Source organism: Bradyrhizobium sp. 18BD (assembly GCF_054185225.1).
Genome location: NZ_JAVAYL010000017.1, coordinates 110,602 through 199,638, shown reverse-complemented (window position 1 = coordinate 199,638; position 89,037 = coordinate 110,602). Strand labels below are relative to the sequence as shown.

General features: G+C 64.5%; 86 protein-coding genes and 1 tRNA gene (1 of these 87 only partly in view). 31 read left to right on the top strand and 56 right to left on the bottom strand.

The annotated features are described in order from the left end of the window. The 5 genes from RAD16_RS28435 to RAD16_RS28415 all read right to left on the bottom strand — a co-directional run. Window positions 1-2,202, bottom strand: a 2,202-nt coding sequence (locus RAD16_RS28435; protein WP_458161132.1) for a caspase family protein, incomplete at its 3' end; no start/stop codon positions are given. 231 nt (window positions 2,203-2,433) lie between these two features. Then, window positions 2,434-3,174, bottom strand: coding sequence for a carbonic anhydrase (locus RAD16_RS28430; RefSeq protein WP_458161131.1), 741 nt, complete (start codon window positions 3,172-3,174; stop codon window positions 2,434-2,436). An 89-nt stretch (window positions 3,175-3,263) separates the two neighbouring features. After that, on the bottom strand, window positions 3,264-3,788 hold the full coding sequence (locus RAD16_RS28425) for a hypothetical protein (protein WP_458161130.1): 525 nt from the start codon (window positions 3,786-3,788) through the stop codon (window positions 3,264-3,266). 105 nt (window positions 3,789-3,893) lie between these two features. Then, on the bottom strand, window positions 3,894-7,397 hold the full coding sequence (gene dnaE / locus RAD16_RS28420) for a DNA polymerase III subunit alpha (protein WP_458161129.1): 3,504 nt from the start codon (window positions 7,395-7,397) through the stop codon (window positions 3,894-3,896). A gap of 488 nt (window positions 7,398-7,885) precedes the next feature. Beyond that, window positions 7,886-8,605: an outer membrane protein gene (locus RAD16_RS28415; RefSeq protein ID WP_458161128.1), complete on the bottom strand. Its 720-nt coding sequence runs from the start codon at window positions 8,603-8,605 to the stop codon at window positions 7,886-7,888. A gap of 254 nt (window positions 8,606-8,859) precedes the next feature. Here RAD16_RS28415 and RAD16_RS28410 point away from each other — a divergent pair, with 254 nt between their 5' ends. The 3 genes from RAD16_RS28410 (at window position 8,860) to RAD16_RS28400 (ending at window position 10,886) form a co-directional block, all read left to right on the top strand. Next, on the top strand, window positions 8,860-9,171 hold the full coding sequence (locus RAD16_RS28410; RefSeq protein ID WP_458161127.1) for a DUF3551 domain-containing protein: 312 nt from the start codon (window positions 8,860-8,862) through the stop codon (window positions 9,169-9,171). Between the two features lies 1 nt (window position 9,172). Beyond that, window positions 9,173-9,415 carry a DUF3551 domain-containing protein gene (locus RAD16_RS28405; protein ID WP_458161126.1) on the top strand — a complete coding sequence of 81 codons (243 nt, stop codon included), beginning with the start codon at window positions 9,173-9,175 and terminating at the stop codon, window positions 9,413-9,415. Between the two features lie 160 nt (window positions 9,416-9,575). Then, window positions 9,576-10,886 (top strand): MFS transporter, encoded by a 1,311-nt coding sequence (locus RAD16_RS28400; protein WP_458161125.1) that lies wholly within the window; start codon window positions 9,576-9,578, stop codon window positions 10,884-10,886. A 13-nt stretch (window positions 10,887-10,899) separates the two neighbouring features. Here the strand turns inward: RAD16_RS28400 and RAD16_RS28395 are convergent, their stop codons facing one another. Together RAD16_RS28395 and RAD16_RS28390 are read right to left on the bottom strand one after the other, a co-directional pair. Beyond that, window positions 10,900-11,538, bottom strand: a complete 639-nt coding sequence (locus tag RAD16_RS28395; RefSeq protein ID WP_458161124.1) for an HD domain-containing protein — start codon at window positions 11,536-11,538, stop codon at window positions 10,900-10,902. Between the two features lie 50 nt (window positions 11,539-11,588). After that, window positions 11,589-12,050: a carboxymuconolactone decarboxylase family protein gene (locus RAD16_RS28390; RefSeq protein WP_458161123.1), complete on the bottom strand. Its 462-nt coding sequence runs from the start codon at window positions 12,048-12,050 to the stop codon at window positions 11,589-11,591. A gap of 112 nt (window positions 12,051-12,162) precedes the next feature. On the opposite strand from RAD16_RS28390, the gene pdxR reads away from it, so the two are divergent. Further along, the gene (pdxR, locus tag RAD16_RS28385; RefSeq protein WP_458161137.1) at window positions 12,163-13,563 is read left to right on the top strand and encodes a MocR-like pyridoxine biosynthesis transcription factor PdxR; all 1,401 of its coding nucleotides are present in this window, start codon (window positions 12,163-12,165) and stop codon (window positions 13,561-13,563) included. Here the strand turns inward: pdxR and map are convergent. After that, complete coding sequence (gene map, locus RAD16_RS28380) at window positions 13,560-14,309, bottom strand: type I methionyl aminopeptidase (protein ID WP_458161122.1); 750 nt, start codon at window positions 14,307-14,309, stop codon at window positions 13,560-13,562. The two genes, pdxR and map, sit on opposite strands and share 4 nt — an antisense overlap. A 93-nt stretch (window positions 14,310-14,402) precedes the next feature. After that, complete coding sequence (locus RAD16_RS28375) at window positions 14,403-15,179, bottom strand: transglutaminase domain-containing protein (RefSeq protein WP_458161121.1); 777 nt, start codon at window positions 15,177-15,179, stop codon at window positions 14,403-14,405. Window positions 15,180-15,412: 233 nt separating this feature from the next. Here RAD16_RS28375 and RAD16_RS28370 point away from each other — a divergent pair, with 233 nt between their 5' ends. Next, complete coding sequence (locus RAD16_RS28370) at window positions 15,413-15,865, top strand: hypothetical protein (protein WP_458161120.1); 453 nt, start codon at window positions 15,413-15,415, stop codon at window positions 15,863-15,865. 251 nt (window positions 15,866-16,116) lie between these two features. Here the strand turns inward: RAD16_RS28370 and RAD16_RS28365 are convergent, their stop codons facing one another. Next, on the bottom strand, window positions 16,117-16,521 hold the full coding sequence (locus RAD16_RS28365) for a response regulator (RefSeq protein WP_458161119.1): 405 nt from the start codon (window positions 16,519-16,521) through the stop codon (window positions 16,117-16,119). 86 nt (window positions 16,522-16,607) lie between these two features. Here RAD16_RS28365 and RAD16_RS28360 point away from each other — a divergent pair, with 86 nt between their 5' ends. The 7 genes from RAD16_RS28360 (at window position 16,608) to RAD16_RS28330 (ending at window position 23,367) form a co-directional block, all read left to right on the top strand. Further along, on the top strand, window positions 16,608-17,615 hold the full coding sequence (locus RAD16_RS28360; RefSeq protein WP_458161118.1) for a chemotaxis protein CheB: 1,008 nt from the start codon (window positions 16,608-16,610) through the stop codon (window positions 17,613-17,615). 9 nt (window positions 17,616-17,624) lie between these two features. Continuing rightward, a complete protein-coding gene (locus RAD16_RS28355) occupies window positions 17,625-17,906 on the top strand; it encodes a hypothetical protein (protein ID WP_458161117.1) in 282 nt (93 codons plus the stop codon). A gap of 130 nt (window positions 17,907-18,036) precedes the next feature. Next, window positions 18,037-21,204, top strand: a complete 3,168-nt coding sequence (locus tag RAD16_RS28350; protein ID WP_458161116.1) for a CheR family methyltransferase — start codon at window positions 18,037-18,039, stop codon at window positions 21,202-21,204. Then, window positions 21,204-21,950, top strand: a complete 747-nt coding sequence (locus RAD16_RS28345) for a Crp/Fnr family transcriptional regulator (RefSeq protein ID WP_458161115.1) — start codon at window positions 21,204-21,206, stop codon at window positions 21,948-21,950. Before RAD16_RS28350 ends, RAD16_RS28345 begins: the two co-directional genes overlap by 1 nt. Before the next feature lie 360 nt (window positions 21,951-22,310). Next, entirely contained in the window at window positions 22,311-22,520 is a 210-nt protein-coding gene (locus RAD16_RS28340) for a hypothetical protein (protein ID WP_458161114.1), read from the top strand. Beyond that, window positions 22,517-22,732 carry a hypothetical protein gene (locus tag RAD16_RS28335; protein ID WP_458161113.1) on the top strand — a complete coding sequence of 72 codons (216 nt, stop codon included), beginning with the start codon at window positions 22,517-22,519 and terminating at the stop codon, window positions 22,730-22,732. Before RAD16_RS28340 ends, RAD16_RS28335 begins: the two co-directional genes overlap by 4 nt. A gap of 308 nt (window positions 22,733-23,040) precedes the next feature. After that, window positions 23,041-23,367: a response regulator gene (locus tag RAD16_RS28330; RefSeq protein ID WP_458161112.1), complete on the top strand. Its 327-nt coding sequence runs from the start codon at window positions 23,041-23,043 to the stop codon at window positions 23,365-23,367. Between the two features lie 42 nt (window positions 23,368-23,409). Here RAD16_RS28330 and RAD16_RS28325 read toward each other — a convergent pair whose 3' ends face one another. Continuing rightward, window positions 23,410-24,183, bottom strand: coding sequence for a helix-turn-helix transcriptional regulator (locus tag RAD16_RS28325; RefSeq protein ID WP_458161111.1), 774 nt, complete (start codon window positions 24,181-24,183; stop codon window positions 23,410-23,412). 107 nt (window positions 24,184-24,290) lie between these two features. Between RAD16_RS28325 and RAD16_RS28320 the strand changes: the two genes are divergently transcribed. Beyond that, window positions 24,291-25,370 carry a zinc-binding dehydrogenase gene (locus tag RAD16_RS28320; RefSeq protein ID WP_458161110.1) on the top strand — a complete coding sequence of 360 codons (1,080 nt, stop codon included), beginning with the start codon at window positions 24,291-24,293 and terminating at the stop codon, window positions 25,368-25,370. Between the two features lie 130 nt (window positions 25,371-25,500). Here the strand turns inward: RAD16_RS28320 and RAD16_RS28315 are convergent, their stop codons facing one another. The 11 genes from RAD16_RS28315 to RAD16_RS28265 all read right to left on the bottom strand — a co-directional run bounded on the left by RAD16_RS28315 (window position 25,501) and on the right by RAD16_RS28265 (window position 36,744). Next, on the bottom strand, window positions 25,501-26,205 hold the full coding sequence (locus tag RAD16_RS28315; RefSeq protein ID WP_458161109.1) for an ABC transporter ATP-binding protein: 705 nt from the start codon (window positions 26,203-26,205) through the stop codon (window positions 25,501-25,503). Window positions 26,206-26,212: 7 nt separating this feature from the next. Next, the gene (locus RAD16_RS28310; protein ID WP_458161108.1) at window positions 26,213-27,493 is read right to left on the bottom strand and encodes a lipoprotein-releasing ABC transporter permease subunit; all 1,281 of its coding nucleotides are present in this window, start codon (window positions 27,491-27,493) and stop codon (window positions 26,213-26,215) included. A gap of 73 nt (window positions 27,494-27,566) precedes the next feature. Next, complete coding sequence (gene proS / locus RAD16_RS28305; protein WP_458161107.1) at window positions 27,567-28,886, bottom strand: proline--tRNA ligase; 1,320 nt, start codon at window positions 28,884-28,886, stop codon at window positions 27,567-27,569. 145 nt (window positions 28,887-29,031) lie between these two features. Then, window positions 29,032-30,594 (bottom strand): copper resistance CopC/CopD family protein, encoded by a 1,563-nt coding sequence (locus RAD16_RS28300; RefSeq protein WP_458161106.1) that lies wholly within the window; start codon window positions 30,592-30,594, stop codon window positions 29,032-29,034. Continuing rightward, window positions 30,594-31,112: a YcnI family copper-binding membrane protein gene (locus RAD16_RS28295; protein ID WP_458161105.1), complete on the bottom strand. Its 519-nt coding sequence runs from the start codon at window positions 31,110-31,112 to the stop codon at window positions 30,594-30,596. The genes RAD16_RS28300 and RAD16_RS28295 overlap by 1 nt, the downstream gene beginning before the upstream one ends. A 20-nt stretch (window positions 31,113-31,132) precedes the next feature. Beyond that, window positions 31,133-31,546, bottom strand: a complete 414-nt coding sequence (locus RAD16_RS28290; protein WP_458161104.1) for a hypothetical protein — start codon at window positions 31,544-31,546, stop codon at window positions 31,133-31,135. A gap of 20 nt (window positions 31,547-31,566) precedes the next feature. Continuing rightward, a complete protein-coding gene (locus RAD16_RS28285) occupies window positions 31,567-32,088 on the bottom strand; it encodes a copper chaperone PCu(A)C (RefSeq protein WP_458161103.1) in 522 nt (173 codons plus the stop codon). Between the two features lie 28 nt (window positions 32,089-32,116). Further along, window positions 32,117-32,614, bottom strand: a complete 498-nt coding sequence (locus RAD16_RS28280; protein WP_458161102.1) for a TlpA family protein disulfide reductase — start codon at window positions 32,612-32,614, stop codon at window positions 32,117-32,119. Next, a complete protein-coding gene (locus RAD16_RS28275) occupies window positions 32,611-33,822 on the bottom strand; it encodes a sialidase family protein (RefSeq protein WP_458161101.1) in 1,212 nt (403 codons plus the stop codon). Before RAD16_RS28275 ends, RAD16_RS28280 begins: the two co-directional genes overlap by 4 nt. Window positions 33,823-33,848: 26 nt before the next feature. Further along, window positions 33,849-36,272, bottom strand: coding sequence for a TonB-dependent receptor family protein (locus RAD16_RS28270; RefSeq protein WP_458161100.1), 2,424 nt, complete (start codon window positions 36,270-36,272; stop codon window positions 33,849-33,851). Window positions 36,273-36,357: 85 nt separating this feature from the next. Continuing rightward, complete coding sequence (locus tag RAD16_RS28265) at window positions 36,358-36,744, bottom strand: DUF2946 domain-containing protein (protein ID WP_458161098.1); 387 nt, start codon at window positions 36,742-36,744, stop codon at window positions 36,358-36,360. A gap of 471 nt (window positions 36,745-37,215) precedes the next feature. On the opposite strand from RAD16_RS28265, the gene RAD16_RS28260 reads away from it, so the two are divergent. From RAD16_RS28260 to RAD16_RS28245, 4 genes are all read left to right on the top strand, one after another. After that, entirely contained in the window at window positions 37,216-37,620 is a 405-nt protein-coding gene (locus RAD16_RS28260) for a globin (RefSeq protein ID WP_458161097.1), read from the top strand. 137 nt (window positions 37,621-37,757) lie between these two features. Continuing rightward, the gene (locus RAD16_RS28255) at window positions 37,758-38,780 is read left to right on the top strand and encodes a sugar ABC transporter substrate-binding protein (protein ID WP_211390091.1); all 1,023 of its coding nucleotides are present in this window, start codon (window positions 37,758-37,760) and stop codon (window positions 38,778-38,780) included. 6 nt (window positions 38,781-38,786) lie between these two features. Then, window positions 38,787-40,289 (top strand): sugar ABC transporter ATP-binding protein, encoded by a 1,503-nt coding sequence (locus RAD16_RS28250; RefSeq protein ID WP_458161096.1) that lies wholly within the window; start codon window positions 38,787-38,789, stop codon window positions 40,287-40,289. Between the two features lie 11 nt (window positions 40,290-40,300). Then, entirely contained in the window at window positions 40,301-41,326 is a 1,026-nt protein-coding gene (locus tag RAD16_RS28245) for an ABC transporter permease (protein ID WP_458161095.1), read from the top strand. 230 nt (window positions 41,327-41,556) lie between these two features. Here RAD16_RS28245 and RAD16_RS28240 read toward each other — a convergent pair whose 3' ends face one another. Next, entirely contained in the window at window positions 41,557-41,781 is a 225-nt protein-coding gene (locus tag RAD16_RS28240) for a hypothetical protein (RefSeq protein ID WP_458161094.1), read from the bottom strand. 119 nt (window positions 41,782-41,900) lie between these two features. Here RAD16_RS28240 and RAD16_RS28235 point away from each other — a divergent pair, with 119 nt between their 5' ends. The 3 genes from RAD16_RS28235 (at window position 41,901) to RAD16_RS28225 (ending at window position 42,825) form a co-directional block, all read left to right on the top strand. Then, window positions 41,901-42,104, top strand: coding sequence for a hypothetical protein (locus RAD16_RS28235; protein WP_458161093.1), 204 nt, complete (start codon window positions 41,901-41,903; stop codon window positions 42,102-42,104). A gap of 158 nt (window positions 42,105-42,262) precedes the next feature. Further along, the gene (locus RAD16_RS28230; protein WP_458161092.1) at window positions 42,263-42,490 is read left to right on the top strand and encodes a hypothetical protein; all 228 of its coding nucleotides are present in this window, start codon (window positions 42,263-42,265) and stop codon (window positions 42,488-42,490) included. Next, on the top strand, window positions 42,487-42,825 hold the full coding sequence (locus RAD16_RS28225; protein WP_458161091.1) for a hypothetical protein: 339 nt from the start codon (window positions 42,487-42,489) through the stop codon (window positions 42,823-42,825). The genes RAD16_RS28230 and RAD16_RS28225 overlap by 4 nt, the downstream gene beginning before the upstream one ends. A 55-nt stretch (window positions 42,826-42,880) precedes the next feature. On the opposite strand, the gene RAD16_RS28220 is transcribed toward RAD16_RS28225, so the two are convergent. Genes RAD16_RS28220 through RAD16_RS28200 form a run of 5 tightly spaced genes read right to left on the bottom strand, consistent with a single transcriptional unit; the run spans window position 42,881 to window position 48,278 of the window. Beyond that, a complete protein-coding gene (locus RAD16_RS28220; protein ID WP_458161090.1) occupies window positions 42,881-43,918 on the bottom strand; it encodes an ABC transporter ATP-binding protein in 1,038 nt (345 codons plus the stop codon). Then, the gene (locus RAD16_RS28215) at window positions 43,911-44,891 is read right to left on the bottom strand and encodes an ABC transporter ATP-binding protein (RefSeq protein WP_458161089.1); all 981 of its coding nucleotides are present in this window, start codon (window positions 44,889-44,891) and stop codon (window positions 43,911-43,913) included. The genes RAD16_RS28220 and RAD16_RS28215 overlap by 8 nt, the downstream gene beginning before the upstream one ends. Beyond that, entirely contained in the window at window positions 44,888-45,709 is an 822-nt protein-coding gene (locus RAD16_RS28210) for an ABC transporter permease (RefSeq protein ID WP_458161088.1), read from the bottom strand. The genes RAD16_RS28215 and RAD16_RS28210 overlap by 4 nt, the downstream gene beginning before the upstream one ends. Continuing rightward, window positions 45,706-46,629 (bottom strand): ABC transporter permease, encoded by a 924-nt coding sequence (locus RAD16_RS28205; protein ID WP_458161136.1) that lies wholly within the window; start codon window positions 46,627-46,629, stop codon window positions 45,706-45,708. Before RAD16_RS28205 ends, RAD16_RS28210 begins: the two co-directional genes overlap by 4 nt. Before the next feature lie 59 nt (window positions 46,630-46,688). Further along, window positions 46,689-48,278, bottom strand: coding sequence for an ABC transporter substrate-binding protein (locus RAD16_RS28200; RefSeq protein ID WP_458161087.1), 1,590 nt, complete (start codon window positions 48,276-48,278; stop codon window positions 46,689-46,691). 256 nt (window positions 48,279-48,534) lie between these two features. Between RAD16_RS28200 and RAD16_RS28195 the strand changes: the two genes are divergently transcribed. Continuing rightward, complete coding sequence (locus RAD16_RS28195) at window positions 48,535-49,419, top strand: hypothetical protein (protein WP_458161086.1); 885 nt, start codon at window positions 48,535-48,537, stop codon at window positions 49,417-49,419. A gap of 139 nt (window positions 49,420-49,558) precedes the next feature. Here RAD16_RS28195 and mtnK read toward each other — a convergent pair whose 3' ends face one another. From mtnK to RAD16_RS28075, 24 genes are all read right to left on the bottom strand, one after another. Continuing rightward, a complete protein-coding gene (gene mtnK, locus RAD16_RS28190) occupies window positions 49,559-50,848 on the bottom strand; it encodes an S-methyl-5-thioribose kinase (RefSeq protein WP_458161085.1) in 1,290 nt (429 codons plus the stop codon). Window positions 50,849-50,879: 31 nt separating this feature from the next. Continuing rightward, a complete protein-coding gene (locus tag RAD16_RS28185; RefSeq protein WP_458161084.1) occupies window positions 50,880-51,227 on the bottom strand; it encodes a hypothetical protein in 348 nt (115 codons plus the stop codon). 150 nt (window positions 51,228-51,377) lie between these two features. Beyond that, entirely contained in the window at window positions 51,378-51,653 is a 276-nt protein-coding gene (locus RAD16_RS28180; protein ID WP_458161083.1) for a DUF1467 family protein, read from the bottom strand. 9 nt (window positions 51,654-51,662) lie between these two features. Beyond that, complete coding sequence (mce, locus tag RAD16_RS28175; RefSeq protein ID WP_458161082.1) at window positions 51,663-52,067, bottom strand: methylmalonyl-CoA epimerase; 405 nt, start codon at window positions 52,065-52,067, stop codon at window positions 51,663-51,665. A 68-nt stretch (window positions 52,068-52,135) separates the two neighbouring features. Continuing rightward, window positions 52,136-53,806, bottom strand: coding sequence for a ribonuclease J (locus RAD16_RS28170; protein WP_458161081.1), 1,671 nt, complete (start codon window positions 53,804-53,806; stop codon window positions 52,136-52,138). Then, the gene (locus tag RAD16_RS28165) at window positions 53,806-54,612 is read right to left on the bottom strand and encodes a biotin--[acetyl-CoA-carboxylase] ligase (protein ID WP_458161080.1); all 807 of its coding nucleotides are present in this window, start codon (window positions 54,610-54,612) and stop codon (window positions 53,806-53,808) included. Before RAD16_RS28165 ends, RAD16_RS28170 begins: the two co-directional genes overlap by 1 nt. 1 nt (window position 54,613) lies before the next feature. Beyond that, window positions 54,614-56,050: an NADH-quinone oxidoreductase subunit NuoN gene (nuoN, locus tag RAD16_RS28160; RefSeq protein ID WP_458161079.1), complete on the bottom strand. Its 1,437-nt coding sequence runs from the start codon at window positions 56,048-56,050 to the stop codon at window positions 54,614-54,616. A gap of 22 nt (window positions 56,051-56,072) precedes the next feature. After that, complete coding sequence (locus tag RAD16_RS28155; RefSeq protein WP_458161078.1) at window positions 56,073-57,578, bottom strand: NADH-quinone oxidoreductase subunit M; 1,506 nt, start codon at window positions 57,576-57,578, stop codon at window positions 56,073-56,075. After that, on the bottom strand, window positions 57,579-59,678 hold the full coding sequence (gene nuoL, locus RAD16_RS28150) for an NADH-quinone oxidoreductase subunit L (RefSeq protein WP_458161077.1): 2,100 nt from the start codon (window positions 59,676-59,678) through the stop codon (window positions 57,579-57,581). 61 nt (window positions 59,679-59,739) lie between these two features. Then, window positions 59,740-60,048: an NADH-quinone oxidoreductase subunit NuoK gene (gene nuoK, locus RAD16_RS28145; protein WP_027537255.1), complete on the bottom strand. Its 309-nt coding sequence runs from the start codon at window positions 60,046-60,048 to the stop codon at window positions 59,740-59,742. Then, entirely contained in the window at window positions 60,045-60,683 is a 639-nt protein-coding gene (locus RAD16_RS28140; protein ID WP_458161076.1) for an NADH-quinone oxidoreductase subunit J, read from the bottom strand. Before RAD16_RS28140 ends, nuoK begins: the two co-directional genes overlap by 4 nt. A gap of 9 nt (window positions 60,684-60,692) precedes the next feature. Next, the gene (nuoI, locus tag RAD16_RS28135; protein ID WP_026232873.1) at window positions 60,693-61,181 is read right to left on the bottom strand and encodes an NADH-quinone oxidoreductase subunit NuoI; all 489 of its coding nucleotides are present in this window, start codon (window positions 61,179-61,181) and stop codon (window positions 60,693-60,695) included. A 14-nt stretch (window positions 61,182-61,195) separates the two neighbouring features. Then, window positions 61,196-62,263, bottom strand: a complete 1,068-nt coding sequence (gene nuoH / locus RAD16_RS28130; RefSeq protein ID WP_458161075.1) for an NADH-quinone oxidoreductase subunit NuoH — start codon at window positions 62,261-62,263, stop codon at window positions 61,196-61,198. A 4-nt stretch (window positions 62,264-62,267) separates the two neighbouring features. Next, window positions 62,268-64,343 carry an NADH-quinone oxidoreductase subunit NuoG gene (gene nuoG, locus RAD16_RS28125; RefSeq protein ID WP_458161074.1) on the bottom strand — a complete coding sequence of 692 codons (2,076 nt, stop codon included), beginning with the start codon at window positions 64,341-64,343 and terminating at the stop codon, window positions 62,268-62,270. Window positions 64,344-64,348: 5 nt separating this feature from the next. Beyond that, window positions 64,349-65,674, bottom strand: coding sequence for an NADH-quinone oxidoreductase subunit NuoF (nuoF, locus tag RAD16_RS28120; protein WP_326899346.1), 1,326 nt, complete (start codon window positions 65,672-65,674; stop codon window positions 64,349-64,351). Window positions 65,675-65,689: 15 nt separating this feature from the next. Next, window positions 65,690-65,890, bottom strand: a complete 201-nt coding sequence (locus RAD16_RS28115; protein ID WP_458161073.1) for a hypothetical protein — start codon at window positions 65,888-65,890, stop codon at window positions 65,690-65,692. Continuing rightward, window positions 65,890-66,501: an NADH-quinone oxidoreductase subunit NuoE gene (gene nuoE / locus RAD16_RS28110; protein ID WP_458161072.1), complete on the bottom strand. Its 612-nt coding sequence runs from the start codon at window positions 66,499-66,501 to the stop codon at window positions 65,890-65,892. The genes RAD16_RS28115 and nuoE overlap by 1 nt, the downstream gene beginning before the upstream one ends. 10 nt (window positions 66,502-66,511) lie before the next feature. Beyond that, window positions 66,512-67,474 carry an FkbM family methyltransferase gene (locus RAD16_RS28105; RefSeq protein WP_458161071.1) on the bottom strand — a complete coding sequence of 321 codons (963 nt, stop codon included), beginning with the start codon at window positions 67,472-67,474 and terminating at the stop codon, window positions 66,512-66,514. Beyond that, window positions 67,474-68,670, bottom strand: coding sequence for an NADH-quinone oxidoreductase subunit D (locus RAD16_RS28100; RefSeq protein ID WP_458161070.1), 1,197 nt, complete (start codon window positions 68,668-68,670; stop codon window positions 67,474-67,476). The genes RAD16_RS28105 and RAD16_RS28100 overlap by 1 nt, the downstream gene beginning before the upstream one ends. A 2-nt stretch (window positions 68,671-68,672) precedes the next feature. Beyond that, window positions 68,673-69,284, bottom strand: a complete 612-nt coding sequence (locus RAD16_RS28095; protein ID WP_326899341.1) for an NADH-quinone oxidoreductase subunit C — start codon at window positions 69,282-69,284, stop codon at window positions 68,673-68,675. Window positions 69,285-69,295: 11 nt separating this feature from the next. After that, window positions 69,296-69,883, bottom strand: a complete 588-nt coding sequence (locus tag RAD16_RS28090; protein ID WP_458161069.1) for a NuoB/complex I 20 kDa subunit family protein — start codon at window positions 69,881-69,883, stop codon at window positions 69,296-69,298. Continuing rightward, a complete protein-coding gene (locus RAD16_RS28085) occupies window positions 69,874-70,239 on the bottom strand; it encodes an NADH-quinone oxidoreductase subunit A (protein WP_008136158.1) in 366 nt (121 codons plus the stop codon). The genes RAD16_RS28090 and RAD16_RS28085 overlap by 10 nt, the downstream gene beginning before the upstream one ends. Before the next feature lie 736 nt (window positions 70,240-70,975). Then, the gene (locus RAD16_RS28080; RefSeq protein ID WP_458161068.1) at window positions 70,976-73,228 is read right to left on the bottom strand and encodes a TonB-dependent siderophore receptor; all 2,253 of its coding nucleotides are present in this window, start codon (window positions 73,226-73,228) and stop codon (window positions 70,976-70,978) included. Window positions 73,229-73,416: 188 nt separating this feature from the next. After that, window positions 73,417-73,929 (bottom strand): MarR family winged helix-turn-helix transcriptional regulator, encoded by a 513-nt coding sequence (locus tag RAD16_RS28075; RefSeq protein ID WP_458161067.1) that lies wholly within the window; start codon window positions 73,927-73,929, stop codon window positions 73,417-73,419. Window positions 73,930-74,117: 188 nt separating this feature from the next. Between RAD16_RS28075 and RAD16_RS28070 the strand changes: the two genes are divergently transcribed. From RAD16_RS28070 to RAD16_RS28060, 3 genes are all read left to right on the top strand, one after another. Then, window positions 74,118-75,308, top strand: a complete 1,191-nt coding sequence (locus RAD16_RS28070; RefSeq protein WP_458161066.1) for a Rieske 2Fe-2S domain-containing protein — start codon at window positions 74,118-74,120, stop codon at window positions 75,306-75,308. An 85-nt stretch (window positions 75,309-75,393) separates the two neighbouring features. Further along, on the top strand, window positions 75,394-76,686 hold the full coding sequence (locus RAD16_RS28065) for a spinster family MFS transporter (RefSeq protein ID WP_458161065.1): 1,293 nt from the start codon (window positions 75,394-75,396) through the stop codon (window positions 76,684-76,686). Between the two features lie 262 nt (window positions 76,687-76,948). Continuing rightward, on the top strand, window positions 76,949-77,152 hold the full coding sequence (locus RAD16_RS28060; protein WP_458161064.1) for a hypothetical protein: 204 nt from the start codon (window positions 76,949-76,951) through the stop codon (window positions 77,150-77,152). Between the two features lie 159 nt (window positions 77,153-77,311). Here the strand turns inward: RAD16_RS28060 and RAD16_RS28055 are convergent, their stop codons facing one another. Beyond that, window positions 77,312-78,367 (bottom strand): hypothetical protein, encoded by a 1,056-nt coding sequence (locus tag RAD16_RS28055; RefSeq protein ID WP_458161063.1) that lies wholly within the window; start codon window positions 78,365-78,367, stop codon window positions 77,312-77,314. Window positions 78,368-78,709: 342 nt separating this feature from the next. On the opposite strand from RAD16_RS28055, the gene RAD16_RS28050 reads away from it, so the two are divergent. Continuing rightward, on the top strand, window positions 78,710-79,804 hold the full coding sequence (locus RAD16_RS28050) for a helix-turn-helix transcriptional regulator (RefSeq protein WP_458161062.1): 1,095 nt from the start codon (window positions 78,710-78,712) through the stop codon (window positions 79,802-79,804). Between the two features lie 72 nt (window positions 79,805-79,876). On the opposite strand, the gene RAD16_RS28045 is transcribed toward RAD16_RS28050, so the two are convergent. Further along, window positions 79,877-80,137 (bottom strand): hypothetical protein, encoded by a 261-nt coding sequence (locus tag RAD16_RS28045; protein WP_458161061.1) that lies wholly within the window; start codon window positions 80,135-80,137, stop codon window positions 79,877-79,879. Between the two features lie 306 nt (window positions 80,138-80,443). Between RAD16_RS28045 and RAD16_RS28040 the strand changes: the two genes are divergently transcribed. Together RAD16_RS28040 and RAD16_RS28035 are read left to right on the top strand one after the other, a co-directional pair. Further along, window positions 80,444-82,606, top strand: coding sequence for a caspase family protein (locus tag RAD16_RS28040; protein WP_458161060.1), 2,163 nt, complete (start codon window positions 80,444-80,446; stop codon window positions 82,604-82,606). Window positions 82,607-82,622: 16 nt separating this feature from the next. Next, window positions 82,623-84,122 (top strand): caspase family protein, encoded by a 1,500-nt coding sequence (locus RAD16_RS28035; RefSeq protein WP_458161059.1) that lies wholly within the window; start codon window positions 82,623-82,625, stop codon window positions 84,120-84,122. A gap of 835 nt (window positions 84,123-84,957) precedes the next feature. On the opposite strand, the gene RAD16_RS28030 is transcribed toward RAD16_RS28035, so the two are convergent. Then, a tRNA-Asp gene (locus RAD16_RS28030) sits at window positions 84,958-85,034 on the bottom strand. Between the two features lie 109 nt (window positions 85,035-85,143). On the opposite strand from RAD16_RS28030, the gene RAD16_RS28025 reads away from it, so the two are divergent. Together RAD16_RS28025 and pepT are read left to right on the top strand one after the other, a co-directional pair. Next, window positions 85,144-85,569, top strand: a complete 426-nt coding sequence (locus tag RAD16_RS28025; protein WP_458161058.1) for an HU family DNA-binding protein — start codon at window positions 85,144-85,146, stop codon at window positions 85,567-85,569. A gap of 121 nt (window positions 85,570-85,690) precedes the next feature. Continuing rightward, a complete protein-coding gene (gene pepT / locus RAD16_RS28020; protein ID WP_458161057.1) occupies window positions 85,691-86,941 on the top strand; it encodes a peptidase T in 1,251 nt (416 codons plus the stop codon). Window positions 86,942-86,996: 55 nt separating this feature from the next. Here pepT and RAD16_RS28015 read toward each other — a convergent pair whose 3' ends face one another. Beyond that, a complete protein-coding gene (locus RAD16_RS28015) occupies window positions 86,997-87,887 on the bottom strand; it encodes a hypothetical protein (protein ID WP_458161056.1) in 891 nt (296 codons plus the stop codon). Between the two features lie 368 nt (window positions 87,888-88,255). On the opposite strand from RAD16_RS28015, the gene RAD16_RS28010 reads away from it, so the two are divergent. Both RAD16_RS28010 and ihpA read left to right on the top strand, forming a co-directional pair. Next, complete coding sequence (locus RAD16_RS28010) at window positions 88,256-88,621, top strand: hypothetical protein (protein WP_458161055.1); 366 nt, start codon at window positions 88,256-88,258, stop codon at window positions 88,619-88,621. 56 nt (window positions 88,622-88,677) lie between these two features. Further along, window positions 88,678-89,037: the start of a divalent metal ion exporter subunit IhpA gene (gene ihpA / locus RAD16_RS28005; protein ID WP_458161054.1), read on the top strand. The gene runs 915 nt beyond the window's last position; 360 of the gene's 1,275 nt are visible here — the first part of the coding sequence; the start codon lies at window positions 88,678-88,680; its stop codon lies off the right edge, out of view.

Below are 89,037 nucleotides of genomic sequence, written 5' to 3'. Positions count from 1 at the left end.
GGCGGGTCTCGCCGCCTGCGGCGGCGGGGCCGCCGGATGAATCTGCGGCCTGATCGGCTCGCGTGCGGCCGACGGCGGTGGCGGTGGCGCGCCCGGCCGTCCCGTGGCCGCGGGCGGCATGCCGGCAGGCGCATGGGTTGCAGGCTCTCGGGTTGCAGGCTCACGGGTTGCAGATTTGGCGCGATCAGCAGGCCCGGCTCCAGGCGGGGTCTGCGCAACAGGCGGCTTGGGCGGCTGGCCAGGCGCAGTGGCCGGAGTAGCGGCGTTCGGCGCGACCGTTGCCGGCGCTGCGGCGGTCGGCGCACCCGGATGCGCCTGCGGCGTTGCACCGGGGCCCGTCGGAGCCGTCGCCGTCGGTGCGGGCCTGGCGCCCGGCAGAGGCCCTGCCCCCGCCGGCGGCGCGGGCGGACCACCATGAGACCCGGGAACCGGCAGTGTGTTGGCGGCAGGTAATTTGGCCTGCGGCACGACGGTCTGCGGCGCGGCGTTCGGCGCCACACCAGGTGCCGCATTTGGTCCCGCGTTTGGCGCGGCATTCGGCGCGACATTCGCCGGCGCCGCCGGCGGTCTCCCGGGCCTTGCGGTCGGCTGGATCGTCGCGCTCGGCGGCATCGGCGCCTTGCCCTGCTGGATCAGGGCGGCGCGCTGCACGACCGCCTGCGGCACCGCGGGAGCGACCGGGTTGGCGCGGCCGGCAACGGCCGGCGCGAGGTTACCGGGTCCTGCCGGCCCTGCCCCCGCCGGCGGTGCCGGCGGGCGATTGATCACCGTGTTGATGACCGTGGTGTTGTGGATGTTCTGGTAGATGATGTTGTTCGGCGGCGGCGCGACATAGATCGGCGGCCTGACGAACACCGGGATCGGCACGAACACCGGCTGCGGCAGCACAAACAGGCCGACCACCGGCAGCGGCGGCGGCAGCACGACGAAATCCGGCGGCGGCGGCGGACAGAAATAAACCGGCGGCGGCGGTGGCGGTACGAAGTCGAACACGGGATCGCTGAAATACAGCACGGGACGGTCGACAAAGACCACCTCCTCCGGCGGAGGTGGCGGCACGTCATAGTCGATCATCGCAAACGTCGGCGGCGGCTCGACCGGCGCGGTGAGGATGGCGAGGCGACGGTGCGCATCGCCCGCATGGGGCCCGCGCGGATAGCGGCGCAGATACGACCAATAGGCTTCAGGCGTGTCGGTGCGATAGGTCCGCCGCCAGGTGATGGCCTCGCGCCGCGCCGCGACGATCGCCATCACGCGCCTGGACATCGGATCGTTCGGATAGGCCGTGAGAAACTCCTCATAGGCCGGCAGCGTGTCGCGCTTGAGCGCAGCCGCATAGGCGTCCTGCACGCCGAGATCGCGGATCGGCTTACTCCGGATCGCGGCAACCTGGTCCGGCGCCGTCTCCGGCGGCGGCGCATCGGGCGCGCGCTCGAAGAAGGAGAACGGCGCCGATATCTTCTGCTCGTTCCAGGGCACCTGCGCGCCCTTGCTGGCCTCGTTGACGCGCAGGCGAACGCGGTCGAACACCTCCGCCAGCGGCAGGCCGCCGGTGCGGATCATCTCCGCCAGCGACTGCGCATAGATGCCGTAAGGCCCGGGCTCTTCCGGCGCCACCGTGCCGGGCGCGGCGTTGAACGCGATCAGCATGTTCGGGTCGGGCTCGACCAGCGCAAGCCCGCTTGCGATCGGCTGGCCGCCCTCGATGAAGGGCTGCGCGCGGGCGGCATCGAGCACGACGATGTTGGCCTTGAGCGGAACGGCCGCAAGCTGGCGCGCATAGTCGCTGATGCGCAAGGCCTCGGTCGGAATGTCGGTGTCGCGGGTGATGTTGGAATCGACCGGGATGAAATAGTTCTCGCCGGCAAGCTGCACGCCGTATCCGGCAAGATAGATCATCGCGACGGTGCCCGGCCCCGACGCCTGCGCCTTCTGGATGAAATCGCGAAAACTCTTGCGCAGCGTGTCGCCGTCGAGATCGCGCGCGCCGACCACGTCGAAACCCGCCGCCTGCAGCGTCTGTGCGATCAGGCCGGCATCGTTCGCGGTGGTCGCCAGCGGCGACTTGGCATAGGCGCCGTTGCCGACCACGAGCGCGATGCGCTTTTCCTGCTGCTGCGCATGCACCGGTCCCGGACCGCCTGCGGCAAGGGCCACGATCGGCAAGAGAAGGCAGATGAAGACTTTGAGCGTCCCACGCATGGCTTGCTTGCCCGCTTTTGTTGTTGAGGTGCCAGCGTGCATGAAACGCCCGGCTGGCTGAATGGCTCTTGAACGAAAAGCGCGGATTGAGGCGGTGACATGGCGCCCCGCCTCATATCAAACCCTGCGTCAGGCCCGCGTAAGCCTTGCGACCGCACTGCGGCGCGAGCAGCGTCGGCCGGTTCAGCCGTCGCCCCGTTCAGGCGTCCGCCCGTTCAGCCGTCGGTTCGTTCAGCCCTGGGCGATCAGATCGACCGTGCCCGTCGTGAGCCGGTAGATGCCGCCGACGACCTTGAGCTTGCCCTGCTCGGCTGCCGCATTGAGGATCGGCGCGGCCGTCTTCAGCTTGGCGATGTTGTCGATCACGTTCTGACGGATCGCCTTGTTGAGCACGTCGCCGCCCTGCTGCATCGCAGCCTTGGCGGCCGGCGCGATCGCATCGACCAGCGAGGGAATGTGGCCCGGCGGCGGCTTGTCGTCCTTGATCGCCTTCAGCGTCGCATCGACCGCGCCGCAGGCATCATGACCGAGCACGAGGATCAGCGGCGCATTGAGCACGGCGACCGCATATTCCATGCTGGCGATGGTCTCGGTACCGGCAAAATTTCCGGCAACGCGACAGACGAAGAGATCGCCGCGACCGGTGTCGAAGGCGTATTCCGGCGCGATGCGCGAGTCCGCGCAGCTCAGCACGGCCGCGAACGGATTCTGCCCGCCCACCAGCGCCTCGCGCTCGTGCTTGAAATCATGACGTCGTGACACACCGTCAACGTAGCGTGCATTCCCGTCCATCAGCCGCTTCAACGAAGCGTCGGGTGAGATCACGTTCTGCGGCTTTGGTGGCGGCTTGGTCTCCTTGGCGAGCGCTTTGCCAGACAAGGCGAGACTGACGGCGGAGGCGGCGAGAAACAAGGCCGACCGCCGCGTCGGCACGCGACATTCGAACGGACTTCCAGAGCAGTTGGCGCACATGGCTCGCTCCCCCGCCTCAAATGGTTGGACGATCAGCTCAGACCTGCAGACTGCAACGGCTTGACGAAACCCGGTGTCTTGATGCGCCTTTATTGGGCCAGCCGCAACTCGGCGATCGTCGTCCGCGCCGCCGTTTCGTCCAGCGCCAGGAAATCCATCGGCCCCTGGTTCTTGTAGCCGGCCGTCATCGCCAGCGTGAGACCATAGCCCAGCAAACCCGTGCTCGCATTTGCGATCACGGCGCTCTTGCGCTCGCTCATGCGCGCCGTGAAAAACAGCGTCTCGCCCGAACGCGCGGAGAAATCGATGCGCGTGACGCCGGGAAAGCCCGCCTCCTCCGCCACGAACTGATGCGGACCGGCCGGACGGTCCATGTAGACATAGGTTCCGGTCTTCAAACCCGTCAGCGGTGCGCCGTCGAGACGGAAATCCCAGCCTGCGTCGGCAATGCCGCCATAGCCTTTTTCGCGGAGCACCACGATGCGCGCCTGGCCCGCCTTTGGCGGCCCGATCTTCCGCAGCGTCTCCGAATAATCCAGCCCGCTCCTCGCGGTCGTCTCACAGCCACACAGCAACGCCGCTGCCAAGAGCAGCACCAAGCAACGCACCAGCATCACGCCCCCAAAACTTCCCCGGAGACAAGCTAGCCGAAAACATCGTTTGGTTGCAACGACGCGATCGCACCCATCCGTGCAGATCGCACCGACTCATGCAAGCGGCTAGAGCTGCTGCACGTCGACCACGCCCGCGACCGCCTTGATGGCGCCAGCGATCTGCGGCGAGACCTTGAAGCGGCCGGGCAGCTTCATCTCGACCTCGGTCTCGAGGTCGAGCATCATCACCAGCGAGACCTCGCCGTCGCCGTTGGAGCGCGGCGCGATCCCCGGGCTGCCGACCTTAGGCGCGGCGCCGTTCGAGGCCGCTGCATCGGGACCGGCAAGACGCTTGGCGATCGAGTCCAGCGGCTTGGTGTCGCGCAGGAAGATGCGCAGGCCCTTCTGCGTCTTGGCGGCGGCATCGTCGAGCGGCTCGGCATGCAGCACGCGGGCGCGCACGTCCTCGCCCTGCAATTCCGCACCGAGTTGAAGCAGCACGGCGGCGCCGGGCTCGAGCACGTCGCGATATTGCGCGAGGCCCTCGGAGAACAGCACCGCCTCGAAATGGCCCGTGGGATCGGAGAGTCCCATGATGCCCATCTTGTTGCCGGTCTTGGTGCGGCGCTCCATGCGCGACACCACGGTGGCCGCAACCTTGCCGGCGGTGGCGCCGGTCTTCACCGCGCGCGAGAATTCCGCCCATGACTGCACGCGTAGGCGCTTCAGCACGGTGGCGTAATCGTCGAGCGGATGTCCCGACAGGAAGAATCCGATCGCATCATATTCGCGGCGCAGCCGTTCGGCCGGCAGCCATGGCTCGATCTGCGGCAGCATGATCGTCGGCGCGTCCGACGAGCCGCCGAACATGTCGTTCTGGCCGACGGTTGCAGCTTCATGCGCGCGCTGGCAGGCGGCGAGGATCGCGTCCGCACCGGCGAACACGCGGGCGCGGTTCGGCTCCAGCGTGTCGAAGGCGCCGGCGGCGGCGAGACTTTCGATGATGCGTTTGTTGATCGCGCGCGGCGACACGCGCGCGGCGAAATCGGCGAGCGAGGTGAACAGGCCGTTCCTGGTACGCTCCTCGATGATCTGGTCGATTGCCTGGATGCCGACGCCCTTGAGCGCGGCGAGCGCATAGTAGATGACCTTCTCGCCGACCTCGAAGGTTGCGCCCGAGCGGTTGATGTTCGGCGGCTCGACCTTGATGCCGAGGCGCTGCGCCTCGGAGCGGAATTCGGAGAGCTTGTCCGTGTTGTTGAGATCGAGCGTCATCGACGCCGCGATGAACTCCACCGGATAATGCGCCTTCATGTAGGCGGTGTGGTAGGACACCAGCGCATAGGCCGCCGCATGGCTCTTGTTGAAGCCGTAGTCGGCGAATTTCGCGAGCAATTCGAAGATGGTCTCGGCCTGCCCCTTCGGCACGCCGTTCTTCACCGCGCCCGCGACGAAGATGTCGCGCTGCTTGTCCATCTCGGCGCGGATCTTCTTGCCCATGGCGCGGCGCAGCAGGTCGGCGTCGCCGAGCGAATAGCCCGACATGACCTGCGCGATCTGCATCACCTGTTCCTGGTAGATGATGACGCCGAAGGTCTCCTTCAGGATCGGCTCGAGCACCGGATGGAGATATTCCGGCTCCTCGTCGCCGTGCTTGCGCGCGCAATAGGTCGGAATGTTCGCCATCGGACCCGGCCGATACAACGCCACCAGCGCGATGATGTCCTCGAAACGGTCGGGACGCATGTCGACCAGCGCGCGCCGCATGCCCTGGCTTTCAACCTGGAACACGCCGACCACCTCGCCGCGTGCCAGCATCTGGTAGCTCTCGGCATCGTCGATCGGCAGCGTCGCGAGATCGACATGGATGTCGCGCGGCTTGAGCAGCTTGCACGCGACGTCGAGCACCGTCAGCGTCTTCAGGCCGAGGAAGTCGAACTTCACGAGGCCGGCAGGCTCGACCCATTTCATGTTGAACTGGGTCACCGGCATGTCGGATTTCGGATCGCGATACATCGGCACGAGTTCGCTCAAGGGGCGATCGCCGATCACGATGCCGGCCGCGTGCGTCGAGGCGTGGCGGGTCAGTCCTTCCAGGCGCTGGGCGATGTCGAAGGCGCGCGCCACCACCGGGTCTTCATCGCGGAACGCCTGAAGCTTCGGCTCGCTCTCGATCGCCGCCGCAAGCGTCACAGGCGCCGCCGGATTCTGCGGCACGAGCTTGGTCAGCTTGTCGACCTGGCCATAAGGCATCTGCAGCACGCGGCCGACGTCGCGCAGCACGCCGCGCGCCTGCAGCGTACCGAAGGTGATGATCTGCGCGACCTGGTCGCGGCCATAGCGCTCCTGGACGTACTTGATCACCTCGCCGCGGCGATCCTGGCAGAAGTCGATGTCGAAGTCCGGCATCGAGACGCGCTCGGGATTGAGGAAGCGCTCGAACAGCAGGCCGAACTTGATCGGGTCGAGGTCGGTGATGGTCAGCGCCCATGCCACCAGCGAGCCTGCGCCGGAGCCGCGGCCCGGCCCGACCGGAATGCCCTGGCTCTTCGCCCATTTGATGAAGTCCGACACGATCAGGAAGTAGCCGGCGTATTTCATGCGCATGATGACGTCGAGCTCGAACGCCAGGCGCTTGTTGTAGTCCTCTTCCGTCATGCCCTGCGACAGGCCATGCACGTGCAGACGCTTGGCGAGCCCCTCCTCCGCCTGCCGCTTCAGCTCGGCCGCCTCGACAGAGGCCGCATCAGAACTCGCAGCGGCGCCGACGGTGAAGAACGGCAGGATCGGCTTGCGCGTCATCGGGCGGAACGAGCAGCGCTCGGCGATCTCCACCGTCGATGCCAGCGCTTCCGGAATGTCGGCAAACAGCACCGCCATTTCCGCACGCGTCTTGAAGCGGTGATCCGGCGTGAGCTGCACGCGATCGGTCTCGGCGATCAGCCGGCCGCCGGCGATGCACAGCAGCGCGTCATGCGCCTCGTAATCGTCGGTCGAAGCGAAATACGGCTCGTTGGTCGCAACCAGCGGCAGGCCCTGCGCATAGGCGATGTCGATCAGCCCGCTCTCGACGCGCCGTTCCTTGTCGATGTTGTGGCGCTGCAATTCGATGTAGAGCCGGTCACCGAACAGATGGGCCAGACGCTCGCAGCGCGTCGCCGCAAGCTCGGCCATGCCGCCGGCGAGCGCCAGCGAGATCGGGCCGTCCGGTCCGCCGGTCAGCGCGATCAGCCCCTCGGTCTCGCCGTCGAACCAGTCGAACTTGATGAACGGGGCGTGGCTGTCGGGCGATTCGAGGAAGGCCCGCGAGTTCAGCCGCATCAGGCTGCGATAGCCGCGCTCCTGCGCCGCCAGCAGCACGATGCGCGAGGGCCCCATCGCATTCCGTGCGTTGGGATCCTGATCGCCGAAGTCGATCGCGAGTTCCAGGCCGACGATCGGCTGGATGCCGGAGCCCGCCATCTTGTCGGAGAACTCGAGCGCGCCGAACAGATTGTCGGTGTCGGTCAGCGCCAGCGCCGGCTGGTGGTCTTTCTTCGCAAGCTCGGCGAGCTTGCCGATCTTGATCGAGCCCTTGAGCAGCGAATAGGCCGAGTGAACGTGAAGGTGGACAAATCCGGCGCTCGGCATGGTCGCGTGACGGCCTCTTGCAGATGAGATGGAGCGGTCGCCGGCTCCGGGGGGATCGTTAGGGGATCGTCAGGGGATCCTGCCCTCGCCATCCGTCACCCTTCGCCGACTCGCCTCACAATGGTGGGGTGTTGCGCCGCGAGAGTCCACGCCGGAGCGGCCGCTTCGCCGCGTCGTCCCGCTTTTCCCCAAGCGGGCCGGTCGAGAACTGCGGAATCAGAGCTGCGGTATGACCTGGGCCCAGATCGCGATCATTCCGACGAACAGCGAGATCGAGGCGAGTGCGGCGGCTTCTTCCACGAAGATCCTGAACATGGCTTGCTCCATCACTAGAACGTATGAAGAACATTGTTCTCATTTCGTTCCGCGGAGTCAAGCAAACTGAACCACCTCGAAACGGGATGGTTAACTCGCTGAATTCACGCAATAAAAAAGCCCCGGCGCAAGGCCGGGGCTTTCCACAACCGCCTCTTGCGAAGCGATCAGTCTCAGTAGCGCGCGACGGGCAGACCGCCGAACTTGTAGTTCAGGCGGACGAGGCCCATGTCGACGTCCTGCTTGATGCGCTCGGAGCCGGCGAAGCCAGCGAAGGTGACGTCCTTGTCCGACAGGAAGATGTGGTTGTACTCGACGCCAACCGACCAGTTCGGAGCGAAGCCGTACTCGAGGCCGGCACCGACCGTGCCACCCCAGCGGGTGTCGCTGGTCGAGGCGAGCAGCGCGCCCGCCGTGCTGGAGATCTCGTACTTGTCGCTGACCACGGCCGCACCGCCCTTGACGTAGATCAGGACGTTGTTCCAGGCGTAGCCAACCTGACCGGTGATCAGACCAAACGCATCGATCTTGGTGCGGTTGCGGGTGGCGAACAGCGCGCTGGTGTTGTCGCCGGAGAAATCAGCCCAGTTGCCCTGGCCTTCCACGCCGAACACCCACTGGCCGGACTGCCAGCGATAGCCGATCTGACCACCGACCGTGCCGCCGGTCGCGTCGTGCGAGCCTTCGCGGCCGACGCCGACGAAGTCCCAGGTCGCGTGCGACGAACCGCCGCCGCCGTTGATGCCGATGTAGAAGCCGCTCCAGTCATAGATCGCGGCGACCATCGCAGGCGCCTTGGTGTACGGCCGAGCCGCGAGATCGGCAGCGAGCGCCGGAGCAGCCGCGCTGAGCGCGACGAGGCTGACGGCAGCAAGCAACAAGTTCTTCTTCATTTGAGTCCCGTTCCAGTTTCTTCAGTAGGCCCCCGGGCCGTTGCGTGGTCATAACAGCGATCGATGGAATTGCTGTAACCGCAACGCCACAGTTGAAGCCAAAGGCCTCGCTTGCGTTAATGGATGTTTAGCAGCGCGTTCAGGAAACCCTTTGAAACAAGTGTTTTCCTGAGTTCCATTGTTCGACCGCACGATTTAAACTGCACACGTGTGTAACGAAGACGCACGCACATTCGCGTGACTGGAGAGTTGAGATGCGTGGACAAATTACCTTCCCCATTGTCGCCACATTTTCGCTCGCAATCGCCACATTCACGTTCACGTTGAACGCAAGCACACCGGCGCGCGCGTTCGGAACGCATCATGCGTTTTGCCTGACCGGCGATGAATGGCCGGGCCTCAGCAATTGCACCTTCGACACGTATGCGCAGTGTCAGGCGAGCTCGTCGGGCCGCGCGCTCACCTGCATCGCGAACCCCTATTTCGCCGGCCAGAGCGATGATCCCTATGCCTATCAGAATCGTCCGCGTGCCGGATATTCATCCGGCTACTACCCGCCGCGCTGAGATGCGCCGCGCCTCGTTCATGCTTCTCGCGGTCGGCGCGCTTCTCGCCGGCGCGCCTGCACGCGCGCAAACCTATGATCCGAGCTATCCGGTCTGCATGCAGATCTACGGCCAGGTGGGCTATTTCGATTGCCGCTACACCTCAATGGAGCAGTGCAGATTTCTCGCCGTCGGACGTTCGGCAAGCTGCGTGGCGAATCCCTATTTTCCACAGCAGCGAGCCGCTCCGCGCTCGAGGCGCTAGTGTTGGCACTCGCAAATCGGGACGCTGATATGCGGCCTGCCTTGTGTTGAGCCTGAAGTGTTGACGTAAGTCGACACGGGTTTAAGTACGACGGACAAATCTTGCAGGGATGGCGACGTTCGCTGGGCGGGTTCCCGTTGACGCCACCACTGCAGGACACATGACGACCTCGCACAAAGCGACCTCGCCCCGCGCGACTGCGGCTTCCGCGCCTCCTCACCTCGCCATCGTCCTGTTCTCGCTCGCGATGGGCGGCTTTGCGATCGGAACAACCGAATTCGCATCGATGAGCCTGCTGCCGTTCTTCGCCGCCGACCTCGGCATCGACGAGCCGACCGCGGGACACGCGATCAGCGCCTACGCGCTTGGCGTGGTGCTGGGCGCACCCCTGATCGCCGTGCTCGGCGCGCGGTTCGCGCGGCGCACGCAATTACTGGCCTTGATGCTGGTGTTCGCGCTCGGCAACGCACTGACCGCGCTCGCACCCGGCTTTGGCTGGATGATCGCGGCACGCTTCCTCTCGGGCCTGCCGCATGGCGCCTATTTCGGCATCGCCGCTTTGGTCGCAGCCTCGCTCGTGCCTTTCGATCGCCGCTCGCGCGCGGTCGGCCAGGTGATGCTCGGCTTGACGGTCGCAACCATCATCGGCGTGCCGCTGGCCAATCTGATCGGCCAGGCGGTCGGCTGGCGCGCGAGCTTTGGCCTCGTGTCGGTGCTGGCGCTGCTCACCGTGCTGCTGTGCGCCCTGTTCGCGCCACGCGACCAGGCCGGCCGGTCCGACCCGCTGCGCGAGCTCAGCGCGCTCCGAAACGGGCGCATCTGGATTACGCTCGCGATCGGCGCCATCGGCTTCGGCGGCATGTTCGCCGTCTATACGTATCTGGCGACGACGCTGATCGAAGTCACCAAGGTCAGCACCGCGGTCATCCCGTTCTTCCTTGCCGTGTTCGGCATCGGCGCTACGCTCGGCAATCTGTTCGTGCCGCGCTTTGCCGACCGCGCCTTGATGCCGACGGCGGGCGTCATCCTGCTGTTTGCCGCGGTCGCGCTCCTGCTGTTTCCGCTTGCCGCCGGCAATCCCTGGCTGCTCGCGGTGGACGTCTTCGCCATCGGCGCCAGCGTCTCGCTCGGCGCCATCCTGCAGACGCGGCTGATGGATGTCGCCGGCGATGCGCAGGCGCTCGCCGCCGCGCTGAACCATTCGGCGTTCAACACCGCCAATGCGCTCGGCCCGTTCCTGGGCGGCATCGCCATTCGCGAGGGGCTCGGCTGGACCTCCACCGGTCCCGTCGGCGCCGTGCTCGCGCTGCTCGGCTTCCTGATCTGGATCGTCGCCTGGCGCGACGCCAGGTCCGTGCCGGTCGCGGTTGCCTCCAGCGGCCACGCTGCACCGCCGGCGGACGCTCCCACGCGACCGGCGCCGCCGCTGGCGCCGGACCACCGCAGCCGCGCAACAGACCCCGTGGCGTAACGGCCAGGCACGTTCAGCTCTGCCAGGGCGTGTTGCGGATGCGCGTACAGGCGTTGGGCTTGTGGAAGGTGGGATCGTGATCCTCGATATAGTCGAAATTGACCGTCCCGAACGTCGTCTGCGGCTTCTTCAAGGCTGAGCAGGTCTGCACCTTCAGGAACTCGTTCTTGAAATCACCGCGCGGAAACGCCGTAATGACCTGATCGCGCTGCTCGGGCGTGTACTCGTCAAACCCGACGCCGACCACATCCACCAGAACGCCGGCGTTGGTGAGCGCGATCTCCGGCCGCATATATTGCGGAATGCCGGGTGTGGTGTGCAGCGCGATCGCCTCCCACACCAGATCGGCTTGCGGCTCGGCAATGCCGCGTGCCTGCAGAAAGTCACGCGCGGCGTCGGCCCCGTCGACCTCAAATCGCTTGGTCTCTGTGTGGTAATGATCGACCAGGCCGAGGTCGTGAAACAGCGCCGCGACATAGAGCAGTTCGGCGTCGAACTTCAGCTTTTGCCGCAGCCCCTTCATCGCACCGAACACGTAGACGCGAACGGAATGGTTGAACAGCATCTCGTCTTCGTAACTGCGGACCAGTTCGGCCGCCTCGCGCGCCAGCTTGCTGTCGGGAAGTCTGACGCCGGAAATCATGCTCGCCATTTTCAAGCTCCTGTTTTGCATCGATGTCGGTTGATGCCGTTCCTGGTCCTTCAGGCCGCCTTCTCGACGGCGGCCTGCGGCGTCTTGCGGAAGCTGATCGCCATGCGATTGTACGTGTTCATCATGCCGATCGCGATGGTGAGATCGACCAGCTCGCGCTCCTCGAAGACTGCGCGCGCCGCTTCATACGCCTGATCTGGCACGCCGGTATCCGCGACGCGGGTGACCGTTTCGGCCCATGCGATCGCGGCGCGCTCGCGTGCGTCGAAGAGATCGCCGGCTTCCTTCCACGCCTGCAGCAGCGCGAGCTTTTCGACCTTCACCCCGCTCTTGAGCAGGTCGCGCGTGTGCATGTCGAGACAATAGGCGCAGTTGTTGATCTGCGATACGCGCAGGTAGACGAGGTTGATCAGCGCCGCCGGAAGATTGCTCTGCAAGATGTAGCCGTAGACGCCGCCCAGCGCTTTCACACCCGCCGGGGCGATACGGTCGTAATCGAGACGCCTGGTCATTTTCTTGCTCCTTGATGATCGGGCAGGACTGCCCTTTTCTCCCCCTCAGGTGCCCCTGCCCTGGTCCATAAAAAAGCACCAAGAACGCACAAAAATCGTGTACCACGGGCCCATGACCAAACCGCTGCGACTGGAGCTCGATCGGTCGGCCAGGACGCCGCTGGCGGAGCAGATCCATCGGGGCATCAGGGCCGCGATCGAGAACGGCGTGCTCGCCCCCGGCGCCCGCCTGCCCTCGTGGCAGGATCTGGCAGCCCAGCTCGGCGTCGCGCGCGGCACCGTGCGTTCGGCGTACGAGAAGCTCTCCTCCGCCCAACTGATCGTGGCGGGCCGCGCAACCGGAACGCATGTCGCAGATCGACCCTTCGTTCCCGCCCGGCTGGACAAGGCCCCGGATCCCGGCTCGTTCATGGAAACGTACCGGGGGCTCACCGCGGGGCCGGCGATCTTCCAGATGGGTGTGCCTGCACAAGCAACATTTCCTGCCACGCTATTTGCGCGGATGCGCGCACAGGCCGTTCGCGTGGAAACGAGCGCGCCGGCGATCTATCCGGATCCGCGCGGCGAGCCGGATCTGCGCCGCGAAATCGCGGCCTACCTTGCGCTGGCGCGTGGAATCGAATGCGCGCCGTCGCAGATCATCATCACCGGCGGCTTCAGCGGCGGCCTCGGCCTCGCGCTCCGCGTGCTCGGCCTCGAGCAGAGAAAGGCTTGGGTCGAGGACCCGGGCTTTCCGTTCACACGGCATGGCCTCGAGCTTGCCCGCTTATCGCTCGCGCCGATCCCCGTTGACGCTGACGGCATCGACGTCGGCTATGGACTGAAACATGCCCCCGACGCGGCCCTGGTTCTCGTGACGCCCGGACAGCAGGCGCCGCTCGGATCGACACTGTCGCTGGAAAGACGTTCGCGCCTGCTCGACTGGGCCGCACAAAGCAAGGCGTGGGTGATCGAGGATGATTATCTCAGCGAGCTTCAGCTCAAAGGCCGGGCCACGCCTGCGCTCGCCTCGCTCGACCGCGCCGGCCGCGTCATTCACATCGGATCCTTCAGCAAGACCATGACCCCCGCCCTGCGGCTCGGCTTCGTCGTCGCGCCCGCCGCTCTCGCATCGCGTTTTGCCGAAGCAGCCGCCTGCCTCGCGCCGGCGCCCGGGCCCGCGGTGCAGCTCGCGACGGCCGATTTCATCCGCGACGGCCATTATCTGCGGCATCTGCGACGCACGAAGCGGGTCTACGCGGCGCAAGCCGATGCTCTGTTGAAATATCTTCGTCCGCGCACAGCCAACGTTGCGCTGGCCGGACTGGCGGCTGTGCTGCGATTGCCGGACGGAGCGGATGACCTCGGCATCGCCCGGCAGGCGACGTCATTCGGACTGGCGCCCACGCCGCTATCGCTCTGGTACGCCTCCGCGGCTTCGGCGCGCGCCGGTCTGTTGCTGGGCGTCGCGACATCTCCGGAAGCAAAGATTGCAGCCGCGTGCGACCGGCTCCTTCAGATCATCGCGCTTTAGCCGGCCAGCGTGACGATCAAAGGCCCGTTCCGGGTTGCGATCACGGTGTGCTCGTATTGAACGGTCGGTGCTTCCGGACTGCTGTAGAGCGTCCACGGATCATCGCCATCCTGGGCCCATTCGGCGCCCAGCGACAGGAACGGTTCGACGGTGAACACCAGCCCGTCGCTCATGATGCGGCGTTCTGAGCGGTCGGGCCAGGTCGCGATCTCCGTCGGCTCTTCGTGCAGCGACAGGCCGACACCGTGACTGGCGAGATTTTTGACCAGGCTGTAGCCGTTCTTCCGCGCAAAGCTCCCGATGGCTTCGCCAATGCCGGCGATCCGCTTGCCGGCTCCGACCTGCCGCAGCCCCGTCCACATCGCGCGCCGGCCGTCCCTGCAAAGGCGCTCGATCGTGCGGGTCACCGGCGGAACGGCGAACGAGGCGACGGTGTCGGCAAAGAAGCCCTTCTTCTCGGCCGAGACGTCGATATTGACGAGGTCGCCCGGCGCGATCCGGCGATCGCCGGGGATGCCGTGAGCGACCTCCTCGTTCACGCTGATGCAGGTCGCTCCGGGGAAGTCGTAGGACAGCTCCGGCGCCGAACGCGCTCCCGCAGCCTCCAGCAGCTTTCGTCCGATCTGGTCCAGCTCGGCCGTGGTCATGCCCGGCTCGAGCGCCTTCCCCATCGCCTCGAGGGTATTGGCGCAGATCCGGCCGATCTCCTTCAGGCGTGTCAGGTCGTCATCATCGGAGATCGTCATATCAGGGCTCATGTTCGGGACGGTCCGACATAGCGCGTGTGACGGCGGCTTGCAAACGAGGGCGCGCGAAGTCCGACATCGAACCCGGATCGCCTAATGCCAGGGTGGTATATTCAGCGATCGCGCCGTTTCGGGCGCCTCCTCCTCGCCACGCTGCGCCATCGCGTCACAGAGCGACAGGGCTGCGTGATCCAGTGCGAGATGCGGCTCGCGTGCCGTACGCCATGTATCCCATGCCGAGGTTTCGATCTTGGCGAGGGCCAGCAGATCACGCGCCAGATTCACGCGCGCGAAGAACAGACCGGTCGTCGCGCCGTGACCGAGCTGCGCGGGATCGATGGCGCCGCTTCGACACAGCTTCCATGCCGCGATGCCCGTGATGAACTCCGTACGAGGCACATCCGCCGGATCGAAATCGAACTTGAGGAGATCACGGTGCAGATCGTCGAGCTCGGCATCGACCAGCACCCAGCGCTGCTCATCCCGTGACCAATATTCGCACACCCAATGATCGTGATAGGGATGCCCGCTAAAATATCTGCCGAAGCCGCAGCGTATGCGGGCTGGCACGCTGTGATGGCGCAGCACAGCGCAGGTCATCAACGCAAAGTCCCGGCACGTCGCCAGCGCCCGCGACACGGCTGGCCTCGCAATGCCCAGCGGGCTCGGATCGATCGTCACAAGCTGCTCCAGCCGCCGCCCCACGGGCAACGTGGCCCGGCTTTGGCCGGAGAACAGCGCCGGGTCCAGTCCCTGCCTCTCGATCCATGCTTCGTGGATCAAGAGACCCTGCAGGATGCGGCACAATGCCGGGATATCCAGCGGCAGGCCGCCGATCAGCGTCGCATGCGCGCCGGGATCGGTGAACACGCTATGGCCAGTGTAGGAAGCCTCGAATTCAGTCATCTGCACATGTCGTCAAGCAATTCCGGCAGAGCAGAACTGCTTGCCGCGGCGGTCCACGAAATAAACGCGAAACGGCGCGCCACCGCAAGCTGACGCGCGCCGAGCTCTATCGTTTCGGCATCGACACCCGGCCGTTCGCCGAAACGACGTGGAAGCTGGAGAAGGAGGCGCGCCCCTTCGTCCGCAAGTTCGCGGTGATGAAGACGGAAAATGCCCCGTCGTTCCGCATGATGGAGTGGCGCCTGGCGTGCGGAAACAAGAAGCTCGTGCCATTGACGTACGCAGCCGAGATCGACGGGGCGGCTGGCGGCAAGAGCACGATCCAGATCGCCGCGGACGCCGAGGCGAACAAGCAGATCGAAGGATCCGCGGTACGATCCGGCAAATATGAGTTCTGGCGCGACAGCATCGACCCCGACATGATCAAGACGCTGCTGGCATCCCGGGCCCTGCATGTCCGCCAAACCATGTCGATGCCCGACGACAAGACGGACACGGCGAAATTCGACATTGACCTGACGGGCCTGGCGTCGGCGTGGACCCAGCTTGCCGCGGCGTGCGCGTCGGTCACGCCGGCCCCGAACAGCCCCTGGTCGAACATTCCCCTGCCGAGCGCCGACGCGAAGCCTTCGGGCCTACAGGCGCAATAGGCGGCGAAGTCCGCACTATTCTCCCGCAACTCCGTCAGCCGGATCGCCCACCTCGCGCGCCGGCCCAACCCTGCCCAATTCGTCCCGCGCGCGCTGTGCTCGTACGATGTGCTCGCTGTTGCGCAAGACCCTAAACGCCTCGCGAACCAGCTCGCGTGAGTATGACAGGAGAAGCGTGTCATACGCACCAGGTGTGTAGATCATGGAAGCCTCGTCCTGCTTGGAGCGTAACGCGCTCCCGACGAAGCGTGTCACATCCGGTGCGAGCCGATCAGTCCGGCCAGCCCGCGGATCATTGCTGCGATGTCGATCGGCTTCTCCCAGAGCGGCACATCGTGAAACCCGGGGGCGATGCTGACCTTGTCGTAGCCGGTCGTGAACACGAAAGGCACGCGGCGCGCCCTGAGCTCTTGCGCAACCGGAAAGACCATCTCGCTGCGGATGTTCACGTCGAGCACCGCGCCGTCGACGATCGAGCCGTCATTGAGGATCCGCAGCGCATCCTCGAGCTCGCCGACCGGTCCAGCCACATCCGCGCCGAACGAGCGCAGCGTGCGACTGATATCGTCAGCGAGGAAATATTCGTCCTCGACGACGAGGACGCGGCGTCCCGACAGGAGTGCTCTCTCACGCGACAACGTTGCCGATGCCACCATGTTTGCTCCAGGCCCTCGAAAGAGTTTGGAACATACGGCGAAGGGCTGCCTTGGTGCAAACGTAACACACGGTAAGTGGGTTCCCGATGAGCAACCGCGATATCATCGTGATCGGCGGTTCGGCCGGCTCCACCGCCCCGTTAAGGCAGATTTTGGCGGTGCTACCGCTCGATTTGCCCGCCGCCATCTTCATCGTCCTGCACATTCCGGCCCAAGGAATCGGCGTTCTGTCGACGGTTGCCGCTGCCGCCGGCAAGCTTCCGGTGCATCAGGCCAAGGACGGGATGACGTTCGAGCGGGGCCACGTCTATCTGGCGGCACCCGACCACCATCTCCTGCTGTCCGGAAATCACATCCAGTTGGGTCGCGGTCCCCGGGAGAACATGGTTCGTCCGGCGATTGACGCCCTGTTCCGGTCCGCGGCGGTGCATCACGGCCCCCGTGTGATCGGTGTCGTCCTGAGTGGATTGTTGTCGGACGGCGCCGCAGGCCTCCACGCCATCAAGCGGTGCGGCGGCATGGCCCTGGTCCAGGACCCCGCCGACGCGATCTCGCCCGAAATGCCGCAGCGCGCGCTGGAAGCCACGATCGCCGACCTCTGTGTCCCCGCCGCCCGGCTCGGCGACGTCCTGTCCGACCTCGCGCAGGAAGCGCCGGGCACCGTGCTTCCGGTCGCCCCCGACATCCGCCTGGAGGTCGAGATCGCAGCGGGCGAGAGAATCGGCTCGGCGAGCCTTGCCAAGATCGCCGATCCGGCCGCCCTCACCTGTCCCGGCTGTGGTGGCGTTCTCTCCGCGGTGAAAGACGGTCATCCCATGCGGTTTCGCTGTCAGGTCGGCCACGCCTATACCGCCGACGCCCTCGCCAAGGAACAGGAGGGACAGGTCGATGAAGCCCTGCGGGTGGCGCTGCGGATCATCGAGGAACGCGCCGAGCTGGTGCAGCGCATGGCGGACGATGGAAGGCGCAGCGGTCGGCCGGCGGTCGCCGAAATGTACGATCGGCGTGCTGCCGAATATCGCGAATATGCCGACATGATCCGGCGCGTCGTGCTACAGTCGCTCGATCCCGTGACGACCCGGCGAGAGCCTTAAGGTGTCATCATGACCATCTCCCTGGCCGAGCGGACCGAGCAGTTGCACACCGAGCAGCGGCTTCTGGTCAAGGCCGATACAGATATCGACGAGGGCTGGCAGCGGATCCGCAATCAGGAGGATCTGGTGCGGGAACTCCAGGCCGGCGGACACGACTCGCAGCACGCGGAGAGACTGGTCGATCTGCTCAAGCAGACCCTGGTGGAATGGGAGCGGCATCGCACCTTGATCATCCAGCGCGTCGACTACCTCCAGCGCGAGCTCGATTCTGTGCCGCCCGCGGCCGGTTGATCGGGGCGGATTGCGCCTGTCGAATATGGCAAGCAGTTCCCGCCACTTGGCTGTTGGGATACCCTGAATATCTCTGTTATTCCATGAGCCCCGGGGTCCTCGATCCCGGATAGCGAAAGTAGCGGCCATTATGGACGAAGTCGGCAAAGCGCCGGGGGACGGAGAGCGTCAGGTCAAGTCTCCATTGATCATTGGCGTGGGTGCCTCGGCCGGCGCGATCGACAGCATCGAGCGCTTTTTCGGAAAGCTCACGCTGGGCGACGACCAGGCCATCGTGCTCGTGCTTCAGAATCGTGAGGCGCTCTCCGACGGGCGGCTGCGTGCCCTCATTCAGCGTGCGGAGGGGGCCAAACTCTCCCAAATCACCGACGGGATGACGCTCGAAGGCGGCACGATCTACCTCAACCCGATGGGCATGATCACCACTATGCAGGGCGGCCGCCTCGCGGTGCGGAAGGCCGAGCAAGGGCCCGGCGAACGCGCCACGATCGACAGTTTCCTTGTATCGCTGGCGGAAGAGCGTGCCGAACAGTCGATCGGCGTATTGCTTAGCGGAACCAACGGCGATGGCACGCTGGGCGCGGCCACGCTGAAGGACCACGGCGGTTTGGCGATTGCGGAAAAGGTCGCTGACGAGGATTCCGAGCATCTGGTCGACAGCAGCAGGCCTGCCGCTATCGCCGACTATGTGCTCTCGCCCGAGGACATTCCCGGGCACATCCAGGTCTACGCGCGCCATCTGCGCCGACTGGATGAGAAGCAGGGATTTGATGAGGTGCTGGCGGCCGCGGCAACCTCGCTGTCACGTATCGCGGACATCCTGCGCAACAAGACCGGCAATGATTTCCACGGCTACAAGCAAAACACCTTTCTGCGGCGCGTCCAGCGCCGCATGCAGGTGGTGCAGATCGAGGAAATCACTGCCTATGTCGATTTCCTGAGAAACGACAAGGACGAGGCGCAGAATCTCTTCAACGACCTCCTGATCGGGGTCACCGAGTTCTTCCGCGACAAGCGTGAGTTCGAGGTGCTCGAAAGCCAGATCATTCCGAAAATCTTCGAGAACAAGAACGCCGGGCAGCAGGTTCGCGTCTGGGTGCTCGGCTGCGCGACCGGTGAGGAAGCCTACTCGATCGGCATCCTGCTGCGCGAGCATATGGCAACCCTTGATTCCGCTCCTCAGGTCCAGATCTTTGCAACCGACATCGACGGCCGTGCGCTCGCCGCTGCGCGCGTCGGACGCTACCGCACCACTATCGAGCAGGACATGTCTCCCGAGCGCCTGGCGCGCTGGTTCGTGCGCGAGGGTGATACCTATTGCGTGGTCAAGGAATTGCGGGAGATGTGCATCTTCTCCCAGCACAACGTCATCAAGGACGCTCCGTTCTCGAAGCTCGATCTCGTCTCGTGCCGCAACCTCCTGATCTATCTCAACGCGGAGCTTCAGAACCGCGTCATCCCGTTGTTTCATTTTGCGCTGCTGCCAGACCGCTATCTGTTCCTCGGCAATTCCGAGAACGTCACGCGGCATCCGAAGCTGTTTGCGCCTGTCGACCGTCGCGCCCGCATCTTCAAGAAGCTCGAGACCGGCACGCGGCTGCCGCCCGAGTTTCCAATCTCGACCTCGGCGGGCCGCACGCCGGTCGAAGTGGCGCCGGTTCGCTCCTTCGGCCCCGACGTCGGACTTGAGCGCCGCGCGCAGCGGATTGCAGAGCGTTACGCGCCGGCCTATGTCATCACCGACGACAATTTCCAGATCCTGCATTTTTCCGGCCGCACGGGACGCTATATCGAACCGACAGCGGGTGCCGCCTCGCTCGATCTGCTTCAACTCGTACATCGCGATCTCCGCCTGGAATTGCTCACCGCGCTGAGCCGTGCCGCCGAAACCAACGAATCCGCTCACGCCGAACAGATCCAGCTCGGCGTCAATGGCCACCGCGTGCTCGTCGACATCACCGTCGAGCCGATCCTGGACGGTGCCGGCGGTCACCGAAACTTTGTCGTGCTGTTCAAGGACGGCCCGGCGCACGGCCTGGAAGCAAGCGACAGCAATCCCGGCAGCCTGGTGCGAACCGAGCATATCGAGCGGCTCGAGAGCGATTTGCGGGCGACCCGCGAACGCCTCCAGGCGACGATCGAGGAGCTCGAAAGCACCAACGAGGAGCTGAAATCCTCGAACGAGGAATACCAGTCGCTCAATGAAGAGCTGCAATCGGCCAACGAGGAGCTCGAAACCTCACGTGAGGAACTGCAGTCGGTCAACGAGGAATTGACCACGGTCAACGGCGAGCTCGCGCATCGGGTCCAGGAGCTGACCCGCGCCACCAGCGACCTCAAGAACTTCCTCGAAAGCACGCAGATCGCAACTGTCTTCCTGGACAACGATCTGCGCGTGATGAACTTTACGCCAGCCATCACCCAGATCCTGCATCTGGTCGAGACCGATGTCGGCCGGCCGATCGCGCACATCAAGGCGCGCATTCCCATCGAGGAACTCTATGATGACGTGCGCCGTGTGCTGCGCACGCTCGCGAGCGCCGAGCGCGAGCTGACCGCGCCGGACAGCGGCACGCGCTATATCGTCCGCATCCTGCCCTACCGCAGCATCGACAATTTCATCGCCGGTGTGGTCATCACCTTCATCGACGTCACCGCGATCACGCGCGCGGAAGAGCGGCAGCGACTTCTGCTGACCGAGCTTCAGCACCGCGTGCGCAACACGCTCGGCGTCGTGCGCTCGATCGCCCGCCGTTCGGCCGAAACCAGCTCCACCGTCGAGGAATATTCCGCGCATCTCGACGGCCGCCTGAATGCGTTCGCACGGACGCAGGCGCTGGTGACGCGCGATCCCGAAGGCGGCGTCGATCTCGAATATCTCGTCGTCGAGGAGCTTCTCGCCTACAACGCCCGCGAGGGCGAGCAGATGCGCGTGTCCGGCCCCGCCGTGCGCTTCCAGCCGAAAGCCGCCGAAACCTTCGCGCTGGCCGTCCATGAGCTCGCAACCAACGCGCTCAAATACGGCGCGCTTGGAAAGCCGTTGGGGCGGCTCGAAATTTCCTGGCGGATCGACGAAACGGCCGATCCGCCGCAGCTGTTGTTCGAATGGCGCGAGCGAGGCGGACCGTCCGTTGCGCAGCCGACGCGGAAGGGTTTTGGCTCGGAACTTCTGGAGCGTACTTTGGCGTTTGACCTGAAGGGACAGACGACCATGTCCTTCAATGGGTCCGGGCTCGTGTGCCAGATCGCAATCCCCCTGACCAAGCGAACCTTTCATACGCCTTCAATGGACGGCTGATGCGCGCCCACGGTACCGACGGAGGTCTTGCTCAAGCGGTCATTCGCCGCTTCAACGCCTTGCGGCCTCTGTCTGAGGAAGCAGGAGCTGCGCTCGAGCACGCCATCCTCGAAGGCCTGTTTCGGGCCGGCCCGGGGGAAGATCTGGTCGCCGAGGGCGATCCGATGGATGGCGTCCGGATCGTGCTCTCAGGCTGGCTGTTCCGGCACAAGACGCTCGAGGACGGTCGGCGGCAAATCGTCAATTTCGTCCTGCCCGGCGAGACCTGCGACGCGTACGCCTATTTGTTGTCCACCATCGACCATTCGATCACGACGGCAACGCCGGTCGCCTACGCCGAGATCAAACGGGCTCGTTTCGAGAAGCTCATGGCGAGCGAGCGCACGCTCGCCGAAGCGTTCATGTGCGAGACGTTGCTGAATAATGCGATCCAGCGCGAATGGGCCATCAACCTCGGTCGACGGGCCGCGCTGGAGAAGGTGGCTCACCTGTTTTGCGAGATCTACGAACGTCTTCGTCCCGTCGGGCTGGTCGACGGCAACTCGTGCAGCTTTCCGGTCACCCAGATGGATTTGGCCGATGCGACGGGCCTTTCCGTCGTCCATCTCAACCGCACGATCCAGGAGCTGAGGGCTGCCGGCCTGATCACGCTGCGCGAGCGCACGCTGACGATCAGTGATCTCGACGCCCTCAAGAGCGCGGCGTTATTTTCGCCGGGCTATCTGCAGCTCTACCGGCGGGTCTAGCGACCTTCTCGCGTGAGAAAAAGGCCACAGCGCCTGGGGTTTCCTGGATCGAGTGCCGGGGCAAAGATGCCTGCCGCTGTTTGAAAACCGGCACGACAGCGCATTATCCGAATTTTTCAAGCCTGCGCATTAGCGCAGGTGAATCCCTCGCAGCGAGGGATGGAAGCTGCGCTCGTCCAGCGGACGAAACCCGCGCAAAATCCCCGCCCATTAACCTATTGAAATGCCGGAACCTCACGCGCGCCCGAAGCTGGCGGTGCTGCAGGTCTGGGCCTTTCCCGTCCGGCAGGCAAAGGCCCCGGCGCCACCTCCCGTCGGGGCCGATTCTCCTTGTTCCGAAAAGTGAGCCCGAAGGTGCCAATGACGGCCAAACGCAATCGAAGGAAACAGACGCAATCGCTGCAGGAACGATTGATGTCGTTTGCAAGCAGCGCTCGCGACCGCGCCCGCCGAATGCCGGCGGGTGAAGAGCGCGAAATGCTGCTCAGGCGCGCCAACCAGAACGAGGTGACCTCCAGTCTGACCGATTGGCTGAGTGCGCCAGGCTACCAAAGACGGGGGAAACGATGATGCAGAGCATCAAGCACTATCGCGCCTTCCAGGTTAACCCGGACGGCCACGTCTTCGGTTGCATCAACCTCGTCTGCGGCGACGACGAGGACGCCAAGCGTCAGGCAGCCGCGCTCGTGCTGGTCCATCGCATCGAGCTGTGGCGTCTCGACACACGGATCGCGCAGTTCGACCGGCCTACCGACATCAGCGAACCGCAAGTCGCCAGCTAGCTCTGCTAGCCTATCCAGATCAGCCGAGCGCAGTTTGGGCACTGATAGATGTCGATGCGCTCATCGGGCTTGCGCTTCGAGACCGACGATCTGAACGTTGCGGGGATGTTGCAGTCTCGACAGTCTGGCGACTTCGGCTCGTTGACCGGCTCTTGCATCTGCCCCCCAATGGCTGGGTTCTCGACGCGCGGGACACTAGCCGCTCCCGATACCTCCGAAAATAACCTAGGACATGCGGCCGGTATGGAACCGCTAGCAACCCTGCCTTCGTGCCGGAGTTAGCCCAGGCAACAACGATGAGGTGTCTCATGAGACGCAAAATGCTCATCGTGGAGGACGACTATCTCCAGGCTGACGACTGCGCCCGTATCGCCGAGGAGGCCGGCTTTCATGTCGTCGGTCCCGTCAGCAATCTACAAGACGCAATGGCCGAGCTCGATGGCGACATCGATTGTGCCCTGCTGGATATCAACCTGCAGGGCGTGAAGGCTTATCCGCTACTCGACAAGCTTTTGTCGCGAGAGATACCCGTCGCTGTCTTCACGGGTTACGATCATCTGCCTCCGCCCTACGACCAGATCCCGGTCGTGCTGAAGCCGGCCGATTGCGCCGAGGCGGTGCGAACCTTCACCTGATTCCGTTCTGCTTGCGCGACGTCGTCGGCAAGGCCGCGGCCGCTACACCGGCGTGTAGATCACGAGCTTCAGCGCGGGATCGTCGTTGGCCTGGAAGCTGGTGTGCTCGAACCGGAGCAGGCCCCTGGTCGGATGGTTCATGGTCTTGAGGCCGGACGACGTGCTGCGGATCTCGTGCGCCTCCCACCATTTGACGAATTCCGGACTGCCCTGGCGCAGCCGCGTCAGCAGCTCGGCGAAGGCGGGATCACCGGCCCAGACGTCATGGGTGGCGCGAAACATCGCGACCATGCTCTTGGCCACGTCGGCCCAGCCCGCGCCGTAGAATTTTCGCGTCTGCTTGTTGGTCAGGACCAGCAGCAGCGTGTTGCGGTCCTGCTCGGGCAGTCTTCCGAAGCCGAAGATGTCCTCGGCCGCCGCGTTCCAGGCCAGCACGTCCCAGCGCCGCCCGGTGATGTAGGCCGGTTGCTGCAGGCTCTCCACCATCCGCCGAATGGGCGCCGGCACGGTCTCCGGCACGAAGGCGGCCCGCGTTCCGTCGCGCGCCAGAGCCTTCAGATGCGCGTGCTCGGTCTTGCTGAGACGCAGCGCGCGGGCGAGCGCGTCGATGGTGGTGACCGAGGGGCTGACGGTGCGGCCCTGCTCCAGGCGGATGTACCAGTCGACCCCGATGCCGGCGAGTTGCGCGACCTCCTCCCGCCGCAGCCCCGCGGTGCGGCGCCGGCGGCCGGCGGGCAGCCCCACCGTCTTCGGCGTCAGCTTTTCGCGGCGGGACCGCAGGAAGTCGCCGAATTCGACGCGGCGTGGATCGGCCATGGCGTGCTCCCGCGATGGAGGGCTTTTGGAATACTAGGATAATACCAGGCCTTCTTGGCCCTGCAAGGGCGGCGCATATCGGGATCACCCGACCTTGAGGTGAACACATGAAAGCTGCCGTACTCAAATCCCTGGGATCGCCGCTGGTGATCGAGACTACTCCCGAACCGGTGCTCGGCACCGGCGAGGTCATCGTCGACGTCGTCGCCACGCGCGTGCTGTCCTATATGAACGAAGTCTTCAGCGGGATCCGCAACTACGCGCTCGACCTGCCGATCATCCCGGGCCCGGGCGGCATCGGACGGGTGCGCGCGATCGGCCCGGACGCGACCAAGCTCAGCGTCGGCGACTGGGTGTTTTGCGATCCCACGGTGCGCTCGCGCGACGATATCGTTGCGCCCGACATCGCGCTGCAGGGCCTCACGGCCGCCGGTCCCGGCGACATGCGGCTGCAACAGCATTTTCGCCATGGCTCGTTCGCCGAGCAGATGCGCGTGCCGACCGAGAACGTCAAACGCCTCGGCACGATCACGTCGGAGGAGGCAACGCGATGGTGCGCGCTGGGCACGCTGCTGGTGCCCTATGGCGGCTTCCTCGCCGCCAACCTGCAGCCGGGCGAGACCGTGCTGGTGAGCGGGGCCACCGGCAATTTCGGCAGCGCCGCCGTCTCGGTCGCGCTGGCGATGGGTGCGGCCTGCGTGGTGACGCCGGGCCGCAACGAGAAGATTCTCGCCGACCTCGTGCGCCGCTTCGGCAGCCGCGTGAGGCCGGTTAGGCTCACCGGCAATGAGGACGACGACCGCGAAGCGATGAAGCGCGCCGCACCGGGGCCGATCGACTGCGTGTTCGACATCATGCCGCCCTCGGTGAGCGCGACTGTCGTGCGCGCGGCGGTCATGACGGTGCGCGCTTACGGCCGCGTCGTGCTGATGGGTGGCGTCGGCATGGCGGGCGGTGCGGGCCTCGAGCTGCCCTACCCCTGGCTCATGCGCAACTGCATCAGCATCCACGGCGTCTGGATGTACCCGCCCGATGCCGCAGGCCGCCTGATCGCGCTGGTGCGCGCCGGATTGCTGCGGCTGGAGGAGTACGAGACCACCGCCTTCGACCTCGACCACGCCAACGACGCCGTCGCGCATGCCGCGGCCAATGGCGGCCCGTTCAGATTGACGGTGATCAGGCCGTAATGACCTGCCCGCTGCGGCGATGCGCCGTCGCAGCGGGTTTGCTCGACATGTCAAAGGATTGGAAGGCATCACCCCGACAGTGGCGGGCAACGCCCGTCTACTGTGCATGGGGTTGTTTTCGCACTTTTTGTTATTCGAGCTCGACGACCTGGCCGTTCGACAGCGACACGCGCCGGTCCATGCGGCCGGCGAGCTCCATGTTGTGGGTCGCAATCAGCATCGAGACCTGGGTCGCCTTGACGAGCTGCATCAGGGCCTGGAACACATGGTCCGCCGTGTGTGGGTCGAGATTGCCGGTGGGCTCGTCCGCAAACAGCACGCGCGGCGCGTTGGCGACCGCCCGCGCGATGGCAACACGCTGCTGCTCGCCGCCCGACAGCTCGGCCGGACGATGGGTGATACGATCGCCGAGACCAAGATAGCCGAGGATGTCCTTGGCGCGCTTGACGCTCTCGGACTTCTTCAGGCCGCGGATCATCTGCGGCATCATCACGTTCTCCAGCGCCGAGAACTCCGGCAGCAGCCGGTGCGACTGGTAGACGAAGCCGATGTCGGTGCGGCGGAGCTGGGTGCGCTCGATGTCGGGCAATTGCGAGGTCGGCGCGCCGTTGACATAGACCTCGCCGGAATCCGGCGCCTCGAGCAGGCCTGCGATATGCAGCAGCGTCGACTTGCCCGAGCCTGACGGCGCCACCAGCGCTACCGACTGCCCCGCCCACAGCGCGAGCTTGGCGCCGTCGAGGATCGTCAGCGGCACCTCGCCCTGCAAGTACTGCCGCTTTATCTCGTGGAGATAAATGACGGGTACATCTTCAGCCCCCTGCTGCTGCTCCATCAGCCCCTCACTCGTACCGGAGCGCTTCGACGGGATCGAGGCGCGCGGCGCGCCAGGACGGATAGAGCGTTGCCAGGAACGACAGCGTCAGCGCCATGATGACGACCGCCGCGGTCTCGCCGATGTCGATCTCGGCGGGCAGTTTCGACAGGAAATAGAGCTCCGGTGAGAACAGCTCGGTGCTGGTGAGCCAGGACAGGAATTGCCGGATCGATTCGATGTTGAGGCAGATCACGAGGCCGACGAAGAAGCCGACCAGCGTGCCGACCACGCCGATCGAGGCGCCCGTGATCAGGAAGACCCGCATGATCGAGCCCTGCGAGGCGCCCATCGTGCGCAGGATCGCGATGTCACTGCCCTTGTCCTTCACCAGCATGATCAGGCCGGACACGATGTTGAGCGCCGCGACCAGCACGATCATGGTCAGGATCAGGAACATCACGTTGCGCTCGACCTGGAGCGCGTTGAAGAAGGTCGAGTTGCGCTGCCGCCAGTCGACCAGGAACACCGGCCGGCCTGCGGCCTCCGTCACCGCCTGACGAAACTGGACGATGCGATCGGGGTTGGTGGTGAACACCTCGATCGAGGTGACGTCGTTGCTGCGGTTGAAATAGGCCTGCGCCTCCGCGAGCGGCATGAAGACGAAGCCGAGATCATATTCGGACATGCCGATCTCGAACACCGCGACGATCTTGTAGGGCTTGATGCGCGGCGTCGTGCCCATCGGCGTGACCGCGCCCTTCGGGGCCACCAGCGTGATGCTGTCGCCGGCATGCAGCGAGAGCTGGTCGGCGAGACGGCGGCCGATCGCGACGCCCTGCCCGTCGTCAAAGCCCTCGAGCGAGCCCTGCTTGATGTTCTTGGCGATCGAGGTGAGGTTGTTGAGGTCGTCGGAGCGGATGCCGCGCACCAGCACGCCCGAGGCGTTCCATGGCGATGACGCCAGCGCCTGGCCGTCCACCACGGGCGCGGCGAGCCGGATGCCCGGGACCTGGCTGAGGCGGTCGGCGACGTCCTTCCAGTCGGTCAGCGGCGATTCCAGCGGCTGGACCAGGATGTGGCCGTTCAGGCCCAAGATCTTGTCGAGCAGCTCTTTCCGGAAGCCGTTCATGACGGCCATGACGATGATCAGCGTCGCCACGCCCAGCATGATGCCCAGGAACGAGAACCCGGCGATGACCGAGATGAATCCCTCCTTGCGGCGCGCCCGCAGGTAGCGCGCCGACAGCATCCACTCGAATGGCGCAAAAGGCGCGGTTTGAACGGTTTCAGTCATGGTTTCATCCATCGCTCGATAATCCCATGATTCGGGGTCAATTGTGGCCGGATTGGCGGCCGCGATATCAAGCGATGAACAATATTCAGCCGACCAGCCGGGCGACCGCGTCCGCAGGCGACATGGTCTCGCGGGAGCCGTCACGGCGGCGCTTGATCTCGACCTTGCCGTCGGCCAGCCCCTTCGGCCCGATCATGATCTGCCAGGGGATGCCGATCAGGTCGGCAGCGGCGAATTTGGCGCCGGCGCGCTGGTCGGTGTCGTCATAGAGCACGTCGACGCCCTTGGCGGTCAGCTCCGCATAGAGCTTTTCGCAGGCCGCATCGACCGCGGCATCGCCCTGCTTAAGGTTGAGAATCGACACGCGGAAGGGCGCGACCGCTTCCGGCCATTTGATACCGGCATCGTCATGGCAGGCCTCGATGATGGCACCCAGCAGGCGCGAGACGCCGACGCCGTACGAGCCGCCATGGATCGGCACGTCGACGCCGTCAGGGCCGGCCACGAGGGCCTTCATGGCGTCGGAATACTTGGTGCCGAAATAGAAGATCTGGCCGACTTCGATGCCGCGGGTGTTCACCCGCTTGTCCGCCGGCACTTCCTGCTCGAACCGGGCCGCATCGTGGACGTCTTCCGTCGCGGCATAGACCGAGGTCCACTGCTTGATGATCGGCGTCAGATCGCTGTCATAGTCGACGTCCTCGCCCGGCACCGGCAGGTCGAGCACGTCGCGATTGATGAACACGCCGGATTCACCGGTCTCCGCGAGCACGATGAACTCGTGGCTGAGATCGCCGCCGATCGGGCCGGTCTCGGCGCGCATCGGGATCGCTTTCAGCCCCATCCGCGCGAAGGTGCGCAAATAGGCGACGAACATCTTGTTGTAGGCGACGCGCGCTGCGGCCTCGTTCAGGTCGAAGGAGTAAGCGTCCTTCATCAGGAATTCGCGGCCGCGCATCACGCCGAAACGCGGACGCTGCTCGTCGCGGAATTTCCATTGAATATGATAGAGATTCAGCGGCAGGTTCTTGTAGGACTTCACGTAGGCGCGGAAGATCTCGGTGATCATTTCCTCGTTGGTCGGCCCGTACAGCAGCTCGCGCTTGTGGCGGTCGGCGATGCGCAGCATCTCCGGACCATAGGCGTCGTAGCGGCCGCTCTCGCGCCAGAGATCGGCGAGCTGCAGCGTCGGCATCAACAGCTCCAGCGCGCCGGAACGGTCCTGCTCCTCGCGCACGATCTGCTCGATCTTCTTCAGCACCCTGAAGCCGAGCGGCAGCCACGCATAGATGCCCGCCGCTTCCTGCCGGATCATGCCGGCGCGCAGCATCAGCCGATGCGAGACGATCTCCGCCTCTTTCGGATTTTCCTTCAGGATGGGCAGAAAGAACCGCGACAACCGCATGGCAATACTCGAGGAATCAGTGAGGGCCTGCAGTGAAACCGGATTGGGAGCGAAAACACAAGACCGGGAATGAGGAAAAGCCGCTAACACGGCGAAATTCCTTGTCATTTTTCCGTCGACTTCAGGTGCGACTTGAACGCGCTGCCTAGGGCGGCGCCACCTCGAGATCATCCTCGAGCGTGACCTTCTCGAAATCGGTCACCAGCGCATCGATCCGCGCGTGCCAGCGCCCCGCAAAGGGCAGCTCGACCTTGCGCACATGCCAGTAACCGTCAGGCTCAAGCGAGGCGTCCCGCTCCATCGGCTCGATGCCGCGCTCGGGCAGGCTCAGGGTGAGCGTCACCTCCTTGGCCGCCAGCGGTGTCGCCTCGCCGGTCATGAGCTGGAGCACGAAGTCGTTGGCGTCGGCCTTGCCCGGCGACACCAGCACCTGGAACATCGCCTTGTCCGAATGGATGTGGATCGCCAGCGGCGTCTCCGGAACGATCGTCCGTGGCGGCGGCGTGAAGCGCCAGCCGGCGACGATGGCGAGGATGGCGAGCGCAATCACACCTTCCAGCAGGATCGAGCGCTTGAGCGCAGGCGTCGATCTCTCGTCCCGCGCCAGCGCCGGCGTCAGCCGGAACCGGTTGAGCGCGGCAAGCGCCAGCAATCCCGTGACCAGTCCAAGCTTGATCGCGAGGATGAGTCCGTAGCGGGTCTCGACCAGCGCCGCCGGCTTTTCGAGTTGAACGATTGCCAGCGCGAGGCCGGTCAAGGCCAGCACGCCAACCGCGAACGCAGCAAGGCGGGAAAAGCGGTTCACGACCGGGAGCGACGCAGTCGCCGGCTTCGACATCAGCGCGACGAGCGGCGCGAGAGCACCGATCCAGACGGTGACGCCGAGACCGTGGAGAAAGATCGCCGGCCGGGTCAACGCCTCCGGCGGAGCCGTTGCAGCGTGCCCGGTCATGGCGAGCGACAGACCTACGCCGATGAAGGCGATGAACGCGAGCGCGCGCGCATACCATGCGCTGCGCAGCGCCATCCACGCGAGCAGCATCGCCGCGACCGAAATGAGCAGCGCCGGGCCGGCGCTGGTCGCGAACGCCACCTTCCAGGGGGCGGCCGTCACAAGAGCCGCCGGCGGTAGCCCGAGGAGATCGAGGCCCAGTCCGCCAAGGGACGCCGCAGCACTCGGCAAGCCAATCGCGAGCGCGACGCGCGGAACGGTCATGCCGATCATCGACCACGCGATCCAGCGCGCAAAGAACACGCCGCCGACGCCCACGAACAGCCCGAGATAGAGGCCGACCCGCGCAAGCCAGATCAGCGCGCTCAACCCGCCATCCGCCGTGACCGGAGGCTTTGTCGCAGTCGGCATGCCGATCGAGAAGATGACCGAGCCCGAGACCGGGTGACCATCCTGCGAGATCACCCGGTAGCTGACCACGGCTGTTCCCTGCGGCAGGTCCGGCGGCATCACGACCGAGATCGCCTCGCCCGATGCATTGACGCGGGCATCGTTCCGCGCCCTGCCCGTGCCGTCGATCAGCAGAATTGCGCCTGGTGTCACCGCCTCGTTGAAGCGCAGCTCCACCGCCTTGGGCGCCCTCGCAAGCATGCTGCCGCCCGCCGGCTCGACCGAGACGAGCGCCGCATGCGCGAAGGCGCCGGTCGCGAAGCCGACAACGAGCAGCAGCGTCGCGAGCGCGGCAAGCAGGCGCATCAGGGCTTTGGCAGCAGCTTCAGGCCAGGTGCCGGCGAATTGCCGTCGTGCGAGTGCCCTGCCCCTTCGACCGGAATCTCGATCCAGCGGCTAACGCCGCTCTCGCATTCCTGCACGACCGGAAAGTACAGGGTCGTGTTCGGCTTCAGGTTGTCGGTGAGGAAGCTGCTGATGACGAACTCATCGTAATTGTGATCCGGCAGCTTGCCGCCGGACCAAGCCACCTCCTTGACGCCGGAGGAGACCTTGTTGCCGTGATAGTCGTACTCATTGGCATATTTGCCCTCGACGACGTCGACGCTCCAGCCCGCCTTCGGCATCGGCTTCACCCCGATGACGCCCTCCGGAATCTGCACCCGGATCTTCACCGTGGGCGAGCCCTTGCAGCCGTGCGGCACGGCGAACACGGCCTTGTAGTAGGAGCCGACAGTCGCCTGCTTGGTTTCGAGCGTGATATGCGCCGCGGCGGGAGTCGCGGTGAGCGCGGCGATCAGGATCAGGCAGGCTCGCTTCGACATGTTCGGCCCCTTCGGCATGGTCATTTGATCAGGATCGGCGATTCAACGCTGACATGGTCGGCCTCGGAAATCGAGATTCCGAGACCCAGCATCCAGTGTCCGGGCGTCAGTTGCGCCACCTTCACATGCCAGCTGTCCTCGCCGTCGCGCGAGGCCTCGGCCGGTGTGAGCTTCCGGCCCGATTGCGTGTCGACGAGTGTCACCGATACGGCCCTGGCCGAGAGCGGCGTCTCGTCGGTGGTTTCGAGCTGGATCGCGATCTCGACCGGCCCGGCGCGGCCGGGCGAGACCGTGACATTGGCCATCGCCTTCTCGGTGTGCAGATGAGTGAAGAAGCTGTCGTCGTCGGTCGCCGCGGCGAGCGAAGTGCCGGCCACCGACAACAACACAGCCATCGCGAGCGCAAGGCCCGCAAGATTTCGACGCGAGGTCATGGGAGGCTTGATCTGTTTCATCACATCTTCATTCCCGAATGATCCGGCATTTTCTTCATCATGTGCCCGCCATCGCTCGGTGCCTGCGCGCCGACGCCCTGCACGTCGAGCGAGATGGCGACCTTGCCGGCCTTTTCGAACTCCAGCGTCAGCGGCACCTTGTCGCCCTGCTTGAACGGCCCCTTCAGCTCCTGCAGCATCAGATGATAGCCGCCGGGGGCCAGCTTCACGGTCTTGCCGGCGTCGATGACGAGCCCCTTGTCGAGCGGACGCATCTTCATCACGCCGTTGTCCATCGCCATCTCATGGACCTCGGCCTTGCCCGCGATATCGGCGGACACGCTGACCAGCTTGTCGGCCGCCGTCCCCTTGTTCTCGATCGTGAGATAGCCGCCCGCGACCTTGGCGCCGCCAGGCGTCGCCCGACTCCAGGCCTGCGAGATGACGAGATCGCCGGCCTTGACGTCCTCGGCCGCCGCGGGCGCCGCGCAAAGCGCGAGAGCGAACGCCGCGAGCATCACATCTTTCAACATCGTCTTCATTTTCGTCTTCCCGTTTGCAGATTGAGGTTCAGTGTGTGGCGAGCTGCTGGCCCGACCATTTTTCGAGATCGGCCATCTCGGCCGAGCCTTCGATCGTCGTGATGGTCCCGTCCCGCGAGATCAGCATGGTCCGGGGAATATCGCCCTGCCAGGCAGGATCGATCTCGAACCGCAAGCGCTCCACGAAGCCGTCGCTGAAGATGAAGTTCTCGGTCGACGACAGCCCCGCCTTGTCGAGCATCGACTGCGTCGCGGCCGGCAGGTTCGGCACGAGATCGGCGCTGATCGTAACCACGTCGATCCCGGGATGATCCTTTGCAAACCGCCCGAGCTCAGGCAGCTCGACCTTGCAGGGCCCGCAGGTCACGCCCCAGAAATGCACGAGGGTCGGACGGCCGGCATGGCCCTTGAGCACGCTTTGCCACGTGCCGCGCTCGAACGGCTTCAAGGCCGGCGCCGCCACGAGCGTCGCCGCCGATGCGATCACAATACCCAGACCCAGAAAGGCTGCATACCGACGCTTCATGGTTGATCCTCGATCGCTGTAAGGCGATAGCCATCCGCCTTCGTCATCCATGACAGGTAGACCTGCCGGCCATTGGAGACCAGCAACGGATGGTCGGAGGTGTCGGTCGTGGTCGATATGGTCTTGGCCGCAGACCAGGTCTCGCCGTCGTCGCGGGAGATCGTCATCTGGACCGAGGTCTTCTCCCCATCGAACTCCTTCCAGACCATCACCGTCCCCGCAGCGCCCGCGAGCACGTAGGGGCGCGTCGGATTGCGCCCCGGCTGCCCCAGCGCCATCGGTGAAGAGAATGTGCGGCCCTCGTCGCGCGAGTGCGCGTAGAACAATCCCTTGCGCGCCTTGCCGTTCGTGTACCAGGCGACGTGATAGGTCCCATTCGGCGCAACCGTGAGGCTCGGCCCGTGATGGGGGCAGGCGTTGATCTGCCAGTCGTCGTTGCTGACCCGCCGGATTTCACCGGGCGTCGCGACATTGGTGAAGGCCATGACCGCATGATCGCGCACGCCGCCGTCAAAGATGTTCCTGAAGATCACGGCCGGTCGTCCGGGCGCCGCAAACGTCAGCCCCAACCGGCAGCACTCACAGGTGCCTTCGCGCGCCAGTCGGGCCTCAGCATAGGTGGTGCCGCCGTCGCTGGACACGGCAAAGAACAGCCCCGCTCCCTCATACTTCTGTCCGGCCTCCTTCGCGAGAACGCGATTACGCTTGTCGAGCCATGCCGCGAAGACCGTCCCGTCCTGATCGAGAGCCAGCGCCTCAAACCGCTGGCTCTCGTTGCTGGCGGTGATGGGCTTCAGCTCGGCAAAACTCTTCCCGCCGTCGGCCGAGCGCGTGTAGAGCACCTGGCCGTTGAAGGCCTCGTCCCTGAAGATCGAGAACGCGAGCGCGATGCCGCCCTTGCGATCGACCACGATCTTCGGCCGCGCGTCCGGCCCCCAGTCGAGGTTCAGACGCTTCGTCGTAACCTGGACGGGCGCCGAAAAACTCCGCCCCGCATCCTGCGAGCTCGCAACCGAGACCTGCCCGCCCGCCATCCAGACCAGCCACAGCGTTCCGTCCGGAGCGAACGCAGGCGTGACCTTGGTCGCGCAGCGCAGCGTCGGTTCTTCGCATGCAGCCTCGGACGCATGCTGACCATGCATCTGTCCGAACGCCGTCCCCTGCATGAGCGCGAGGACGGCCAACCCAAGCAAGCCACTTCGGATCATGCCCCTGGTCCCTTCGAGAGTCCGGCTCATTTGAATGCCACCTTCATACCCGCAACGAAGGTGCGCGGCGAGCCTGCGTAGATCGAACCGGTCGTATTTGCGAGGACGGTCGCGGGATTTTGAAGGCCTGCCGCTGTCACCGTGTTCGCGATGTTGTTGGCCGAGCCAACGTAGGTACGATCGAACATGTTCCTGACTTCGAGAAACAGGTTCAGGGATCTGAACGTGTCGGACACCAGATCGGACTTGTAGTGGACGTTGACGTTAACCAGCTCGTAGCCCGGCGCCTTCAGCAGGTTTGCATTGTCCATGTAGAAGGAGTCCTTCCACTGGACCTCGACGAAACCACCCAGGCCCGCCAGCGGCCCGGCGAACTCGTCATAGCCGACCCGAGCCGTTAGCTCGTTGGGCGAGATGCCGGGAATCTTGTTGCCTGCCCGGTTGAAGCTGAACACCGCGCCATTGGTGATGTTCTCGACATATTCGGTGTAGACCTCGTCGAGATAAGTGTACGCCGCGAAGAACCGCCAGCCCGGATAGAATTTCCAGTCGGCCGCAAGCTCGATGCCCCGATGTTCGGAGCGCGGTGCGTTGAACATGTAAGTCGTGTTGCTCGCGTTGGGATTGCTCGCGGCCTGACTCACCAATTCATTTCGGAAGAACTCGTAAAATGCCGTCGCACTCAGCTTGACCGCATTGCCTGGAGTCCAGTCAACGCCGAGATCGTAGCCGATATTGGTTTGTGTCTGGAGCTGGGTGTTGTTGCCAAAATCGCCGTTCGGAAGAACGAACAAATTCGACACCTGCGGCGTTCCGTATCCGGTCGCCACGCGGCCGCGAAACTGCCATTCGGGATTGAGCCTGTACAGCAACGCCAGTTCGGGAGCGGTGTTCTCAATCTTGCGATCTGCGCTTGTGGGCGTGGGAATCGTGGCTATCGGAACGTTGAACGTGTTGTACTTATAGAGGGTGTTGACGCCCTTCAGAATTGTGGTCTCCCATCCAATTCCGGCTATCGCGGTCAGGTCGGGAGTGAGCTTTAGCTCCTCCCTCGCACGTACCCCATAGTTGGACGTATCGCTAAATGTATTCGCCTGGAGCAGCCCCAACGTGGCGTTTCCGCCGGGCATTACGTTGCGCGTGTCGCTCGACGCCACGAGCGTATTGTACCACGCGCCGACAAACGTGGTGGAGTCCATGCCGAGGATCTCGCCGCGCTTCGTAATATCACTCATGTAGTTGTACGACGGAAAATCGCCGATAGCGCTGGTCGCGCCGGTCGGCTGACTGATGTTCCTGTCGTCGAAGACAAACTGGTTTCGCCAGCTCGTGGTGTTGTCGAAATCGTGCTCCCATCGTCCACCGACGATGGTTCGACGATCGTTTCGCCCCAAGCCCGCCTGCGTTGCCGTCTCGGTGTCCCTGTCGGCTGTGACGCCCGTTCTTGCGTTGAAGCCGTTGTTGAAGAGAGACACGGTTGGGCAGCCGGCAACGCCTGCGCCAGTCGTACAGCCCTGTTGAAATGGATTGGTATAGTATTGATTCAGCGACTGTCGGAGCGGCAGCCGCGCGCTGAGGTCGTTGTTGATGATCTTGACCGTGAAGCGATCGTCCGGCGTCGCCTTGAGCGTGCCGACGAAGTTGACGGTCTGCGTGTTGAACCAGCTATTACCGATATAGCCGTCGCCGCGCGCGTCGCTTGCGAACAGCGAGCCCTCGAAATTGCCGACCTTCTTGCCCGCGGCAAGGTAGTTGTTGAGGTAGCCGTAGTTGCCGCCATCGACGCCATATTCGACGCCGTCGATCGTGCCGCCCGGCCGTGTCCGGAAATTGAGCGCGCCGCCGGTTGCGTAATTGCCGTACAGCGCCGACGAGGAACCGCGGACGACGTCGATAGCGCTATAGGCGCGCGGATCGATAAGGTCGCTCCGCGACAGGCCGTCCGGCTGCGTCACCGGAAAACCGTCGTCGAAGATCACGAGATTGCGGATGGCAAAGCCGTTCCTCGCGTTGGATCCGCGAATCGAGATGCCGAAATCGCGCGGGCCGTTGCCCTGCTTGACCGAAACGCCGGGGCTGTCCCGCAGCACGTCGCCGACCGAGAATGCGGGGCGGTTGTCGAACTGGCTGCGATCGATGGTCGTCTCGGTCTGGCCGGCTGGCGCCTGATTGAGGCTATCGCGTGCTGCATCCGCAGTCACGGTCCGGCCTTGGGTCGGTCCGCGTGCGCTTGCGGTCGGTGCAGCGGGTCTCGCCACACGCCCCACTGAAGCGGCGCGCGGTTTCAACGGCAGGGCGACCGGTTTGGGGCGGGCAGCGTGCGGCGCCTCGACGGTCACCGCGGGGAGCTCGGTATTGCCGCTTTGGGCAAAGGCTCCGTTCGACGATGCGAGCAGCGCGGCCTGGATGGCAGCGACACTCACGCCGCGACGGGCATGACAACGTAACATGGGGCATTCCTGACGCCGGGCTTTCTCTCCGGCAATTCGACAGCATCAATCGCCGGCGGACGGACCGCGGCGATACCGAGGGTCGTCAGGAAAAGTGCGGGGGTGCGCGTGCCTGGGCGTTTGAGCCCCGATGGACTGCAACGGCGGAGGCGCCCGCCTGATGCCACACCACGCGCTCGGCATGGCGGAAGGGGACGGCAAGCACAACGTGCGGCGGCGAATCGAGCGAGGCGTTCGCCTGCGCCAGACAGCAGAGCGCGCAGGCAGCACCATGCGCGGTCGGCGCGCCGGTCTGGTCGTCGGGGCCGCCCTGCTCGCTCGCGCTGTGGCAGATGACGGCGGCTGAGAGCGGATCGGCCACGGCCTGGCCGGCCGCCAGACAGGCGGCAATCGGCGCCAGCACCTGCATCGCCAAAGCGAGCAGGACCAGGGGTAGGAATTTTTGCAGCCGTGCGCGCATCCGCCGAACCATTCGTTCGCCTACGAACTAAACACCCGGTCGCGGGCTGAGTCGAGGTCAGTTCCGCCGGCTTCTTGGCCCAGCGCAAATTTCTCGAAAACTGTGGTCGGAGCGCCCCGCGGGAGGGACCGGGCCTGGTCTTTGAGGCAGCCTGCTCGCCCCGCCCATCCACAGATTTCTTATATTTGTCATATGCTTACACGGCCAAAAGCCCGATCATTTCGCCAACTGCTCATATTTTGAACAATCGTTGCCGAAAATGATGACAAGTGAGAAAAGTTGATCTAGCATCCTTCTTGCTCAGGCCTGACCGCGAGGTCGACGTCTGGTGGTCCAAGTCTCGGGAGGAGCCCCTGGCGCGCAAAATGCAGCGTCGCCCCGTCAATCAAGAGCAAATCTTAGAATCGGGGATAATAGGGTCGACACAATTTTTGAGCGGGGCCAGGGCCCCGCTCTTTTTTTGTCTGCGTGGCTTCGCCGCGAATGACCGCTTCCTCTAATCCGATTGAAAACAGTTTCGAAATCGCAGCCTCGCGTTGCGCGGATCTCACGCCACTCGTTCATCAACGCCTGTTCGAAACGCACCCGGAAACACGGACAATGTTCCGCTCGCAGGGCAGCGAGCTCGTGATGGGATCGATGCTGGCGCTGACGATCGAGGCGATCCTCGATTTTGCGGGTGAGCGCAGCGGACATTTCCGGCTGATCGCCTGCGAGGTCGTCTCGCATGATGGCTACGGCACGCCGCGCGAGCTGTTCATCGCGTTCTTCGGCATCATCAGGGATACGCTGCGCGATCTGCTTCGAGATGAATGGTCGGGCGAGACCGCCCAGGCCTGGGATACGTTGCTCGTCGAGATCGACGCCTTCGCTGGCATCGCAGCGTAACGCTTCGCGCTGCACCAACGCGCCGCGACTTCTCCCGCACGATTGCAGATTGAGTGGCAACAACTCTTGTGAGAGACTTTCGGACATCGGTCGCGCAAGCAATGACGCGCCGACGATAAAATATATGGGAGCGAGCGATGTCCGGGACGAAAGATTTCTCGACGACGAGGCGCGATCTTCTTCAGGCGGCAGCGACCGCCGGCGCTGGAGCTGCCCTGTTCGGCAGCATGGGCATAAACCCCGCATTGGCAGCCGAAGTCGGACGCAGCGAGAAGCCGCTGAAGGCGGCGTTCTCCAACGCGGGCCTTCAGGCCACCTGGTGCGCGCAGGGCAAGCAGGCGGCGGAATTCTGGGGCAAGCTGTTCAACGTCGAAGTCACCTGGTTCGACGGCCAGCTCGACGCGGTGAAGCAGCGCGCGGCGATCGACAACATGGCCTCGCAGAAATGGGATTTCGTCGCGATCCAGGCCTTCGGCATCGGCACCCTCACCCAGCCCGTGCAGAAGATGATCGACGCCGGCACGCCCGTGATCGACATGGACACGCTGATTGCGCCGCTCGACCAGATCAACGTCCACTCCTTCCTCGCCCCCGACAACGAGTTCATGGGCGCCTCGGTGACGCAGGCGCTGTGCAACGCGATGGGCGGCAAGGGCAAGATCATCATGACGCAGGGCGCGCTCGGCCACACCGGCGCGCAGGGCCGCGCCAAGGGCTTCAACAATGTCGTGAAGCAGTTCCCCGGCATCGAGGTGCTCGACACCCAGCCGGCCGATTGGGACGTCTCCAAGACCGCCCGGCTCTGGGAAACCTACCTCACCAAATATCCGCAGATCGACGCGGCGTTCTTCCACAATGACGACATGGCGCTCGCCGCGGCGAACATCATGAAGGCGCGTAACCGCACCAACATCCTGATCGGCGGTGTGGATGCGATGCCGCCGGCGATCCAGGCGGTGAGCGAAGGCCGCATGTTCGCGACCGTCCGTAACCCCTCCTGCCGCATCCATGGCGGCGCGATCATCGCGGGCGTCTCCGCCGTGGTCGGCGGCGAGAAGAGCGGACAGGGAATCCCCAAGAACGTCGTCACTGACGGGCCGGTCGTGACCAAGGCCAACGCCGCCGGGATGCAGTGGATGCAGGATCACTTCCTGATCTGAGCTTCCATGCCTGAGACGCGTTCGCCCATCCTGGAACTGCAGGGCATCACGAAGAGCTTTGGCGGCGTCGAAGCGCTTCGTGGTGTCGACTTCGCGCTTTCTCCCGGCGAGATCCACGGTCTCGTCGGCGAGAACGGCGCCGGCAAAAGCACGCTGATGAAGATCATCGCCGGCGTGCACACCGAATTCTCCGGCCGCTTCCTGATCGACGGGGCGGAGACCCATTTCCGCTCGGCCCGCGATGCGCATGCGGCCGGCATCGCCATGGTGCATCAGGAGCTCAGCGTCGCCCCCGATCTCACGGTCGCCGAGAACGTGTTCCTCGGCAACCAGCCGACCAACGCCCTCGGCCTCGTGCAATGGCGGCGCATGGCGCGCGAGGCCGGCGAGCAGCTCGCCCGCTTCGGCATCGACGTCGATCCGATGACGCCGCTGGGTGACTTGCCCATCGGGCTGCAGCAGCTGATCGAGATCGCCCGGGTGCTGTTCTCCGGCGCGCGCATCGTGATCCTGGACGAGCCGACCTCCGCCCTATCCCCGCCCGAGGTCGAGCGGCTCTTCTCCACCCTTCGACGATTACGCGAGGAAGGCACCAGCATCGTCTTCATCTCGCATTTCATTGAGGACATTCTTCGCGTCTCCGACACGGTAACGGTGTTCCGCAATGGGCGGAAGGTCGCCGAGACGGCGAGTGCCGCCACCAGCAAGGGCGCGCTGATCGAGGCCATGATCGGCCGCGGCGGCGAGGCGCTCGAGCACAGCTACACCGACGATTTGATGCTGCCCAAGGCGAGTGAGAGCTCGGTGGTCCTGAAGGTCGATCAGCTCTCGCTGTCGCGCAGCCTGAAGGACATCTCCTTCGAGGCCCGCGCCGGAGAAGTGCTCGGCATCTACGGCTTCATGGGCTGCGGCCAGCAGGAGCTGTCCCGCATCCTGTTCGGCAAGCTGAAGCCGGATAGCGGCATCCTCGCCGTCGACGGCACGCCGAAGACTTTCGCCAGCACGGCGGCGGCGCGGCGCGCCGGCGTGGCGCTGGTGCCGGAGAGCCGGCGCGACATGCTGTTTCACCAGGAGCCGGTCTACAAGAACATCTCGATCAGCATTCTGGATCGCATCTCGTCCCTGCTGCTCAAGCCGGCGCAGGAGCGCGACATCGCCAAGCGCCAGGTCGAGCAGTTGCAGATCAGGCCGCCCGTGGTCGGCCTCGACCTCGGCATGCTCTCCGGCGGCAACCAGCAGAAGGTGGCGCTCGCAAAATGGCTGACCTATCCACCAAAGCTCTTGGTGCTGTGCGAGCCGACCCGCGGCATGGATGTCGGCGCCAAGAACGACGTCATCAACATCGTCCGCGACCTCCGCGCCAGGGGGCTCGCGATCATCGTGCTGTCGACCGAGCCGGAAACGGTGCTGTCGCTGGCCGACCGCATCCTCGTGCTCAAGCGCGGCACAGTGGTGCGGGAATTCAGGAACGAACCGGTCAGCAAGGACCGCCTGCTGGAAGCGGCGTGACGGAGAAGCACATGAGCAGTGAGACGGCTTTGGCGGCAGGGCAGCGGGCACGTGGCATTGCACCCTTCCTGCGCTCGCAGATGCGCAACATCGCGCCGTTCCTGACCCTGATCTTCCTCTCCGCCTTCTTCGCCTTCGCGAGCCCCTCCTTCGCGACGCTCGACAATCTCGGCAATATCCTGACCCAGGTGTCGGTGACGGGCATCATCGCCGTCGGCCTCACCTTCGTGATCCTCTGCGCCGAGATCGACCTGTCGATCGCCAGCATCGCCAACGTCACCGGCATTGCGGTCGCCTACTTCACGCTGCAGGAATCCTACGTCAACATCGCCAACATCCCCTTGCCCGGCGCCGTCGCGATCCTGCTGTCGATCCTGCTCTGCGCCCTGCTCGGCCTCGTCAACGCGCTGGGGCTGACCGTGATCGGCATCCCCTCCTTCATCATGACGCTCGCGATGATGCAGATCGCCGCCGGCATCTCCGCGCTGCTGGTGCGTGGCCAGATCGCCTACAAGGTACCGAGCCTGATCACGACGCTCGGCTCCGGCTCGATCGGTGGCATCCCCTGGATCGTCATCGTCGCCGCCATCATGCTGCTCGGCGGCCATCTGGTGCTGACCTACACGCGCTTCGGCCGCTACGTCTACATGGTCGGCGGCAACCGCGAGGCGGCCGAATATGCCGGCCTCAACGTCAAGCTCATCCTGGGCAGCGTCATGGTAATCTCGGCGGTGTGCTCGGGCATCGGCGGCATGCTCGGCGTCGCCCATTTCGGCAGCGCGCAGCAGAACGAGTTCGACACCTATCTGCTTGACTCCATCGCCGCCGTCGTCGTCGGCGGCACCAGCCTGTTCGGCGGCCGCGGCGGCATCGGCAATACCATCGTCGGGCTCTTCGTCCTCGGGGTCCTCAACAACGGCCTCGACCACGTCAACATCGATAGTTTCCTGAAGATCCTGATCCGCGGCCTGATCCTGCTGGCGGCGCTGGTGATCAACGTCTACGCGCAGCGGCTGAGGGAAAAAGCGGCGGAGTAGACCGCCGCCAAAACAAAAGCCGCGAAAACAACCCCATGCACAGTAGAGACTGTGAGGAAATTCAACCGCTTACGAAACCCGCAAATGGCGTGCGTGCGACCGTGCCGGCATTTGACTCGTCGGGCAAAACAGGAGCAGGATGTGATCATCGCGAGAGGCGGGTTTGAGAGCCGTTGGGCTCGATGCGCGAACACCGCAATGAAGCTCGCGACGACACCCCGATGCCGACCTCAACGCCTGCGAACAAGCCCCCGTCTTGCGCGTTTGCCAAGCCACATATTGTGCCGGACAAAGGCATAGACGGTGAGTAGAACGATCAGCAGGCCAATGATCCAACGGCCGGCCGCGAACACTGCAATGCAGAGCAAGAAGACGAAAAACGTCACGATGGTCCAAACCAACGCGAACGCCAGGTAGGTCCGTCCGGTCGGGATGTTGCTCACGTTGCGTGTCATGACTTCCGCTCTGGCCACTGCCTTACTACCTGTACATGGCAAGCTGGTGGAGCAAGAGGCGATCCCGAAATGCACATCGCGACGTCAGGCCGGTTCGCGTTACGACAGGTTAAGAGCCGATGACTGGAATCGTTAAACTCGTCATACGGATCGTCTGGACGCTTTCGATCGTAGGAACCTGCGCCTTCATCGGCGGCGCCTACGGCTGGGCGCACCACGCGTGGTTGGGCGCCGTCGCGCTCGGCACCGTCGGATTCGGTGTGGGAGCGGCGATCGCAGCGTCACCCCTCGCATTTCTCGAAATCCTGGGCGCAGGTCTGTGACTGGACCGCCGAGATCGGCTTCCGGGCGAATGGCAGACCGCAATGTCTACTGCAATGGTCGCTCTTGGCTTCGAGCGAGGCCGCGCGTGCTTTTACCGATCCGACTCATTGTCCCTTAGGAATTGCGGGCCATTATCCCCGCACAACTGGGGGACGCAATGCTGTCTGCTTTCGCGCTGGCCTTCGCGGGCGCCGCCATGATCGAGGGTGCCGGCCACTTCTTCCAGCTCAACAAGAATCTGGTCGCAGGTGTCCGCACGTTGATCATCATGATCGGACTTTGGTTCGCCGTTGTGGCAAGCCGCCAGGAGGAGTCACAAAAGCCTCCTGCTCCGGCTGCATTGACGTTCGAGACAACGACGCCTCAAGCCGGGAAGCGTGCATGAGCGGGCTCGAACTCGCGAGCGTGATAGCAGTCGTCTGGGTGGCGAGCTTCGTTGTGCTGCTGCTCCCCGGACGGTGGCTCGGGATCTGGATCGCCAAGTCCAGTCCCAACACCCATTTCGGCGTCCTCTACAGCGTTGCAATCGCGAAACTCTTCGTGGTCTGCATCGCGCTCGTTCTGGTGCTCGCCAGGCTGTCCGACTTGCCCCACGTCAATGCCGATAAGGACTTCGCGATCATATTCGCGGGAATATTCTTCTTCGTACCGGCATTCGTCGCGCTCTTCATGGGCTTCCGCCGCGCCCGGGCGCAGCGAAAACTCGCGATGAGCGTCTAGCGGAGGAGTCTGGGCATAGCGTCAGCTATGAAGAGAGGTCATGATAGTATAGGCCTTAGGTTGAAGCGACCACCGGCCGCCCCACAATCTCCTCGCTCCGCCAGCACCTCACCGCATGCCCATCGGGCCGCGTCTCCAGCGTCGGTCCCGGCTCTCGGCGGCACACATCTTCCGCGTAGCGACAGCGCGGGCTGAAGGCGCATCCGTTGGGCGGATTGAGCGGATTAGGGAGATCACCGCCTGTGGTCGCGAGCGGCGCATGGTGCAAGGGATCGGGGATGGCGGCGATCAGGGCCTGCGTATAGGGGTGCGCGGGCCGCTCGAAAATTTCGCGCCAGTCGCCATTCTCGACGATGCGGCCGAGATACATCACGGCGACACGGTCGCTCATGTGCTCGACGACGCCGAGGTCGTGGCTGATCATGATGTAGGAGAGACCGAGCGTGTCCTTCAATTCCAGCAGCAGATTGATGATCTGGGCGCGGATCGAGACGTCGAGCGCCGAGACCGGCTCGTCGCAGATGACGATCTTGGGATTGAGGATCAGCGCGCGGGCAATGCCGATGCGCTGGCGTTGGCCGCCGGAGAATTCATGCGGGTAGCGGTCGGCCTGCTCGGGGCGCAGGCCCACGTGCCGCAGCATGGTCGCGACGCGGTCCTCGATCTCGCTCTTTGCGGACACGCCGTGCACGCGCAGCGGATCCTCTAGCGTGCGGCGCACGGTCTGGCGCGGATTGAGCGAGGCGTAGGGATCCTGGAACACGATCTGCACGATGCGGGCGAGCGACTTGCGATCGCCGGACTGCCTGTCGGTCACGACCTGCCCGTCCAGCACGATGCGGCCGCGCGTCGGCGTCAGGAGGCCCAGGATCGACAAGGCGACCGTCGACTTGCCCGAGCCGGACTCGCCGACGAGGCCGAGGCATTCGCCCCGCTTCAGCTTGAGGTCGACACCGTCGACGGCACGGAGCACCCGCCGGCCGCGGCCCAACAGGCCGCCGCCGAGCGGGAAATGGACCGCGAGATCCTCGACGCTGAGGATGAGATCGTCGTCCATCCTGGCCTCAGCCAACACGCTTTGCGGCTCATGCATGATGGTGACACCTCACCAACCCGCCTGCCCCCAGCAAATCCGCCGTTGGCGCGACCGTGCGGCAAATGTCGGTCGCCAGCGCACAGCGCGGATTGAAGCGGCAGCCGTCCGGGAAATTCGTGATGGCCGGCACGACGCCCGCGATCTCCCTGAGCCTGCTGCGGCCAAGCACAGCGCGGCTGCCCAGCCGCGGCAGCGAGTCGACGAGGCCCTGCGTATAGGGATGCGAAGGCGCCCGGAAGATGTCGGCCGAACCGCGCTCCTCGACGATGCGGCCGGCATACATCACGGCAACGCGGCGGCAGACATTGGCGACGAGGCCAAGATCGTGGCTGATCATCAGGATCGCCGTTCCCCGCTCGGCGCACAGATTCCGCATCAGCTCGATGATTTCGGCCTGCACGGTCACGTCGAGCGCGGTGGTCGGCTCGTCGGCGATGAGGAGATCCGGGCCGCAGGCGAGCGCGATCGCGATCATCACGCGCTGGCGCATGCCGCCGGAGAGCTGGTGCGGATAGTCGTTCACGCGCCGCTCGGGCGCGGGGACGCGGACGCTGGCCAGCGCCTCGACCGCCAGCTTGTTGGCCTCCCGCCAGCTCTTGCCCTTGTGCAGCACGAACATTTCGGCGATCTGCCGGCCCACGGGCGAGACCGGGTTGAGCGCCGTCATCGGCTCCTGGAAGATCATGGCGATGCGATCGCCGCGCAGGTCCCGCTGTCTGGCCGCGGAAAGATGCTGGATCTCCTGTCCGTCGAACCGGATGACGCCGCCGCCGATCGACAGCGGCTGCCGCAACAGGCCGATCAGCGCGAGCGCCGTGATGCTCTTTCCGCAGCCGGATTCGCCGACGAGACCGAACGTCTCGCCGCGATCGATGCGGAATGAAATGCCCTCGGCCGCCGCAACGCGCTTCGATCCGTCGTCGAGATCGATGCGCAAATCCTCGACTTCGATCAGCGGCGCGCCCGTCATGTCCGCCGGCTCCGCGATTGGGGATCGAGGATGTCGCGAAGGCCATCGCCGAGCAGGTTGAGGCCGAGCACCGTCAGGAAGATCGCAAGGCCCGGAAATACCGAGAGCCACGGCGCCGTCGTGATCTGGTCGCGGGCATCCGACAGCATGCTGCCCCAGCTCGGGAATGGCGGCCGAACGCCAAGGCCGAGGAACGACAATGCGGCCTCGGACAGCACCGCACTGCCCATGCCGAGCGTGCCGATGACGACGATCGGCCCGAGCATGTTCGGCAGCAGCTGCGTGATCATGATGCGCAGGTCACCATAGCCGAGCACGGTGGCCGCCTGGACATAGCCCTGGCTCCTCAGCGACAGCGCCGAGGCCCGCGCGATCCGGCAGGTGAAGGACCAGTTGGTCAGCCCGAGCGCGATCAAGAGGCTGGTCAGGCCGGGGCCGAGCACCGCCATGATGGCGAGCGCGAAGATCAGCGAGGGGATCGCAAGCATGACGTTGGTCAGCGCGTTGACGACATCATCCCACCAGCCGCCCCAATAGCCGGCGCTCAGGCCCAGCGCGACGCCGATGATGCTGTTGATGAGCTGCGAGACGATGCCGACCGTCAGCGACACGCGCGCGCCGTAGACGACGCGGGAATAGATGTCGCGGCCCTGGTCGTCCGTGCCGAACCACCAGGTCCAGCTCGGCGGCTCTTCCGCGTTCATGAGGTTGGCGTCCAGGACCGGATCGGTGTGCGCCAGCCACGGCGCCAGCAGCCCGACCACGATCGCGAGCGCGAACAGCACGCCGCCGATGATGAGATTGGCGCGGAGCTTCATGCGTATCTGATCCTGGGATCGATCACGCCATAGAGCACGTCGATCAGCAGATTGATCACCAGAAAGGCCAGCACCACCACGAGAATGGAGCCCTGGACCGCCGGAATGTCGCGCTGCAGGACGCTGTCCACCAGCAGCGAGCCGATGCCCGGCCAGGAGAACAGCTTCTCGACCACGACCGCCTGCCCCATCAGCCCGCCGAACTGCAGGCCGACGGTGGTGAGGATGATGACGAGCGCGTTGCGCATCACATGCCACTTCACCACCCGGGTCTCGCTCATGCCCTTCGACCGCGCGGTGCGGACGAAATCGGCCGTCATGATCTCGAGCACGGCAGCGCGCGTCGTCCGGGCAAACAGCGCCATCGGCGAGACGCCGAGCGTCACGGCCGGCAGCAGCAGATATTTCAGGCCGCCATCACCATAGCCAAAGCTCGGCAGCCAGCCGAGCTTCAACGCGAACAGATACATCAGCACCAGCCCGAGCCAGAATTTGGCAATGGAAAGCCCCGACACTGCCACGACCATTGCGGCGCTGTCGACGAGACCACCCGGCCGCAATGCGGCAATGAAGCCGAGCGGGACGCCGAGCAGAACCGCAAACGCCATGGCCGTGAAGACCAGTTGCAGCGTCGGCCATGCCCGTTTGGCGATCATGGCCGTGACAGGCTCACGCGTCCGGAACGACGTGCCGAAATCGCCGGTGGCGAGCTTGGCGATGTAAGAGCCGAAACGCACGTAGATGGGATCGTCGAGGCCGAGCTGCTTCTTCATGCGCAGCTCGACCTGGGGATCGGCGTCGTCGCTCATGCTCGAGACGATGCTGCCGGGAACGACGCTGAACAGCACGAAGACCAGCAGCACGACGGCGAGCACGGTCGGAATGGTCTGCAGGAGGCGACGGATCAGGAAAGAGAGCATCGGCACTTTCATCCCTCCCTCCATCGCTCATGGCGACGGAGGGAGTGCGAGAACGCGTGTCACTTCGCGGGCGAGGTCTCGTCGACCCAGAGGTCCTCGACGTTCTGGTGGGTCAGCTCCGTCGCGTTGAGCTGAACGCCGTGGAGCCAGGGCTGCACGGCCATCACCGCCTTGTTGTAGTTGAAGAACCAGACCGGCGCCTCGTCATAGAGCAGCGCATTGGCCTTTTGCAGAAGCTGGGTGCGCTTGGCGACGTCGTCGGCCTGCCCGGCCTCATCGATGATCTTGTCGAACTCGGCGTTCTTGAAGGTCATGTAGTTGCAGGCCGATTGCGGCGTCGACGAGTGGAAGCATTTCAGCGCGGCCAGTGGATCCGGGCCGGTCTGCTGGGAATAGATGAAGGCCTGGTAATCGCCTGAGCGGACCACCTCCGACAGCACCGCGGCCTCGACCTGCTTCACCTTCGCCTTGATGCCGACCTTGTCCAGCATCGGGATCACGGCCGAGACGATCGGCAGACCCCAGCTTTCGTTCTGGCTGGTGGTCCATTCGAATTCGAAGCCGGAGGGGTAGCCGGCATCCGCGAGGAGCTGCTTGGCCTTGGCGGGATCGTAGGCGTAAGGCTTCATGGCCTTGTCGTAGGCCGGCGAGGTCAACGGCAGCCAGCTCGTGGCGCGATAGGCCTTGCCCTTGACCAGCTTGCTGATGATCAGATCGGTGTCGATCGCGTAGTTGATCGCCTGCCGGACGCGCTTGTCGCTGAACGGCTTAAAGTTCGGGTTCATACCCATGTAGCGCGTGAAGACCTCGGCAACCTCGACGATGGTACCCTTGAGGTCGGCATCGTTCTGATAGGCGACGTACTGCGCCGGCCCGAGCACGGAGGTGTCGATCTCCTTGTTGCGGAAGGCGACATCGCGCGCCGCAGCCTCGGCCATGATCGACACCACGACCTTGTCGGCATAGGGCTTGCCGGGCTTGTAGAACCGGTCCCAGCGCTCCAGCACGATGCGCGATCCCGGCACGTGCTCCACGAATTTGAACGGCCCGAGGCCGATCGGCTTCTGGATGAAGCTCTCCTTGGCGGCCTCGTCGGCAGGATAGATCGAGGTCAGCGCGGTGAAGAAGTAGAAGCCCGGGTCGACCTTCTCGGTCAGCTTCATCTCGACGGTGAAGTCGTCGATCTTCTTCAGGCCGGAGATCTCCTTCGCCTGCCCCTTCTCCACCGCAGCCGCGCCCTCGATCATGCGGACGAAGCGCGCGCCGGGATAGGCCTTGGTGCCGTCCATGATGCGGTTGTAGGACCAGATCACATCGTCGGCCGTCATCTTGCGGCCGTTGTGGAAATAAGCGTCGTCGCGGAGCTTGAAGGTGTAAACGAGACCGCCGCCCGAGACGATGACCTCCTTCGCAAGTTCCGGAACCGGCTTGCCTTCCGCGGAGTCCCAGATGTAGAGCGAGCGATGCAGCGCTTTGGCGTAAATCTCGTCCTGGGCGCGCTGAGTGGTGTGAATGTCGAGGCTGGTGAAGCTCGAACCGTAAGGCGCGGTCATGCGGACGGTTCCGCCCTTGCGCGGTGTCTGCGCCTCCGCCGGGGCGGCGAGCGCCAGACCCAAGCCCGCGACGATCGCCATCATCCTGAACATCATATGTCCCCCAACAACGCAGGTATTTCGATCAGGGATTTGATCATTCGTCGCCTGTCGAAAGCAAGCATCGTTTTGATGGCAATCGATGCCGGTTCCTGAGGCAGCGATGGCCTCATGGGTCAGGTTGCATGTTCCGGCGATGCAAGCTGCCGAATGACGCGGTGCGTCATCGATCGACCCGGACCAGTGAACATTTTTCGCGATCGATGCGACCAAGCTCAGGATCGTTATCCGAGCCCCAGGGATCGCGGAAAAAATGAAGCGCCGAACGTTAGGTATCCTGCTCGCGGGCAGTCTGCTCGCCGCGACGGCCGCGATGGCGGTCCCCGTCACGCCGGACCCGGCCCGGGACAGTTCGACCAACACCCTCCACGCCGGCTGGTCCCACACCACGCGGTCAAACGGGGATGTCGCCGATAGCTGGTGGGCGATCAAGGATCGTTGCTCCCCCGACTATCTCGGTGAGCGCCTGCTCTGCGACGCCCTCGGGGTTTTGGCGCGGGCCGCAAGCCGGACCTTCGAGGACAAAATGTCCGCGGACGTGGGCCTGCCGCTCCCGGGCGGCTGGGGCCTGATGACCGCGAACAACTCGCCCTTCATCCGGTCGGCTCACGTCGAGACGCCGCTCGATCTCAAGGCCGTGCTCGGCTTCTATCGCGCCGCACTCGGGGAGCGCGGCTGGACCGAGAATGACGGCGCGGCGGTCGAGGCGGATCGGGCCGTGATCGCCTTCACGACGTCAGATGGACCGGCCTCGCTCCGGCTCACCCGTCAGGACGGCAAGACCATCGCCGACCTGTCATTGCGCAAGCCCCCGGTCGCGACCGCAGGGTTTTTGCCGAAACCGGAGCAAGGGCGGCTGATGCTCGGCAACAGGACGGACGGCGCGGCGATCGTCACCATCAACGAGCGGACCATCCATCTGGCGGCGCGCGCCGGAGAGAACCTGGCGAATTCGGAAAGCACGGCCGGCGAATTGCCGGACAGCCAAAAGCTCGATCTGTCGCCGGGCAAGTACAAGGTCACCCTGAAGGTGGACGGCACCGCGGCGCAGAGCCGGGAGTTCGAGGTCGCGGCCAACGAGACCTGGGGTCTGCTGGTCGGCCAGGATGGCGCGCCGTTGCCGATGCGGCTGTATTGAGGCCCCCGCGTCTCCCACCCCGTCATTGCGAGCGCAGCGAAGCAATCCAGAATCCCTCCGCGGAACGACTCTGGATTGCTTCGTCGCTACGCTCCTCGCATTGACGGAGCGTGGAGCGCGCTCCTCGCCGAGGCCTTCGTCAGCCTGACAATTCCGGCTGCCAGTCTCGCAATTTCCGCGCGGCGCCCGCAACGTCAGCGATCGTCCGAAACGCCGCCGCCTCCACCATCATCGCCCGCGCGAGCCGCACGGCGCGCGCCTCACTCTCCGCCCGCCTCTTCGGATCCTCGATCAACTCGAAATCGATGTTGTGCGCGAGGCCAAAAATGCGGCGGATGGTTTTGGCGGCGGCGAAGCCGACAGTGTCGGTGAACAAGCGTTGCATATAGGCCTGCCGCTCGGCCTCCAGCCGCAGGGCGCCCTTGTCGCCGGCAAAGAGCGAAACCGGATAGGCATCGCCGGTGGGTCCGGCCCGCCAGAGGTCGAGGAATTTGCGCGCGAACTCGTTCCAGACCTTTTCGACCGTCTCCAGCACCCAGGCCTCGAACGCAGCCCGCTCGCCCGGCGCGCGCTCGTGGCCGGCGGAGGCGAAATAGGCCATCAGCAAATTGGCCAGCACGGCGCCGACGTCGAACCCCATCGGGCCGTAGAACGCAAATTCAGGGTCGATCACCTGTGTCTGGCCGTGCGTGACCATGATCGACCCGGTGTGGAGATCGCCATGGAGCAGCGCCTCAGGGCTCGCCATGAACTTCAGCTTGAGGCGGGAGATCGCGACATGCAGCTCCATGTCGTCGCGCAGGCTCGCGGCGAGCTTGTCGAGGTACGGCGCGGTCCAGCGGTTCTGCTGGGCAATGCGGTAAGGGTCGGTGAAGATCAGATCCTCGGTGATCTTGCAGAGCGCGTGATTGCCGGCAAACGCCGCGATGGTCTCCTTCTTTTCGGCGGCCGTGAGCGCGAGGTCGGAGGTGAAGAACAGGGTGCGCGCCATGAACGTGGTGATGTCGTCGACGAAACGCGGATAGCTGGTTCCCGCGACCAGCCCTTTGCGCATGATGATGTGCGGCTCGAGCAGCTCCATTACCGTCAGCGCCAGCGCCTCGTTGTGATGCAGCAGCGCCGGCACGAGACCCGGCGCGAGCTGGGCCTGCTTGGACAGCGCGAGACATTCGTAATGGGCCCGCGACAGCGGCAGCGGCCAGCTCTCGCCGACGAGGCGGACGTAAGGCAGCGCCTGCTTCACCGCGATGCCGCCGCGTGCGCCCTTGACGATGAAGACGAGATTGAGATTGCCGTCGCCGACCTCGGTGATCGGCCATGACGCGGGATCGCCACCGAGCAGCGCAGCGATGTCAGGCAGGCTTGCGAGATAGTCCCGCAAGTCGGCCTCATGCAGAATCCGATAGTCCCCTGCCCGGTCTCCGGTCATGACGATCCCATCCCATATGTGGGCCGGATCGTTACTCCCGCTCCAGGAAGCTCGAGCCGATCTCGGCCTTTCTTTTGATCGGATCGTAATCGCAATAGACGCTGTCCGCCACCAGCGTGTAGCTGGCGCTGACGGTGTATTTATCGAGCTTGGCCGAGTTCAGCCCGATCACCGAGGTGCTCTTGCCGCCGTTCCATTTGAACGGCGTCGAGCTCTTGGCCTGCTCGCAGGCCAGCACGGCCTCGTTGAAGACGTAGCCCTCGACGAACGCCTTCAGCGTTCGCACCTGCCCCGCCATCTTCCATTCGAAATAGCCGATGCCGCCGATCCCGGCGACGATCAACACCAGAAGCGCGATGACGATCCTCTGAAAAGTCATTCGTTCCCCCCAAAACAGTTACGCTACACAGAAATTCCAGCAAAGAGCTCTAAAGCGCGATGAGATTTGGATGAATCGTCATCGCGCTTTAGGTTGTTGTTTGAGCATGATCTTTTCGGAAAACCGCTGCGCACTTTTCCGGATCATGCTTTAGAACGGCATTCCCATCAATTTCGACAGCCGCTCGATCGAGAGATAGCCGGCCTGATAGGCGACCATGCCGAAGCCGTAAATGATCGCCGAGATGATCGTGGTCCAGATCAGCTTGCGGCCCATCCGCGTCAGGATCGGCGCACCGGGGTCGGTGCCGGGCGCGCCGACGCCGTCCTCATGCTGGCTGCGCACGCCGAACGGCAGCGTCAGGAACAGCGCGATCCACCAGATGACGAAGTAGATCGCAAGCGCGGTCGAGATCTGGATGGCCATGGGGCGGCCTTACGCCTGCTCGATTTCGACCAGCGCGCCGGAAAAGTCCTTCGGGTGCAGGAACAGCACCGGCTTGCCGTGGGCGCCGATCTTCGGCACGCCGTCGCCGAGCACCCGCGCGCCCTCCCTCACCAGCGTGTCGCGCGAGGCGATGATGTCCACGACCTCGTAGCAGACATGGTGGATGCCGCCGTCGGCATTGCGCTCGAGGAACTTTGCGATCGGCGAGGTCTCACCTAACGGCTCGATGAACTCGATCTTGGTGTTGGGGAGCGTGGCGAACACGGTGATGACGCCATGCTCGGGCAGCGGGACGGCTTCCGAGATCTGCGCGCCGAACGCCGCGCCGTAGATCCTGGCGGCCTTGACGGAATCCTTGGTCGCGATCGCGACGTGGTTGAGGCGACCCAGCATGTTTCTTCTCCCTCAGCGCATGATCCGGAAAAGGCGGAGCGACCGCCCTGGAGATCATGCCGGCACAGTTACACCGTCAGGACATGTACCAGACAGGGGGGCTTTTTTCCCCAATGTTCGTTGATGACGGCCCGGACAGCACGCCGCACCGACTCTCCGAGAGCATCGGGATCGCGGCGGCGCGCCCGCGGCAGGCCCTCGATCGTGGACATCACGGCATCGAAGACGATGTCGTCAAAAGGCTCGCCCGCCCGGTTCTTCTCGGGGATGCCGACGAGATCGACCTCGGGATCGTCGGCGAGCTCGCCCTGCGCGGTCATGGCGATGGCCACGAACGCGCAGCCGGAAAAGGCCATGCGACGGCGCTCGACCACGGCACGGGACTTTGAGTCCTCCAGGATCGTGCCGTCCTTGTAGAGCCGGCCCGACGGCACCTCGCCGACCACGCCGGGATCGCCGGGGCCAAGCTTGACGAGGTCGCCGTTGCGAATGACCAGAACCCGCGGCACGCCGGCCGCTCGCGCGAGCTTGGCGTGCTCATTCAGGTGCAGGGCCTCGCCATGCACGGGGATCAGGAGCTGCGGCTTCACCCAGGAGATCATGTCGCGCAGCTCGTCGCGGCGCGGATGGCCGGAGACGTGAACCAGATGGTCGCGGTCGGTGATGATCTCGACGCCCTGCAGCACCAGATTGTTGATGATCGAGCCGACGGCCTTCTCGTTGCCCGGGATGGTGCGCGAGGAGAAGATCACGCTGTCGCCGCGGTTGAGCGTGATTTCAGGGTGGTCGTCATTGGCGATGCGGGCCAATGCGGCGCGGGGCTCGCCCTGGCTGCCGGTGCAGAGCGCCAGCACCTTGTCCTGCGGCAGATGGCCATAGACCTCGGGCGAGCGGAAATTCTGCACGCCGTCGAGATAGCCGGTCTCGCGCGCGACCTGCACCACGCGCTCCATGGCGCGGCCGACCACGACGACCTCGCGGTCTGCGGCTTTCGCAGCGTCGGCGACAGCCTTGATGCGGGCGACGTTGGAGGCAAAGGTCGTCACCGCGACGCGGCCCTTGGCGGATTTGACCAGGTCGATGATGGTGCGCGCCACCTCGGCCTCCGAGGGCGAGCGGCCGTCACGCACGGCGTTGGTGGAATCGCCGATCAAAGCGAGCACGCCCTCCTCGCCCAGTTCGCGCAACCGCTTCTCGTTGGTCGGGGCGCCCAAGGTCGGGGTCGGGTCGATCTTCCAGTCGCCGGTGTGCAGCACGATTCCGGCGTCGGTGTGGATCGCTAGCGCGTGCGCTTCCGGAATCGAATGCGCGACGGGAATGAACTCGACGTTGAACGGGCCGATATCAACGCGGCCGCCGGAAGGAACGACGGTGACCGGGATCTCAGGCGCGTTGCGCTCGGCGGCGCATTTGGCCTCGAACAAAGCGGCGCTGAATTTGGTCGCGTAGATCGGGCATTTCAGCTTCGGCCAGAGGTCGATGATGGCGCCGAAATGATCCTCATGGGCGTGGGTCAGCACCAGGCCCATCAGGTTCTTGCGCTCCTTCTCCAGGAAGCTGATGTCCGGCATGATCAGATCGATGCCGGGCAGATGCTCCTCGTCACCGAAGGAGACGCCGAGATCGACCGCCAGCCACGAACGCTGGTGGCGGTTGCCGAGGCCGTAGACCGACAAATTCATGCCGATCTCGCCGACCCCGCCGAGCGGCGCAAATACCAGTTCGTCCGGCCTTGCCATCACGCAGCTCCCACCGAGCGGACCGGACCGAAGAACACCTCGCCCGCAGCGATCGGCACGCGACGGCCCTCCGCGGTGCGGACGATCAGGCAGCCGGTGTCGTCGATCGTGTCAAAAATGCCTTCCAGCACCGTGGTTCCCGTGTGGATCGCGATCGGCTCGCCAAGGCGGGCAGCCCGCTCCAACCACAGCTTACGGACCTCGGCAAAGCCGCGGCCATTGTCCCAGATGCCGCGGAACTCGACCCAGGCGTCTGAGAGCGCCGAGAACAGCTCTTCCGCACTGATCTGGACGCCGAGGGCCGCCAGCGACACCGCCGGCGTCGGCGTGCCCTCGGGCGCTGCCACGATGTTGGTGCCGATGCCGACCACGATGGCCAGGCGGTCATTGACGGCTTCCGCCTCCAGACCAATGCCGACCAACTTCTTGCCGTTGGCGAGGACGTCATTCGGCCATTTCAGGGTGTATCGCGGCCGGTCGGGGCCAAGCCGCATCGCGGCCTCGAGGCTGACCTTCTCAAGGGCGGCTTCCTCGGCCAGCCCTGCGGCAAAGCCGATCGTGGCGGCCACAGCAGGTGCGACGTCGAGGACTTCGAGGACGCTGGCCGCCAGATTGCCCTTTGGCGCGATCCAGGGGCGCTGGCGGCGGCCGCGGCCGGCCGTCTGCTCCGCCGTCACGAACCAGATCGGGCCGCGTTCGCCGGCGCGTGCTGCTTCGATCGCGTCGGCATTGGTCGAGCCGGTCCGCTCCAACGCAGCGAGCTTGTAGCCGGCCGCGATTGCGCGAGGACCAAGCGCGAACCCCATCCTAGAACAGCGACTTGGCGGCGGCGGAGGCGACGCTCACCACCGGACCCGCGAACAATGCGAACAGAATGTTGAACAGGCCTGCGACCGCCAGCACCGTATTGACCTCGACGCGCACCGGGTCGACCTGGCCGGCCGGCTCGTCGAAGTACATCGTCTTGACGATGGAGAGATAGTAGTAGGCGCCCACGACGCTGGTCAGTACGCCGATCACGGCCAGCGTGAACAGATCGGCCTTGATCGCAGCGACGAACACATACCATTTGGCGAAGAAGCCCGCGAGCGGCGGAACGCCGGCAAGCGAGAACAGCAGCATCGCGAAGAAGAAGGCGAGCAGTGGGTTGGTGCGCGAGAGACCGGCGAAGTCGCTGATCTGCTCGAGGGGCTGACCGTTGCGCTTCATCGCGAGGATGATGGCGAAAGAGCCGAGCGTCATCGCAACGTAGATCACGATGTACATCAGGACGCCCTGCGCGCCTTCGACCGTGCCGGAGGCAAGGCCGACCAGCGCAAAGCCCATATGCCCGATCGAGGAATAGGCCATCAGGCGCTTGATGTTGCTCTGGCCGATCGCGGCGAAGGCGCCGAGCGCCATCGAGGCAATCGAGACAAACACCAGAATCTGCTGCCACTGCGGCACGATGCCCGGGAACGCGGTCAGCGTCGCGCGGGTCAAGACAGCGAGTGCGGCCACTTTCGGCGCCGAGGCGAAGAAGGCGGTCACGGGCGTCGGCGCGCCTTCATAGACGTCGGGCGTCCACATGTGGAATGGCACCACCGAAATCTTGAAGCAGAGGCCGGCAAGCAGGAAAACAAGACCGAAGACCAGGCCGACGTTGGCAGTCGTGGCGGATGCCGCGATGCCGGTGAAGCTGACCGTGCCGGTGAAGCCATAGATCAGCGAGGCGCCGTAGAGCAGCATGCCCGAGGACAGCGCCCCCAGCACGAAATACTTCAGGCCCGCCTCGTTCGACTTGGCGTTGTCGCGGTTCGAGGCCGCCACGACGTAGAGCGCGAGCGACATCAGCTCGAGGCCCAGATAGAGCGAGATCAGGTCGCCCGCCGAGATCAGCACCATCATGCCGAGCGTCGAGAGCAGCACCAGGATCGAATATTCAAAGATGCGGCGCGACGGGTCGGCCAGGAACTCCGTCGACAGGATCAGCGTCACCGCCGAGCCGATCAGGGCCAATATCTTCATGAAGCGCGCGAAGTCGTCGACGATGAAGCTGCCGCCAAATGTCACCTGCTTGCCTGCGGGCAGCATGTATTCGAGCACGCCGACCACGATGAGCAGCAGCACCGCCAGCATCGTGACCGCGCTGGTGGTCCCCTGCCCGCGATAGGCGCCGAGCATCAGAAGCGCCATGGCGCCGACCGCGAGCACGAGCTCGGGCAGCACCGGCGCCAGTTGATAACCTGCAGTCGTAAAGCTCATGGCGATATCCTGACCTGCCCGATCACTGGAGCAGTGCGGCGGCCTTCACGGCCGTCACAGCGGTGTTGTAATTGTTGACGAGTTGCTGGACCGAGGCGGCCGACATGTCGAGCACCGGCTTCGGATAGACGCCGAACAGGATCGTCAGCGCGATCAGCGGGAACAGCGTCAGGCACTCCCGGAAGGTTAGATCCTTGATCGTCATCAGCGACGGCTTCACCAGCGATCCGAACACGACCTTGCGGTAAAGCCACAGCGCATAGCACGCCGACAGGATCACGCCCGTGGAGGCGAAGAACGCGGTCGGGATCGAGGTCTTGAAGGTGCCGAGCAGCGTCATGAACTCGCCGACGAAGCCGCTCGTTCCGGGCAGACCGACATTGGCCATGGTGAAGACCATGAAGGTCATGGCGTAGAGCGGCATCCGGTTGACGAGGCCGCCATAGGCCGCGATCTCGCGGGTATGCATGCGGTCGTAGACGATGCCGACGCAGAGGAACAGCGCACCGGAGACGATACCGTGCGAGATCATCTGGAACACACCACCGGCGACACCCTGCATGGTGCCGGCGAAGATGCCCATGGTGACGAAGCCCATATGCGCGACCGAGGAGTACGCGATCAGCTTCTTCATGTCCTCCTGCATCATCGCCACCAGCGAGGTGTAGATGATGGCGATGGTCGAGAGCGTGAAGATCAGCGGCGCGAAGTCATGCGAGGCCAGCGGGAACATCGGCAGCGAGAAGCGCAGGAAGCCGTAGCCGCCCATCTTCAGCAGGATCGCGGCCAGGATCACCGAGCCAGCGGTCGGCGCCTCGACGTGCGCGTCGGGGAGCCAAGTATGCACCGGCCACATCGGCATCTTCACCGCGAACGAGGCGAAGAAGGCGAGCCAGGCCCAGGTCTGAAGCGACCGCGGCACGGCGGTATGCATCAGGGTCGGGATATCAGTGGTGTTGCCGTTCCAGTACAGCGCCATGATGGCGAGCAGCATCAGGACCGAGCCGAGCAGCGTGTACAGGAAGAACTTGAAGGAAGCGTAGACCCGGCGCGGGCCGCCCCAGACGCCGATGATCAGGAACATCGGGATCAGGCCGCCCTCAAAGAACAGATAGAACAGCACAAGATCGAGCGCGGAGAAGGTGCCGACCATCAGCGTTTCCAGGATCAGGAACGCCATCATGTATTCGCGCACCCGGCTCGTCACCTTCCAGCTCGCGATGATGCAGAACGGCATCAGGGCCGTGGTCAGGATCACGAAGGGCAGCGAAATGCCGTCCACGCCCATGTGGTAGGTAATGCCGGTGGCGAGCCACGCCGCCTTCTCGACGAACTGGAAGTCGGCGCTGTTGGGATCGAAGCGCATGACCAGGATCACCGACACCGCGAAGGTGATCAGCGTGGTCCAGAGCGCGATCCAGCGCGAATTGCGCTTGGCCGCCTCGTCATCGCCGCGGCTCAGGTAAACGATCAGCGCGCCGACCAGCGGCAGGAACGTCGTGACCGAAAGGATGGGCCAGGTTGTCATTTACTGGCCTCCAAAGCCGAACATGAACCAGGTGATCAGGCCGGCGACGCCGATCAGCATGGCGAATGCGTAGTGATAGAGATAGCCGGTCTGGATCTTCACGACGTTGCGGGTGACGTCCAGCACGCGGGCCGAGACGCCGTCGGGGCCGAAACCGTCGATGATGAAGCCGTCGCCCTTCTTCCAGAGCTGGTAGCCGATCCACTTCGCCGGACGGACGAAGATGAAATCGTAGAGCTCGTCGAAGTACCATTTGTTGAGCAGGAACTGGTACAGCATCGGCTGCTCTTTTGCGAGCTGCACGGGGATGTAAGGCCGGCGGATGTAGAACAGGTACGAGACGAGGAAGCCCAGCACCATCATCACCGTCGGCAGGAAGGCGATGGTCTCGGGGATATGGTGCATCTCCTCGATGATGTGCGGGTTCATCTTCACGGACTCGCGGAAGAACTCCTCGACGCCGTGACCGGCGAACAGCTCCTTGAACGGAAGACCCGCGACGAACGAGCCGACCGCGAGCACGCCGATCGGGATCAGGATCCAGAGCGGGGCCTCATGCGCGGCTTCATAGTGATGTTCGTCATGCGGCTCGCCATGGAACGTCTTGAAGATCAGGCGCCAGGAGTAGAACGAAGTCAGGCCGGCAGCGATGACGGTCATCAGGAAGCCGTACATCGCAAACGGATTATGCGAGGCATAGGCCGACTCGATGATCGCGTCCTTGGAGAAGTAGCCGGCGGTCAGCGGGAAGCCGGTCAGGGCCAGCGTGCCGACCACCATCACCGCGTAGGTGTAGGGGATCTTCTTCCAGAGGCCACCCATGTTGCGGATGTCCTGCTCGTGGTGCATCGCGTAGATCACCGAGCCGGAGCCCAAGAACAGCAGCGCCTTGAAGAAGGCGTGCGTGAACAGGTGGAACATGCCGACCGAATAGGCCCCTGCTCCCATCGCCACGAACATGTAGCCGAGCTGCGAACAGGTCGAGTAGGCGACGATGCGCTTGATGTCGTTCTGGACGAGGCCGATGGTCGCCGCAAAGAACGCGGTGGTGGCACCGAAGAACATCACGACGGCCTGGGCGTTCGGGGCGAGCTCGAACAGCGGCGACAGGCGCGCCACCATGAAGACGCCCGCGGTGACCATGGTCGCGGCGTGGATCAGCGCCGACACCGGCGTCGGGCCTTCCATCGCGTCCGGCAACCAGGTGTGCAGCAGGAACTGCGCCGACTTGCCCATCGCGCCCATGAACAGCAGCAGGCAGGTCAGGGTCAGCGCATCGGCGTGCCAGCCGAGGAAGTAGATGGTCTTGCCGGTGAGGCCCGGCGCGGCATGGAAGATCGTCTCGAAATCGGTCGAGCCGACCAGCATGAAGATCGCGAAGATGCCGAGCGCGAAGCCGAAGTCGCCGACGCGGTTGACCACGAAGGCCTTGATGGCGGCGGCATTTGCCGAAGGCTTCTGGTACCAGAAGCCGATCAGCAGGTAGCTCGCCAGACCCACGCCTTCCCAGCCGAAGAACAGCTGCACCAGGTTGTCCGCGGTCACCAGCATCAGCATGGCGAAGGTGAACAGGCTGAGATAGCCGAAGAAGCGCGGCCGGTACGGATCCTCGTCCATGTAGCCGATGGAATAGAGGTGCACGAGCGAGGACACCGTCGTTACCACCACCAGCATCACGGCGGTCAGCGTGTCGACGCGCAGCGTCCACCAGACCTGCAGGTCGCCTGAGAAGATCCAGGGCAGCAGCTGGATGCGGCCGTCATGGTGCATGAAGCCGACGTCGACCAGCGTCATCCAGGACAGCGCCGCCGACACGAACAGCAGCGCCGTGGTGATCAGTTCGGCGCCGCGCGAGCCGGCGGCTGCCGGCTCGACCGGCCCATGGCCGTCGTGCCCGTCGCCGGGTTCGTGGTGGCTCTCATGGATGACGGACGCATCCTCGTTGATCGTGTCCGACGCATGCGCGTGCGGCCCGTGACCGTGGTCGCCGTGATGCTCCACCTCGTCGCCCGAGGGATTGCGGGCATGCGCGCCGGCCAGGGCGATGAGCCCGGCCAGAATGGCGCCCAGCAGCGGCAGGAAAACGATTGCCTGAACCATGACTTACTCTTTCCGCATGATCTGGTCGGAAAACCGGTGTCCACTTTTCCGGATCATGCGATCAGCCCTTCATCAGATTGACGTCCTCAACCGCGATCGAGCCACGGTTGCGGAAATAGACCACCAGGACGGCGAGACCGATCGCGGCTTCAGCGGCCGCGACGGTGAGCACCAGAAGCGCGAAGACCTGGCCGACGATGTCGCCGAGGAAGGTCGAGAACGCCACCAGGTTGATGTTGACCGAGAGCAGGATCAGCTCGATCGACATCAGGATGACGATGATGTTCTTGCGGTTCAGGAAGATGCCGAGGATGCCGAGCGTGAACAGGATCGCGCCGACGGCAAGATAGTGTCCGAGCCCGATCGTCATTTCACCCACTCCGCCGCATCGGCATCCGAGAGCCCCTGCCCCGGTGCCACCTTGCGCATCGCCATCGCCATTTCGGGCGTGCGTGCGTTCTGAACGTTGATGTCCTGCCGCTTCACGCTCGCCTTGTGGCGCAGCGTCAGCACGATGGCGCCGATCATGGCGACCAGCAGCACCATGCCCGACAGCTGGAAGTAGTGGATGTACTTCGTATAGAGCACCAGCCCCAGCGCCTCGGTGTTCGAGACGTTGGTCGGGATCGGCGCCGTGATGGTCTTGCTCACGGTCGGGTTGATGACCCAGGCGCCGACGGTGAGCAGCAGCTCGAACAGGAAGATGCCGCCGATGACGATACCGACCGGCAGGTACTGGATGAAGCCTTCGCGCAGCTCGACGAAGTCGACATCGAGCATCATGATCACGAACAGGAACAGCACCGCGACGGCGCCGACATAGACGACGATCAGGATCATCGCCAGGAATTCGGCGCCCATCAGCACGAACAGGCCGGAGGCGTTGACGAAGGCCAGGATCAGGTACAGCACGGAGTGCACGGGATTGCGCGAGACAATCACCATCACGGCCGAGGCGACACAGACGCCGGCGAAGAGATAGAAGAACAGCGCGGGAAGGATCATGCCCTCACCTCACCGGTACGGCGCGTCGAGCTCGATCGCTTTCGCGATCTCGCGTTCCCAGCGGTCGCCGTTGGCGAGCAGCTTGGCCTTGTCATAGAACAGTTCCTCGCGGGTCTCGGTCGCGAACTCGAAGTTCGGACCTTCGACGATGGCGTCGACCGGACAGGCCTCCTGGCAGAGGCCGCAATAGATGCACTTCACCATGTCGATGTCGTAGCGCACGGTGCGGCGGGTGCCGTCGTTGCGGCGCGGGCCGGCCTCGATGGTGATGGCCTGCGCGGGGCAAACGGCCTCGCACAGCTTGCAGGCGATGCAGCGTTCCTCGCCGTTCGGATAGCGGCGCAGCGCGTGCTCCCCGCGGAAGCGCGGCGAGATCGGGCCCTTCTCGAACGGATAGTTCAGCGTCGGCTTCGGCTGGAAGAAATAGCGCATGGCGAGGAAGAACGCCGAGACGAATTCCGACAGCAGAAGCGAGCGTGCAGTGGCGTTGATGTTGATACCCATGACGGCCCTCACTTCGGCGCGATGCCGGCGAAGTGCAGCACGCCGGCCACCACGATCACCATCGCCAGCGACAGCGGCAGGAACACCTTCCAGCCGAGACGCATCAGTTGGTCGTAGCGGTAGCGCGGCACGATCGCCTTTGCCATCGCGAACAGGAAGAACATGAAGAACAGTTTCAGCGCGAACCAGATGATCCCCGGCAGCCAGTTGAAGGGCGGCAGGTCCACCGGCGGCAGCCAGCCTCCGAGGAACAGGATGGTGGCCATCGCGCACATCGTGACGATCGCGACGTACTCGCCGAGCATGAACAGCAGGTACGGCGTCGATCCGTACTCGACCATGAAACCGGCGACGAGCTCGGATTCCGCTTCCACAAGGTCGAAAGGCGGACGGTTGGTTTCCGCCAGCGCCGAGACGTAGAAGATCACGAACATCGGGAACAGCGGCCACACATACCAGTTGAGGATGGTGAGCTGCGGCAGCCCGATCAGGCTGGCGAGACCGCGGATATGCTGAGCCTCGACCACCGCCGAGAGGTTCAGCGTGCCGGCGCAGAGCAGGACGGTGATAATGACGAAGCCGATCGAGACCTCATAGGACACCATCTGCGCCGCCGAACGCAGCGCGGCCAGGAACGGATATTTCGAGTTCGACGACCAGCCGGCCATGATGATGCCGTAGATCGACAGCGACGAGATCGCGAAGATGAAGAGGATGCCGACATTGATGTCGGAGATCACCCAGCCGAGATTGGTCGGGATCACCGCCCAGGCCGCGAGCGCGAGCACGCACGACACCAGCGGCGCCAGCAGGAAGACGCCCTTGTTGGCGCCGGCCGGGATGACCGGCTCCTTCAGCACGAACTTCAGCAGGTCGGCGAAGGACTGCAGCAGGCCCCACGGGCCCACCACATTCGGGCCACGGCGGATCTGCACCGCCGCCCAGATCTTGCGATCGGCGAGCAGGATGTAGGCGATCGCGACCAAGAGGACGACGAGCACCAGGACGCTCTCCGCGACCATGATGATCAGCGGCCAGAGGAAACCGGTCCAGAATGCGCTTTCGAAGAATTCCATCGGCTCACTCCGCTGCGGTCAGCATCTGCCCGGAGGCAAGCCGCGAACATTCCGCCATCACGGCGGACGCACGCGCGATTGGGTTGGTCAAATAGAAGTCCTCGACGAGGGCCTTGAACGGCGCCTTCTCGGGCGAACCGCCCTTCCCCGCCAGCTTCTTGATCTGGTCGGCGGAGCCGGCCTCGATCTGGTCGAGACGGATCAGGTGCGGCACGGCCTTAAAGATCGCCTGGCGCAGGGCACTGAGCGAGTCATAGCCGAGCTTCTTGCCGAGCGCTTCCGAGAGCGCGCGGACGATCGCCCAGTCCTCGCGGGCTTCGCCCGGCGGGAACGCGGCGCGGCCGGTCATCTGCACGCGGCCTTCGGTGTTGACGTAGATCGCCGACTTCTCGGTGTAGGCGGCGGCCGGCAGGATGACGTCGGCGCGATGCGCGCCGCGGTCACCATGGGTGCCGATATAGACGACGAAGGTGCCGTCCGGCGCCTTGATCTCGTCGGCACCGAGCAGGAACAAGAGATCCAGCGTGCCGAAGGTCGTCATCTGCGCGGCGTTCAGGCCGCCCGCTGTGGCGGAGAAGCCGATATCGAGCGCGCCGACGCGCGAGGCGGTCTCGTGCAGCACGCCAAAGCCGTTCCAGCCGTCCTTGAGCGCGCCGACGTCGAGCGCGAGCTTGGCGGCGGCGGCGAGAATGGCCGCGCCGTCGTGACGCGCTGCAGCGCCCGCGCCGACCAGGATGATCGGGTTCTTGGCGTTCTTGAGCACATCCATGAAGGAGTGCTTGCCGGCCGCGAGCTCGCCGAGCGTCTCGGTGCCAGCGCCAAGATGGTCATAATCGTAGGTGAGATCGGCCTTGGCGCCGATCACGCCGACCTTGAAGCCGCCGGTGCGCCAGCGCTTGCGGATGCGGGCGTTGAACACCGCCGCCTCTTTCCGCGGATTGGCGCCGATGATCAGCAGCGCATCGGCCTGCTCGACACCCACCAGGGTGGGGTTGAAGATGTAGGAGCCACGGCCGAGCGCGGGATCGAAGGCGTCGCCGCCCTGCACCGCCAGATTGCTCGAGCCGTACTTGGACAGCAGGTCCTTCAGCGCGAACATCTCCTCGACGCCGGCGAGGTCGCCGGCGATCGCGCCGATGCGCTTGCCGTCGGTGCGCCCCGCCTTGGAGGCGATCGCGGCGAAGGCCTCCTGCCAGCTCGCCGCGCGCAGCTTGCCGGCTTCGCGGATATAGGGCCGGTCGAGGCGCTGGGTGCGCAGGCCGTCGACGATGTGGCGGGTCTTGTCGGAGATCCACTCCTCGTTCACGGCCTCGTTGATGCGCGGCAGCACGCGCATCACTTCACGGCCGCGGGTGTCGACGCGGATCGCAGATCCCAAGCCGTCCATGACGTCGATCGACTGGGTCTTGCCGAGCTCCCACGGACGCGCCGCGAAGGCATAGGGCTTCGAGGTCAGCGCACCGACCGGGCAGATGTCGACGAGATTGCCCTGCAATTCCGACGTCAGCGCGTGCTCAAGATAGGTCGTGATCTCCATGTCCTCGCCGCGGCCCGTCGCGCCCATCTCGGGGGCGCCGGCGACTTCCGCCGAGAAGCGGACGCAGCGCGTGCACTGGATGCAGCGGTTCATCGAGGTCTTGACCAGCGCGCCGAGATATTTGTCCTCGACCGCACGCTTGTTCTCGGCGAAACGGCTGGTGTCCACACCATAGCCCATCGCCTGGTCCTGCAGGTCACACTCGCCGCCCTGGTCGCAGATCGGGCAATCCAGCGGATGGTTGATGAGAAGGAATTCCATCACGCCTTCGCGTGCCTTCTTCACCATCGGCGAACGCGTGGAGATTTCCGGCGGCTCGCCCTTCGGGCCCGGACGGCAGTCGCGCACGCCCCAGGCGCAGCTCGCGACCGGCTTCGGGCCGCCCTTCACTTCAACGAGGCACATCCGGCAGTTGCCGGCGATCGACAGCCGCTCGTGATAGCAGAAGCGCGGAATCTCGGCGCCGGCCGCCTCGCACGCCTGAAGCAGCGTGTATTCGGCGGGGACATCGATCTCTTTGCCGTCGATGATGAGCTTGGTCATTGTCTCTACTCCGCCGCGACCATGTTCACGGGATCGCGGACGCCGGCATCATCGATGTCGGCCTTGTGCGAATACTGGTCGATGCGCGCTTCGATCTCGTGACGGAAATGCGCGATCAGGCCCTGGATCGGCCAGGCGGCTGCGTCGCCGAGCGCGCAGATGGTGTGGCCTTCGACCTGCTTGGTGACTTCGAGCAGCATGTCGATCTCGCGCTTGTGAGCGCGGCCTTCGGCCATGCGGGTGAGCACGCGCCACATCCAGCCGGTGCCTTCACGGCACGGCGTGCACTGGCCGCAGCTCTCATGCTTGTAGAAATAGGAGATGCGGGCGATGGAGCGGATCAAATCGGTGGACTTGTCCATCACGATCACGGCCGCGGTGCCGAGACCCGAGCGCAGCTTGCTCAAGCTGTCGAAATCCATCGGCGTGTCGATGATCTGCTCGGCCGGCACCATGCGCACCGACGAGCCGCCGGGGATCACGGCCTTGAGATTGTCCCAACCGCCGCGGATGCCGCCGCAATGCTTGTCGATCAGCTCACGGAACGGAATGCCCATGGCCTCTTCGACGTTGCAAGGCCGCTCGACATGGCCGGAGATGCAGAAGAGCTTGGTGCCGACATTGTTCGGACGGCCGATGCCGGCGAACCAGGCTGCGCCGCGGCGCAGGATGTCAGGCGCAACCGCGATCGACTCGACGTTGTTGACGGTGGTCGGGCAGCCATACAGGCCGACGTTCGCCGGGAACGGCGGCTTCAGGCGCGGCTGGCCCTTCTTGCCTTCGAGGCTTTCGAGCAGCGCGGTCTCTTCGCCGCAGATGTAAGCGCCGGCGCCGTGCGCGACGTAGATGTCGAACGGCCAGCCGTTGACGTTGTCCTTACCGACCAGCTTGGCGTCATAGGCCTGGTCGATCGCGGCCTGAAGATGCTCGCGCTCGCGGATGAACTCGCCGCGGACATAGATGTAGCAGGTGTGCGCGTTCATCGCGCAGCTCGCGATCAGGCAGCCCTCGATCAGGAGATGCGGATCGTGCCGCATGATCTCGCGATCCTTGCAGGTGCCCGGCTCGGATTCGTCCGCGTTGACGACGAGATAGCTCGGACGGCCGTCGGTCGATTCCTTCGGCATGAAGGACCACTTCAGACCGGTCGGGAAGCCGGCGCCGCCGCGGCCGCGGAGCCCCGAGGCCTTCATCTCGTTGATGATCCAGTCGCGGCCCTTGTCGATGATGTTCTTGGTGCCATCCCAGGCGCCGCGGCGCCGCGCACCCTCGAGCCCCCAGTCGTGGAGGCCGTAGAGGTTCTTGAAGATGCGGTCCTTGTCCTCGAGCATATCAGTGCTTTCCGATCAACGATTGGACTGCTTGTAGGCAAGTCCGGCGGCGCAGACGGCGAAGGTCAGCGCCCAGAGCAGACTGGTTTCCTGCGACGCGTTCATCATGAAGCGCTGCAGCGTGAATATGAAGGCTGCCGCGACCGCGGCATGCATGGCAACGAAGCCCCATTTCTTCACGGCCTCGCTCCCTCCAATTGCGACGAGATCACCCATCAGGTGCTCTCCTTCAGCGTGGTCGGCCCACCGCTGGGCGCCGAGAACTGGCGGCCGTTCTGCGGACCGGGCTTGGGCGGATTGCCCGAAGCGAAGCCGTCGAGCACCTTGCCGAAGGTTTCCTTGGTCAGGTCCTCATAGGTGTCCTTGCCGATCAGCACCATCGGCGCATTCACACAGGCGCCCAGGCACTCCACCTCTTCCCAGCTGAAATTGCCGTCCTTGGAGAGATGGAAAGGCTCGTGATGGATGCGGTGCTCGCAGACGTGGATCAGATCCTCGGCGCCGCGCAGGCGGCACGGCGTGGTGCCGCAAACCTGGACGTGGGCCTTCTTGCCGACCGGGGCGAGCTGGAACATCGTGTAGAAGGTCGCAACTTCCAGCACGCGGATATAGGGCATGTCGAGCAGGTCGGCGACCGCGCGGATCGCGGCTTCCGAGACCCAGCCTTCGTGCTGTTCCTGGACGCGCCAGAGGATGGCGATGACGGCGGAGGCCTGACGGCCGGCCGGATATTTCGCGATCTGCTGCTTGGCGAACGCGAGGTTCTCCTCCGTGAACGCAAAGCTCGCGGGCTGGACTTCCTTCGGTGCTAAACGGCGAACAGACATATCTTATCTCTCACTGCATACGGCGCGCGGTCTTGGCGTTCAGGGCATCGATCCTGTCCTGCCAGAACGCGCTTGCGGTGCCGAAAACGTTGTAGCCGACATGGGTCGAGACCTTGATGCGGTCGAGGATCGACAGCTCGGTCACGGTCTCCATGCGGTTGCTGCGCGGGTCGAACACGATCAGCTTCAGCGGGGTCTGCTCGAGGATGTAGCGCGACACCGCATGCGAGCGGTCGCTGCCGTGCTCCTCGCACATGATGACGCTGTCGGCCTGGAGCAGCCGGACGCCGCCCTTGATCGCCTCGATCTCGACGCCCTCGACGTCGAGCTTGATCAGGTACTTTCCGCTGGCCGAGACTCTGCCGTCGTCGATCAGATTGTCCAGCGCTAGGACCGGCACTTCCTCGCCTCCGGCCGACGGAGCGCCAGCGATGCTGAAGGCCTCGTGCTTGGTGCCTGACAGACGCGCGGTGCCGCGCGTGGCGCCGATCGCACATTTCAGGGTCTCGAAGCGGCCGCCGTTGACGCGGGCGTTGTTGGCGAGCTTCGGATAGTTCTGGCCGGACGGCTCGATCGCGATCGCCTTGTGCGCGCCGAACGGCTTGCTCGACACCAGCACCGACCAGTAGCCGTAATTGGCACCGCAATCGAGCAGCGTGTAGTCGACGTCGATGGAGTCGGCGAACAACAGTTCGAGCTCGTCTTCATAGTTGTACGAGCGGTTGAGCAGCTTGCTCCAGTAGCCGTCGCCGTAAGGGAACTCGAACACGGCATCGGGATTGAGCTTGATCGCGATGTTGCGCTTGGGCAGCGTCTTCGCCAGCAGATTGGCGCAGGCGATGTAGCCCATATGCGAGAAGTGCGAGGAGATCTTCGATCCCGTCACCAGCGCCAAGGCAGCCGTCCGCTCCCACAGGTTGGCCCCTTCAAGGGCCCCCGAGGCACGGTCAAACTGGATTGGCGCCTGCGCCATCACCGATCAACCTCTCCGAACACGATGTCGAGCGAGCCCAGGATCGCGGAAACGTCGGCGAGCAGATGGCCACGGCAGATGTGATCCATCGCCTGCAGATGCGCAAAGCCCGGCGCGCGGATCTTGCACTTGTAGGGCTTGTTGGTGCCGTCGGAGACGAGATAGACGCCGAACTCGCCCTTCGGCGCCTCGACGGCGGCGTAGACTTCGCCTTCCGGCACGCGAACGCCTTCGGTGTAGAGCTTGAAGTGGTGGATCAGCGCTTCCATCGAGCGCTTCATCTCACCACGGCGCGGCGGCGCGACCTTGTTGTCGGCGACGACGACGGGGCCCTTGCCGTCAGGCGCATTCAGCTTCTGGATGCACTGCTTCATGATGCGCACGGACTGGCGCATCTCTTCCATGCGGATCAGATAGCGGTCGTAGCAGTCGCCGTTCTTGCCGATCGGAATGTCGAAATCCATCTCGGCGTAGCACTCGTAGGGCTGCGACTTGCGCAGGTCCCAGGCCGCGCCCGAGCCGCGCACCATTACGCCGGAGAAGCCCCACTCCCAGGCTTCCTTCAGCGGCACCACGCCGATGTCGACGTTGCGCTGCTTGAAGATGCGGTTGGCGGTGAGCAAGCGGTCGAGGTCGTCCACGACCTTCAGGAACGGATCGCACCAGGCCTCGATGTCGTCGACCAGCTTCTGCGGCAGGTCCTGATGGACGCCGCCGACGCGGAAGAAGGCTGCGTGCATCCGGCTGCCGGAGGCACGCTCGTAGAACACCATCAGCTTCTCGCGCTCTTCGAAGCCCCACAGCGGCGGGGTCAGCGCGCCGACGTCCATCGCCTGCGTGGTGACGTTGAGCAGGTGCGAGAGAATGCGGCCGATCTCGCAATAGAGGATGCGGATCAGCTGGCCGCGGCGCGGCACCTCGATACCGAGCAGCTTTTCGGCCGCGAGACAGAAGGCGTGCTCCTGGTTCATCGGCGCGACATAGTCGAGGCGGTCGAAATACGGGATCGCCTGCAGATAGGTCTTCTGCTCGATCAGCTTTTCGGTGCCGCGGTGAAGCAGGCCGATATGGGGATCGACGCGGGCGACGATTTCGCCGTCCAATTCGAGCACGAGACGCAACACACCGTGAGCCGCCGGATGCTGCGGACCAAAGTTGATGGTGAAGTTGCGGAGATTTTCAGGTTGCTCGTTCATGATCAGGCCTTCGGTCCCGCCTTCTCGTCACCGGGAAGCGGATAGTCCGCCCCTTCCCACGGCGAGAGGAAATCGAACTTGCGGAATTCCTGGTTGAGCCGCACCGGCTCGTACACCACCCGCTTCTCCTGGTCGTCGTAGCGGACCTCGACGAACCCGGTGAGCGGAAAGTCCTTGCGCAGCGGATGACCCTCGAAACCGTAATCGGTCAGGAGGCGGCGCATGTCGGGATGGCCGACGAAGAACACGCCGTAGAGGTCATAGGCCTCGCGCTCGAACCAGTCGGCGCCGGGGAATTCGTTGATCAGCGACGGCACCTGCGTGGTTTCGTCGGCGGCAACCCTGAGCCGGATCCGCGTGTTCAGGGTCGGTGACAGGAAGTGGTAGATCACGTCGAAGCGCTTTTCGCGCGAGGGGTAATCGACCGCCGTCACGTCGGTGATGTTGACGAAGCGGCAGTTCGGATCGTCGCGGAGGTATTTGACCACCTCGACGATCTTGCCGGCCTCGACATCAACCGTCAGCTGGTTGAAGGCCACCGTGTGACCGGTGGCGGCACCTGGAAGCGCGCTAACGATCGTTTGCCCAAGGGCGTCGAGCTTGCCGTCGTCCATGACGTAAAACCTTAGCGTTCGATGGTGCCGGTGCGCCGGATCTTCTTCTGCAGCAGCAGCACGCCGTAGAGCAGCGCTTCCGCCGTGGGCGGGCAGCCCGGCACGTAGATGTCGATCGGCACGATGCGGTCGCAGCCGCGCACGACCGAGTAGGAATAGTGATAGTAGCCGCCGCCGTTGGCGCAGGAGCCCATCGAGATGACGTAGCGCGGCTCGGGCATCTGGTCGTAGACCTTGCGCAGAGCCGGAGCCATCTTGTTGGTCAGCGTGCCGGCGACGATCATCACGTCGGACTGGCGCGGCGAGGCACGCGGGGCGAAGCCGAAGCGCTCGACGTCGTAGCGCGGCATCGACACCTGCATCATCTCGACGGCGCAGCAGGCGAGACCAAAGGTCATCCACATCAGTGAGCCGGTACGGGCCCAGGTGATGAGGTCGTCGGTCGCGGCCGTGAAGAAGCCCTTGTCGGACAGCTCGGAATTGACCTCGAGGAAGAACGGATCATTGGCCCCGACCGGCTTGCCGGTCGACGGATCCAGAATGCCCTTGGCGGCCGGTGCGACGACCGGACCGGTGGACGTTACAGGGTTCAATCCCATTCCAGTGCTCCTTTCTTCCATTCATAGGCGAACCCGACCGTCAGCACGGCGAGGAACACCACCATGGACCAGAAGCCGGTCGCGCCAAGCTTGCCGAACGCCACCGCCCAGGGAAACAGGAACGCCACCTCGAGGTCGAAGATGATGAAGAGAATGGCGACCAGATAGAAGCGGACGTCGAACTTCATGCGCGCGTCGTCGAAGGCGTTGAAACCGCACTCATACGCCGACAGCTTTTCGGGGTCCGGCTGCTGGAACGCCACGATGAAAGGCGCGATCAGCAGCACCAGGCCAATGAGGCCCGCTACCCCTATGAAGACGACAAGTGGAAGATAGTTCTGCAGAATGCCGCTCATTGCGAGCCCTTTTTCCCGCGACGTCGGGGGAGCCGCGGATTCGTCCCGATTTGGAATTATTCTGAGCCTTAGCGCAGTGCACCAATGGGCGCAAGACACGCTCTTTTCAGGCCCTTTGCCGCCCCAAATCGGTAGAAATCCCGGAATCACCCCGCGGCTGGTATGGAGCAGATCGCCAGAGCCAGCAAGGGAAACGGTCGTATTGCACGGCGGGCGTTCCGAGATTGCAGTGCAAAGACCAAGGTTGCAATTTGGGCCGCTCTTTACCGCGTAGCATCTGCCCAAAATGCTCGGATTTTCCTGCGGCGGCGCACCGAGACCGAGGCAATGACCACCGCGGACGGCCCGATCGTCACCCGGGCGACATATTGCCGGGCGCCGTCCGGCGCCGCGCAGCCACCAAACCGTGATCGCCGAGGCTGGCAGCGAAAGAGTTGCCGCCGGGACACGTTTCCACAGGCGCAAATCGTCAGACGAGCCATGCATCATTACGGGACCCGGGCTCGTCCGGCGAATGCATCGCTACCGGTGGTCGTCCGCGGCCGCCGCGAGCGCGGCGGCGACTTGCTCGGTCGTCGCGCGCGCCGCGCTCGCATGAGCTTCGGGCCCGGGGGGGCATGGCCGGCAGCTCATCGATCTCCCCTGGGAAGATCAGCGGTTGTCCGGCCGGCAAAACAGCAGGACGGTCGGGATCAGGAACGCGCGAAGTTGCCCTCGCCCGTCCCGATCATTTGCCTCACCATTTGTAGGAGACGCTGGCGGTGACGCGGCGGCGGTCGCCGTAGAAGCACGCCGAGGCCGAGGAACAGCTCGCGACATAAACCTTGTCGGTCAGGTTGATGACGTTGAGGGCCGTGCGCCAGTTCTGCCATTCGTAGTGGAGCGCGAGGTCGCCGAGCACCACCGCGGGAACCTCGAGGGTGTTGGCGGTGTCGGCCCAGGACGGGCCGATGTAACGCACGCCGCCGCCGAAGCCGAAGCCTTCGAGCGGGCCGTCCTTGAAGGTGTAGTCCGCCCAGCCCGACACCAGCATCTCCGGCGTGTTGGTCGGGGTCTTGCCGACCAGCGACTGGTCCAGATCCCGGCTGGTGAAGAGGTGATAGGCCGTGAACGCGCCGATCAGCTTTAATTCCCTGGTGGCGTTGGCCACCGCTTCGAGCTCGATGCCGCGCGAAGTCACCTCTCCGGTCTGGTTCTGCAACAGCACATTCGTCGGATCGGTGGTCGCCACATTCTGGCGCTTCAGGTCGAACACCGAGGCGGTGAAATAGCCGTCAAATCCGTTCGGCGCGACCTTCACGCCGATCTCGGCCTGCTTGCCGGTCTCCGGCAGGAACAGCTGGTTCTGCGCGTTGAGGCCGATGATCGGATTGTAGCTCGTCGAATAGGAGACGTAGGGCGCAATGCCGTTGTCGAAATTGTAGATCAGCCCGGCACGACCACTGAACCTGCTGTCGTCGCGGCTGGCGACATTGGCGCCAGTGTCGCGTGCCTCCTGCGTCGTCTCGACCCAATCGTTGCGCCCGCTCAGCACCAGCGTGAAATTGCCGAGCTTCATCTGGTCCTGGACGTAGGTGCCGGCCTGTTTCTGCGTGATCAGGAAGTTGCGGAACGGCGCGCCCGTGAGCGGGACGTTGACACCATAGGTGGGATTGAAGACGTTGATCGACGGCACCGTGCCGAAGTTGAAGGCCTGATAGTCGTCGATCTGGTAGCCCTTGAGATCGACGCCAAACAGCATCGTGTGCCTGACGGGACCGGTGTTGAAGCGGTACTCGAGCTGGTTGTCGAGATCGGCCTGGTTGGCGGTGTTCTTCGCATACCAATTATAGCGGCCCATCGTGGCCGTATTGATGTTGTCCCAGCCATTGCCGATGTAGCCGCGATAGGTCAGGTCGATATGCGCGAACCGCGCATTCTGCCGGAACGTGAGATCGTCGGTGAGATGGCGCTCGAACTGGTAGCCGAGCATCTCCTGCTCTCGCGTGAACTTGTCGACGCTGGGATCGCCGACGAAGAAGCTGGTCGGGATCTTGCCGAACGGCGCGTTGGTCACCGTGCCCTGATACGGCAGGAAGTTGATGCCGCGGGTGTCCTGCCTCGAGGCCAAGGCCAGCACGGTGAAGGTCGTGTCGGCATCCGGCTTCCAGGTGAAGGACGGCGCGATGAAGTAATTGTTGTCGGGCGTGAAGTCGACCTGCGTGCCGCCGTTCTGGACCTGACCGACGACGCGGTAGAACAGCTTGCCATCCTGGGGCTGCGTCGCGACCGGGCCGCCGACATCGAAGCCAATATAGGCGTTGCCGAAATTGTTGACGCCGGTCTCGATGTAGCGGACCGGCTCGGCCGGCGGCTGCTTGCTGATGACGTTGACGATGCCGCTCGGGCTCGACCCGCCATAGAGCACCGCCGACGGGCCGCGCAGCACCTCGACGCGCTCCATGTTGGGCGGCTGGAGCTTCCAGCTCGCATAGGACGTGTAGAACAGCTGCATGCCGTCGAGGAACAGGCCGACATCGTCGGACTTGAAGCCGCGGATCAGCCACCAGTCGTTGCGCGTATCGGCACCGAAGGTCCCTGCCCGCACGCCGGCGGTATAGCGCAGCACTTCGTCGAGCTTGTTCGGCTTCTGGTCGCGGATCTGATCCGCGCCGATCACCGACACCGACTGCGGCGTCTCCATGATCGGCGTGTCGGTCTTCATGCCCGACGAGCTGCGGCCGGCAACGTAGCCGTTCACCGGGCCGCGCGCCGTCTCGACGAAGCCGGCGTTGCGCTGCGGCAGCGGCTTGTTTCTGCTCGCGCTCTGCACCACGCGTCGCGGCGCAATACGCGTGGCAGATGCGGGCGCGCGGCGGCGCGCTTCCGGCGCGGTGACGGTCACCGACGGAAGATTCTGCGCGCCACCCTGCGAGGACGATTGTGCGAGCGATGCCTGCGGCACCAAAACCCAAGCGGATGCGGTCGCCAACACGGCCGACCGCAGCATTCCAAGACTGTTCAACGCGCCACCCCAAAGCTGCATGTTTGATGCGTCATGCCGTCGTGTCCCGACACGGCATGCGATTGGGTGACGCTTATGTGAGGGCGCGCGAATTCCCTAATTGAAAACTTCTTAGAGAAACTCTTAGAGAAGCTCTTAGAAGTGATCCAATATTTCCGGAGATTGCCGGGAACTCAGCGCGCGTTCTTCTCGCTCTCGAGCAGCTCGGCGGCAATCGCGGTGAGCTGATCCACCTGCCGCAGCAGTGTATCGAACTCGGCCTCGCTCAGATCTTTCAGCAGGCGCCGGTTGCGCTCCTTCGCGCCTTCGACGATGGCATCATGTGCGGCGAGGCCCGTCGCCGTCAGCGAGATCAGCACCTCGCGGCTGTCCTTCGGATTTGCCGACTTCGTGATCAGCTTGCGCGAGAGGAGTTCGGCCAGCGCACGGCTGATCTGTCCCTTGTCCTGGCCGACCGCCTCGGCGAGCCGCGCCACGCTCATCGGCGGCCGCCGGCCAAGCGAGGCGACGAGACCGAACTCGACCGAGGACAATCCGGCAAGCCGCTTGTAGCGCAGGATGGCGCCACGCTTGAGCAGATTGGCCAGCACCATCAGCCGCGACGACAGCATCGCGGTGATCGGCGCCGGCTCGCTGTCGTCCGTATCGGACGTCGTCCAACCGTCCCTGCCCGGTGTCTGGTTCATGCTTCACCTGTGCCAAGAAAGCCGTGGCCTGCCAAGCCCAACTCCCGGTCTCGGGGCAGCCTCCCTAACCTCATCTGAATGCGACTAAGAGGCATTTGGAAGATCGTTGACACTGTCATCGAATTATTTTTCACTGGGGCAAGACATCAAAAGGCCCGGCCATCAAGGCCAGCGGCGGGAGGAACAGCATGACGATCACCCAGCGGGATCGCGATCTCGGCACGGCCTATGCGATGAAGCCCGCGCATACGCGCACCGAGCTCACCTCGGTCGTGCGCGGCACGCCGATGGGCGAGCTGCTCCGCCGCTACTGGCATCCGGTCGGGCTCGTCAGTGACGCCACCGACACGCCGAAGAAGGTGCGTGCGCTGGGCGAGGATCTGGTGCTGTTCCGCGACAAGCATGGCCGCGCCGGCCTGCTCCACGCGCGCTGCTGCCACCGCGGCACCACGCTCTACTACGGCAAGGTCGAAGAAGACGGCATCCGCTGCTGCTATCACGGCTGGAAGTTCGACACCGAAGGCCATTGCCTGGAGCAGCCCTGCGAGCCCGACGGCGGCCAGTTCAAGGACAAGGTGCGCCAGCCCTGGTACCCGGTCGAGGAGCGCTACGGCCTGATCTTCGCCTATATGGGCCCGGCCGAGAAACGCCCGGTGCTGCCACGCTACGAGTGCCTGGAAAAAATGGACGACGGCGAGTTCGTCGAAGCCGACGATTCGTCGATCGGCGGCGGCGGGCCGGCCGTCATCCCCTGCAACTGGCTGCAGCATTTCGAGAACGTGGTCGATCCCTATCACGTGCCGGTGCTGCACGGCTCGTTCTCGGGACCACAGTTCACCAACATGATGGCCTCGATGCCGGAGGTGAAGTTCGACAAGACGCCGCGCGGCATTGCGGTCCGGTCGATCCGCAAGCAGGACGACGGCAAGGTGTTTTACCGCGTCACCGAAGCCGCCCTGCCCACCTTGCGCGTGGTGCCCAATCCGCGTGTGGCGCAATTCGCCCGCGTCGAGTCGATCGGCTGGACCTTGCCGATCGACGACACCTCGTTCCGCATCTACGTCGCCGGCCGCGTGAAAAACTCCGGCGACATCGGCCGCATGCGCTCGAAATTCAACGGCAAGTTCTGGTGGGACATGACGGAGCAAGAGCACCAGCAATTCCCAGGCGATTACGAGGCCCAGGTCGGCCAGGGCCCCGTGACCGTTCACTCCGAGGAGCATTTCGGCCAGAGCGACCGCGGCATCCTGATGATCCGGCGCATGCTGGGCGAGCAGCTGGAAGCGATGGAGGCGGGCCGCGACCCGATCGGCGTCTCGTTCGATGCAAGCGCGGGTCCCGTCGAATTCGAAGCGGGGAACTACATTCGCGAAGGGTAGCGCCCGCTTCGCGCGAAAACGCTCTCAACCAGCCCCACGTAGGGCTGGACCGACAACGATAACAAAGACAAATTGGGGGGATGCGATGGTCGATGTGACGTCACAAGTGTCGGTGCAGACGCCCGCCGCGGCAACGCCCTCGCCGCGGCGCTATTACGTGCTGGGCCTGCTGACCATCATCTACGCGCTGAACTTCCTCGACCGCACGATCTTCAACGTCCTGATCGAGCCGATCAAGAAGGAGTTTGCCCTCAGCGACACCATGATGGGCCTGCTCGCGGGCTTCGGCTTCGCGCTGTTCTATTCGCTCCTCGGCATTCCCATCGCGCGCGTCGCCGACCGGCTCAACCGGCGCAACATCGTCGCGGCGGCCTTTGCGTTCTGGAGCGCGATGACGGCACTGTGCGGCGCGGCTTCGAGCGTGACCTCGCTGGCGCTGGCGCGGATCGGCGTCGGCATCGGCGAATCCGCGGGCTCGCCGGCCTCGCAATCCATCGTCGCCGATCTCTTCGCCAAGAACGAGCGCCCGCGCGCACTCGGCATCTACGCCATCGGGACCTATCTCGGCGTCTTCCTCGGCTATTTCGTCGGCGGCTATGTCAACCAGCACTATGGCTGGCGGATGGCCTTCTATGTTGCAGGCCTGCCCGGCATCCTGCTCGCGACGATCCTGTGGCTGACGATCTCCGAGCCCAAGCGCGGCGCGATGCAGGAGAGCTTTGTGCCCGAGCCGCTCGGGCCGACGCTGCGCTTCCTGGCCTCGCAGAAGAGCTTCATCATTGTCCTGATCGGCTTCTGCCTGACCACCTACACGAACTACGCCACCGCAGCCTGGATCCCGCCGTTCCTCGCCCGCGTGCACCATCTGTCGAGCGCCGAGATCGGCACCTATGCCGGCACCTTCAAGGGGCTCGCCGGCATGGCCGGCACCCTGCTCGGCGGCTTCGTGGTGGCACAAGTGAGCCGCCGCGACGACCGCTGGAAGCTGTGGGCACCCGCGATCACCTCCGGCCTCGCCGGCCCGGTCTTCGCGCTCTGCATGCTGACGCAGGACTTTGCCATGATGGTCGCCATGCTGGCGCTGACCTCCTTCCTGGTCGGCTTCCATCTCGGCCCGATCTTCGCGATCGCGCAGACGGTGGCCAAGCCCAGCATGCGGGCGCTGGCCTCCGCACTGATCGCGCTGACCGCCACCTGCTTCGGCCAGGGCGTCGGCCCGCTCGCGGTGGGCATGGTCAACGACGCCCTGAAGGGCAGCTACGGCGCGGACGCCGTGCGCTATTCCCTGCTCTCGGCGGCGGCCACGACGACGCTGGGCGCGCTCCTCTTCATCTGGGCGGCGCGGAGTATCCGCGCCGACATCGCACGGGCGAGCTAACTCAAGCGCTCATGAAGGCGAGCATGTCCGCAAGCAGGCGATGGCCGTTGGCCGGGAGGCGTCTCACATTGATTTCACGATGGTTTTCCGCCTGCGGCACCCCGGCTCTGGCTTCCCCACCGGCCCCGTCGCCCGAAAGCCCGGCGAAACCAAGCCGGCGTATTAATGAAACCATTTTGCGAAACCCGTGAAACCATCCGGAAACAGATGGTCCTTAAGACAGGAGCCTACAGACGGCGGCCAAGCCCGTCGGGAGGCTCAGATGAACCACTCAATTCACTCTGCTGATCGTGCGACCCACCTGAAGATCGTGGTGGTGGCGCTGGTGGCCGGCATCATCGTCGCCGGCTTCGGGATCGCAGCCCGCACCAATGCCGATTACAGCCAGACCGCCCAGTCGACCCACGTCATCAAGGCCGGCAAGCCGGTGGTGGTAACCAGCGCTGGCACGGCGGAAATTCGCTAAGGACCGGACTGCGCTTGATTGCGCCGTGCGTTGGACAACGTGGCCGCCTTCGGGCGGCTTTTTCGTTTTGTTCGCAACTCCTCGCCAAGCGCGAGATGGGCAAAAAAAAGATGCCCGCCGGGCATGGCGGGCATCCGTCCTTCGAGATCTCAGACCGCGTTACCAGGTATAGCGAACGCCCGCCTGCGCACCCGCGATCGAGGTTCCGGTGCCAATCGGGGCCACCAGGGCCTTGTTCGGCACGGTGATGCTGCTGCCGTGAACTTCGAGGTAGGACGACAGTTGCGGCGTCCAGAGCACGTTGATCTTGCCCGAGCCGCGAACGCCATAGGTGCCGGTCGCGCCGAGCCCACCACCGACGAAGCCGACAACGCCACCACCGGCGCCGCTCGAATCGACGATCTCGTAGTACTGCCCCGAAATCGACGGCTGGACCGTGAAGCCCATCCACTTGGCCTCGAAACCGGCGCGCGCGCCACCGTGCACTTCGGTCGAGTCACCGGTCTTGCTGCCAAAGCTGGAGGTGAAGCTCTCCGAATAGGTCACGCCGGCCGTGGGCTCGATCCACACGGTGTACGGGAAGTCGAACCGGTATTGGCCATTCCAGGTATAGGAAATGCCGCTGGAGTCACCGCCCGCGACAAGGACCGTGTTGGAAGTGTTGTGGGTCCAGCTTGCGATGGCCGTGAAGTCAGTCGAGAAGCCGCCGTTGATGTACGACAGGGTTCCGGAGGTCGATGGTGTGGAGCCATCCATAATGAACCCGCCGGTCGAGAAGGTGTGCGCCCACGAGTGAGAGCCGGTCCCGATGAAGGTCAGCGCGTCGGTTGCGGTGAAGATGCCGATCTTGGTCACATCGAACGCGCCGGTCACCGTCGCAACGCTCACCTCGACCCCGGTCGTCTGCGCCCTGTCGCCGCTGCCGACGAAGTTGACGCCGTAAAGCCAGGTCGCCGGGGGCGGCGCCGCAAGCGGCGGAGCCTTGGCGTAGGCCAGCGCGCCGAACGGATTGCTGACACCCTTGGACGCGAACGGATCACGACTGTCGAAGTCCGACTCCTCGCCGCTGAAGCGCAGCGTTCCCGGCGGAGCAATGACCCTGCGATTCTGAATCTGATCGCGAACGTTCTGGATGATGTTCTGGATGACGTTGTTGACGACTTCCTTCGGAATATTGGGCCCTGACTGGGCCGAGGCGGGTCGCGCAGCAAACAAACTAAGCAAAGCAAATACGGTGACGGCAACGCCGTGACGGAAAATTCCTAGCCTCATGGTATTCGATTAGCCCCCTATTGATTTAGCCCCGAGTGCTCGCGGAGGATTCGGACCCGCGAGTTCCTGGTGCAGAAACTATTTGGGCGGCGGCCGCGGCGTCTTCACCCGATTGGGTGAATTGGCGTGCGAGCCCATCAAACGCTCCCACCTGATGCTCATTTGCAACACTTTCCCGACCCTCGTTGCACGCGGTGGGACCGTACCGGTCCCCCGGTTGAATACGCCTAGACATCTCCTGTTCTTCAATTTTATCGTTCCACCGATTTCAGGAACGAATTTGCAATGGCAATTTGGGACTTGGGCACCATCGAGGGCGCCTTCGCGGAAGCGGCTGTCGACTCCACGAGATGGACCCGGGCACTGGAGACGGTCGCATCGACAACCGAAAGCCATGGGGCACTCCTGCTCCCGGTAAAGGGCGGCGTTCTTCGCACGTTGCCCTTCACGGACTCGATTTCCGGCTCGTTCGACAGCTATGTTCGCGACGGATGGCACCTGCGGGATGAGCGGAATCGCGGCATCCCTCTGATGCAGAGATTCGGCGTGATCGACGATCTCGATATTTTCAGTCCCGATACGATAGCCACCCTTCCGTACTATCAGGAGTTTCTGGCCCCGCACGGGTTGCGTTGGTTTGCGGGCGTCGGGGTTTTCTTCGAAGACGACGTCTGGTGTCTGTCGATCCAGCGACGCATCGATCAGGGCCCGTTCTCTGCGGCGGAAAAAGCCGAACTGGGAAAACTGTCCCGGTCGCTCGCAACGGCGGCGGCAACAGCCCGTATCCTGGGCGAAGCCGCGACGTCCGGGGCGATGGAGGCCTATTCGGCGAGCAACATGGCCGCTGTCCTCGTCGATCGCCATGGCAAGATCTTCGAAGCGAATGCGGCGGCCGAACAGCTCCTGTCCGGCGAAATCCGGATCAAGAACGGGAAGCTGGTCCATGGGGCCGAGGCGCCCTTTCCCAGCCTTGACCGCGCGCTGTCCTGGGTTCTGAACCAGGCCAAGCCGGGCTTGCACGACCCCGTGGCCCTTCCCCGAAAAGAGCGGGGACCGCTGCTTGCTTATCCGGCGCGGCTGCGGCCGACCACGAGCAACGCACTGGCCGATTGCCAGGCCATCATCGTCCTCGTCGATCCCGACGCGAGAAGCAACCCGACCGAGGGAACGCTCCGTTCAGTCTACAAGCTGACCGGCGCAGAATCGCGCCTTGCGATCCAGCTCTCCACCGGCGAGGCGCTGGACAAGGTTGCGGAACGCCTGAAGATCTCCAAGGAGACCTCGAGAACGCAGCTCAAGAGCATTTTTGCGAAGCTGGGTGTGCATCGGCAAGCCGAGCTGGTTGCGGTGCTCTCGACCCTTCTGAACGGTATCGGCTAGAGACCGGATTCTCACCCAATCGGGTGAAGACCGCCTTCGTCATGGCAGCTAGTGTGAGGGCCAATAACGGCCCTACTCCGTCATCGTGCGGTTTCGCTTCTTCGCAACACGGCGAGGCGTTGCGACCTGGCTCAACTCCGCGCTTTTGGCGGGCTTGCCCGCTTCCTGTGTCTGCTGTGCGCGGATGTGCCGCCGTACGTCCTCACGAACGTTCTGAATGATCGACTCGCGTGACCACTCGGCCGGATCATCGCAGCGGGCTACGCCGCACAAGGCCAAGAGAAGCGGAAGGGCCAGACTCGGCGCACGGGCAAAACTCGCTATCGTCGTCATTCCGGAGTCTCCGAATTTGTCGCCGGCCTTTGCCGTTACTCGCCATCAACACCGGCGCTGCACGTTTGGTTTCACTCTTCCTTGCGTGCAGCTTCTTGGTCGAAGCAGCCCCCGTCCCGGTTCAAGAAGCCCTGACAGCACAAGCCTTTGATGTCGTCATTCAGCCTCTCTTGAGGTAGAATCAATCAACGAACCGCCATGTCCGTTTTGCCATATTTTTCGATTTCTGAGTTTCCACTGATGCCCGGTCATTTCAGGACCCGTAGTTTCGCAGCATCGCCTCGCGCCTCCGGATTGCAGGGTCTGGTGCGTCGGATCGTTGCTTTCGGCTTCGTCGCGCTGTCGATCCTCGTCTCGATGCAGGCGCAGGCCGCGGCTGGAGAACGGATCGCGCTCGTCGTCGGCAACAGCGATTACCGCAAGGTCCCGAAACTCATCAACCCGGCCAACGATGCGGCCGACATGGCGACGTCGCTGGGCCGGCTCGGATATTCCGTCAAGCACCTCGCCGACCTCGACTACAACCATTTCCGCCAGGCCCTCATCGAATTTGGCAACGCCGCGAAGACCGCCGACAAGGCGGTGATCTTCTTCGCGGGCCATGGCGTCGAAATGGACGGAAAGAACTGGCTGATTCCTGTTGATGCCGAGATCAAGTCAGAGGTCGATGTCTATGCCGAGGCGATCAATCTCGAGACCCTGATCGATATTTCGGTGATGCCCAAGATCATCGGTCTGGTGGTTCTCGATTCCTGTCGCAACGATCCCTTCGAAACGACGAAGATCGCCGCCGCAGGACGCGCGCTGTCGTCGCGGCCCACGCCGTCAAAGGCGACGGCCGGGCCTGCGTCCGGCACGCCCACCGCCCCGACGCCGCTCGCCGCCGGCGCACGCGGCCTCGCCCCTGTCGAGGTGAGCGACAACGTGCTTGTTGCCTTCGCGGCCGCCGCCGGCACGACGGCCAGCGACGGCGCCGGACGCAACAGCCCCTACTCCGGCTCGCTCCTGCGCCACGTCGAAACGCCGCAGCTCGAGATCAACTATCTCTTCCGGATCGTGCACGACGAAGTCTGGAAGGAGACCGGAACGCAGGAGCCCGCGATCTACGGCACCCTGCCGAAGGGCGACATCTACCTCAACGGCGATGCCGCCGTCGCGACCAGCGACAGCGGAGCAGATGCCGAGCAGGTCGCCTGGGAGTTCGTCCGCTCGACCAACGAGGTCGCGACCCTGCGCCGTTTCGCCCAGCAGTTTCCGGCGAGTTCGCATGCGACCGAAATCGACCAGCGCATTGCGCAGTTGCAGACCGCGGAAGCCAACGCCTGGACGATCGTCGAGCGGCAGAAATCGCTTGCGGCCTACCGCGCCTATCTGGATCTCTATCCGTTCGGCGAGCATGTCGAGAGCGCCCGGGTCACGCTCGCCTCGCTCGAGAAGTCGGCGAAGCCCGGCCAGGTCGGCGGGCAGATCGAGATGCCCGGTCCGCCGCCGGCGAGCTATCAGATCGCCTCGATCGAGACGACAGCCGGCAGTTCGGACTCGATCGAGAAGGCCTGGGACGTCCTGAAGGAATCGCGCGACAAGAGTGTGGTCGGCCGGTTCGCCGAACGCTATCCGAGCTCGCGCCATAACCGCCTGCCGCCGGGCAGCGACCTTGCCCTGCGACCGGTCAATTCCACCGAGCTGATGCTGCGCACCGCGCAGGATAGCGACGTGAACTCCTGCTTCGACGGCGATGCCGGGGCGTGCGCCAAATCCATCAAGAAATATCCCGACTACGTCCAGCTTCAATTCCAGCTCTGCCGAGCCAAGGGCAATCCCAAGGGATGCATGATCAACGCGGTGACCGAGGCGCGCAAGCGCGGGCTCCTGGTCTCCGCCTACACCCGCTCGGAAGAGGAGAAGGTTCGCAATCGCGAATACCGGCGTGTCGTCGCTCGCGTGAACCAGAATGTCGGCAACGTGGTCAGCGGCGTTGTCAGCAACGTCGTCGGCAATGTGGTCAGCAATGCCGTTTCGACGGCGGTCAGCAATGCCGCATCGGGCGCAGCAAGCCGGGCGGCATCGCAGGCCGCATCGGCCGCGGCCAGCAGAGCTGCCTCTTCGGCCGCGTCGAGCGCCGCCAGCCGATCAGCATCGAGCGCCGCATCAAGCGCGGCCAGCAGAGCGGCATCGCAAGCCGCTTCGAACGCCGCGAGCCGCGTCACCATTCCATCCGACGTCCGCCTCAAGGAGGACATCGCGGCACTCGGCCAGACTGCTGGCGGTCTCAACCTCTATCGCTACCGGTACAAGGGTGACGCGACGTTCTATGTCGGCGTGATGGCGCAGGAGGTCGCACAACAGGTCCCCGCGGCCGTGTCGTCGGGAGTGGACGGGTTTCTGCGCGTTGACTATGGTCTGCTCGACCTCGATTTCCTCACCTATCGTGACTGGGTGAGGCGGCAGCTCCATTCAGACATCCACTAAGGGACGCGACTTCACCTTGCGCTGGCTGGCACTGTTCATTGCCATCGGGCTTCTCTTCGACGCCGAAGCCGAAGCCGCCGGCAACCGTGTCGCCCTCGTCATTGGAAATTCGAGCTACGCGAACGCGCCACGGCTCGGCACGCCCGCCAACGATGCCGAGGACATTGCCGCAGCTCTCGTCGGCCTCGGCTTCGACGTCGACCTGCGCAAGGACGCGACCATCGGCGACCTGCGAGCCGGTCTCAGCGCCTTCACCGAAAAATCCGCCGCGGCTGATATCGCGATCTTCTATTTTGCCGGATACAGCGCGGCCGCCGGCGTTGGCGGTTACCTGATCCCCGTCGACGCACGTCTGGCGACACCGGCGTCCGCCAGCACCGAGACCATCGCCCTGCCCGCGGCGATCGCCGGGGCCGCGCGGGCCCACAGGCTGGGTCTGGTGATCCTCGATGCCATGAGGGAGAACCCATTCCCTGCGATGCCGGACGGTCGCCGCAGCAGCGCTTCCCTCACTTCGGCAGGGCGCGCACCGATCCGCAACACGCTGGTGTTCTTTCCGGCGGAGCCCGGGCGGACTGCGGACGACGGCGAAGGTCGCAACGGCCCCTTCGCTGCGGCACTGCTGAAATATCTCCCGCAGGCCGACCTCGAGATCAACTTCCTGTTTCGCAACGTTCGCGACGACGTCCGGCAGGCCACGCACCGGAAGCAGACGCCGTACATGTATGGCCAGCTCTCCAAGGACAGGATCTATCTCAATCCCGTCAAGCAGGTCGTCCAGGACGATCCCGCCGTCATGCAGCGCTGCGACAATTCCGTTGCCGGGCTCACGGATTCGAGGGCGATCGGCGCCGACCCGAGCGAGACGCGCGACGATGCAAGGGCGGCGGGCGCGGTTGCGGCGTGCGCGGACGCGGTCAAGCGCTCGCCGGGGGCAGACCGGCTGCACTATCAGCTCGGGCGCTCGCTGTTCGCCGCGCGCGATTACGCAGGCGCGATGGCAAGCTACAAGGCGGCATCCGAACTCGGCAACGCACGCGCGCTCTACGAGCTCGGCTTGATGTACGAGAGCGGCAACGGCGTGGAGAAGGATCCCGCCCGCGCGCGCTTCTACTATGAGATGGCGGCCGAGAAGAAAGTCGCTCCGGCGCTCGTCAGCCTCGGCCTGCAGCAGGAGCGTGGCATAGGCACGGCCAGCGACCCCGCAAAGGCCTACGCGTTCTACCAGCGCGCCGCCGATCTCGGCGATGCGACCGCCATCAACAGGATGGGCGAGCTTGCCGAGAAAGGACTCGGGGCCAAGCAGGACCTGAAACTGGCTCGGGCGCTTTACCAGAAGAGCGCCGCCATGGGCGGGCTGGATGCCATGGTCAATCTCGCCCGATGCACTGCCAACGGAATCGGCGGCCGGCAGGACCTTCCCGAGGCCAGGCGGCTGCTCGCCAAGGCGGTGCAGGCCGGCAGCGCGGACGCAAAGCGCATCCTTGCGCATATCGAGGAGTCCAAGCCGAAATAGACGGATTTGGGCCGGGAGTTTGTTTGCGGCTGAGGGTGGACTCGTTGATCAGCCGGGCCGCCTCGGTGATCGAAATCAGGTACCCAAGCTTGAACGGGATGGTGAGTTCTCAGGTTCTGCTGCCGGACCAGTGAGAGTGTGCAACGCCCGTTCTGCCTGCTCCCTCGTCAAATTGGCCGCCACGTCGTGCCCAATCAGCGCGGGCCCCCTGCGATCACGATCGTAAACCATCCATCCAATTCCTCCCATCCGAATGAGAAACCTGCTCACTGGCAGCATTCTTTCACTCATCCTCGCCTCCCGATCATCTGCTGTCGATCTGGTGAGTAGGCCGCCCTTTGCGAGACTGTATTCGCCCACACGAACCCGTTCGGGAAAAACTGGCAACACCGAAGGGGGTTCCTGCCGGAGCCGAGCTTAAGCGAACAGGATTACAATGGTGCAACCGACCAAACCCCGCGGCGGTCCGGCCTGCTCCACAGAAGCGCCCGGCCGGGGCGTCTCTCGGCAAGAGCATCGGCGCGTTTCCGCTTTGCGCTTATCGGGCTCTAACTCTGCCGGCTGATTGCGGCGACGCGACGCTGGATCGTCGAGGACTTCCGGCCGCCGTCGGCGAACTGCGCGAAGTAGCGGGCGACGGTGACTGCATCGAGATTGGCCCGCACCGAGCCCCTGAATGTCCCTAGCGTAGGGCGATTTGACGAAGCGGGGCCGATAGGCGCCAAGGCACTCGAACAAAGGCCGTCCAAAAATGTCACACCTTCGGTTCTTGTGACACTTTTCAAGGATGGAACCAAATCGGGCTGATTTTAAGTGATTGATATTCCGCCAAAAATGGCGCGAGAGACGGGGCTCGAACCCGCGACCTCCGGCGTGACAGGCCGGCGCTCTAACCAACTGAGCTACTCCCGCGTGACGCGTATGTGTCCGCGCGGAACGAGGGGGGAATTAAAGGCCGGACCATGTGAAGTCAAGGACGTTGGCACCTAAAGCCGGAATACTCCCGTCCCGCGCCGATCGCGTGCGTGGACAGCCCCTCCACGCTCCGCGACGTAGTCAGTTCGGCCCCGAATCGTCTACGCCTTCCGTCACTTGCGCGGTTCCCGGGCTCTCGCCCGGTGACCGTCAGGAATCGAGGAGACCAGACATGGCGAAGAAGGCTGCAGCTCCCGCCACCATCACCCTCAAGCACCTCGCCGCCGATATCGCGGAGAGCCAGGACCTGTCGAAAAAGCACGCCGAGGCGGTCCTGACCGACATGGTCGACCTGATCACCAAGCACCTCAAGAAGGGCGACCGCATCCGCATCGTGGGCCTCGGCATCCTCCAGGTCCGCAAGCGCGCCGCCCGCACCGGCCGCAATCCCGCCACCGGCGAGGCGATCCACATCAAGGCCAGCAAGAAGGTGGCGTTCCGCCCGGTCAAGGAGCTGAAAGAGGCGATCTAGCGGCTTACGGATCGTTAAGCCTGATCCAGCTTCGTTCCGGCCGCATCAAGGCCCGCTTTTCTGATATACCGCTGGCTCCCCCGAGATTTGCTTCTCCAAAGACGCGGCGGTTTGACCAGAAATGTCCTCCCTCTCCTTTTCGCACACCGTGACCGAGCGCTTCCTGCGCTACGTCACCATCGACACCCAGTCCGATCCCAACTCCCCGGCCTCGCCCTCGACCGAGAAGCAGAAGGATCTCGGCCGCGTGCTCGTCACCGAGCTGAAGGCCATGGGCGTCGCCGACGCCCATCTCGACGATTACGGCTATGTCTATGCGACGATCCCGGCCAACACGACCAAGAAAGTGCCGGTGATCTGCTTCTGCTCGCACATGGACACCTCGCCCGATGTCACCGGCAAGGACGTCAAGCCGCAGGTCGTGAAGAACTATCGCGGCGGCGACATCACGCTGCCGGGCGATACCAGCCAGATCATCCGCTTCGCCGAGCATCCCGCGCTGAAGAATCAGATCGGCAACGACATCATCACCACCGACGGCACCACGCTGCTCGGCGCCGACAACAAGGCCGGTGTCGCCGAGATCATGGATGCCGCGCATTTCTTCATCAACAATCCCGACGTGAAGCACGGCACCATCCGGATCCTGTTCACGCCGGACGAGGAGATCGGCCGCGGCGTCGACAATGTCGACATCAAGAAGCTCGGCGCCGATTTCGGCTACACCATGGACGGCGAGAGCGCGGGAAGCGTCGAGGACGAGACCTTCTCCGCGGACGGCGCTACCATCACCATCACCGGCGTCAGCGCCCATCCCGGCTATGCCAAGGGCAAGATGGAGCACGCGATCAAGATCGCAGCCGCGATCGTCGAGCGCCTGCCGAAGGAGGGCTGCTCGCCCGAGACCACGTCGGGCAAGCAGGGCTTTCTGCATCCGGTCGGCATCGAGGGTGCGCTGGAGCAGGCAACGCTCGCCTTCATCGTGCGCGACTTCACCGAGGAAGGGTTGAAGGAGAAGGAGGACCTGCTCGAGGGCATCGTCAAGGACGTGATGAAGGACTATCCGCGCTCGACCTACAAGTTCGAGGTGCGCGAGCAGTACCGCAACATGAAGCAGGTGATCGACCGTCACCCGCACATCGTCGAATATGCCATCGAGGCGATCCGCCGCGCCGGGCTGCGCCCGATGCGCACCGCCATCCGCGGTGGTACCGACGGCTCACGGCTGTCCTTCATGGGCCTGCCCTGCCCCAATATCTTCGCCGGCGAGCACGCCTTCCACTCACGGCTCGAATGGGTCAGCCGGCAGGACATGGAAAAGGCGGTGCAAACCATCGTGCATCTGGCGATGATCTGGGAGGAGAAGGCCTAGCGCCTCCCGTCGATGCGAAGGGGCCGGGCTCGCGCCCGGCCATCATCTTGAAAGCTTACGGCACCGGCATCGCCCGCGGGGTGCGATGGAAGCGGTTCGAGCTTGCCATCCAGTTCGGCAGCGGCGCGCCATCGCGGTGCCGCCCGCCGGCGACCGCCGCAGCCCAGGCCACTGCAGCGCCGACCAGCGCTGCCGCCGCCACCGAGAAGGCGACGATGACCGAGTTGCGCCGCGCGCGGTTGATCGCCGTTCGCGCGTCCGCGATCAGTGTATCGACCCGGCGCTCGGAATCGGCGGCCGCAAGGCCTGTCAGTGCGGTGACCTGCTGCACGAGATAGTTGCGATCATCGACGCTGACGCCGCTGTGGCTCGACGACGTCATCAGGATGCGGCCTGCTTCGGCTCGGGCTTCCCGAATGTCGGCAGGAGCCCGCCGTGGCGCGCGGTACAATTTGTCGAGCTCATAGCTGAGCAACGGCTCAGCGGAGCTCGCATTGCCGCTTGCGCTGCGCGTCGGCGAGCGATCGATCGCGGCCGCACCAAGGATCGCCAGCAGCACGGCGCCGATCAGCACGGCAAGCGCCCAGGACGTCAGGCCATGAAGCCCGTCGCGCCGCTCGGCATCGTCCTCGATCGTGGCCAGCTCGGGCGCCGGCCGCGCCGTCCTTCCGGCAATGTAGCCGCCAAAGCCGAAGCTGATAATCGCCTGGATCATCAGATACAGCCCCGACAGCAGCGCCAGCGCCGCCGACGCATCGCGCCAGCTCGGCGAAGCCGAACTGACGCCGAGACCGATGGCTACGCCAAAGCCGACCAGAATGAACGACATCGCGCCGGCGGCCAAAGCGCCGGCAATGACGGAGCTCCACTGGATGCTCCGCCGCTCCCCGGCGTCGATGAGGCTGCCTTCCATGACGTCTTCCCGCACGAGAGATTCGATCGCCATCGCTTTTCTCTCTATCGCAGGCCGAAGAACGACAAGATCGCCATGATCACGACGATCAAACCGATGAGATAGATCAGTCCGTCCATAGTCCCATCCTCCTCAAACACTCCGGGGCGCTAATGAGGAGGACTGACGAACGTTCCTATTTTGCATCACCTGCGGAACGAATCCGCAGGATGCGAATTGTCTGCACAAGTCCCAAGGATGAAGATTGTGAGCATAGGGCCTCAGCCGGTCAGCCCCCCGGCTGGGGCCCTTTCGTATTTCAACCGTGCGACATCAGTTCCCCACACGTAACATTATTGCGGGTCGACACTGTTCCGGCCGCCGTGCTACCGCAGGCGGATCAGAACGCCTGAAGTGACCTCGTGACGTCGATCCGCCGCCCCCACAGCATTCGCTCCCTGCGCAACTGGCGCGGGCTCGTGGCCGTGCTGGTGGCAACGATGTACCTGCTGTCGGGCATGCTCCACGGCGCGCATGACATTGACGTCACCAGCCCCTCCGGCGGCTCGGAGATCGCCTCGATCCTCGACGAGGGTTCCGCAGGCCATGACGATCACAAGGCGATCGGCGGCCATCACTGCCACGGCTGTTTCTCGATCGCCGTCATCCAGCCGCTGCAATCCGAAGCCGCCGCCGACGTCATCGCAGCACCGGTCGCGCAGCGCGAGCCCGCGCTGATCGGCATTGCGCCGGATACGGACTCCCCGCCCCCCAAGCACCTGACCTGAACTGATCAGCCGGGCGCCCCGCGCGCTCACGATGCTATTGTTCACAGGTCACCTTCATGTCTTGCAGACGGACTGCCGCGCGCATCGCGTGCGCGATGGCGATTGTCGTCGGCCCCTGGCTGGCGCAGCACGCACACGCCCAGACCCTGACCATGCGCGCCGCACTGTCTCGCGCGCTGGCCGCGAGCCCGCGCCTGACGGCGGCCGAGCGCGATGTCGGCATCGCGACGGGCCAGCGCATCCAGGCGGGCGCTCTGCTCAATCCGGAACTGTCCTATGAGCAGGATAATTCGTTCGGCTCCGGCATCTATCGCGGCACCAAATCGGCCGAGACCACGCTGCAGATCAGCCAGGCCTTCGAGCTGTTCGGCAAGCGCGAGGCGCGGATCGCCGCAGGCGCCGCCGGCATCGAGGTC

What these genes read in the sequence shown, in the direction of transcription:
- RAD16_RS28430 (WP_458161131.1), bottom strand. Translation starts at nt 3,174, where the DNA reads ATGTGCGCCAACTGCTCTGGAAGTCCGTTCGAATGTCGCGTGCCGACG.
- RAD16_RS28425 (WP_458161130.1), bottom strand. Translation starts at nt 3,788, where the DNA reads ATGCTGGTGCGTTGCTTGGTGCTGCTCTTGGCAGCGGCGTTGCTGTGT.
- dnaE (WP_458161129.1), bottom strand. Translation starts at nt 7,397, where the DNA reads ATGCCGAGCGCCGGATTTGTCCACCTTCACGTTCACTCGGCCTATTCG.
- RAD16_RS28415 (WP_458161128.1), bottom strand. Translation starts at nt 8,605, where the DNA reads ATGAAGAAGAACTTGTTGCTTGCTGCCGTCAGCCTCGTCGCGCTCAGC.
- RAD16_RS28410 (WP_458161127.1), top strand. Translation starts at nt 8,860, where the DNA reads ATGCGTGGACAAATTACCTTCCCCATTGTCGCCACATTTTCGCTCGCA.
- RAD16_RS28405 (WP_458161126.1), top strand. Translation starts at nt 9,173, where the DNA reads ATGCGCCGCGCCTCGTTCATGCTTCTCGCGGTCGGCGCGCTTCTCGCC.
- RAD16_RS28400 (WP_458161125.1), top strand. Translation starts at nt 9,576, where the DNA reads ATGACGACCTCGCACAAAGCGACCTCGCCCCGCGCGACTGCGGCTTCC.
- RAD16_RS28395 (WP_458161124.1), bottom strand. Translation starts at nt 11,538, where the DNA reads ATGGCGAGCATGATTTCCGGCGTCAGACTTCCCGACAGCAAGCTGGCG.
- RAD16_RS28390 (WP_458161123.1), bottom strand. Translation starts at nt 12,050, where the DNA reads ATGACCAGGCGTCTCGATTACGACCGTATCGCCCCGGCGGGTGTGAAA.
- pdxR (WP_458161137.1), top strand. Translation starts at nt 12,163, where the DNA reads ATGACCAAACCGCTGCGACTGGAGCTCGATCGGTCGGCCAGGACGCCG.
- map (WP_458161122.1), bottom strand. Translation starts at nt 14,309, where the DNA reads ATGACGATCTCCGATGATGACGACCTGACACGCCTGAAGGAGATCGGC.
- RAD16_RS28370 (WP_458161120.1), top strand. Translation starts at nt 15,413, where the DNA reads ATGAAGACGGAAAATGCCCCGTCGTTCCGCATGATGGAGTGGCGCCTG.
- RAD16_RS28365 (WP_458161119.1), bottom strand. Translation starts at nt 16,521, where the DNA reads ATGGTGGCATCGGCAACGTTGTCGCGTGAGAGAGCACTCCTGTCGGGA.
- RAD16_RS28360 (WP_458161118.1), top strand. Translation starts at nt 16,608, where the DNA reads ATGAGCAACCGCGATATCATCGTGATCGGCGGTTCGGCCGGCTCCACC.
- RAD16_RS28355 (WP_458161117.1), top strand. Translation starts at nt 17,625, where the DNA reads ATGACCATCTCCCTGGCCGAGCGGACCGAGCAGTTGCACACCGAGCAG.
- RAD16_RS28350 (WP_458161116.1), top strand. Translation starts at nt 18,037, where the DNA reads ATGGACGAAGTCGGCAAAGCGCCGGGGGACGGAGAGCGTCAGGTCAAG.
- RAD16_RS28345 (WP_458161115.1), top strand. Translation starts at nt 21,204, where the DNA reads ATGCGCGCCCACGGTACCGACGGAGGTCTTGCTCAAGCGGTCATTCGC.
- RAD16_RS28340 (WP_458161114.1), top strand. Translation starts at nt 22,311, where the DNA reads ATGACGGCCAAACGCAATCGAAGGAAACAGACGCAATCGCTGCAGGAA.
- RAD16_RS28335 (WP_458161113.1), top strand. Translation starts at nt 22,517, where the DNA reads ATGATGCAGAGCATCAAGCACTATCGCGCCTTCCAGGTTAACCCGGAC.
- RAD16_RS28330 (WP_458161112.1), top strand. Translation starts at nt 23,041, where the DNA reads ATGAGACGCAAAATGCTCATCGTGGAGGACGACTATCTCCAGGCTGAC.
- RAD16_RS28325 (WP_458161111.1), bottom strand. Translation starts at nt 24,183, where the DNA reads ATGGCCGATCCACGCCGCGTCGAATTCGGCGACTTCCTGCGGTCCCGC.
- RAD16_RS28320 (WP_458161110.1), top strand. Translation starts at nt 24,291, where the DNA reads ATGAAAGCTGCCGTACTCAAATCCCTGGGATCGCCGCTGGTGATCGAG.
- RAD16_RS28315 (WP_458161109.1), bottom strand. Translation starts at nt 26,205, where the DNA reads ATGGAGCAGCAGCAGGGGGCTGAAGATGTACCCGTCATTTATCTCCAC.
- RAD16_RS28310 (WP_458161108.1), bottom strand. Translation starts at nt 27,493, where the DNA reads ATGGATGAAACCATGACTGAAACCGTTCAAACCGCGCCTTTTGCGCCA.
- proS (WP_458161107.1), bottom strand. Translation starts at nt 28,886, where the DNA reads ATGCGGTTGTCGCGGTTCTTTCTGCCCATCCTGAAGGAAAATCCGAAA.
- RAD16_RS28300 (WP_458161106.1), bottom strand. Translation starts at nt 30,594, where the DNA reads ATGCGCCTGCTTGCCGCGCTCGCGACGCTGCTGCTCGTTGTCGGCTTC.
- RAD16_RS28295 (WP_458161105.1), bottom strand. Translation starts at nt 31,112, where the DNA reads ATGTCGAAGCGAGCCTGCCTGATCCTGATCGCCGCGCTCACCGCGACT.
- RAD16_RS28290 (WP_458161104.1), bottom strand. Translation starts at nt 31,546, where the DNA reads ATGACCTCGCGTCGAAATCTTGCGGGCCTTGCGCTCGCGATGGCTGTG.
- RAD16_RS28285 (WP_458161103.1), bottom strand. Translation starts at nt 32,088, where the DNA reads ATGAAGACGATGTTGAAAGATGTGATGCTCGCGGCGTTCGCTCTCGCG.
- RAD16_RS28280 (WP_458161102.1), bottom strand. Translation starts at nt 32,614, where the DNA reads ATGAAGCGTCGGTATGCAGCCTTTCTGGGTCTGGGTATTGTGATCGCA.
- RAD16_RS28275 (WP_458161101.1), bottom strand. Translation starts at nt 33,822, where the DNA reads ATGATCCGAAGTGGCTTGCTTGGGTTGGCCGTCCTCGCGCTCATGCAG.
- RAD16_RS28270 (WP_458161100.1), bottom strand. Translation starts at nt 36,272, where the DNA reads ATGTTACGTTGTCATGCCCGTCGCGGCGTGAGTGTCGCTGCCATCCAG.
- RAD16_RS28265 (WP_458161098.1), bottom strand. Translation starts at nt 36,744, where the DNA reads ATGGTTCGGCGGATGCGCGCACGGCTGCAAAAATTCCTACCCCTGGTC.
- RAD16_RS28260 (WP_458161097.1), top strand. Translation starts at nt 37,216, where the DNA reads ATGACCGCTTCCTCTAATCCGATTGAAAACAGTTTCGAAATCGCAGCC.
- RAD16_RS28255 (WP_211390091.1), top strand. Translation starts at nt 37,758, where the DNA reads ATGTCCGGGACGAAAGATTTCTCGACGACGAGGCGCGATCTTCTTCAG.
- RAD16_RS28250 (WP_458161096.1), top strand. Translation starts at nt 38,787, where the DNA reads ATGCCTGAGACGCGTTCGCCCATCCTGGAACTGCAGGGCATCACGAAG.
- RAD16_RS28245 (WP_458161095.1), top strand. Translation starts at nt 40,301, where the DNA reads ATGAGCAGTGAGACGGCTTTGGCGGCAGGGCAGCGGGCACGTGGCATT.
- RAD16_RS28240 (WP_458161094.1), bottom strand. Translation starts at nt 41,781, where the DNA reads ATGACACGCAACGTGAGCAACATCCCGACCGGACGGACCTACCTGGCG.
- RAD16_RS28235 (WP_458161093.1), top strand. Translation starts at nt 41,901, where the DNA reads ATGACTGGAATCGTTAAACTCGTCATACGGATCGTCTGGACGCTTTCG.
- RAD16_RS28230 (WP_458161092.1), top strand. Translation starts at nt 42,263, where the DNA reads ATGCTGTCTGCTTTCGCGCTGGCCTTCGCGGGCGCCGCCATGATCGAG.
- RAD16_RS28225 (WP_458161091.1), top strand. Translation starts at nt 42,487, where the DNA reads ATGAGCGGGCTCGAACTCGCGAGCGTGATAGCAGTCGTCTGGGTGGCG.
- RAD16_RS28220 (WP_458161090.1), bottom strand. Translation starts at nt 43,918, where the DNA reads ATGCATGAGCCGCAAAGCGTGTTGGCTGAGGCCAGGATGGACGACGAT.
- RAD16_RS28215 (WP_458161089.1), bottom strand. Translation starts at nt 44,891, where the DNA reads ATGACGGGCGCGCCGCTGATCGAAGTCGAGGATTTGCGCATCGATCTC.
- RAD16_RS28210 (WP_458161088.1), bottom strand. Translation starts at nt 45,709, where the DNA reads ATGAAGCTCCGCGCCAATCTCATCATCGGCGGCGTGCTGTTCGCGCTC.
- RAD16_RS28205 (WP_458161136.1), bottom strand. Translation starts at nt 46,629, where the DNA reads ATGCTCTCTTTCCTGATCCGTCGCCTCCTGCAGACCATTCCGACCGTG.
- RAD16_RS28200 (WP_458161087.1), bottom strand. Translation starts at nt 48,278, where the DNA reads ATGATGTTCAGGATGATGGCGATCGTCGCGGGCTTGGGTCTGGCGCTC.
- RAD16_RS28195 (WP_458161086.1), top strand. Translation starts at nt 48,535, where the DNA reads ATGAAGCGCCGAACGTTAGGTATCCTGCTCGCGGGCAGTCTGCTCGCC.
- mtnK (WP_458161085.1), bottom strand. Translation starts at nt 50,848, where the DNA reads ATGACCGGAGACCGGGCAGGGGACTATCGGATTCTGCATGAGGCCGAC.
- RAD16_RS28185 (WP_458161084.1), bottom strand. Translation starts at nt 51,227, where the DNA reads ATGACTTTTCAGAGGATCGTCATCGCGCTTCTGGTGTTGATCGTCGCC.
- RAD16_RS28180 (WP_458161083.1), bottom strand. Translation starts at nt 51,653, where the DNA reads ATGGCCATCCAGATCTCGACCGCGCTTGCGATCTACTTCGTCATCTGG.
- mce (WP_458161082.1), bottom strand. Translation starts at nt 52,067, where the DNA reads ATGCTGGGTCGCCTCAACCACGTCGCGATCGCGACCAAGGATTCCGTC.
- RAD16_RS28170 (WP_458161081.1), bottom strand. Translation starts at nt 53,806, where the DNA reads ATGGCAAGGCCGGACGAACTGGTATTTGCGCCGCTCGGCGGGGTCGGC.
- RAD16_RS28165 (WP_458161080.1), bottom strand. Translation starts at nt 54,612, where the DNA reads ATGGGGTTCGCGCTTGGTCCTCGCGCAATCGCGGCCGGCTACAAGCTC.
- nuoN (WP_458161079.1), bottom strand. Translation starts at nt 56,050, where the DNA reads ATGAGCTTTACGACTGCAGGTTATCAACTGGCGCCGGTGCTGCCCGAG.
- RAD16_RS28155 (WP_458161078.1), bottom strand. Translation starts at nt 57,578, where the DNA reads ATGACAACCTGGCCCATCCTTTCGGTCACGACGTTCCTGCCGCTGGTC.
- nuoL (WP_458161077.1), bottom strand. Translation starts at nt 59,678, where the DNA reads ATGGTTCAGGCAATCGTTTTCCTGCCGCTGCTGGGCGCCATTCTGGCC.
- nuoK (WP_027537255.1), bottom strand. Translation starts at nt 60,048, where the DNA reads ATGACGATCGGGCTCGGACACTATCTTGCCGTCGGCGCGATCCTGTTC.
- RAD16_RS28140 (WP_458161076.1), bottom strand. Translation starts at nt 60,683, where the DNA reads ATGATCCTTCCCGCGCTGTTCTTCTATCTCTTCGCCGGCGTCTGTGTC.
- nuoH (WP_458161075.1), bottom strand. Translation starts at nt 62,263, where the DNA reads ATGGAATTCTTCGAAAGCGCATTCTGGACCGGTTTCCTCTGGCCGCTG.
- nuoG (WP_458161074.1), bottom strand. Translation starts at nt 64,343, where the DNA reads ATGACCAAGCTCATCATCGACGGCAAAGAGATCGATGTCCCCGCCGAA.
- nuoF (WP_326899346.1), bottom strand. Translation starts at nt 65,674, where the DNA reads ATGCTCGAGGACAAGGACCGCATCTTCAAGAACCTCTACGGCCTCCAC.
- RAD16_RS28115 (WP_458161073.1), bottom strand. Translation starts at nt 65,890, where the DNA reads ATGGGTGATCTCGTCGCAATTGGAGGGAGCGAGGCCGTGAAGAAATGG.
- nuoE (WP_458161072.1), bottom strand. Translation starts at nt 66,501, where the DNA reads ATGTCTGTTCGCCGTTTAGCACCGAAGGAAGTCCAGCCCGCGAGCTTT.
- RAD16_RS28105 (WP_458161071.1), bottom strand. Translation starts at nt 67,474, where the DNA reads ATGGCGCAGGCGCCAATCCAGTTTGACCGTGCCTCGGGGGCCCTTGAA.
- RAD16_RS28100 (WP_458161070.1), bottom strand. Translation starts at nt 68,670, where the DNA reads ATGAACGAGCAACCTGAAAATCTCCGCAACTTCACCATCAACTTTGGT.
- RAD16_RS28095 (WP_326899341.1), bottom strand. Translation starts at nt 69,284, where the DNA reads ATGGACGACGGCAAGCTCGACGCCCTTGGGCAAACGATCGTTAGCGCG.
- RAD16_RS28090 (WP_458161069.1), bottom strand. Translation starts at nt 69,883, where the DNA reads ATGGGATTGAACCCTGTAACGTCCACCGGTCCGGTCGTCGCACCGGCC.
- RAD16_RS28085 (WP_008136158.1), bottom strand. Translation starts at nt 70,239, where the DNA reads ATGAGCGGCATTCTGCAGAACTATCTTCCACTTGTCGTCTTCATAGGG.
- RAD16_RS28080 (WP_458161068.1), bottom strand. Translation starts at nt 73,228, where the DNA reads ATGCTGCGGTCGGCCGTGTTGGCGACCGCATCCGCTTGGGTTTTGGTG.
- RAD16_RS28075 (WP_458161067.1), bottom strand. Translation starts at nt 73,929, where the DNA reads ATGAACCAGACACCGGGCAGGGACGGTTGGACGACGTCCGATACGGAC.
- RAD16_RS28070 (WP_458161066.1), top strand. Translation starts at nt 74,118, where the DNA reads ATGACGATCACCCAGCGGGATCGCGATCTCGGCACGGCCTATGCGATG.
- RAD16_RS28065 (WP_458161065.1), top strand. Translation starts at nt 75,394, where the DNA reads ATGGTCGATGTGACGTCACAAGTGTCGGTGCAGACGCCCGCCGCGGCA.
- RAD16_RS28060 (WP_458161064.1), top strand. Translation starts at nt 76,949, where the DNA reads ATGAACCACTCAATTCACTCTGCTGATCGTGCGACCCACCTGAAGATC.
- RAD16_RS28050 (WP_458161062.1), top strand. Translation starts at nt 78,710, where the DNA reads ATGGCAATTTGGGACTTGGGCACCATCGAGGGCGCCTTCGCGGAAGCG.
- RAD16_RS28045 (WP_458161061.1), bottom strand. Translation starts at nt 80,137, where the DNA reads ATGACGACGATAGCGAGTTTTGCCCGTGCGCCGAGTCTGGCCCTTCCG.
- pepT (WP_458161057.1), top strand. Translation starts at nt 85,691, where the DNA reads ATGTCCTCCCTCTCCTTTTCGCACACCGTGACCGAGCGCTTCCTGCGC.
- RAD16_RS28015 (WP_458161056.1), bottom strand. Translation starts at nt 87,887, where the DNA reads ATGGCGATCGAATCTCTCGTGCGGGAAGACGTCATGGAAGGCAGCCTC.